Consider the following 115,343-nt stretch of genomic DNA (forward strand, 5'->3'; position numbering starts at 1 on the left):
GTGTCTGCAAATGTTTGGCAGAAGTGTTTGGGGCTGTTAAAAGAGGAATACCCCGTTCAGCAATTCAATACCTGGTTACGCCCCTTACAAGCGGAAATACAGGATAATGGTCTTGTGTTGCTGGCTCCCAATCGTTTTGTAGTCGATTGGGTAAAGAAAAATTTTTATTCAAGAATCAAAGAGCTGGTTAGCCAATTTGGTGGTGATACTGTTTCGATGGTTAGTATAGAGATTGGTACTAAAGTAGCCCAGCCTGTTGATACGGATGTTCAACCTTTAAAAACACAGACAAATACTGCCAAGGTAATACCAAAGAAAGCGGCTGATTATAAGAACAGCTACCTTAATAAGAAGTTCCTTTTCGATAGTTTTGTTGAAGGTAACTCAAACCAATTAGCCCGTGCTGCTTCCCTGCAAGTAGCTGAGCGTCCTGGTGATGCCTATAATCCTTTATTTATCTATGGTGGAGTGGGCTTAGGTAAAACTCACTTAATGCATGCCATTGGTAATACTATCTTAAAAAATAATCCTGAAGCCAAGGTTCTTTACCTCCATTCCGAGCGCTTTGTGGCTGATATGGTCAAGGCATTACAAACGAATTCAATTAATGAATTTAAGCGTTTTTATCGTTCTCTCAATGCACTATTAATCGATGATATCCAATTTTTTGCTGGCAAAGATCGATCTCAGGAAGAGTTTTTTCATACTTTCAATGCCTTATTGGAGGGACAGCAGCAAATTATTCTTACCTCTGATCGTTATCCAAAAGAGATTGAAGGGGTTGAAGAGCGTCTTAAATCCCGTTTTGGCTGGGGATTAACTGTTGCTGTGGAGCCTCCAGAACTTGAAACGCGAGTCGCTATTTTAATTAGCAAGGCAGAGCAATCTAATATTGAACTTCCCTATGAAGTTGCTTTTTTTATTGCGAAGCGTATTCGTTCCAATGTACGTGAGTTGGAAGGTGCGTTGCGTCGTGTTATTGCAAATGCTCATTTTACTGGCAAACCGATTACTATTGATTTTGTACACGAAGCTTTACGTGATCTGCTTGCGCTGCAAGATAAATTAGTTACCATTGAGAATATTCAAAAAACAGTTGCAGAGTACTATAAGGTCAAAGTTGCTGATTTATTATCCAAAAGACGGAGTCGTTCGATCGCTCGTCCGCGGCAAATGGCCATGGCTTTGGCAAAAGAGTTGACTAATCACAGTTTACCTGAAATTGGCGATCATTTTGGTGGGCGCGATCACACCACTGTTATTCATGCATGCCGTAAAGTCAAAGAATTAATTCAGGATGAAACTGATTTTGCCGAAGACTACAAGAATTTAATGCGTACTTTGTCATCTTGAGGGATTAACCATGTTCGATCTGACTCTTACTAAAGAACAACTACTTACTCCTTTGTTGACAGTTGCCGGTGCGGTTGATAAGAAACAATCTTTGGCTATTTTGTCTAATTTTTTGCTTTCCTTGAATGATAATCGTTTGTTTATAACAGCGACTGATCTAGAGATGGAAATTACAGCGCTTATTAACTGCAATATGAGTCACTCCACAGGAAAGATAACGGTTCCTGCGAAAAAATTTATTGATATTATTCGTTCGCTTGATGATGATGCCTGCCCAACGATTACGATGAAGGAGAGCACCGTCGTTATTAGTGCTGCGCGCAGTAAATTTAAACTTGCCACGTTGCCTGCGGATGATTTTCCCTCGAGCGAGAATGAAGTTAGCGAGGTTGAATTCTCCTTATCGCGTACTGATCTCATTCATTTGCTGCAATCTACCCATTTTGCTATGTCGCAACAGGATGTACGAGTTTTTTTAAATGGATTGCTTCTTGAGTTAGATGCAAATGCAATCACTGCGGTTGCTACTGATGGTCATCGCATGGCAGTATGTCGTTTACCTTGTGATTCCATCGTGTCGCATCATCGCTTTTTACTACCCAAGAAGGGTGTCCAGGAAATGCTTCGATTGCTCAATAATATATCAGATGAGCAAATAGGCATTGCTGCCGGCAAGAATTACTTTAAATTGTCTAGCCAGGAATATACCTTCCAATCCAGACTGATTGAAGCCCGCTTTCCTCCCTATGCCAAGGCTATTCCTAAAGAACAAGATAAATTTGTGCTCTTAGACCGTGATGTGCTTAAAAGGGCACTCGCTCGAATTGCTATTCTGGCTCATGAGAAGTCGCGTGCTGTGTTGCTGCATGTTCAACCGGCTCTCCTTACGTTAGTTGCAAATAATCAGGAACAAGAGGAAGCGATGGAGTCACTGGAAGCTCACACCGATGGTAATGAATTAAAAATTGGAATTAATGCGGGCTACCTGCTTGATGTTTTAAATTTTGTTCCTGAAGGATTGATACGTTTATCAATGTCGACTACTGATAGTAGTATTTTGGTTGAGTCAGTACAGGATGAACATTACCAATATGTTATCATGCCTATGAAATTATGAGTCTTGCCCATTTGCAGATCAACAACCTTCGTAATATTGAATCTGCACGTTTGGATCTTCACCCTCATCTCAATATTATTGTTGGTGCTAATGGTAGTGGAAAGACTTCTTTTTTAGAGGCTATTTACCTTTTGGGCAGTGGCCACTCTTTTCGCACAAGAGAAATTTCACCCCTGGTGAGAGAGTCATCTGACTGTCTGACGGTTTTTGCCAGAGCGGATGATGAACAAACGGTCAGTATACAGAAATCTCTTCTTTCGCCAACACAAGTTCGTATTAATTCATCTCCTTGTCAAAGTAGTAGTGAATTAGCTTATTTTTTGCCTTGTCAGGTTTTTTACCAGGATATTTTTCAGATTATTGATGCCGGTCCATCTATCCGTCGTAGTTTATTGGATTGGGGATTGTTTCACGTGAAACAAGCGTATCATTCGTTATGGAAAGACTTTCGAAGAGTACTAAAACAAAGAAATAGTCTGTTACGGCAAAAAGCATCCCCAAGGCAGCTAGTACCCTGGGATAACCTGCTGGTAACGCTCTCTGAACAGTTAGACAACTTACGCGGGCAATATTTTGTTGAACTCAATAGAGAGTTCCAACTTTTATTAAGCCAGCTCACAGAGCTTAAAGCATCCCTGGCTTACTATAAAGGATGGGATAGACGAGGGAGCGGCAAACACTTATCAGTCGTCCTAACTGATAGCTATGAGAGTGACCTATATCGACAATTTACGCAGTACGGGGCACATCAAGCCGATCTGATTGTGAATTGTGATAATTTGCAAGCGAAGCAGTATCTGTCACGTGGGCAACAAAAAATTATTCTCTTTGCATTAAAACTGGCACAGGCAAAATTAATAACTAAACGTTGTCTTTATCTCTGCGATGATATTTCTTCGGAATTAGATCAATCACATATTAATAATTTATTTAAACTAATTAAAACAATTCCGGGACAATTCTTCATTACCTGTATTAATTTTGACAGCCTTTTTGTTGAGAACAAATGGATTAATTACAACATTTTTTCTATTAAAAATGGCCATTTCACATGCACGGAAATTTGAGGCAAAATAGTGAATTTAGTGCATTAACCACAAGTGATATCATGAGTATTGATTTAGCATCACTAAAGGAATTATTTGACTTCCTTGAAGCACGGCTTATTAAAAATGATACGAAAGCCAGAGAAAAAGTGTATGGATTACACGATTCCCTGACGTTATCCATTTCAAAAAAACTTGCTTCGGAAGTAGCCGAAGCACAACAAGCAGTATTGGAAATGAGTGGAAATTTACCCACAAGATATAAGGGAGTCAATCTGCAAAATGAGAAAGCGGAACTGCTAGAGAATATCAATCTAGCAATCAAAGCGATTTGCACGTATGAAGCTTTAATATTTTGCGTCATGAGTGCATTTCGGCAGGGACTTAATGGCTGTCAGGAACATGCCACCCTGGTCAGTTTGGCGCTATTGAGCCTTTATGGTGTTAATAAGGGGCCTCATGTTGAAAATACAATGCTTGAGATTCACGGTACTCCCTATAATCATGAATTTGTTGTCTTTGAACGAGCAGCAGGGAGCATACTGGATGACGTTTCCAGTTGGGGTAACTGCCTTGTTATAGACTCCTATGGACACTGGTTTGCCGGTATCAATAACTTGCCTGCTGCCACTGCCATAGCCAATTTTTTGCAGGATAAAATTCATAGCAGACTGACTATCTCTGTTTTCCACGATAATAAAATGAAGTTGCATTTACTCCATCGTTATCAGAGTGATCCTGAGCACCCCTTCCATACTATTGAAAAGGTGAGCTTAAAGGTACTGACAGATCATGTTACCAGTTTTGTTGAAAACGCAATGACAAAATTGGGTTTGCCAAGATTAAAGGTACTTTCCTCGCCAACCTCGTGCGTCGATTCACTCTTTGCACCTACTAACTCACTGGCAGGTGGACCTGCTATCGTGCCCAGGGTCGAAGCAGAGCGTAATTTACAATTTAGCTAAATTACTCATTTCTGCAGGAAGGAATAGTAAGCTGTTTCACGTGAAACAGGAAAATGGCTGGGGGGGGGAAACTCAGCATAAGTATGGCAAGATGAATCATACAAAATGGCTTCAACTAGTGGTATAATAGCCAATTTGTTACAGCCATAGGTAAAGAGGATCTTTATGAGCGTTGACGCCAGTTACGATTCGTCGAATATCAAAGTTTTAAAAGGCCTGGATGCAGTTAGAAAACGTCCAGGTATGTACATAGGTGATACCGACGATGGCACTGGTTTGCATCATATGGTTTTTGAGGTTGTAGATAACTCCATCGATGAAGCCTTGGCTGGCCACTGCAAGGAAATCCGCGTCACCATTCATGCCGATGAATCAATCACTGTTAAAGACGACGGTCGCGGAATTCCGGTTGATATTCATAAAGAAGAAGGCCGTTCAGCGGCAGAAGTTATCATGACAATTTTACATGCAGGTGGAAAATTTGATGATAACTCTTACAAGGTTTCTGGCGGACTTCATGGTGTAGGGGTCTCTGTTGTTAATGCCCTTTCAGAAGAATTGCATTTATCGATTCGCCGTAATGGAAAGCTGCACGAACAACACTACCGTAATGGTGTTCCTGACGCACCCCTTGCAGTGACAGGGGATGCAACTGCAACAGGGACACAAGTTTGGTTTAAACCAAGTGCCAACACCTTTAACAATATTGAATTCCATTACGATATACTTGCCAAACGGTTAAGAGAACTCTCTTTCCTTAACTCTGGCGTTTGCATCTATCTTTACGACGAACGGTCTCAAAAGCAAGATACTTTCCGCTATGAAGGAGGAATTCAAGCTTTTGTTGAACACCTGAATCGTAATAAAACACCTATTATGCCGATCGTCTTCTCACTAAGCGGTGTTAAAGACAACATTAGTGTAGACCTTTCGCTACAGTGGAATGATTCGTTTCAGGAAACTATATTTTGCTTTACCAACAATATTCCTCAGCGCGATGGTGGTACTCACTTGGCAGGCTTCCGAGCTGCATTAACACGGACACTGAATACCTATATAGAGAATGAAGGGTTTGCTAAAAAAGCAAAAATTACCACTACTGGTGACGATGCGCGTGAAGGTCTAACTGCCGTATTATCTGTCAAAGTTCCTGATCCAAAGTTTTCATCACAAACCAAAGACAAACTGGTTTCATCGGAGGTGAAAGCAGCGGTAGAATCGCTGGTGGCTGAAAAATTAAATGATTTTCTTTTAGAAAACCCAGCAATTGCCAAATCGATTGTCGGTAAAATTATTGATGCAGCAAGAGCTCGCGAAGCAGCGCGTCGCGCACGTGAAATGACTCGACGCAAGGGTGCGCTCGATATTGCTGGTCTACCAGGGAAATTAGCGGATTGTCAGGAAAAAGATCCTGCCCTTTCTGAATTGTATATCGTTGAGGGAGATTCAGCAGGCGGTTCTGCAAAACAAGGCCGTGATCGGAAGTTCCAGGCAATTCTGCCGCTCAAGGGTAAAATCCTCAACGTGGAGAAAGCGCGTTTTGATAAAATGCTCTCTTCCCAGGAAGTGGCTACACTTATCACAGCATTAGGCTGTGGTATCGGTCCTGATGAATACGATCCGGATAAAATTCGCTATCACCGTATTATTATTATGACTGACGCCGACGTCGATGGTGCACATATTCGCACCCTATTGCTGACCTTTTTCTACCGCCAGACACCGGAGCTGGTTGAACGCGGCTACATTTATATCGCCCAACCCCCTTTATATAAAGTTAAGCGCGGTAAGCAAGAGCAGTATGTTAAAGATGATGATGCCTTATTTGAATACTTAACGCAGTCGGCATTGGATAATGCTGAATTTTTCCCGGGCAAAGGGATTCCTGCAATCTCATCTCAGGCTCTGGAAGAGTTAGTGCGGCAATATAGACGGGTTGAGAAGATTATAAAGCGTCAAGCAAGGCGTTATAGTGCAGAAATTCTCAAAAGAATACTTTATTTACCCGCATTGCAGCATGATAATTTTAACAATCAAGAAATGATTAGTAACTGGGCAAAACAACTCCATACGGGTTTACAGCAGTTAGGGAGCAAAACTCACCAATATGCTGTCGATGTCATTCATAATAACGAAAATGGCTATTACGTCCCTCGCGTGATGGTTACCCAGCATGGCCTCGTCAATCCCATTTTGCTAAATACCGAATTTTTCTTCTCGAAGGACTACAAAGAAATGTCCAGCTTGGGAACAAAACTGGTATCTCTCATTGAAGAAGGTGCTGTGATCAAGCGTGGTGAACGGACACAAGCAATAGAGTCTTTTGAAGAGGTTATCAACTGGTTGATGGATGAAGCAAAACGAGGACAAACCGTACAACGGTATAAAGGTCTTGGGGAAATGAATCCAGAACAACTTTGGGAAACGACGATGGATCCTGAAGTTAGACGTATGCTACAAGTGAGTGTCGAAGATGCTGTCGCTGCTGATGAAATCTTTACGACCTTGATGGGCGATAATGTTGAGCCGCGACGAGAATTTATTGAAAGCAATGCGTTGGATGCCGAAAATATTGATGTGTAAAAGATACCTGTACCAGGCAGAAAGTAGTTTTTATAGCAACCTTCTGCCAATTTCTTCAATGGTATGAATCTATTGGCAATCCAGGTTAAATTGACCTACGTCATGGCTGGTTTTCACAATTGAGATGGCTTAAAACGATAGTATGCGTATTAAGGATAAAAACGACCCACTCTATTGGCCAAATATACCCAAAGAGAAATTAATACTTCTACGCAGTGGTAGCTATACGAATGCCCGTGTATTCAGGTATACCTGGGGAGGGGTAGAGCTAACAATAAAGAGTTTTGAACATTGTCCCTGGTGGATAAAATGCTTAGTGGCGAGAACAGTTGCCAGAATTGAATATCATTGTTTAAATCGGCTTATGGGACTCGCTGGTATTACGAGCAGGGTTTTACTTCTTGATGGATACACAGTCGCTTTTTCTTATATATCCGGTGAGTCTCTTAGAAAGATTCATAGAAATAGGCAACGCCTTCCAAAAAGTTTTTTTATGGAAATGGAAAAGAGAGTGCGGGCTATGCATTGTAGAGGTCAAGTGCATTTAGATTTAAGAAATCTGGGTAATGTTATTCATGGAGAAGATGGAGCACCCTATCTAATTGACTTTCAATCCAGTCTAAGAACGAACTACCTGCCTAAGAAATTACGGACAGTATTGGAAAATTTTGATATTTCAGGTGTTTATAAATGCTGGAAGTTACTTTGTGAAGAACCTTTAGACCCGCAAAGAGAACAGTTATTACATAAATTCACTAAGCTCAGGCGCTTTTGGATCTTTAAAAAAACACAGCGCATAATAAAAAATTTCCTATGAAGATATTGGTCATACAGCACAAAGCAATCGGTGATGTATTAGTTGGCAGTATACTTTGCGATAATTTGCGTAGAGGACTTCCTACAGCAAAAATAGACTATTTAATTCATGAGGCGACGGAATCAGTATTACGTGGTAACAAAAGTATTGATCGCTTAGTCCTATTCAGACGCAAACACAGAAAAAGCAAAATAGAGTTTTTAAAATTAGCATTTGCGATAAGAAAACGAAATTATGATTTAATCATTGATGCTTATTCGAAACTGGAAAGCTGGATTATTGTTCTGCTTAGCGGGGCAAATAGACGCATTTCACACAAAAAAAGGGCAAGAAATTTTTTATATACCGATCCTGTCCCCTTTGCGCGATTTTCTCATCCTCATCTCGGCGTGATCATTCAGAAAAAGCTATCCTTACTCAATCCCTTATCATTGAATATTGATTTGGATCCAGTACCCAAAATTTTTTTGACTCCCAATGAAAGAAAAAAAGCAGAAGAACTGTTTATAAAACATGAAGTAAAAATAACGCGGAAAACAATTATGGTTAGTTTGCTGGGTAGTTCTGCCAGGAAAACGTATCCATTAGATTATATGCTTGTCTTAATTAATGAAATTGCAAAAAACTATGATGTGAATATTTTATTCAACTACCTTCCCCAACAAGCTAGCCAGGCAAGTTACGTTTATAATGGTTGTACAAAGACTACAAAAGCAAAGCTTTCTTTTAATTTAATAGGGCAAGATTTAAGGGAGTTTATTATTATCATGGACCAATGCGATCTGATTGTGGGAAATGAAGGAGGGGCTGTTAATATAGCCAAAGCACTCAATAAACCCTCGTTTTCAATTTTTTCACCCGCAATCTCCAAAAAAGATTGGGCTACCTTTGAAGATGGCATTAGAAATGTATCCATTAGTATGGAAGATTTTAAGCCAGAACTAATTAACAACAAATCCTATCGACGATTAAAACAAGAGAGTCTTCAGCTTTATGAACACTATCTCCCTGAACTAATCATTCCCAAGCTACACACCTTTCTGCAAAGGCATTTAGAAATTTTAACTGACTCTCTAAACCAGTAAGCAATTAATCTGGAATACACGCTTCCACCGGTTGGTTAGCCAGGAAGGAATCCAAAGAGCCGACTCTTTTGTCAAGCCAGGAAAAAAGGGTGTTCTGTGTTAACAAAGGCACGCTATCGAGACTTTGTATACAAACAAAAGCGACATTGTTATCCCTGTCAGCATCGGCAAGTTGCCGTTTTACATGCCGCAAGGATTGTGCGGATAATTTCAACTGCAAACAACGTAATTTATCTTCAAAGACAACATTATTTTTTGCAATTTCAAGATGAGAGGCAAGGGCAGTTGTCAGAAATTGTTCGGCATGGCGGAAACGAAAATTAATATTAAACGCTAATTGTTCGACATGGTTAGAAAAATAATTTGCCAGCGTCGAAAGGCGAAGACTATGCGGGCTGTGATAGAGGTAGAAATAGTTCTCTGTATGGCCGAGCAATTGTGCTGCTTTTATTTGTGCTAATGAGTGTTTAGGAACATGTACTTTCTTAGGACGATATTTTTGTTTAAACGCTTTCAATGCCATTCGTATTCGGTAATACAAGCTATGCGGTTGTTGCTTTTTCCACTCACCGCGCAATACCACCTTGTTATAGTGAAAAAAATTCTCCGGGGAGACCGGTCTGATAAGAAAAAAATCATCGTTGAGGTAGAGAAATTTTTCCGCTAACCCAGGAATACGCCAGAGCAGAGACTCTATTGTCCTGCTATTAAAAGTAGGCAGAGCATCGGAAAATTCAGAAAAAATTACTTTATGATCGATAAGATGAATTCGATGCTCATAGTCAGTCCCGGCAAATTTGCTAAGTAATGCCGGTGTTTGGTTATCAGTAACCAAGTAGATATGCCTTAGCCAGGGTGCAAAACGAAACAGCGAAACAAGACAGAATTCGAGTTCACCGACCTCTCCAAAGCGCGTTGGGCTTATTGCTTCCTCATGAACGAATGTGGTTTGCGTCAAATAATGGAGGAGCTTTTGCTTATAAATAGGTTCATTTCCGTTAACCCAAGTAATCACCGCGTCAATAATTTCTGGTTGCAAATGATTAGAACGCATGAATGTTCCTTTTAAGCTCGACTAAATCGGACAAGTGTATGCAGCCCTTTGAAAGAGCTAGAGCATAGCGCCAAAGTAGTTTTTAACAAAGAAAATTAATCAGCGATTTAATTTTGTCACCCTGCCAATTTTCGCGCTGAAAAAGAGTGTTGGATAGAAAAAATAAAGCTGCTATGATGCCTAAGCCTTTCCGGGATCTAGACTTGTTATTTTGACTGAATTAAAGGAGTAAATCAGATATGTACAGTAAGTTAAGCACTTTTTCTGTGTTGCTTTTAACTGCGCTAAACACCACAAATTTGTACGCTGGGACAGTCGGAAACGTAGAAAAGGAACCAGCACCCCCAGGATATTCTTTGAGCGTGACCCCTTTCTACGGTGCAATTAATGATGAGGGGATTCGCAAATTATATATGGCAAAAACAATTGGTAGCGGAAATAATACCACTTATGTAAAAACCCATTTTCCTGATAACGATTCCAATTGGGGTATTGCTGCTAGTGCAGGTTATCGCTTCAACCCATTTAATGATGTTGTTTTAAGTTATTCTTATTTATCAACGAGAGGGCGAAGGGATGTTTACAACACAACAACGCCCGGAGTACTCGTTAATACTTTATCGCAGATTGCCAATTTTGGTGCTCAGAACTTAAATGGCGCCGCAGTGGCTTCAGTGAAGACAAAATTCTCCTACCAAACAGGTGATTTAATTACTCGTCGGTTTTTTAATGCAGAAAATTACGAAAATATTCAATTTTCCCGATTTTTTGGTATTAAGGCGGCCTATTTTACCAAACGGTTTGATGCTGTTTACGCGGGGACCATAATACCGAATTTTGGCGCTAGCGAGCCTGTTCGAGATGGGATTAATTACGAGGCCAAATATTATGGTATCGGTCCGCGGATTGGTATGGGTGCGCGATGGTTTTTTAACCGTTATATAAGTCTAGGTGGTGATGTTTCAGCCTCTTTGCTGGTTGGTGCTTATGATAATGAGTGGCGCGAAACACTGACAACTAATTTTCCCATAGGGTCCCTGCCTGCGAACGGTATTTATCAATTTAACCAAGCAACAGACTCTAACGTTTGGATCGCACCTGTTTTAGCAGGTAATATCTCTGTCGCAGGTAATTTTGATGTACCCAATAACAGTATCTTCCAAATCGAGGGGGGGATTGGTTCAGAGCAATACTTGCCCCAGTTAAATGCTGATTCCTATTCACACCCCGAAAATGCCAATAAATTACGTATAAATCAGCATTTTATGGTAAGAAATATTTTTATAAAACTTAGCTATTTTTGTTAATCATACTTGAGCATGGCTTGATCAATCGAGCCATGCTCCACTTCTTTCATCAAACAATAGCGATAAAATTTCTGAGTTTACATGAATGATTTTTGCCTTTCTGAGTGAAGTGTAGCGTTGTAAAGGAGGTGACACCGTGCTTATGAGTCCGTTAGATCAGGCACATCATCGTGACAATGTTGTGGTTATGTATCCTAAAATTCACCCAACAGCACTTGTTTCACGTCATGCACAGATTGCGGCAGATGTTGAGATCGGCCCTTACACAATTATCGGTGATCATGTCTGTATCGATGAGGGTACAAGTATTGGTGCCCACGTGGTCATTGAAGGTTGGACTGCCATTGGTAAGCGAAATCAGATTTACCATGGTGCGATAGTCGGTAATGTTCCCCAAGATCTAAAATTTAATGGAGAAAAAAGTAAACTGACTATCGGTGATGACAATATCATTCGTGAATATGCCACGATTAGTCGCGGTACAACAGGTGGTGGCGGCGAAACTCGTATCGGTAACAATAATTTGATTATGTCTTATGTGCATGTGGCTCATGATGTGCACATAGGTGCTCATAATGTTCTAGCCCATGCTGCAGGAATTGGTGGTCACGTTATTATGGAGGACTGGGTGACGATTGGTGCTTTGAGCGGCATTCATCAATTTGTCAAACTTGGACGTTTGGCCATGATCGGCGCCAATAGCATGATAGCGAAAGATGTGCCGCCTTATGCGCTAGTAAAAGGGAATCCAGCAAAATGTTATGGGGTTAATTTTACCCGGTTACGACGAAATGATTTTACGTCAGAAGAGCGTATGCAAATTCAACGGGCTTATAAAATTCTTTATAACTCGGGGTTAACTTTAAACGAAGCCATTGAACTAATGGAGCAGGAATTACCTAACAGTGAACATATCGACTATTTGCTGCAATTCCTGCGTCATGCCAATCGGGGAATTTACCGTTGATAGGTTAAATGACTCCCCTGGAAGAGAACCAGTTTATGAGATGTAAAAAATTGAATGGAGATTGTAAAGCTTTAACTCTTGAGGAGTTAGCAACCATTTCTGGTGCACAACTTTTTAATATTCAAGCTGGGGACTCTTCCTTTGTGGTACAGGGATTGGCCTCATTAAGCGAAGCCAATGAAACGCAACTTTGTGTTTTGCACCATAAAAAATACCTGCATGCTTTGAAAAACTCTGCAGCTGGGGCGTGTATTATTTCGCCGGCCTATGTTGCTTTAGCACCAAAGACTATGCGTTTACTTGTCCATGAGAATCCTTACAAAGCCTATGCTTTGATTGCCCAAGCACTTTATTTGCCTAATGATGAGAAAAAGGGGTTTATCTCAGAGAAGGCTTATATTTCTGCTACTGCCACTATTGGCGAAGAATGTATCGTTGAACCTGGTGCTTATATTGGTGAGCAAGTGGTTATTGGTAAAGGCTCTAAAATAGGGGTCAACACGTATATTGGTGATGGGGTTGTAATCGGTAAAGCGTGTCTTATTGAAAATAATGTCAGTATTGCTAATGCCATCATAGGAAACAAAACGATCATTTATCCTGGGGCAAGGATAGGTCAGGATGGATTCGGTTTTGCCAGTGATAGAGACGGGCATTATAAGATTCCTCATTTAGGCCGGGTCATTATCGGAAATGACGTTGAAATAGGCGCAAATACCTGCATTGATCGTGGCTCTCTCAATGATACAGTCATTGAGGATCTCTGTAGATTCGATAATTTGGTGCAAATTGGGCACAATGCAAAAATTGGTAAAGGCTCCGTTCTGGTTGCTCAGGTAGGTGTCGCTGGCAGTACCGAGTTAGGTCAGTTCGTGACCCTGGCCGGGCAGGTTGCAGTTATTGGCCATTTGAAGATAGGTGATGGTGCAACTATCTTTGCAAAAAGTTTAGTAACCAAAAATGTTGAGCCGGGGGCAAAGATGGCCGGATATCCCGCTGTGCCTTTATGGAGTTGGCACCGGCAGGTTGCTTTTTTAAAAAAGTTAGTAAACTTAAAAAAACCATCCAGGCAAACGGATTACTAGATTTATGGAAGTCAAAATGATTGAAATAAAAAAGGAATTTGATAAGCCGCAAGTCAGTTGGACAGGTCGCTTTCTTTATTATTTTCTCCCCTATAAAAAAAAGGTGGTCGTAAAGAATATTGAGTTGGTTTTCCAACGCACACTAAACCATAAAGAAAAAAAACGTATGGCAATGGCCTACTATTCACACCTTGTGCGTTCTTTTAAGGAAATTATCCTGTTTCCTTTTATGCAGAAGCGTTTGCAAGAGCAGTTTGAAATGCATGGTGTTGAGCATCTTATAACCGCCATTGAAAAGCAAAAGGGGGTACTCCTGCTGTGTACTCATCTTGGCAATTGTGAAATTGGCCCACTAATCTCTTTTCCTAAGCTTAAAATACTTAATAGTCAAATCCACTGTATTCGCAAGGCCTTAAAAATCAAATGGCTCGAAAAAATCTTATTTCAGCGCTATCAAAAGGGGGGAGTAAAAATTATCCCTAATAAAGGTGCGATGCATCAGGTACGTAAGGTTCTTGGGGCGAATGGAATTATTTTTTTTGTCATGGATCAACAAGGGCGTAAAAATGTAAGAACAAAAGTTATGGTCGATTTCTTTGGCCATAAAACGGGTAGCTATCGTAGTCTGGCTACCTTGGTCCGGCGCACGGGTGCTGCGGTGATTCCAGTCGCTTTCTACCGTCTCGGTAAAATCAAGCATATAGCCGAATTTTATCCGGAGGTCGAATGGCAAGAATATTCAGACAAAAATGAGGCTATCAATCATAATACACAGATTTATAATGAGGTTTTAGAAAAAATAATAATGCGTCGCCCGGAGCAATGGATTTGGCCTTATAAGCGTTGGAATTATAAAAACTTAAAAAATAGCCATGGTACTTAAGAATGGTAGAAATAGGAAAAGATCCTGGTCAGTTGCCTGTCAGTTTAGCGGGTTATTTTCTTTATTATTGCCTTCCTATTAGAAGAAAAATTGTAAGACAAAATATTGATTTGGTATTTCAGCAAACCCTTTCAATAAAAGAAAAAAAGCGGTTGGCCTTGGCCTTTTATGCCCATCTCGCAAAGATTATTAAGGAAGTATTCTTTCTATTATCCTTTCAAAGTAGGACTCAATTGGAAGGAAAAATTGAAATTCGTGGTATTAACCATTTGTTAGAGGCAGCCAAGCAACAAAAGGGTATTCTCCTATTGACGGGGCACTTGGGTAGTTGGGAGTTTACCCCCGTTATAGGGCTTCAAACTATTCCCGGCTTTAAAGGGGAATTCTATGTTATTCGCAAAAAGATAAAGAATAAATTTCTAGAAAATCTTTTGTTTCGACGTTGGCATAAAAATGGTCTGAAAGTGATTGACAAAAAAGGGGGGCTTCGCAAAATTTATCGGGCGTTGGCAGCAAACCACGCCGTACTTTTTCCGATGGATCAGCATGGGCCTCTTGAGAGCAAGCAGGGGATTGCCGTGGAATTTTTTACAAAAGAAGCCGGTACATACCGCAGTCTGGCCTCTTTGGCACATCGAAGTGGTGCGCCTGTTGTCCCTTTGGCTTGTTCCCGCCTGAAGAATGGGAAGCATGTCCTGGAATTCTATCCGCAATTGGAATGGTTGCAATATACAGTACCGGAAGAGGCTATCTATTATAATACCCGACTTTATAATCAGATTTTGGAGAAACTCATTTTGATTCATCCTGAACAGTGGTTATGGTCGCATAGACGCTGGAAACTGTAATCCAACTCATGCTAGCTGTTTCTCAATACCAATACTCCTCAATCCAACTAACGGGAAGAACCTTACGATACCATTTACCACTTTTGCCAAGAACTGCTTCATGTGGATTGGGCTTGCCATGAAAAACAATGACTTTGGCTTCTTTTGGCAATTGTGCCTGCCTGTAAAAATTGCTGGGAAATGATGGCAGGCAATGACGTTTAAAGCTTTGACACCATCCAAGAGGCCAATAACTTAATTTACCTTGTTTGGCGATAAACTGAGTACAGTACTCTTGTTCATTACGGACTTTTTTAAGCCCATAAGGAGCCCTTTGCAAGGATTCCAAGAGATCTTGATGTTGGCCTATCGTAAATTTAAAGACAGAGGTATTCCCGGTTCCATCCGATTTATCCCATTCCCTTATGACTAAAAAATCTCCCTCAACTGTAAAAAAATCATCTAAATTGCCTACGATAACAATATCTAAATCAAGAAATAAGGTTTCTCCTTCCAAATCATAGAGAGGGTTGGCAAAACAGGTTAATTTTAACCAGCCATGTTGTAAGGTCCATTTTTTCCGTTGATCAAAATCAGAAAAACCAACCAGGGGAATTGGTTTTATTTCCACTTCCTGGCGAATATCACTGCTATCATCGGTTAGACAAATAAAGCGAAAAGGGCGTCTTAGATTACGCTTAACCATTGAATACAGAACATTTACATAGTTTGCACTGTATTTCTGCCCCCATTTAATACACAAAATATTAACAGGCTTCATTTTTTCAGGCCAACAGGTTATGAAAATAATGCTCTTATCGCTTATTTCCATTGATTAGGCAAGTGCAAACACGTAACACGTATTTAAAATATTTACTTGCCGGAACGAAGGTGCAATTATGATGGCCAAAATCAGTCTGTTTTACTTATAGATGTTTGCCAATGATGAGTGTGCAGTACGCCGATCCGCTAATGATGAAACAATCTAACGCTACAATGCTGGTGTGTGAGGAATTTGTCGATAAAATAAACCCCCTTTGGTTTCAGCCCTCTTTTTGGGGTAAAAATGCCTTGCCGATAATGGCTGGTGGACGGGGTATGGCGTGGTTTATTGCGCGACCAGAAGGTGACTGGGTTTTACGCCTTTATGGTCGTGGCGGATTAGTCGTGCATATTACCAAGAGAGCCCATTTATTTCTTAATCAGTATTTCGTTCGCGCTTTTCGTGAATTGCGTCTTCTGACCAAACTCCATCAGGCAGGTCTGAACGTACCTAGGCCGATTGCAGCGGCCTATCGGAAAGTGGCCTATGGCTGGTATCACGCTGAAATTATTATTGAGCGTGTTCCTCACGCCAAGTCTTTTGCCCAACACTTAGGAAGCCCTAACGGGAAATTATGGTTTGAAGTAGGCCGCCTTATTCGCCAGTTCCATGACTATGGTGTTTATCATGCCGATTTAAATTGCCATAACATTTTGATTTCAGAATCAGGAGTTTATCTAATTGATTTTGATAAGGGGCGATTTAGGAGAGGGCAGTCATGGAAAAAAAGTAATTTGCAAAGACTAAGACACTCGATTGAGAAATTATCAAACACGGATTTAAATCATTCGCCTCGACTAAGAAGTCTCTGGCAAATGTTACTTTCAGGCTATGACGCTGGTGAATCTGGTGTTAGTCAGTAAACCCGTTAGCCGCGATCCCTTTAAGCCATTTCCCTGCAAATTTTGCCCTTATAGAAACCTGCTTATTAGTTTAAAGAAAAGAGGAGATATGAATGGTTGGTCTGTATATGGGGTAGATAAGATAAAAAAAAGCCGCATCCTTGCGGCGAAGCACGTCCAGTGTGCTGGTCCATTTAATCGACATCCTGTCAGACTGTCCATGTCGTTCCTTATGTGATCAAGTATAGGCGCGTCCCGAGAGTATGTCATGGTGGAATTTGCTGGGTGATTTGTAAGAAATATCTTAAAGGAATAACGATATTATCTGGATGTTATCTTTAATTCCGGGTTCTTTATGGGGATGGTCCTTTGCGCTTGGCGCATTCCACATCTGCCGAATCCGCATACCCTCCAAGAGATCGTAAACAGTTCAATAAGGGAGCAAAAAAGCGTAAGCCTTTTGAATAATGAGAAGACGGTTCTTCTTCCTTAGCATGGTCAAGAGGCTTCCTCCCGGATGGTTGGTAAAGAGATTCTTCTATTGGAGCAAGTTGATGGTAGCTATGTTCAACCGGCGCTTCAACAACAGGCTCGGGAGAGATAAGATTCACAATCTGTTCTGCTGTCCAAAAAGCCCCGGATAAAGCCAATATAGGAATTGATAATACCGTGACCAAGGCGCCAACGACCACCCCGAATGCGGCTACCGGTAGCGCTGCTAAGGGAATCAATAGCAGTGTTAAGCCCAGTGAAGTAAACAAGGGAGTATTTCCTCGTTTTCTAAATTCTTCTATAGAGATAGACACTGTCGGGAAAAGCCAGTCAGTAATTTTTTCCGAGAGGTAAGAGCCTGATAAAATAGAGCCACCTAAAACAAGCAATGGCGAAAAGAGAATTACGGCTGCCAGGGTAAGGGCAATCAGTGCAAAGCTCATGAGCGCAGCGACAGGAAGGAATAGAACGGTTAACAATGCAATAAATACATTTTTCATCGTTTCTCTGGCATTCGTTACACTAATTGTTCAATAGGATACCATATTTTTCGTTTAAAAGGGAACTGCTCTACAAGGCAGGGCAGCTCCAGGAACTCTTGTTCGTCACTGAAATGGCGTGGGCGAAGAGAGCTGTGATTCGGTATGAGCGATTTCCATGTCTGTTTCTGATGGAGTTCGATTTCTTCTCCGTGCCTCTTCTGCATACCTATTATTAAAATTGGCTCCAATAGAAACAGGTGCAGTCACTGTCTCTTGGCGACGACTTTCAGCAAATCCACTAAAGGAAGAACTTAGTCCTCTAAATAAACCAGCGGTATCATGACTCATTCTTGTTAATCCTTCTAAATGTCTGCCAATTTGGGAAAGCTCCCCTCGTGGTGCCATGGCTAATTTTTTAGCGATACTTTCTGTTTTTGATGCCAAGTGACGAGTTACCAAGACATGGAATTTATGGAACAAATCAACATTAAACTCCGGGCTTTTTAATAGTTCGGAAGGTGTTTCCCCTTTTAATAAGTCGAGTTGCCGTCTTAATAGTAAAGCCTGCCCCATTGTTTCCAAAAAGGGTGTATTGCAAAATGCTGAACGCAGTTTAGTCATTAATTCATGTTCTTGCTCTTGCGGCAGGTTATCCACTAAAGAACTAGCCAGCAAAGTAGAATGTTGGTTAACCAGCGTATGGCTTAAAAGCTGGAATTGGTTAAATAGGTCGGTGTTAAAACTGTCTAAAAGCAGTGTGTGTGCCTGGGGAGTGGCAGGCTCGCTCAGTGCTTCAATAAGTGTGCGTATTTGCAATGCCTGTGTCGTTAGGGTGTGAATGGCAGTAATTGGTTCTAAACGTTCAAGCTTGGATTTAAACGTATTAAGTTCATCAGCTGGGCATTGCAAAACCATTGTTGTCACTAAATGAAGTTTTTCCTTGCGCGATAATTGCGCTAACCCCTCACTACTTGCCGACATTGAAGCGAAATCAGTAACTAGGCGCTCATAAGGTCGGTCCATTTTTAGCAATTCTTCCCTGGAATAGTTAGGCATTTAAATCTCTCCTTATTAATGGTGCAGCAGATGTTGTATTGGTACTGGGACAACCTTTGTTATAGTAACGAAAACCAGGGTGGATGCAACGCGATCATATCGTTGCTGCAAAACCTTAAAGTTTTATTGTGAAATGACGACTATACTAATGAACGTGGTTGCCTGAAAATAATAATAAGGAGTGGGCAATGTCTAAAAATCATCTTCTACAAGATCCTTTCTTAAATGCATTACGTAAGGAAAAGGTTCCGGTCTCTGTGTTTTTGGTTAATGGTATTAAATTACATGGTATTGTTGATTCTTTCGATCAATATGTTGTGATGCTGAAAAACTCGGTGACGCAAATGGTATACAAACATGCCATTTCAACCGTAGTTCCCTCACGTTTGGTGAATTTTTCTGCTGGTGAGGAAGAGGGAAATATGGCAGACTAAAAGTTCTTCTTTTTACCGGAAAATGCAGTTGTTTGAACGTCCGCAAGGTGGTGAGCGCGCTATTCTCGTGCAATTAGCGCTTCCTGGGGTTGATGCCGGAACGGCATTGGCTGAATTTAAGGAATTGGCGGTTTCGGCGCAAGCTGAAGTGCTGGCTTGCGTGCTTGGCACGCGCGCTACACCTGAGGCCAAATATTATGTGGGTCTTGGTAAGGCAGAGGAAATTCAGCAACTGGTAAAAGAACAGCAAGCAGAGCTCGTTTTGGTCAATCATGAACTTTCACCCTCACAAGAAAGGAATCTGGAGCGCTTGTTTCAGTGCCGTGTAGTGGATAGAAGCGGTTTGATTCTGGATATTTTCGCACAACGGGCACGTACCTTTGAGGGGAAATTACAGGTTGAATTAGCGCAGTTACAGCATTTATCGACCCGTTTAGTGCGCGGTTGGACCCACCTGGAGCGGCAAAAAGGTGGAATTGGTCTGCGCGGGCCTGGAGAAACCCAGTTAGAAACAGATAGACGGTTATTGCGTGAACGCATTCGTTCGATTCATAAACGTTTAGAAAAAGTTAGGCGCAGTCGTGATCAAAATCGCCGTGCCAGACGTAAGCTTGCTATGCCTACTGTCTCACTGGTTGGTTATACTAATGCTGGAAAGTCTACTTTATTCAACGCGCTGACCGGTGAACAGATTTATGTTGCTGATCAGTTGTTCGCGACTCTGGATCCGACGATGCGTAAATTGGAGTTACCTGGCGCTGCGTCTGCTATTTTAACGGATACAGTCGGTTTTATTCGTGATTTGCCTCACCATTTAATAGAAGCTTTTCGTGCCACTCTTGAAGAAACACAAGAGGCTGATTTATTACTGCATGTGATTGATATTTCTGATCCACATTGGCGGGATACGGTATTTGCTGTTCAGCAGGTCCTGGATGAGCTGGAGGTAAAAGATATCCCTATTATTCAGGTTTTTAACAAAATTGATCAACAAGAAGCCTGGCAACCAAAACTGGACAGACAAGAAGAAGGCTGTAAAGTTTGGGTTTCTGCAAAAACAGGCGCGGGCCTTGATTTGCTTCGTGAGGCCATTGCCACCCAATTGCAGGGTGACCTTATTGAAGAAGAAATCCTGCTTGCTGCCAGTGCTGCAAAGTTGCGCGCTCAATTATATCAATTAGGCGCTGTGCTGAGTGAAACAACCTCTGAAGAGGGCGGATGGCAGTTAAAAGTGCGTCTAACAGAGGCACAAAAATCGCGTTTATTCCCTGTAATGGAAGGTACTAAGAATTCTTAATGACCCGATTCAAACTGGCTAGGGTTTGTCCGCCATACAAGGTCTCGCTTAATTCCCCCTGGGGGTTAAACACAAACGTTACTGGTACACCACGAATATTTCCTAAATGAAGCTCTCTTGCGGGATTATGTTGCAGGCTTGGATAGCGAATATTGTATTGCCTGATTAAATCCAGCTGCTTTTCTACAGGCAGCATGTCATAGTTAACTGCGAAGAGGGCTACCTTATCTTTCTTATTACGATAAAAACGATTAAATTCGGCAATTTCATCCAGACAAGGATTACACCAACTGGCCCAGTAATTAATAAATATCCACTTACCTTTCAAACTGGAAAAAGGAATATGCTTGCCGTTGACATCTTTCAAGACGATTTCACCAGCATGCCCCAAGAGGACAATCCCAAAATAAACAACCATAGCGAAGACCAGCTTTAAGCGAAACACGCCTCACTCCATAGAATAAATTTTTGCCATTCTACCACATTCTTTGTAATTCGAGACAAGCTTTCAATCCCTCTACTATTTCTTAAGCGATTATTTTACTTCAGACGGAAGGCTAATTTTTACTATGCTTTGCCATAGAACAAATAATCCATGGGCAAACTCGTTATTTTCAACTATGCTTATTTCTCTATATCTGTGAGTTAACCCAATGAATACCATACAAATTGAGCAGTTACTTACCGGAACCTTAATGAGAGAAGGGGCCGGGGTTAAACTTCAACGCTATATTGGTGCGGATAGACAGAATAATTACGAGCCTATTTTATTGTTTGATTTTTTTGATAGCGACGAGGCAATGGATTATGTTGCTGGTTTTCCAGAGCATCCTCATCGTGGTTTTGAGACAATCACCTATATGTTGCATGGTCAAATGGCACACAAGGATAATCAGGGGCATCAAGGTACGATTGGTCCTGGGGATGTGCAGTGGATGACTGCCGGGCGAGGTATTATTCATTCAGAAATGCCCAGACAGCATAGTGGCCGTCTAACCGGCTTGCAACTATGGCTTAATTTGCCTGCTGAACGGAAATGGTCCGAGCCACATTACCAAGAATATACAGCCATGCAACTTCCCGTAGAAAAACATAGCTCGGGTACCACGATTAAGGTGATTGCAGGAAAGACCAGTATGGGAACGTCCTCTCCCATTAGTGGTATTGCAACCTCGCCGTTGTTTTTTGATATTAGTTTTCCAAATCAGCAAAAACTACAGCAAATCATCCCTGTTACCCATCAATCCATGCTTTATGTTTTATCAGGCGAAGTGATGGTTCAGGGACAAGGGGTTAAGCAGGGCGTATTAGCAATATTAAGTGCCGGGGAGCAGTTGTTGTTACAAGGTGGAGATAAAGAGAGTCGGTGCTTGCTCATTGCAGCAAAAAAACTGAAAGAACCCATTGCCAGGCTTGGTCCCTTTGTGATGAATACACAGGATGAAGTGATGCAGGCTTTGGAGGATTTTCGCAATAATCGTTTTTGACCCAGGAGAGACCAATGACAAAAGTGCTCGTGCTTTATTATTCTAGTTATGGCCATGTCGAAATGATGGCGGAGGAAGTTGCTAGTGGGGCCTTAGAGGTAAAGGAAGTCGATGTTGCAATAAAACGGGTACCAGAAACAATGCCCGAGGAGATTGCTAAAAAAGCGGGTATTAAATTGGATCAAAAAGCGGCGATTGCAACTCCGGCAGAACTTGCCGATTACGATGCTATTATTTTTGGAACACCTACTCGCTTTGGTAATATGGCCGCGCAAATGCGTAATTTCCTTGATCAAACGGGCGGGATGTGGGTAAACGGTTCTTTAATTGGTAAAGTTGGTAGTGTATTTGTATCCACGGGTACTGGCGGTGGCAACGAATCAACGATTTTATCTTTTTGGAATACATTAATGCATCATGGCATGATCCTGGTGGGCACTCCCTACTCTGAAAAAGGATTAACTGATCTAAGTGCTATGCGTGGTGGCTCACCCTATGGGGCTGGTACCATAGCAGGGGCTGATGGCAGTCGTATGCCAAGTGACGTTGAACGACGAATAGCCCGCTTTCAGGGCCGACATGTGGCTGGCATCGCTAAACGATTATTTGGTGCAACGCAGCTTTGAATTTTTAACAAGCCCTATCCTTTTCTCCCATCTTATTGCTTGTATAGAGTAAATGGGAGTTTTTGCGCTAATTTTTCAATTTATTGAATGGGTTAAAAAATTTATGCTCCCTCTTTGCAGACTAATAAAACTTCCGATAGTTTATAATATAAACAAAAAGACTTTTATTTATTCTGTTTTTGCTTGCCCGAAAGAATTAATGATGTATAATCAGTGTTCACCCTTCTGCATTCACCCTAAAAGAGCCATAGACTAGACGTGTCAGGGCACAATGCTTCTGGGGTTCATAAAACGAACAGTATGCTAGGAATCGAATGGCTATCTCTTTGATAATATTGGCAATATTAATTTTAACTTTTGTTTGTATAATAGCCATGTTGTACAAGCTAAGAAAGCAACCTCCCGTGCGCTTATCTATTTTGGATTATATAAAGCTCACTGTGAGCGGGGTTATTGCCTTTATTGCAGATACGCTTGGTGTTGGCAGCTTCGCTGTAAACGTCACCTTGGCTAAAATACTGAGGACTTTTCCCGATGATGAATTACCCGCGGTAAACAATGGAGCTCAGGTTATTCCAGGGACGATAGAGTCTCTCTTTTTCATGCAGTTAATCGATGTGGATCTTACTACACTGGTCACGTTGGTAATGGGGACTTGTTTTGGGGGATTGGTTGGCGGGGTCATTGTGACGCACTTAAGTAAACAAGCTATCCGTCTGGCAATGATGTGTTGTTTTGTGATTATCATCGGCCTGCTAATCTGTCATCAATTACGTTTAATACCTGCCGGTGGTGAGCTGATCGCGTTGCATTCTGGCAAACTTTTTATTGGTTTTTTTGCAATGATTATTTGTGGCGCTTTAACTTCCGTGGGTATTGGCTTATTTGTGATGGTGCAAGCCGTGTTATTTTTACTGAATGTATCGCCTGTCGTTGCTTTCCCTATTATGATGACGGCTGGGGCTATGCAGCAACCCTTAACTACTTTAGTATTTGTTCAGCAAAATAAAATTCCTTTAAAAAAGACCTTAATCCTGAGCCTGGGGGGGTGTATAGGTGTTTTTGTTACAGTTCCCATTTTTATTCATTTAACAGTGACCTGGTTACATTCTCTATTACTAGTCATACTGGTTTATAATCTTTTCGCTATTAGTCGAACTTATTTGCGCTCTCGAATAAAGAGCCACGGCTATCAGCCAACCTCGATTCCTCTTGTTACAGCGGATTAATTTCCAATACTTCGCGGCCTTACTCTCCTGTGAAGAGTGTCGCAATGCCCGCCAATCAACGCTTCTTGGGCAAGGCCATCGAAATGTCAGCAGACCCTGATAGAGACACTGTCGGAGAAAGCAGCAAAGATGCTAAAATAAGAAATACTGTTTTTCTTCTCCTGGGTTCCCTGTAAGTTTCACCTGGATGGAGCAATCACACATTGAGTACGATGAAACGAGAGCATTCAGACCGAGTGTATAGATTAGTTTTTAAAGGGTCGTTTGATGGAAGAACCGAAAAGTAAATCACAAAAAAAGCGTGACGCTGATGCTTTGCAAAAGGTAGGTGTCAAATTAATCGCGTTGAGTTTGACTAAACTTGATACGTTGCCATTACCCCCCAATTTGCGTCAGGCTATTATTGATGCTAAATCCATCAAGAGCCATGGTGCGATAAGACGGCAAGCACAACTGATTGGTAAACTTATGCGAGCTGCTGATAGCGAGGCTATACTGGCTGCCTATGAAACAATTATCGCTGAAGATAGTGCCCAAACGGCTGCTTTTCATGAGTTGGAACAATGGCGAGATCGCCTGATTAATGAGGGGAAAGAAGCCCTCACTGAATTTATAGCTGCTTACCAACCCACGGATGTGCAGCAGTTGCGCCAATTGGTAAAGAAAGCAGCCGACGAACAAATCAGCGGCAAACATACTGGTGCTTCAAAGGCCCTATTTCGTTTTTTAAGAGCTTGTTTATAATGAATTATTCCTTATTTATTAGTTGCCCGAAGGGTTTGGAATACCTGCTGGAAGAAGAGGTTAAGGCGCTGGGTTTACGGATTACTCGTGTGAGCCCGCAGGGTGTTTACGGGGAAGCTGATTTAGCCGTGATTTATCAGTTGTGCTTGTGGTCCCGCCTGGCTAATCGTGTGCAGCTTCTCCTGTTTAGTGGTCAAGCCCATAATGAGCAGACTCTTTATCAGCTTTGTAATCAATTTCCCTGGCAAACGGTATTTTCTGCCGATAAAACGCTGGCTATTGAGTTTCATGGTTCTTCAACACATATAAGAAATTCCATGTTTGGCGCACAAGTAGTCAAGGATGGCATTGTTGATCATTTTCGCCAATTTAAAGGGATGCGCCCTTCGATCGATCGTGAAAAAGCGCAAATTCGCCTGCATGCCCATTTAAAACACGACATCGTCACTGTAAGTTTTGATTTGACCGGTTATAGTTTGCACCAGCGTGGTTATCGAACCCAGGCCGGCGAAGCTCCCCTAAAAGAAAATATCGCCGCAGCGATGTTAATACGGGCAAAATGGCCACAATTAGCTGCTAATGGTTACGCCTTGCATGATCCTTTCTGTGGTGCCGGCACCCTGGTTATTGAAGCCGCAATGATGGCTGGTCATATTGCACCTGGTTTATTACGCCATGATCAATCGTTGATATACTGGGCACAGCATCAACCCTCTTTATGGGAAAAGATGAGAGCGCAGGCCTTACAACAGGTAAAACCCATCAAAGTAAAATTGAAGGGAACGGATAATAATCAACGGTTAATTACAGCTGCCAAAGCCAATGCTGAACGGGCTGGCGTGCTGCCTTTAGTCGAGTTTGCTGTGCAGGCTGTCAAAGATTGCCAGCCCTCTGATGCCCAGGGCTTGTTGATTTGCAACCCGCCTTATGGGGAGCGTTTGGGTGAAGCGACACACCTGGTTCCACTCTACCAACAACTAGGCGCTACTATCCATACTCATTATCAGGGATGGCAAGCGGCTGTTTTAACGTCTAACCCAATGCTTGCCAAGGCCTTGGGTTTACGTGCCGGTAAACAATATACCTTGTTTAATGGGGCTTTGGAGTGCAAATTATACTGTTTTGTCCTTGATGCCAAGAACCAGTTAAAAAGCAGTGAGGATGGTTCTTTGTCATCAGGAGCCCAGATGCTCGCCAACCGTCTAGCGAAGAATTTCCAGCATTTGCAAAAATGGGTAAAGCGTAATCAGATAAGTTGCTATCGTATTTATGATGCCGACTTACCAGAATATGCTTATGCTATTGATATTTATAATGATCATGCCGTCCTGCAGGAATATGCCGCGCCAGCATCCATTGCTGCGCATAAAATTGAAAAGCGTAGTCTGGAAGTTATTCAGGTCGTTCCGCGCGCGTTGGGTATTGCGACCGATAAATTGGTAGTTAAACAGCGTAAACAACAAAAAGGCTCTAACCAATACCAAAAAATGAATCAGACTCAACGAACGATGACGGTACAGGAGGGCTGTGCCAAGTTGAAAGTGAATTTGTATGACTATCTGGATACAGGGCTATTTCTTGATCACAGACTCTTGCGTATGCGCTTTGCCCAATTAGCGCCCGGGACCCGTTTTCTTAATTGCTTCTGCTACACAGCCAGTGCCAGTGTACAGGCTGCCTTGGCCGGCGCCTTGACGACAAATGTTGATTTATCAAGAACCTACTTAAGCTGGGCTGAAGATAATTTCAAGCTTAACCACCTTGATTTGTCCAAGCACCAATTTATTCATTTCGATTGCATGGAGTGGCTTAAACTCACACGAGATCGGTTTGATGTGATTTTTCTGGATCCGCCCAGTTTTTCCAATTCAAAACGGATGACTGCTACCTTAGATATACAACGTGATCATCAAGATTTAATTGATGCGGCCATGTCCTTACTCAATCCTCGTGGCAGTTTGTATTTTTCCACCAATTTAAGACAGTTCAAGCTAGCGCCTCAGGTTAACGAAAAATATAAGGTAGTGGATATTAGCGCTGAAACCATTGATTTGGATTTCAAGCGTAATAAACGCATCCACCAGTGTTTCCTCATTACCAAGGCTGATAATTAGGGGTTAATCGGATTTTTTTACTGGCTCCTGAGGCTGTGGCTCTTCAGGGCTGCCATAAATTTGTTCCTTTAATTCCTGCATGTGGCCGGCCATAAAAAATACCTCGGCGGTTAGAAATAATGGAGCAATCAGTGCCTGCCAGAAATTATCCATAAACGCAGGTCTTTTTCCTTCTAGAAAATGGCCAAGGAATTGTAACCCCCAACCAAGAACAAAAGTAATGATAAAAGTCCATAAGGCCCCACTTGTTGGACCTGCATAGCTAATAACATCAGCTATCCATAATAAACAGAAGAGAATGGGGGTAAGGGCTAATGCCAGGCGCCAATTAAGACGGAAATAATAAACAAGTAAGACAATAGTCGCTATTCCGGCAAGGTTGGTGTCGAGTATTCCTGGAATAACCAGATGAAAAAAACCGAGAAAAATCATTAAGGAAAAAATGATCAAGGGAATACCGGCAAAATGCGTATAGCGAGTGATAGGTTTTTGATGGTATCCAGCATAAAATTGAGCTTGCTCAATAAATGGTTTCATCGTAATCATCCTGAAATGGCTTAAAGTAAAAAGTAGCATAGTCTGAATTAAACTACCAATCCATGTTATCGGCATTGGTAATTTTGAGTCAAAAAAATCAATATTGATTCTTTTTGGATAAATTGTTATCATTCTCGCTTTCAATTAGCAGGCTAATCTATGAAATGCTTTAGGATTTTAGCAGTCATTTGTGCTCTCTTTATTACTCATTCGGCCATTGCTGAGGAAGTTAGCTTACGCGATAAGATTGGCCAAATGCTAATCATAGGATTTGATGGCAAGACCGTAGACAGAGATTCGCCGGTCATCAAAGCGATTAATGAGGATAACATTGGTGGTGTTATTTTATTTGATTATAATCAGCGCACACAAATTTTTGATAAAAATATAGCCAGTCCAACTCAGGTAAAAGAATTAAACCATTATTTGCAATTGAGTAATTGGCGTGCCAATGAAAGGCATCATCGTCCGCAATTGCCTCTACTAATTTCAGTTGATTATGAAGGAGGCGAAGTCGATAGATTAAGTAAAGATTACGGTTTTCCCGGAACGGTTGCAGCGGAGCTTGTTGGTAAAATGGGTCTGGAGAAAGCGGGGCAGATAGCTGACACGATGGGGGCAACACTAGAACTTGCCGGATTCAATTTAAATTTTGCGCCGGATCTTGATGTTAATACTAATCCAGACAATCCCATTATCGCCAAATTAAAACGTAGTTTTTCTGCTAATCCAGCTGAAGTCACACGTTATGGCAGGATTTTTTCCCATTATTTTTTACAACACGGTGTTCAGTGTGCCTATAAACATTTTCCTGGGCATGGTAGTGCCAATGCCGACTCTCACTTAGGCTTTGTAGATGTTACTGATACTTGGCAAGCGTCCGAATTGGAGCCTTTTAAATTACTCTCCAAAAGTAATGGGACTTGTGGCATGATTATGACAGCCCATATTGTCAATCGGAACCTTGATAAATCAGGGTTACCTGCTACTTTGTCTCATCAGGTGTTAACGGATCTGCTACGGGAGCAGTTACATTTCGATGGCGTCATTATTACTGATGACATGGAAATGAAAGCGATTAGTGCTAATTTTGCCTTGGAAGATGCGTTAACCCTGGCCATCAATGCTGGCGCAGACATGTTCATCTTTGGCAATCAGCTCTCTGAGTCCCCTCAGGATCCCAAGGTAGTGATTGATATTATTGAAGCCAGGGTAAAAACCGGTAAGATTAAAGCAAGCAGAATTGATGACGCTTATCGTCATATCACGGCTTTCAAGCGCTCTATCATGCATAAGACGGATGTAAGCCAATAGCTGCTGCAAGCGACAATTGGTAATCTTGCTAGAAGCCTTTCCTCAATAATCTACTTCAAAAAATTGCGGATTAAAGGCATAACAATTCCAGGGTAAGGTTTGTTCTTTAATTTCAAGAAGGATGCGCACTCTATCGAGGGCAGCAAACTCTCTCTTGATAGACAAATAACAAACGCGCTTTACCCCGTTTAAAATCACAAAGTGATAGTTACTCTCGGGATGGTCATAGAAATAGTAATCCGGGAAATCGTAGTAATTACCATTGGCATGAAGTTGGACAGGAAAACCATGAATAATAACCTTCTTGGCAAAGCTTAATGGACTGAAGACAATCAGTGCCACTAATACATAAAGTAGTTTGATTTTCATCGCAGCGGCTCCCATCCTTTGACCAGCTACATAGAGCCTGTTTACCTATCAATGCAAACAGACCCTAACTCTTTATATAATCAATTCATTTAATTGAAATGTTTTTCAAATTATAGTCACAAATTGAATACTTAACGGCGCGAATAACGAAGATTGAGCGGGTTTGTCTAAAAGAAATCAGCTCCCATTGCTATATCCAATGAGGAGTTATTGATACGGTTATTCCCTCTTAAAAACCAATTCATCACCAGGGTCAACCCAATGGTTATTGGCCGCCGCAGATTGCAGATCTGCCAATTCAACCGTTTCACTCAGTGGAATAAAGTATGGAGAATAAGAAGCCAATATCCCTGGCTTCCAATTTAGGATTGCAGTTGCTGCCAACGGAAGCAGGATTTAACATGATCATTTACCATGCCTACAGATTGCATGAACGCATAGCAGGTCGTTGGCCCCATAAAAGCAAAACCATCTTTTTTTAATTGTTTGGCCATTGCAATCGAAGCCGGAGTAATTGCTGGAACATCAGTGAGACTTTGCCGGCTGTTTTGAATAGTTTGTCCATCGGTAAATTGCCAGAAATAATCAACAATATTTTCTCGCGCCTCTACGTGTAAAAAACTGATGGCATTAGTACGAACCGCCTTAATTTTTAATTTATTACGGATAATACCTTCGCTATGGAGTAACAACTCCAGCTCTTTGTCGGTCAGGATAGCCAGTTTTTCTGGTGAAAAATCCAAGAACGCTTTGCGCATGGCTTCCCTTTTTTTGAGAATAGTAAACCAGCTTAGGCCTGCCTGCATGCCCTCCAAAAGAACCATTTCAAAGAGCTTTTCCCGTTTTCTAATAGGAACGCCCCACTCCTCATCATGGTAGGCGATATAGAGGGGATCTTTAGTGCACCAGGCGCATCGAGGCATAGTCATTACCGTTAATAGACGGAAGCAACGCTTCCGTGTTCATTAATGTCTAGTATTGAGGAGCTGTTTTACTTTGAGTGGAGACAGCATGGAATCAGACTGGAAAGCCACCGCAAGCGTGTGATCATCTCTCATGTTATAAACACAAACCCAGATCTCCTCTTCATCCTGTTGGGGTACAGGATTTCCAGAGAGATTGACCAATCGCTTATTCCCTTCAGCGACAGCCTTTTCTGCGGATTCAGCAGGAATAGGCCCCATTGTAAAAAGCCAGGAATTTTGAGTGCCGTATTTGCTAAGGTTATAAGTTAAGTACATATCGCGTAATAATGTTTGAGCCAGCGCCATCTTGGTGCTTTTTATTAAATTGGCATCCGGGCAACTGGAAGGACTGTTGAACGCGAACGAAGAGCCAGAAATTACCAATGCACTAACGAAAGCGATAGAAAGGGATTTTAACGTCATGTAATAATCTCCTTGGCATATGTGGATTAGAATCGCCAGACTAGCAAGCGCGATTCTTTCTGGCAAGAATAATTTGTAAGATCAGTAGACGTCTCGAAATTACATCAAATCAAAGGTCCATTTCCCTAATAAAAACAGGACATTTCCATTACGTTTTGACATGCCAGGAATGTAGGTAGCGGAGAGGGTCGCTTGACGGTAATTAAATGATAGCCAGGGGAGAACTCCTGGAAAGGGGATACCCTTATTAAGATCCGGACGTGCCGTAACCAGGGCGGCAACCCCTGCGCCAACTCGCATGTTGTCACTTAAATGCGCAACTTTAAGGAAGGCATAGCCAGCCACTGGCTCGACATTTTTATGTGAATCAAGAAAAGCGAAGGCATAGAGTCCATGCCAATCACCGTTTTCATCATACAGGCCCTTACCTAAACCACCGCCCCAGGCAAGCTCATTATAAGTTTTAATCTTTTCAGGTGGATAGGTATAACGGTTATGCCAGGCATAGCCAGTAAGGTATAGTTCATTATTGCCTTCTGTCCATATTTGCTTTAAGCGATGGCTGATACAGACAGGCTTAAACCACGCATGCCAGGTAGAACACGTTGCGTCATTTTCTGCCCTGACAATATTCGTCATCATTAAGAGTAACAGGCCAATAAAAATTTTTTTCATCTGGGTTCAATATGTCCGGGGTTTCTACACCACTTGGTTTAATGCTAAAGTGATTCAGACATCATTGATGACGGGCTATAGCCTAATACGATTTATAACGTCACCTAGTCGAGAGCATACTAACATGGACTTGTTTCGCAAAAAAGCTATTCATGATTCGGTCGATACTGATTCGCATTTGGCTAAGTGCTTGTCAGCTTTTGATTTGGTTTTTCTGGGTGTTGGTGCCATCATAGGCGCGGGAATTTTTGTGTTAACCGGTATTGTTGCCGCAACGCAAGCGGGTCCGGCAATCATTTTATCCTATGTTGTAGCAGGCTTTGCCTGTGCTTTTGCCGCCCTTTCTTATGCCGAATTAGCCGCTGCCATTGGAGGTTGCGGCAGTGCTTATGGCTATGCTTATGCTGGTTTTGGTGAATGTATTGCCTGGATTGTTGGTTGGGATCTATTGCTCGAATATGCTATCTCTGTTTCTGCAGTTTCAGTTGGCTGGAGCGGCTATTTCAATGATTTTTTACGAGCATTAAAAATTAATTTACCTCCCTATTTCCTGCATGGTCCTTCCGATGGTGGAATATTTAACTTGTCGGCTTTTACTATTATTTTGATTTTGTCTGCCTTATTAGTTTATGGAGTAAAAACAAGTTCTCGGTTTAATAATTTAATGGTGCTGGTGAAACTACTGGTTATTTTCCTTTTTATTGGGATAGCACTGATTGATATTAATCCACATAATTGGAAGCCTTTTATGCCTTTCGGCTGGCGTGGCGTGATTGAGGGGGCATCCCTAATTTTCTTTGCCTACATTGGTTTTGATGCTGTATCCACTGCGGCAGAAGAGGCTATAAACCCGCAAAGGGATCTGCCTATAGGTATTATAGGTTCTCTGTCTATTTGCACCGTTTTATATATTATTGTTTCCGGGTTGTTAACAGGGATGGCTCATTACAGCACACTCAATGTTTCTTCTCCCATCAGTTATGTTTTATTGATGCTGGGGCATAAAATAGCTGCTGCATTAGTTGGCGTTGGCGCTATAGCCGGTTTGACCACCGTCATGCTGGTGTTATTTTATGGTCTTAGCCGCGTGTTCCTGGCGATGGCTCGCGATGGGCTTTTGCCAAAATTTTTTGCTTCGATTAATTCACATACTAAGACACCAATACGTATTATTGCCTCCTGTGGAACTTTGATGGCCATTCTGGCGGCCTTTATACCTATTGCTGATTTGGCCGAGTTAGTCAATATAGGGACTCTTTTTGCCTTTATCACAGTTTGTATCGGAGTAATTATTTTACGTTATACGCATCCCGATTTACCTCGACCATTTAAAACACCTTTCATGCCTTTAATCCCTGTTCTAGGTGTGATCAGTTGTGCTTACCTAATGATTAATTTGCCATGGTTTACCATGCTCCGTTTTATTGTCTGGATGGTGATTGGCATAGGCCTTTATTGGTTCTACGGCCGTTTTAACAGTGTACTCAATCACAAGGAAAGTACGTAGGTTATTGTGAGAAAACAGAAACGTACCAGTATTTCTTATTTGTTACAGCGTCTTGTAAAGACACACAAGGAAGGGCTACTGACTTATAAGACTCTCGTTAAAGCCATGGGTGAGCAGGCCTACGGCTTAATTATTATTCTTTTTGCGCTACCCAGTGCTTTACCGATTTCAGCACTTCCTGGCGTCTCTTTTATTTTTAGCGTGCCCATTATTTTTATTGCGGTGCATATTATTATGGCAAGGCCTTCTTTATGGTTACCCGTGGTGCTGGCAAGACAACGCATTGAGGCTGAGAAATTGGCCAATGTTGTTCATAGAACTACCCCTTATTTAAAACGCATAGAGATTTTGTTAAAACCCCGTTGGCAGTTTCTTTCTTCGCCCGTGATGGAGCGAGTACACGGTATTATTTTACTGGGATTAGGTTTGCTATTAATGTTACCAATTCCTTTCAGTAATTTTGTACTTGCGCTCTTAATTATTTTATTTGGATTAGGATTATCGGAAAAGGATGGGTTGTTATTATTTATCGCCTATTGTGCTACTTCTTTGTATTTGTTCTTACTTGCCAATGTAATAGAAGAAATTTTTGTTATTTTTTTCACCTAGCGAAGGGTTAGCATAAGACCAGCTGCTACTATTCCGGCGGCTGGAACAGTCAATAACCAGGAGAGAAAAATTCGCTTTAAAACAGGCCAGTAGGTGCCATTAACACCATTGATTAGTCCGACACCCGCTATTGAACCAGTGACGGTATGTGTTGTGGAAACAGGAATACCGTACTCGGTGGCTGCAAAAATCATGATGGCTGCCCCTGTTTCTGCTGCACAGCCGCGCATGGTGTTAAGTTCAGTGATCTTTGTGCCCATGGTGTGCACAATGCGCCAGCCTCCTGCTAAAGTCCCCAAGCTGATAACCAAATGACAAGAAATAACAACCCAAAAGGGCACATAAAAAGTATCGCCGAGCCAGGAGGTAGAAAATAATAAAACGGCGATGATCCCCATCGTTTTTTGCGCGTCATTTCCACCATGAGTCAGACTTAACAAGGCTGAGGAAGCCAGTTGGAAGCCTTTGAACATTCTATTAAGGGCGGCCTCAGCTTGATACTTTGATAAATAGGCAAAGAGAGAGATAAGGAAAAAACCAATCAATAGTCCAACCGCTGGGGAAACAAAAATACCAATGCCAACTTTAACAAAGCCAGAAAGCTTGAGGGCACCGATCCCGGCTTTTGCAAGTGCTGCGCCAGCAAGGCCACCGATTAGGGCATGCGAAGAGCTTGATGGTAGACCATAGTACCAGGTTACTAAATTCCAGAAAATCGCACCTACCAACGCGGCTAAAATAAGAGGCGCATCTACGATATGGGTGTCAATCAATCCGCTGCCGATGGTTTTTGCAACCATTAAGTTAAAAATTAAGAAGGCAATAAAATTAAAAAAGGCAGCCCATAGAACAGCTTGGCGCGGCGTCAAAACGCCGGTAGTCACTATAGTAGCGATTGAATTTGCTGCATCGTGAAAGCCATTAATAAAATCAAAGACAAAGGCAATCACAATAACAAACAAGATAAATGAAGTACCAGACGCCATGATTTGTCCTTACACTTAATTGGCATGCTCTCTGTGTTTAGGGATAATTCTTACCTGTTTAATACGGGCTCCCTGTATGCGCTCAATGATGGCAAGAAAGTCAGGGAATGAAACCCTGTCTCCTTCTTTCGGGACCGAACCTACCTGGTGTAATATCAGACCCGCTACGGTAGCAACTTCCTCTTCTTCCTCTTCGATACTTAATGTTAATTCATGATTTAAGGCGCGCTCAAGGGCATGGAGGGTGCAGTCTCCTCGCACGATGATGCTGCCATCGCGCTGTTTTACCCAGGCATCATGAGTTTTGTGGAATTCATCTTGGATAACACCTATAACCAGATGCAATAAATTGTCCAGGGTTAAAAAACCCACGATAGCCCCTTGACGACCATAAACCAAAGCAAAATGCGGCATTCCCTCTTGAAACTGGCGTAATAAGGCCAAGGCGGGTTGTCGGTAGGAAATTTTGGGCACGGGTCTTATTAATTCCTCTAAAGACAACTCCCTATTGGCTTGTGTTTCGTGTAATAGTGGTTGTAAGTCTTTCACATGAAGGATGCCAATAATTTGTTTCTTTGCTCTATCATAGACTGGATAGCGACTGTAGCGATAGCGATTTAAGACTTCAATTAATTGGTCACTGGCAATGTGGCTATCAAGCATAATCATGTCATCATAGGGACGCATAACATCCATAGCACGCAGATCACCCAATTCTAGCGTATGGGCCAGAATACTGCTTTCTTGCAGGGTCAACTCACCATGGATCTGACTGGAACGTAAGATTAGTTTGATTTCCTCACTGGAATGGAATTGCTCACCTGGATGGATAATGTCCAATCCCAAACGTTTCAGAAGATAATTGGAGCAAGAATTAAGTAACCAAATGACGGGATACATTAACCAATAGAAAAAATACAAGGGCACAGCTGTCCACAATGAAATTTGCTCACTTTGGCGGATAGCCAGTGATTTTGGCATTAATTCACCAACAACAATATGAAGAAAAGATAAGAGCGAAAAGGCGATAACAAAACTAATAAATTCAACCAAAGCAGGTTGGACAAGGCCTAATTTAAATAATAGTGGCGAGAGTAGACGAGTAAAGGCGGGCTCTCCGATCCAGCCTAAACCTAGAGAAGCCAGGGTAATACCCAGCTGACAAGCCGACAAATAAGCGTCGAGCTGTTGATGCACCGTTGCTAAAATATTGCCGCGCCAGGGATATTGCGTTTTGATTGCCTCAACTCGTGTGTGGCGCAGTTTTACCATGCCAAATTCAGCGGCAACAAAAAAAGCGTTCAATAGAACGAGAGCAAAGCCACCAAGAATGAGAAGAAAATTACTCATCATTAAATATGGTAACTGGAGTGAGTCATTAGTTTAGATACTCCCTGCATTAGTTTTTTAATAACAAAAGGTAATTCTGCTGCACCGGCTTCTTTGGCAACATCGGCATGGTGCATTTCATCCTCATACATTTGTGTCAGGATGGCTTTGCTTTTTGTGTCCTGAATGGGCAATTTCTGCCAATGCTTTTGCAAATGGGCAGAGACTTGTAATTCGGTTTCAGCCACAAAACCAAGGCTCCAGCGATCGCCAGCCAAGCCGGCCAACGCACCAATCATAAAGGAACCAAAATACCACAAAGGATTCAACAGACTTGGTTGACTGTTTAATTCATGCAGGCGCTCTTCACACCAGGCCAGGTGGTCAATTTCTTCTGCAGCTGCTTGCTCCATCTGGGTTTTGATATTTCCTAGTTGCGCTGTCAACGCTTGGCCTTGATACAAGGCCTGAGCGCATACTTCGCCTGCATGGTTAACCCGCATTAAGCCTGCAACATGGCGCTGTTCTTTTACTGCCAATGCTGGTATGGCAAGTTCTGCACCGGGTGTATTCCGTTTGCTGATCCTCTGTGCAGGGGGGACCAGGGTGCGCAACGCTGCATCGATCCCGCATAGCAAATTTTCAAACACGCTTAAATGGCGCATAGGAGTCTCAATTAATATTTCGTTAGCTAATGGTAGCCTGAATATGGTCTAGATTGAAGCAGTGGAGTGGTTTTTAAAGGGTAAGGAAAGGACAGGGAGAAGTTTTGATTAAAAATTACGCAACTAATTGTTGGGTGAACTATAGTAAAAAAATAAACGGTTCTTTATTGACGATAGATTATGCCTTTTTCAGCAAGAAAACTGGCCAAACAAGCTGTTCAAGCCTTGATACAACCTACCATTAAAAATCTTAAGGATGTCAAAGAAGTTAATGATCAGATCATTAACGATACCCTTTTCACCATGGAAGAGGGACTCGATGATTTATTGCAGAGAGGAGCGATACCTAAAACGGAATATAAACTGCAAATGGCACAGAGCCAGGTAGAATTAAATAACAGGCTTAGAGCTAAAGAGCAACTTAATGGAACCTTGGATCGATTCAATCAATTTGCAGATGAAAAAAATGAAATTTCCTCGTTTGTGATTGCAGCAAATACAACTCGAGAGGAATTAAAAGAGCTTATTTCGATTTTAAAAACTAAAGGTGTTACAGCCGAGGATCCCAATGAAAAACGCTTTTTAGAAACTATTTTACAAACAGCAGAATCCTATAAAACCATGATCGATGCAGGAAGACCTATCTCTGAAAAAGAGATACCTATCCTGGAAAGTGAACAACGGTATGCCAACCAGATATTCGCCTCATTACAAACGAATAAAGTAAAACCGGATGTTCTTAATAAATATTTAGATCAGCTCGAGGAAATTAAATCTTATAAAGAAAAAACCAACAACGATCCAAAACTTTCGACGGCAGAGAAACAAGTTGTAAATAGTCTGTGTGATTCGTTGAGTAGGGAAATTAAAACGACTCTGGCCGCTTTAACTGCACCTTCCGCAACCGGGCCAGGAGTGGCGGTAATTACACCCGAAGAGATTATAAAAAATCATAAAGCTAAGATAGCAGGGCATTTAACATCCGCGAGAGAGCTGGAAACAAAAGTACCCGTTACCTCAGGCTTTAAAGGGTTAATTAATGATATTTGCAGGGCTCTTGATTGTAAACCAGTCTTCACCGCAGCTGGAACAGTCCAAAACATGAAAAGCCAATTGAACGCGATAAAAGGTCACGAAGAAGTGGAGCCGCAAAGAGGTTTAAAAATGGAGTAAAGAGAGAACATTCTGCTTTAGCATTAAAACGGGGCCTTGGCTTTTATACGGGCGGAATAATCTTCAATTGAACAAGTTGATTTGAATTTTATTTGTATTTAGAATTGTTCTTCATTTAACCTTGTGAGGGCGTTCTAAATGAAAAAAATGAGCTCTATTATTGCGGTTTCTGTACTGATGAGTGCTTGTGCATCTATAAAACTGGAACCACAAGCGGCACGTGTCATTGCATCACCCAATGCAGCGCCTAAAGGGTGTAAATACGTAGGGCAGGTGGTTGGAAATCAAGGTAATTTCTTCACCGGGGATTGGACGTCCAATAAAAATCTCGAAGAAGGTGCAATGAATGATTTGAAAAATAAGGCAAGCCGTTTGGGAGCCAACTATATTCAAATCATTACCAATCGTGCCGGAAATACCGGTTCAATGAGTGGTTTTGACGGTAACATGAGTGGCCATATGTCCCAAACCAATGTTACCAATATGGGTAATGCCTATATCTGTCCACCAAAGAGCATTGGCCTATAAGAGAGGCATAAAAACTAGCGTTTTATCTTAGAAACCCTCATTGTGAGGGTTTTTATTTTCTATTCACGAGGATGATGGAGAAAACGGTTTAGTCGGTATTTTGCCTGTTTGTGTGTCCTTTAACGTTTAATCTCTCTCAATGAACGATTAACCTTCAAATCCTAAGTTTTTGCTTTATCTATATTTCTAACTGCTATTATTACAATAAGATCTTAACCGCGGGTGTAAGCGTTCACAGGGTATGTAACTGTTTCCTTGTGAGCCTTGGCGAAGCAACCCAAAGCGATATTTGTTAGAAACAGGTACTGGTTTGCTTCACTTTGTTTGCAATGGCAACAGATTTTTGTTGTAACCCGCTAGCTTATAGGTGAGTTGGAGTAAGCAGCAATGCCAATAGATAGAATAACGGTATTTATTCTGCTTTTTGTTTTATTACTCTTATCTGCTGCCAATGCGGCCGAATCGCAATTTCAGTCTAACATCGGTTTTAATGCCCCCCAGGCCCTGAGCCAGCTTGAAGAGATAAATCGTGAATTGGCAACGAAGGTGAATTATAGTGAGTTATACGAGGCGGTCAAAACGATCAATGTACTCAAAGAGCACGCCAATCAGTGCATATCAAAAGGAAAATCAGAATTACAAAAAATTGATGGGATGCTGAAAAATAACTCCGTATTGACGGTTTTAAAGGAAGAAAAAGATACGCGCTATCAATATTTAATTAACCAGAGAAGTCTCAATGAAAAACTAACTGCAGAATGTATTTTTTTTGATTATAGGGCTCAGGAGGTAATTAATGAAATTAATACCAGAATGTCTAAAACCCGCTTATCCAACCTTCTAACCAGAACATCGCCGATTTGGGAGAAAATTGATAGCCAATTTTTCACACTCCCGCTCAATGAGCAAACGTTCTATCAGTATAGTGGCATTCAACAGTTGAATAGTACCCATCTTGTCGTATTGGTTAGTATCTTGCTGGGCGGCATTGTTTTTGTTTTAGTTGGCATTAATTTTATCAGTAATAATATTAAAAAAACATTTTTTTTCAAAGAGGTAATTCCTATCCTTCAATGGCCGTTATCGTTCCTTTTTCCTGTTTTGCTAGCTAATTTATATCTTCATTGGGTTTTGGCGGGAGTGGTACCTTATCCAGGCGTTATTTTATTATTCAATGCATTATTCTACTATCTGCTTGCTATTGGCCTGTTAAGATTCGTTCTACTTATAGGCGCAAATTATATAAGCTATATGACGGACAGTCTAAGAGCGGTTTTACTAAAACGCTATACTGTTCTGATGACTTTACTGCTTTGCGGGGCTATAGGCGCCATTTTAATACGGGGGCAATGGGTTCCCCCTCAACTTTTAGAGCTACGCATTACTCTTTTCATTACCTTGCTTAGCCTGGCTGCCTGTTGGTTAGGATGGCTTATTTTGCGGCCTCCTTTTTTTAAAACAATCTCTTCTCTTAAAGCTAAATTGGCTAAAATTTTATTAGCCGGTATGAGCTTATTTACTATTGTTATGGCTTGGCTAGGCTATATTAATTTTGCCATTCATTTTTTCCCCAACGTCTTTGCCAGCATCTTGTTGATATGGGTCACCTGGAAGGTAACGCAATTATTTGGAAAGGTCTATTTTTTATTAAGTGCTCCTGAACAACCTCTTTCGCAAAAAATTCATGCCTGGATGGGGTTAAAGCCCCACAAAAAACTCATTGAACTATTCACTATAAGAATGATTCTGAATGCGGGCTTCATTTTATTTATGCTCTTCATTTTTATGAAGATATGGGGCGTTTCACAATATTACATTGATACGGGTAAAGCACTTTATTTTAATGGCTTCACTATTGCTGATATTTCCATCTGGCCAAAACGAATAGTAAGAGGCGCCATTCTATTCTGTATACTTATTATGTTGGGTAGGGCCTTGTCCACTTATGTGGCACGCCGTAGCGCATTTAAAGGTGAATTATATCGCCAGGATACTATTGCAACGCTTATTACTTATATTGTTTTTGTCATTGCTGTTATATCGGGCCTGCTAATGGCTGGTGTTAATTTCATGAGCCTTGCCGTCATTGCGGGTGCCTTATCTATTGGAATGGGTTTTGGTTTACAATATCTTGTCAGTGATTTTGTCAGCGGCATCATTTTGCTAATGCGTAAACCAGTTACACCGGGTGATCTGGTCATCATTGATGATACGGAAGGTTACATAAAAAAAATACGTTTATTATCCACACAAATAACGACTTTAACCCATGCTGATGTCATTATTCCCAATTCGAGTCTGATTAATAAATCCTTTACCAATTATACCTACCATAACAATAAAATGTGTCGCATGAATAGCCAGATTATTCTTGATAGTAACAGTGATTTTGAGCTAGCCAAGCAACTTTTACTTGAGGTAGTCAAGAACAATCCCAATGTTATCCAGGAGCCTCCCCATCAGCCTGTGGTGCTCTTTGAATTAACGCCGTCGCCTAGTATTTTATATGTTGTTATTGATTTGTGGTATTTCATTAAAAATGTCGACTTAAAACAGGTCGTTTCAAGCGAAATTAATTATGCGATTGTCAAAGCACTCAAAGACCATAATCTTTGCCCGGGACAAAAAGAGGATTCATCGAACGCTTAGCTTGCCTAAGAGGTTAAAAATTTAATTAGAATCCTGTTCATTTCCGGGACTTGCTCTACCGGGCTGGAATGGCCGCCAGGTATCAGGCTAAATTGTGCCTTCGCTATCCCCTTTGCAAGGGACTCACCCTCCGCCGGCAGCGTGATGATATCGTCCTTTGCGGCAATAACCAGAGTGGGGGAGGTTATTTCGTGTAGCCATTTACTGGAATCAAATGATAATAAAACTTCAAATTGACGTTTCTGATCTGCAAGAGATTGAGGATAGGGATTATTTTTCAACAGTTCTTTAAACGCGGCAATATTTTCTGGTTGACTCAGATAGGTACTCGAAAAAAACCAGGTCATACAGCTTTCTGCAAAGGAATCCAAAGATAGATTTTCTTGCTGAAAATGTAAGAAGGTTTCGACTGCCATCATTGAACGGCGAGTAAATTGGGATGTTGAATTAAGAATGACTAACTTGTTGATCTTGTCGGCATGTCTTCTGGCAATGCCCTGGGCAATCGCTCCACCCATTGATTGTCCTACAACATGCGGTCGTACAAGGCCTAATTGTTGTATTAGGGCGATGGTATCTTCTACCATCGTATCCAGGGTAAAGGATACACCCCTATCTTTTGTTTGGCCTATGCCGCGGTTATCAAAGATAATAACCTGGAACTGCTCTGCCAATTCATCCACTATCAAGCGCCAAAACGTATGATCGCCGGTATAACCGGCAATCAAGACCAATGGTTCGCCTTTACCATGTGACTCATAATAAATATCGATACCATTGGCTTTAATAGTTGGCATCTTTATTCCCTCAGTCAATTCCCTAACATTTATATTATCCTGCTGTGGAGGAATGGCAAGTTTCTTTCAGAAATCCGTTAGTAAGAAGAGAGGGGGGCTAGGGAATTAGCAAGGCTGGGGCGCGAATTTTCTTATAGATCCGTTGATATTGCTTTCGCAACTCAATAGTAATCTCGCTAAACAGCCTAATTTAAGCGAGAATTGTTGCTGGCATGGGCGGAGTCATGGAGGTTATGCCAAAAGAGGCCTAAAAATTTTTAGGCCACCCTGGCAGCAATCCATTTATTCGCCAGCACTGGGTCCCATCTGACGCTTAGCTTGAGCAAGTCATGTCTTGGCCACAGCAGACAGGTGATTTAATCATGCCACAGCCTTTCGGGCATTTTGCCACCTGTATTTTATGGTTATCTTTGTTAATTGTATCCTTAACCAAGGACGTATTGCATTTACTGCAGGTTAAGCCTTTTACACCCATTCCGCATTTGTTGCAGGTGCATTCCATTACAGTTCCTCCAATGGGGTTAGTTATTGGAGTATAGGTAATCTTTTTAAAAAATTAAAATCAGGTAAGGCATGAGCCGGATAACCTTGTTTATTGGCTCACTACGGAGTTTTTAATGAATAGCAACAGGGTTAATCTGGATTTGGCAGCAAGTGGGGCGCTAATTGTTGGCAGGATGAGAGCATCAAGCCTTTGTATTCTCCATGTTTTAAGCTATTTTGTTTATCAGATTAAGCGTTTAGGCGAACGGACAACGTTGACCCGGAATTTTATAAAAAACGGAAGGAGAAGAAACATGACCCAGGCAGTTCCAGAGGGATTTCATACTGTTACACCAACCCTCACTTTTAAAGACAGTCAACAAGCCATTGAATTCTACAAAAAAGCATTTAATGCCCAAATTGTTGATCTTTTTCCTAATCCTGACGGAAAAGGAATTATGCATGCCACCATTAAAATCGGTAATTCGATTATTATGATGGGTGATGAGATGAATGGTGGGGAAAATTGTGCAAAAAGTGCCGAAACACTGGGTAACTCACCCGTAGGACTCTTTCTTTACGTCGCTAATGTGGATGAATTCTTCAAGCAGGCTGTTACTGCCGGGGGCAAGGAGACCATGCCAGTAACCGATATGTTTTGGGGGGATCGTGCCGGGCATCTTAAAGATCCTTTTGGTTATTCCTGGATGATCGCGACACATAAAGAAGATTTGACCCAGCATGAAATTGGGAAGCGGGCCGAGGCCTTCTTCGCATCCATGGCAAAAAAATAGAGGCTGTTAATCCTAGGCATCAAGGTGTTGGGCGTAGCGCCCAACTTACCTACTGGCCATATTGCGCAGGAAGACAACGTTTATCCTTTGCCGCAGACGGGAATCTGGTGGTTCTCGCCTTGGATTAAATCGGCAAATTAAAAGCCTATAGCCCTATAACTCGTTTGTGCAAAATAGGTCGGGATTTCCCTGCCTAACAAAGGATTCATTGGATGACATAATTTTCTTTTTCCTGAATAAAGAATAAATCGCGAGCTATTTTTCTTAAAAAAATGACGATAAATAAGGGTGGAAAGCCGGCGGTTAAAATTCGGGGTGCAGACCCCAAGAAAGGATTTCTCTGATGCAGTTGTGAATACCAAGAGTTTATTTGCAAATTTAGTGACTATTAAATATAGTACTCGCCAGTTATATTGGTGTAAAAAAATGCAGTCAACAATGCAAGTTCTTCAAATAGCGGATGAGTATATAAAAAAGCATCCTTCAGAATTCTTAAGTCGTATCGATGTGGAAGGTCAAACCATCTGGATAAAACGCCGTCCACCCTCTAAAAAAACGAAGTGGCATCGCTTGGCCTCGCTGTTAACATATCTAATTCCCATCGCTACTTTTTATCCTACAGTGGTGACAGATAAATCGGATAGTCTGGTCCAGGAAGCAGAGCGCCTGCGTTTATTTGCTACAAAAGGCTTGCCAGTACCGGAGGTTTTAGCATCAACGTCCGGTTACATTATTACCAGTGATGTTGGTTTAAATTTACAGCAGTTGGCAGAGCAAATCATCGATCGCGAAGAACGAGTTGCTTTGTTTGAAAAAGCAATGTCTTCCCTTGCCAATTTACACCAGGCTAATTTATGTCATGGCCGGCCTTCTTTGCGCGATATGACTTTGCAAAACGACACGGTCTTCTTGATTGATTTGGAAGAAAATCCTGTGGCAGTAATGAGTCTCGCGCAAGCACAGGCAAGAGATATCTGGCTGTTCTTTTGTAGTGTAGCGCGCTATTGCAAGCAAGATTATTCGGTATTGGATCACCTGTTTCAAATCTATGCGAAGAATGCCTCGCCGGCTACGATGGCAGCCTTGAAGCAGATGGTAGGGGTCGTTAAGCCTGCCCGTATTATATCGGAATATCTCCTGGCAGCAGTTAAATCAAGAGATCTTCGTAATGCGGTAAAAGCCAATAAAGCGCTTGAAAAGTGCCTTAAGAAATAAGGTATTAAAGATTATCTTATTGTATCGGAGTCGAAGGATACTGGATAAATGGGCAAGGGGGGATTTCCCGGATGCAGTGAATCGCATCCGGGAAATAGCTACTAAGTACGCGAATAGGAAGAATAAGTAGGAGTATCATCAATAACTTCTTGAATAATAGAAGCTATTGGGCGTGTAAAGAGGCTAATATAGCTGAATATGACGTTTAAAGTTTGAGCTACCACCATTGAAGCTGCATGGCACACGCTAGACCAAGCTTCACCAAATTCTTGTGCAGACTCTTTATCGACGAGCGTTTTTGTCTTTTGCTGATTAAGAGACCAGGTATAAAGCGCTTTCGCTAAAGAGGCAGTAGCATTCAAAAGATGAATTGCAGCATCAAGTGCAAAGGCTGGTTCTAAATAAGTATCAATAAATGGATTTGCCACGCAGGCAAGGAGATCAGATTCTTTTACTTGTTTACCTCTTTGATCTTTATATCCTTGGATAGGAGTAAACATAGTAAAAAAACGATGTTTTGTAGATTGAAGTAACTCCCGGTTTGTGTTTTCAAAAATAGGTTGAACAATTCTTGTCATTATGAACTCCAATATTAGGTTAACTACTTTGCAATGGCGTGCCAACGTCCTGTAGGAACAGTAAGCGTTCCACTAAATCCAATGGCGAAGAATTTTACGGGAAAATGATGAAAAATACTACCTCTTGGACATAAGATAGAAAGCTAGTACAGTGTACAATCTCAAGAGATCTCTCACCGCGTTCGAGATCTGAGAGAGCCCCACAAAAATCTAGACAGGAAAAAGAGATTTTTTCAGGCATCAGCTGACCCGTTCGGGCTGGGGAAGCGCGCAGTGCTGTTTCGAAGCGTTGATGCTTAGCTTCCGAGACGTGGCTTGCTACCACTCCTCAGGAGAGCGCTCAGTGAGTAAAGAAGTATTGGTGGAATAGCCATCATTAAAGGGATAAACTCATTGAACAATTTTAATGTTTTGTATCAGGGAAAGTTATGAAAACTTCAAAATTGCTCTTAATTTTTTTCTCCACAGTTATTTTATCTTCTTTTTTGCCAGTTAATGCTACCGAGGCTGTCCCGCAGTCGGAATCCGATGCCGCTCGCATTGCAATGCTGGAAAAAGCCTTAGCACCTGATAGTCCAGATAAAGTCGCTGCCTTATTTGCTCAGGCCAATAAAGATCGTAATGGTGCAGTGCAGTTTATGCTGTTTTCCCAGTCTTTAAAAAATAAATATAAAGACAACTGGCCTTATTGGGTGTCTGGAACGTCCAGTCCCTGGATTACTTCTTATAAAATCAAAAAGACACCAAAAGATAAGAAGTGCTGGCAATTTCAAATTACTTATCAATGGGCCACTTCGAGCGGTCCCTTTAACCCGCCGTTAGTCCAAACGATTGTTGTAGAACCTGTGCCTAAGGATAGTGATTCCTCTCAAAAATGGTTGATAACCAGGTTTCAGGAAAATTAATCTCATTTTCCTGGTACTCCCACAATAGTCTTGTGCAAACAGACGTATTGCGAGGATCGCGCCAAATTTTTATCCACATGCAGTCCTTTTAAGTGGCAAACTGGTCTTTTCTTAACATTGTCTTAATATTCACTTGCTATGCTTATTTTTAAATAAATTAATAGCTGTAAATTATGTCTAAAGAATTGACCCAACAGTTTAGAGCATCGCTGATAAAGTATTTGAAGAATCCTGATAATGCAGTGAATCAAAAAGAGTTAACTGCGATATCGGTTGCAATACTTAGAGAGTCCCTCGAGAAATCTACTTATGAGCCTGATAAATATTTGGCGCATATGGATAGCATTATTAAGCCGGCAGTTAGTGGAATTAAAATACATCCGGAGCTTGGAAAGATTCTAGACTCATTTAAACGTGAAATAAGCTTCGCGGATGAACCAGAAGAATACCAGGCCTTTCATGCTTTAAATATGGCTCTAGAGATGTACTTGCGAAATAACTTAATTAATCCTGAGCAAGTTGCGCGAGATAAATTACATTTAATCGATGCAAGCATCCAACAATTAAAAGCTGGGGCAAATCCATATCTGCAAGAATTAGAGAGTGCTTTTGTTAAATTAACAGCAATTGTTAACCAGCATTTTGCATTGTCTCCTGATGCGCAAATCAAAGAGTTTGCGAATTTTGAGCGAAAAATAAATCTTGTATGTTCAATGCATAAAGACGCTATCGAAAGCGATGCGCAAATTAAATCTGCTTTTTATAGTTTTCTTGCTACGATTTCGAGCGTTTTAGTTGTTATTGGAATTTCTCTTTCTGATACTTTTCAAAGAAAAAGTAATTTCTTCCAAGATGTTTCTAGCGCGCCAACAAAAGCATTGAACCAGTCAGGTTTTATTGCACCGTTTGTTGAAGTTCAAGACCCTGATGAAGATGAACGACAGCAGAACATTAGTAGCGGTCTTGGCGGCCCTACCAATTCATAATTTTTGTCCAAAAACTCCCCTCGTCGAGGGGGGCTCTGGCGTTATTGGTGATTACTCTACCGGTTCTTCTGGCAAAAACCCCCCGGCCTGCATTTGCCACATTTTGGCATAATGTCCTTTTAGCCCGATTAACTCTTGATGAGTTCCATCTTCAATAATCTGGCCATTATCAAAGACCAGGATTCTATCCATTGCAGAGAGAGTGGATAAGCGATGAGCAATAACAAGGGTCGTTTTTCCTTGCATCAAACGGTGTAAGGCATCCTGAATGTATTTTTCGGTTACCGAATCAAGTGCTGAAGTGGCCTCATCTAAAATGAGAATGGGTGCATTTTTTAATATTGCTCTTGCAATCGCAATGCGCTGGCGTTGCCCGCCGGATAATTTGATGCCCCGCTCTCCCACCATCGATTGATACCCTTCATAAAGCTGGCTAATAAATTCATGGCAATGGGCTTTTTCAGAGGCGCTAATGACCTCGTCATCACTGGCATCCGAACGTCCGTAGCGAATATTTTCCATTAAGCTACGGTGAAATAAAGAAATATCCTGAGGTATTAACGCAATGTTTTCTCGTAATGACTCTTGCGTGACCTCACTAATATTTTGCTGATCAATGGTTATCCGGCCGGATTCAACCGCAAATAGTCTTAAAATGAGGTTTACAAAAGTACTTTTGCCGCTTCCTGAAAAACCAACAAGGCCTACCTTTTCACCAGGATGAAGCACAATCGTCTTATTTTTAAAAAGACGCGATCCTTTATCATAATGAAAGCTGACATTTTCAAATTGGATTTCACCCTGATGAACAACCAGGGGTTTTGCATCCTTAACGTCTACAATGTCATGAACGGCATTAATGATAGAAAGGGCTTGCTTGCATTTACCGATTTGCTCGGAAAAGGCAACGAATTGACCGGCAATAAACCAGAGATTCCATAATATACTGATGGATAAGCTAATAATAAAACTAAAATCGCCTACCGTTACCAGATTTTGGCTGTACATCCGCCCTAATAACCAAAGATTGAAGCCTAATAAGGCAACGATACTGATATCCCAATAAATTCTCATGTGGATGATCTTCGCCTGCATCTTCCTGTCTTTTTGTACCGTGTCAACAATGGCTCTGCTGATATAAGAGTTTTCATAAGCATGTTTGGCGAACAACCGAATATTCACAATATTACTGATGCTATCTACCATTTTACCGACTACAGAACTACGTGCTTCGGCAAAGACATGGGAAAGATTTTCAATCGGTTTTAAAAATAAAAAAGTGATGAGTAGAAAACTGATAACCCAGGCAATCAAAATGAAGGCAAAGACAGGATGAATTAACAGTAAGGTAGTGATAGCGATGATAAGGCCTAATAATTGGGCATACATATCATCGAGAGTAGTAAGAATTTCAATAATTCCACCTTGCATATCGGAAATTTTATTAATTAAACTACCAGCAAAATTGTTTTGGAAATATTGGTGAGAATGCTGGTTTAAGTAGGCAAACATCTTTTCCATGGTGTCCTGGCGAAGATTGGGGAACAACTTCATTTTGACCCAGTCCAAAAGGCGCATATCAAGGCATAGGCCTATCCATACCGCGATATATAAAAAAATGTAAGGTTGAATTAGAGTAAAGGATGAGCGATCGCCAGCCGTTGCCACTGCCTTATCAATAATGATTTTGAGAATATAAGGCAGCAGGGTATTTGTTATTGCCCAAACGAGGGCGACAAAGGCAAAAATGGCCAGATAACTTTTATAGGGCTTTAAAAGACTAAGGATAAATTGAGGGAGTGATTGCTGTGTATTATTTTTCATAATGACCTGAGGGCAAGGGCAGTTTAAATGGTATAAATTACTAACCCATAGCGTTCGGGCTTGGGATGCGCTATGCGCCGTCTCTGCCCGAACGCTAGGGTTAACAGTAACAAAAACTTAAGTCTAATTGGAAGTATAAGCAAAAAACCAGGGTTTATTTACCTGACATCCTTTAGGCAGGTTATTCTGCTGAGCCCCACGCTTTAGGGTTTGATAAAATTGCTGAATGGAATTCCTTTTTGATTTTTACATTGCGAGCTATCTATTTTGTTGTTTTTTAAAAACGCGTTTAACTCGCCAGTTTTATAAAAATAAGAGACAGCTGATCCTTTACCATCGGGGGTTCCCGTAAAAAAACAGGTGTGTTCAGGTTGTAAGGGATCAAAACGGATAAATTTCCCCGGAGCGCAAACGAAATCGTTAGGTTGGGCGCGATAGTAAGCTTCTCTCTGCTGCTTCTCTTGAGCCTCTATCTGATTGGTTTTATACATCACGACAATAAAAGGAAGCAGGCAAAGTAAAGGAAGCCATAAGATAGCTGTAGAACGATAAGCATTTTCAGCCAATTTGCGAGAGTGATAGAGCGCATAAAGAGCGATCAGTGGGTAGAGCCAGATCGAATAGCCGATGATTGAAATATAGTGCGGATGCTCGTTTCTAAGTGCTGTTGCTGCGGAGCCACCGCATAGGCCCGCATAACAGGCATAAGCAACAACCATATAAGGTACGGTCAATAGGGAAAGCCAAATGACTGTGATTAAAAAGGTGCGATAAAAATGGTACATAGACTTGTAACTCACTCCGGCGTTATCTCAAACGCAGTGGGAGCTCTCCTAATTCCGGGGAGATTCTTCACTGATTCGGTGAAAAAAGGATATCAACACTTTATCTATAAATGCTGTTCGAGGAAAGTGCGTGTGAAAGCGGCTTGAAAAAAGTTCTTCTCTGCGATTTTCCACGGTTGTTTCTGGCGTAAAATTGATAGCTGAGGCGAGGAGGTAACTGACTAAAAAATAAAAGGAACAATGGATTATGGTGTGAGATACAAGGGTTCTGGAATGCCACCCTGACAAAATTTTCCAAAAACTCGAGTGTAAGAACATGGCCGAAGCGATTGCCTAGGGATTGCGTTATGGTGATATCAGACCCCCTGCTCATCACAGGTCGGGCCCTTGCCCGATCTGTGATGAGCAGGCGCTGTTGGGCGAGGCGCCCAACCTGCAAAAACCAAAAAAAGGAATAAATCATGACACAAGGATTTCGTTGAAGACAACTTCATCGGCCAACTAATCTATCTTTCATTAGCCGGTGACTATAAATAAACCGGGACTAGGGAATTCTTCCCATGTAATCCATTTTTCCTATCTCAACACCCTGATTTCTCAAGATGCCATAGGCGGTGGTTACGTGAAAGAAAAATTGCGGCAGGCCGTAGTGTAAGAGATAGGTTTGGCCGTTAAAGGTTCTTTCTTTAGGGGTGCCAGGACGAATGGTGATTTCTTTTTCTTCACTACCATTAAGCTGTTCAGGTTTAATAGCAGCGATAAATTTCAGGGTTTTTTCAATGCGTGCCTGTAAGGCTTCAAAGCTATCTTCATTATCGTCATAAACAGGCACTTCCACACCTGCTAAGCGGGCAACAACTCCCTTGGCAAAATCAGTTGCGATTTGGATTTGGCGGGTAAAATTGAACATATCCGGAAACAGGTTTGCCTGCAGCAGGGAATCAGCTGCTATTTCACCACTGACCAGATGGGTTTGGGCCTTATCTAAAATGGTATTTAATGAATTCAGTAATTGTTTAAAAACGGGGACTGAAGCATTGTACATGGAAATAGCCGGTTTCATTTTTTTCCCTTAATAAAATTGGAAACAACATTAATCGACAAACTTTTTATCACAGATGACTTCAAGTGCCAACTGCTTGCCTTTATTCTATATTTAGTTTGTAGCTCTAATTCAAGGAAAAGATAATGACTGAGCATGAAAACTTTAAAAGGTGGCTAAAACATAAATGTTCTCCACAAGCCGATACTACCATAAACACCTTTGAGTATGGCGTAATACATGCCCTCTATAATCCTCGACGCGAGGTTTTCATCATGCTGCCAAGCCAAAAAGAGTACTCGCGAGAAATGGTAGAAAATGCTTTTCACAACGAAGTGGAAGTGAATCATTTAATGATCGAAATGCTGGAGCAATAAGACCAGGCTTGATATGAAAACGATATCGATTTTGGCTACAACAAATCAATGAACCCCAGGGGCTTTAAACGATGCGGGATTTATTAAAAGGGAATAGTCGGCTGGTTATTACCTATTGGGTTTTTGGAGTAATCCCCGCGATTATTTATAATGGCATAGGGAAGGTAATCGAAAAATACTACTTTCAATTGGCAACAACCTCTTCTATGGAATGGTTTTTTTACCTCTATCTTATTTTCCCTTTTATTTATTTCCCTTTAATTTATGTTGCAATTTGGCGAAGTAGTAATACATACAAGGGGCGTAGACTCTGGCGATGGCTTGCCAAACTGGCAGTAATTCTGGGTGCTGTCCTACTTGTTGTGAAAGCGGTTTTATTAGCCAATTTATTCTTTAGGGCTAGCTTGTCCGATAAAATAAAAATGGAAGTCACTCAGTTAAAGAAAGCCTTACCGAGTAAAATTGACTCCGACACCGAAATTTACGCGATTTCATTTGATAACAAAACAATTACCTACCGCTATCGGTTACTGAAGGCCGATAAAGCAGAGATTGATCTGAATTACTTTAACGACAATATCAAACCCCAATTAATAAAAGAAATTTGCAGCGACAAGGATTTAAGTCGTTATGTTAAGCAAGGCATAATTTTTTCTGCTATTTATGATGATAAAAAGGGCGCTGAATTAGGCCGAGCCTCCGTGAGGCCCGGTGATTGCAAATAATGATCTATCCGATTTATTGATGCGTATTCCATGTCATCCTGGGTTTCCCTCCACAGCATCCTCTTGAACGTAGCGGGAGAATCTCCTGAAGACCCAGGAGATTTTCTCTTTGTTCGGAGTGACGATTGAAGAGGGATTTTTAGTGATAGGCTTAAATGGACGCACTCACCAACGGCGTTTCCTCTTCTATCTGTAACACAGTAAAAGTACTGGCGATTTTATCGATTTGCTTATGGCGTTCGGTTTGCATAAAAAAAGCGCTTCCAGTTAAACATACTTTCCCTGCAATCACCAACAAGCCTAGGCCTGTAGCAGCAAGGACGATATTAGCGAGAATAGGTTTCCAAAGTGCCCGGTGTTGCATATCGAGTATGCCTTTTCGCAGTTCTTTTTCAAACGCCATTTTGGCGATTTGTCGTTCCTCATTATTTTGTGCATCAACAAATTTGTTGGCAAAATGATTGAGATTGAGTGCTAAAAAAATGGCTTTTTTACCCTCTGTCTCAGCCTCTTTGTCATTCAATTGATCATATAATTTTCGGCCGTAGCTTCTTAATTGATTAATATTGCTATACAGCAGTGAAATTTGTGCATTCTTTTTAGCAGAATAAGTTGAGCTGGTTAACGGTACTGCTTCAGGTAATAAATCCAACAGGGTGATAAATTCTTCTCTTGTCGTTATCCGCTTGAGGATATTTTGATAGTCGCCTCCCTTTGCAGTCACGAATTCAAGGAGATCACTATTCGGCAATAACGGTAAAATATCTTTCAAATTAAAGAGGTATCGTGCGTATAAATCAGGCAGGATGATATTGCCTCTATCGTCTTTAAGTGCTGCTAAGCGCTCGGTTTCGGGTATTAAGGCCAATAGGGTGGTTAAGGTTTCGGAAGAATAGATAGTCCCGATCAGGAGGTTATTGACTTTATTCGCCAGCGAGCGATGTGATTCGTGCAAAAGGCCAAAAACCATCGCTAAGGTGTCTGTCTTGTTAGCAATTTGACGCAACAAATTGATGTGCTTGCCATTTTCTTCGTTGACTGCATCCCAGCGTTGAATGGCAGGTAAGGCGGTTAGAATAGTCTCTAAGGATTTTTGGTTATAGGCGGCAAGATGGAGTGTTGAATCGCCATTACCATTCTTTTCATTAACAGCAGCGAGGCGGTCCGACTCAGGAAGCGACATTAAAATAGCTTTTAATGCCTGGGGGTTTTTGGCAGCAAGCTGTAAAACACTCTTGCCTTTACTGCCTTTGCCATTGATTATAGCCAAGCGCTCTGATTCGGGTAACAAGGTTAAAGCAATCGTTAAGATTTCGGGTAGTTTGGCTATCGCGTGCAGAAGTGTGTTTTCGACCTCATCTTTTTCTGTGAGTCGCGCTACACGCTGTTCTGGGGGCAATGAGGTTAGAACCCATTTCGCTAACTCATAATTGTTGTAATTTAGGGCGAATTGCATGCATTCGAAAAAGCCGCCCAATCGCTCCCTATTGTCAACAATGGCTTGATTAAGGGCGGTTAGTTGCTCGTTATTAAAGAGGCCATTTTCTATCATGTCACCGAGCTCTACTGGTAAAGCTGGTTCGCATGAAATTTGCGCATGCTTGAATAGTAGCGTGTAGTAGCTTGGAGGAAAGGCAAGAAGAAGACTTAAATAAGCCTGTTCGTCATTAATCACTAATTGTTTTAAATTGTCTTCAAGGTAGTAGGTGGGTAGCGTCGTGGTTGTATTCGTACCGGTGGCAGGTAAAGGGCGTGTTCTTCCATAAAGCCGTTGAGTCGCTTGCAGTTGTTCTGGCGAAAAGTGAGGCCTGCTATCCAGGGTAGCTGCATTGGCTTCATTCCTTAGAATATCTTTTAAATAGGATGCAGCGAGCTCGACACAGTTTTCTCTTCTTAAATGTTCACAAACATTATGTAACGAAAAAAGAGCAACTTCCTTGGTTTGCAACGTTAATAATGCTTCCTTCAGCGTGTTTGGAAGCGATTCCAGATAGCCAAAAAAATCAGTCACTGCTTTTTGTGTATCGATACTGGCAAAGGGTTCTCCTGTTAGGGTTTCACCTCCCAAAAGAAGCTGCTGAATGAACTCATTAATGACTTCTCGAGGTGTCTGGCCCTTGCTAACTAGCACTAAGTTTTTTTGCAGTGTTTTGAAGGCATCATTATGTTGATAAAGCGCGTCGGCTAAGTTTGGGTATTGCTTTTGGAAGGCATTAAAGAATTTTTCATGGGTGGAAAAATCAAATTGGATGAGATTGGCCACCTCAAAGAGTTGACTGCCGCTAACAGCCAATTCGCGCAAGGCAGCACGGGAGGGAGTCTGCTCTAAACAGGCCAGACTTTTTTCTTGGAAACGAAAGAGAGGATTTCTCGTGCGTTCACGCAATGAATCCTGACTTGCATCGGAATTAACCTCATAGTTGACCAGCGTGGTAACGTGAGGGGCTAATAGGCCTAACATGTCTCCCATGGTCTTGGGCTTAAATAAAAGTTCGGCAATTTGCCAATAGAGTTGATTACACTCTCCATCTGGCATTGCAAACAAGCTTAGACAAGTCCCTGCATTTTCTTCAGCACGGGATTTACACCAAACTAAAAATACCTGGCCAAAGGCTTCTAAATCCTTGCAATGAGGTAGAATTTGTAGCAATGATTCAATTTGGATGTGAAGTTCCTGCTCGATCACTTCCGCCCTGAGGCTTGGGTAATCATGGGCTATCCCCAAATCCTTTAATAACGCTCGTTTTTCCTGGAGGAGATTAACTAAGGTCATCCGTTTATAATCTTCTTCTTCCTTGACGGCAGCTTGCTCTTTTGGGGAAAGTAAATCCAAAATAGTTTGCAATGCCCGGGGACTATTAATAGCGATATGGAGCACCGAGTTGCCTGCGCTGTTTTTCTTGTCGATGGCCTTCAGGCGAGCAGATGCGGGCAGTGAGGTTAAAATAGCTTTTAACGCGTCTGGGTTATTTACAGCAAGGTGTAACACACTGTTACCTTCGCTGTCTTCCTCATGGATTGCAGCCAAGCGCTCTGACTCCGGGAGCAACGTTAAAGCAGTCGCTAATGCTTCCGGTTTGCCCGACATCATATGCAGGAGAGTGTATCTGTACCCGTCGTCGCCATCATAGTTTACTTTGAATTGTGCCAGGCGTTCATCAGGGGACAATGACGTTAGAACAAGTCCCAATAACTCATAATTGCTGTAGTTTAAGGCGAATCGCAGGGTTTCGGTAAAGCCGCCAAATCGCTCCCTATTGGCAACAATGGCGTGGTTAAGCGCTGTGAACTGTTCTCTATTAAAGAGTCCGCTCCTCATCATTTCGCCCAACTCCCCCGGTAAGTCAGGATCGCAGGAAGTTTGCACATGTTTGAGTAATAGCGTGTAGTAGCTTGGAGGAACCGCCAGTAAAAGATTTAAATAAGCCTGTTCATCCTCAATAACTAATTGCTTTAAACCTTCTCCAAGGTACTGTATGGGTAGCGTTGTGGTGGTATTCGTACTGGCGGCGGGTAAAGGACGAGTTCTTCCATAAAGCCGTTGAATTGCCTGCAATTGTTCTGGCGACCCATGAGGTCGGGTATCCAGTGTAACTGCATTGGCTTCATTCCTTAGAATATCTTTTAAATAGGATGCAGCCAGCTCGACACAGGTTTCATTTCTTAAGTGTTCACAAACACCGGTTAATGAGGTGCCTGACTGAGTTTCTAATCGTAATAATGCTTCTTTCATGGCGTCAGGAAGCGATTCCAAATAGCCAAAGAAATCGGTTACGGCTTTTTGAGCCTCGAGGCTGGCTTCGATTTCCCCGGTTAAGGTTTCCCCGCCTAAAAGAAACTGTTGAATGAGCTCTTGAATGACTTCTCGTGGTGATAGCCCTTTACTGACTACCATTAAGTTCTTTTGAAGCGTTTTGAAGGCTTCATTATGCTGATAAAGTGCGGCGGCTAATTCTGGGTATTGCTTTTGAAAGGCATCAAAGAATTTTTCATGGGTGACGAAATCGAATTGTACGAGGTTAGTCACATCAAAAAGTTGATTGCCGCTAACAGCGAGTTCGCTTAAAGCAGCACGGGAGGGTTCCTGGTTTAAACTGCTAAGGTCTCTTTCTTCAAAATGGAAGGCAGGATTTTTGGCGCGTTCGCGTAATGAATCTTGGCTCACATCAGAGGCAACTTCATAGCTAACCAGGGAGGTGATATTGGGAGCCAGGATGCCTAACAGGTCTCCCATGGTTTTAGGCTCAAATAAACGTTCGGCAATTTGCCAATACAATTGATTACATTCCCCCTCGGGCATGGCAAAGAGGCTTAAACAAGTACCGGCATTTTGCTCGGCTCGCTGTTTGCAGCGCTCTAAAAATCCCAGGCGAAAAGTCTCTAAGCCCTCGCCAAGAAGTTTTATCAAGGCTTCAATTTCGTCGTGAAGTTCTTGCTGAATCGTTTCTGCCTTAAGGCTTGGGTAATCATGGGCTACCCCAACATCCTTTAGTAGCCGTCGCTTTTCCTGCAGGAAATTAAATAAGGTCGCCTGCTTATAATAGTCTATTTCCTTGATAGCAATGTCATAATCGGCTGGTGATAATAAAGCTAAAATAGCCTGCAAGGTTTCTGAACTATCAGCGAATTGATATAAAATTTTATTGTCTTCACCGTCTTCTTCAATGAGTGCGGTGAGGCGATCGGTCTGAGGTAATAACGTTAAGATCGCTTGTAATATTTTCGGCTCATCGGCAATTCGCAGCAGTAGGCTCTGCTCGCCTTCATAGTCTCTATCTCTCAGTACAGCCAGGCGCTTCTCTTCTGGCACAGCGGTGAGAACAGCTGTCATTGCTGGCGAATTATCAATCGACATCGTATGCAGAACACTTTTACCGCGTTTATTTTGTATGGTCAGTGCTGCAAGACGCTCAGTTTCTGGTAACAACTCCAAAATAGTTGCTAAGGCTTGCATCTCTACCCTGTACAAGAGAGTATTACCCCTATCGTCTTTCTCTGTAATTGCTGCAAAGCGGTCAGTTTTAGGTAGTAGAGTCAACAGCATGATAATTGTTTCTGGTTGAGAAAAAAGCCTTTGCAGGAGGCTGTTGCCTGCGCGATTTTTTTCTTGAATTGCCGCTAAGCGATGCGACTCGTGTAATAAGCCAAAAACCATGCTTAAGGCATTTTTTTTATGATAGACAAGTCGATGCAAAAGACTGGCATTATTGCTATTTCTTTGTTGGACAGCTTCCCAGCGCTGATCTTCAGGCAGTAAAGTCAAAATAGTTTCCAATGCTTCGCGCTTATCGATAACGTAATGGAGGCTAGAGTTACCTTCACTGTTTTTCTTTTTAACGGCAGTTAAACGGGCGGATTCGGGCAATGAAGTTAAAATGACTTTCAACGCCTCTGGATTATCGGCAGCAACATGGAGTATACGGTCTCCGTCGCTGTTCTTTATGTTGATTGCAGCCAGGCGATCGGATTCGGGTAGTGACTCTAAAATAGCTTTTAAAGCCTCTGGGTTATTGGCCGCAAGATGGAGCGTGGAGCTGTGTTTACTGTTTTTTGTACTGACTGCAACAAGGCGGTCGGTTTCAGGTAATGACGTTAAGATAGCTTTTAACGCGTCTGGATTATTGGCTGAAAGGTGTAAAGCACTGTTGCCTGTTATCTCTTTTTCATTGACTAAAGCCAAGCGTTCTGACTCAGGTAACAAAGGCAAAACGATCCTTAATGCTTCTGGGGCTTCTATCATGAAATGCAAAAACGTTTTATCTTTGCGATATTTTATTTTGAATGGCGCCAGGCGTTCATCAGAAGGCAATGGCGTTAAAATAAGTTCTAGTAGTTCATAATTGTTATAGAGGGCGAAGTGCAGGCATTCGGACAAACCACCCAAGCGCTCCATATTGCCAACAATGGCCTGGTTAAGAGCAGCCAGTTGTTCTCTATTAAAGAATCCATTCTCTATCATTTCACCCAGTTCGTCCGGTAAAGCTGGCTCACAGGTAATTTGTGCATGTCTGAAGAGTAGAGAGTAGTATCCTGGAGGAAAGGCAAGTAAAAGATTTAAATACGCTTGCTCATCATCGATAACTAATTGGTTTAAATTCTCCTCCAGGTAGTGTATGGGTAGCGTTGTGGTGGCATTCGTACTGGCGGCGGGTAAAGGGCGTGCTCTCCTATAAAGCCGTTGAATCGCCTGCAACTGTTCTGGCGACAAATGAGGTTTGATATCCAGTGTTACTGCATTGGTCTCATTAGTTAGAATATCTTTTAAATGCGAAGCAGCCTGCTCGACACAGTTTTCATTTCTTAGGTGTTCACAAACATCGTTTAATGAGAGTCCTGCCTTCGTTTTTAACAGTAGTAACGCTTGTTTCAGTGGGGGAGGAAGTGATTCCAAATAGCCAAAGAAATCGGTTACGGCTTTTTGAGCCTCGAGGCTGGCTTCGATTTCCCCGGTTAAGGTTTCCCCGCCTAAAAGAAACTGTTGAATGAGCTCTTGAATGACTTCTCGTGGTGATAGCCCTTTACTGACTACCATTAAGTTCTTTTGAAGCGTTTTGAAGGCTTCATTATGCTGATAAAGTGCGGCGGCTAATTCTGGGTATTGCTTTTGAAAGGCATCAAAGAATTTTTCATGGGTGACGAAATCGAATTGTACGAGGTTAGTCACATCAAAAAGTTGATTGCCGCTAACAGCAAGTTCACTTAAAGCAGCACGCGATGGTTCCTGGTTTAAACTGCTAAGGTCTCTTTCTTTAAAATGGAAGACAGGGTTTTTGGCGCGTTCGCGTAATGAATCCTGGCTTGCATTAGAGCCAACTTCATAGCTAACCAGGGAGGAGAGATTGGGGGTCAGGATGCCTAACAGGTCTCCCATGATTTTAGGCTCAAATAAACGTTCGGCAAGTTGCCAGTACAATTGATTGCATTCCCCCTCGGGCATGGCAAAGAGGCTTAAACAAGTGCCGGCATTTTGTTCAGCACGTTGTTTACAACGCTCTAAAAAACCTTGCCGAAATACATCGATGCCTTGTTTAAGAAGCGTTAGTAAAGCGTCAATTTCATCACGAAGCTCTTGCTGAATCGTTTGTGCCTTAAGGCTTGGGTAACCATGGGGGACAATTATAGGGTCTTGAATTAGAGCCTGTTTTTCGACGAGTAAATGATATAATTCTTCAGTGAGTAAATTAGCCACAAAAACCTCAAGGTATTGATTAATTAAGTGTCCCGGCAGTTCTCTACCGCGAGTGTCAATAAAAAAATAACCTCTTAAGTGGAGGGGCCACTCAAACTGGTTTTTAAGAGACTGGCGATTTCATCGGCGCTGGAATTGGCCGAAGAACGCGGTTCCTCTGCGAGCAAAGCAGTAAAGTCCGTAGCGATTTTAGCCATTTGTTTATGCCGTTCGGTTTGCATAAAAAAGGTGGTTCCGGTCATATATAGTTTCCAACCAATGGCCAGCAGACCAAGACCTGTAGCCGCAATGACGATATTAGCGAGAATAGGTTTCCACAATGCGCGGTGTTGCATATCAAACATACTCTGCTGTAATCCTCGCTGAAACTTTCTTTGTGCGGCCTCTTGCTCTGCTTCATTTTGGGCATGAATGAATTGGTTGGCGAAGTGACTGAGACTGATTGCCAAGCAAAGGGCTTTTTTACCCTCCGTTTCGGCTTTCTTGTCATTGGGTTGATTATATAATTTCAGCCCGTAGCTTTTTAACTGATTAATTTTGTTAGAAAGCGCTTGAATTTGTTCGTTCTTTTTAACTGAGTAGGCTGGATTCGTTGGCGTTACTACCACAGGCAATAAATTCAAGGCTGCTTCAAAATCTTCTCTAACAATGATTCGCCGGAGGAGGATTTGCCCATTAACAAGATCCGCAGTGACGGCATCAAGACGATCGGCCGGCGGTAATAGCTCTAAAATCAGGCTAAAACCTTCTGGTATCTGTCTACTGGCAAAGTGCAAAATGCCCTCGTTATTAGCAGTCCTTGCTTCGAGGAGAGTAGCTAGCCGCTCCTCTGTGGATAACGAAGAAATAATAAGCTTCACTAACCCATAATTTTTATAGGTTATGGCAAATTCCAGGTTTGCAGAAAAACCAGCGAGTTGCGCAGTATTTTCAATAAGAAGCTGGTTAAGATCATTTAACTGTCCGCTATTAAAGAGTCCGCTTGTTATCATCGTACCCAGCTCTTCTGACGGGGTCGGAGCATAAGCCATAGCAGCAAGGACAATATCGCTTATGGTAGCTTTCCATTCCGGATATCGCAGATCGGGAAGAGCTTGTTGTAGTACTTCAAGAAAATGCTTTTGTGCCACTTGTTGCTCGGCATCGGTTTGCGCACTAATAACACGATTGGCAAAATGGCTAAGACTTATTGCCAGGGAAATGACTTTTTTGCCTGTCGCTTCAGCGTTTCTATCATCAATCTGGTTATATAATTCCAGGCCATGATTCTTTAACTGCTGGATATGATTATAAAGCGTTGCAATTTGTTCGTTCTGCTTTGCTGAGTGAGCAGCGTTTGGGGGAGGAGGGACGATCTCAGGCAACAAATTCAATATTTCTTTAAATACATCCCTGCTCAACGTTACTTCAAGGGCATTTAGGTCGGAGAATATTCTTTCAGTAACGGCATTCAAGCGATCAGTCGGCGGTAAGAGCGCCAACATCACTTTGAATACTTCAATATGAAGAGCTCCTCGGAATAAACCACTTTTTCCCCTTCTCTCTGTTCTAAGTGCAGTGAGGCGATCTTTCTCAGGTAATAAGCTTAATGTAGTACCTATGACCTCAGGATCCGCTGTTAAGTATAAAACCGTAGGGTGACCTTCTGTGGCTGTAATTGCAGTTAGACGATGCTCTTCGGGCAACAATTCCAAAATCCAATGGAATTGTGATGGCATTCTAACTGTGGCGAAAGCCAACATAGGGGTGCCATCAGAGAGTTTAGCTTCAACGAGTGCAGCCAGTCGTTCCTCAAGGGGTAACGACGTGAGAATGAGTTTGAGTAATTCATAATTTTTGTGAGCTATGGCTATTCGTAGACTTTCAGAAAACCCACCCAATTGCTCAATCAGAAAAGCGGCAGGTTGTTCCTCTTGCGCCAATAAAGAGAAAATGAGTTTTACTAACTCATCATTGTGATGATCGAGGGCAAACTGTAAACAGGCAGAAAACCCACCCAATGTTTCCCTATTATCAAGAATGGCTTGATTAATGGCGGTTAGTTGTTCCCCTAAAAAAATTCCACTTGCCATCATTTCTCCCAGTGACGTGGCATCGTAGGAAATTTGTGCATATTTGAACAATAAGGGGTAATAACCTGGAGGAAAGGCAAGGAGCAGATCTAAAAGGACATGCATATCCTTAATAACCAGTTCTTCCAGGTTTTTCTTAAGATAGTGCAGGGGGAGTGCCGTTGGGCTATCACTTACTGAAGACAAAGCATGAGACTTGCCATAGGACTTGTGAATACGCTGTAATTGTTCTGGCGATAAATCCGGTCTGGTATCCAGAATAGCTGCATTCTCCTTGTTATTTAGAATTTCCTGTAAATAGCCAGCAGCCTGCTCCACACAATTTTCAGCTCTTAAATGCTCACAAACGTAGTCCAATGAAATGCCAGATGACAGTGTTTCTAACTCGAATAGCGCTTCCTTTAGGGTGTCGGGAAGCGATTCCAAATAAACAAAAAAATCGGTTGCCGCCCTTTGTGCCTCAAGACTGGCATAGGTTTCCCCGGTTAAGGTTTCCCCGCCTAAAAGGAACTGTTGGATGAACTCTTTAATCACTTCTCGGGGTGATTGGCCTTTGCTGACTGCCAATAAATGTTGGCGTAGTTTTTTAAATGTTTCATTATGCTGATAAAGGGCTTCAGCTAACTCTGGATATTGTTGGGAGAGGCTGTTAAAGAATTTTGTATGGGTAGTAAACTCCCATTGTACGAGGTCAGTCACATCAAAAAGCTGCCTGCCACTGACGGCAAATTGGCTTAAGGCAGCAGGGGAAGGTTCTTGGGTTAAACAGGCAAGATTTTTTGCCTCAAAATGAAAAACTGGATTTTTTACGCGTTCGCGCAGAGACTGTTGGCGAGTTTCCTCAGTCACTTCATAGCTAATCAACAGGGTGTTATCAGGAAGCAACAGCGCCAACATGTCTCCCATGGTCTGGGGCTCAAAGAGACGTTCGGCAATTTGCCAATACAATTGATTGCATTCCCCCTCGGGCATGGCAAAGAGGCTTAAACAAGTACCGGCATTTTGTTCAGCACGTTGTTTACAACGCGCTAAAAAACCTTGCCGAAATACATCGATACCTTGTTTAAGAAGCGTTAATAAAGCGTCAATTTCATCACCAAGCTCTTGCTGAATCGTTTGTGCCTTAAGGCTTGGGTAACCATGGGGGACAATTATAGGGTCTTGAATTAGAGCCTGTTTTTCGACGAGTAAATGATATAATTCTTCAGTGAGTAAATTAGCCACAAAAACCTCAAATTATCGATTAATTTAGCGCACCCACACTATTTCTTTATGCGGGTTCTTTAAATGTAAAAAATAAAAGGTTAGGCAGCGGGACTACCCAGTTCAGTTTTCAACTGGCTGGCGATTTCATCGGAGGTGGAATTGGCCGAACGCGCTTCTTCTACCTGCAAGGTAGCGAAGTTAGCAGCAATTTTAGCTATTTGTTCATGTCGTTCGGTTTGCATAAAAAAGGTACTTTTTGATTAAGTAGACTTTCAGAGTATTTATTATAACAAAATAATACAGATTAGGGAATTATTAGTCATCAAGGTAAGTAATTATTCGTAACATTCTACCTAACCCTAAGATATTTTTGACTCTTTTATTGTCTCAAAGGCGTGCTAATCGCGTTTTCAAAACAATCCCTAACGCCAATCGTAATGTGGAAAAAAATTTCCTGGCCCTTAAATATGGGCTTTTCTGCCAGATGATGGTTTTGGCGAAAAGTGGTTAGGGAAGGCGAACTCACTGCAAGGGCAAAATATTCTCTTGAGCCATACTGAGCTTTCAGTAATCCGCAAATTGAAAAAGAATGTAGTTGTCCGACTACTCTTTGCGGCACGTTAGCTTCTTCCGGATAAATAACGGAAATATGAGCGCCGACATCGTCAGGTGGGATAAAATAGGCCGGTTTTTCAATGACGCCATATTCATTCAGGTAAGGATGAGTATGGTGAATATAGTCATCATTAATTTTTAAATAACAGAAGTTATCACGCTGTTGAATAACACCTTCCGCAGCTAATTGGTTGGTAACCTGCAATACACGCTCACCAGCTAACTCGGTCACAATTATTTTCTCAAATTTGTCCATTTGACATCATAAAAAAGGGTGTCGCGGAAGTATAACTAATTTTCTCGAGCCATTCTCACCTTTATTTTTTTGTTAAAACGCCATAGCAACAAAGACATACTGAACCCAGCCCCTATTGCCATTCCAGACCATAGGCCAACCCCACCGAAATTGAATCGAGTTGCCAGTAAGTACCCAACCGGTAAGGCGATACCCCAGAAGCTAATGATCGAAGTGATTAAGGTAAAATGGGTATCTTTTAAAGCACGTAAAGCACCAAATAAGGTGATTCGTGTCGCTTCTAATAATTGAAATACGGCACTGACGACAAATAATTGTTTGGTGTAATTGATTATGAGGGCGTTTTGCGGGTTTTTGACATCCAAATCAATGGCGATTAATAGGTTTGGCCATCGCCAATAAATGATAGCAAACAAACTCATAAAGCTGATTGAAAGGCAAAGACCTGCGTAATTGGCATGCTTTGCGGCAACAATTTCATTGGCTCCAATTAAATGTCCCATACGAACGGTTACCGCCTGCGCAACAGAAAAAATAACACTCATGAGTGTCCCCATGTATTGCAAGGCAATTTGGTTGGCAGCAAGTAATTGCGGGCTTAGGGAGCCCATGATCAACGTTAAGGCAAAGAAAAAGCCGACTTCAAAGCAGTACATCACGCCCATAGGTAATCCAATTTTCAATAATTCCCAAATAAATGCAGGCTTTTCGCGGGTAAAAACAGCGCTAAAATAAACTTGGTAATGTTTATTGACCAAGACGTAGGCCGATAAAATAAAAGCCATGATCCAATAGCTGATAGTGGTCCCCCAACCAGCACCCGCAATGCCTAAAGCGGGCATGCCGAATTGTCCAAAAATGAGAGAAAAACTAAAAAACAAGGCCAGCAAAACAGACAAGGTGGTAAATAACATCACCACACGGCCATGCCCCAGGCCGATTATAAATTCAAAGAGCGCGACAACGATGAAAGTAGGTAATAGGCCCCAGGTCAATGCGTGTAAATAAGGTTCTGCCAGCAAAGCCAATGAGGGCTTTTGTCCAAAGAATAGAAAGAGAGGTGCCATGTTCCAAAATAAGAAGATGGCGGGAATAGAAAGCAACACGGCCAATAAAAGCCCATCGCGAACAACGCTGGCCACTCCATGTCGATCTTGTGCCCCATGCTTGTGTGCTATCAAAACATTAATAGAACCCAGGGTTCCGTAGATAATGACAACAAAAACACCAAATAACCAACTGACGAGAGCGCCAGCAGCCATTGCCTCGTGACTTAAATGAGCGAGGAATACGGTTTCAAAAAATCCTATGGAGGCACTCACCAGACCCGATATGACAAGTGGGGATGCTAACTTAAGCAAAGGATAGAAATCATTTTTAAGGATCTTCAACCACATACTTTGCCTCCTGAATAGTTGGATGCTAACGGTTCGGTACCCGTGCAGCAAAGCGCTGGAGCGACGGTTATAAGGATTGCTTAAATCCAATTTTCATTGGTAGTAAAGGCAATTGTTATCCAACGTTGTGGGCTGTCTCCACCCATCGCATCTGCTATTTCGCGCCGAATTCCATCTAGCTCTTCTACACTTGAGATAGGGTAATTAGCAGGCACAACAAGGTGTATTTCAATAAATTGTGCACGGCCTATTTTGGCTACATAACTGGCGTAAGTTTTAAAGCCATAGCGTACAACCAGTTGATCCAAAAAAAGCCTTACCTTTTCATCAAGCCCAAAGGGGGCAATCAGAAATATATCGCGCATGGCGTTAGCGACTGTGGACATGGGCACAAAAATTAAAAAGAGAGAAAGGACAGCTAATACAAGTGGATCAACATAAGGAGTGAGATACTGGTATCGCCCTCCATCCATGAAGGTAGCAATACCAAATGCAACTAAAAGGGATAATGAAATGGTGCCGGACATTAACCAGCTATGGGCGTCAAGTCTTAAAAATTCAGAATTAACAAGTTGGTTCTTTTTGCGCACATAAAAATACATATACATGGATAAAGTTGCCATTAATAAGGCGATAAAAAAAGCCAGATCAAAATTTAATTCGCGCCCCCCCGATAAAAAGCTACCAATGGCGTTGATTAGTGCATAAGCCGAAAGCAGGATAAGAACACTACCATTAAAAACCAGAACCATCGGCTCAACATGCCAATAACCATATTGAAAGCGGCGATTGCCTTCACTCGTCAGGAGGCGGGTAACCAGTAAAGCAAGGATGGACATGAAGGCATCAATCATGTCAAACATGCCGTCAAACACAATCGCCAATGAGCCAGATAGAAGGCCGAATACGATCCCTGTGATTGATAAAAAAAAGGTCATCCCTATCGAGATTTTCAGAATTTGCTGTTCAGCAAACCCCTCAGGGGTCTTCGTCACCGTCTTCTCCTACAGCTAATAGTTAGTGGTTATTGTAACCATAATTAGTCATTCCTGATCTAGTTTTTTTGCGCTCAGAATGGACATCTTTCGATACTCCACTGTATTGGAGCATGGGCAGTGAGTGTCGAAAGATCTCTAATAAATTGGCAGTCTGGCTCGGAGGGCCGACCTGGTCATTGACGATTGCCATGAGCTAAATGCTTTCCTTAATAACCGACCAGTACGATATTGGTTATAGGCGACTGAAAGTCCAATAACCGGGTGGAAATTTTTTGAGAAACGGTTTTTGGTTGATAATGGCAGAGATAAATATGGATAGGTGCCGAGTCAATTTTCGATAAAATCGCTTTCTTTTCTTCGGTATTCAGGGGGGCCAATGAAAAAAGGTCCTCGTAGATTGCTATTCTTCTCTCGTTTTCAGTGTCTGTGGCATAAAATTCATTGAACAAACTCACCAGCATTTCCAAAGTATAAACGCGTTCGCTTTTATCATTTTCAACCCATTGCTTGCCGTTATAGGCATTATGTCTTTGTAATTCATGGGCAGTGTTTGATTGCAGTATACAATACTCGGACGTGCCGATGTCATCATTAATGGGCAGGATAGTAAAGACATGGCCGGCAAAGCCATCCACACTGAAGAATGGTATTCCTTCCTGGTCTGTGGTATCCATCATTTTATGCAAATGGTGCAAATCAAGATAATTCCCTTCTGTGTTAAGCTCGGTCTTCGAATCCGCTAACAGATTATAAAGATTTGTGGCTAGAGTACCGCAATCAATATGTTTCACTAAATTAGTAATTTGGTCTCGGGTTATCACGGCTTCGACAACCCGCTCTCGCTCAATCAGGGAAAAATTGAGGATGATATCGGCCGGATCCAGAGAAAAAGCAAATTCATCAACAAAGTCCTGATGTAGGGCATGATCAAACGAGGAAAGTATTATTTGGCCGTCCAAGGAGAGTTTAGCCTGGTAATGGGACCCTTCTTCTAAATAAAGATAAATAACGTTTTTTGGTAGTTGCTCTAGCTCTGCATAGTCTCTTTCACTAACCATTCTGACTTCATAACTGTGAAAAGGATTATGAAAACCGGTGGCTTGAAATTGTTGCAATGCAAGAAGATCTTGTGCAAATTTAGCGCTCATTGGCTTATAGGGTACTAAATGCACAGTTGTTCCAAAAATTTCTCTTAATTGCCTATCTAAAAGATGGGACAAATAATTATTAAAATCAGCAACATCAAACTTTTTCCGTTTGGCAAGAAAGGCACCTATTTTGTCAGAAAAATGAAAAGAAAAGTCATTGGAATTATAAATGGCAACCGATGGGTTCACTAACTCCGGCTTTTCACCGGTTGCCAAATGATGCATGGCATTAATATTGTCGCCGTATAAAGCCAAAACATCCTTAATAAGGATTAGTGTTCTTATCGTTTCAAACGATTTAAAAAACAAAAAATTTTTTCTTAATAGCAATTCGCTTTTCATGCGGCTATTGTCTTGCATAATTATTCGTTAAATAGTGTAATATGCGAGCAATGGTACAGCAGGAATATTAAGACAATATTAGGGTGTGTTGACAATTGAGCCCTGCTGCGTATGCGGTAAGGATCAATTGTCGAGATGCTTTTATAGAATGTTAGTAGTGATTGGCAATGCTATCTGACCTGTCGCTTCGGTTAGCCCATAACACTCGGCTTGCTGACAAAATGAATTTAATTCATCAATCAAAGCCTTGGTTTCACTTTTTCCAATACTTGCAAAAACATCCGATGTGCAATAACTGTCTAAAGCTGCTTTAAATCCCCTAACATTAAAATGCTTTGCATTTTCATCGAAATGGTTAAGGATAAGATTTAGTACTCTAATTTTTTCATGCCGTTGATGATAACGATAAAACCCAAGGTAGCCTGCTAAATCTGCTTCAATTTTTCTTATATGGGTTTCAATTTTTTCTCGCATATCTTTAAAGTTGCGTGGTAAATTTGACTCAGATCTAGCTTTGCTTCCACGGAAAAATCGCTGAAACGTTGTAGCTGCATTATCCATTTCCTTCTCGCGCGCTACAGTTGCGTTTTGTCCTTCTTTTAGCCATGATAAATCGTTTCTTTTTCCAATTTCTGTTTCCCCCAGAATTGTCGCAGCAGCTTTGGCTGTTGCATGGAAAGCGCTAAGGCCATTTTTGGAAACAAAAACTTTTTCTAATCCATAGTGAGCAAATGACGATAAAGCGATGCTATTAATAGTGTCACGTTTAAAAAGAAATCTATTAAACCAAGCCAGTATTAACGCGCCAGGGCCGGAAGTATAGACAACAGACGTTTTCAATAGTGCCATGCGGGTTTGCTCGCGCGATTTTGTTAAAAGCTCTTCATCTGAGGCAGCGACAAGGGTCTCCATTGTTTTATATCGTTGAGTGGGTAAAAGGAACCAATTTAACCAGCCCAGTTGCTGTTGTAGTGCATTTCTTTCTATCGTCGCGGCTTGACGCATTATTTCTTCACTCGATAAATAGGTGTGCAATATGCCTCTAGCAGTAAGAAGACTTCGACTGTATACACTATTATCCGCGGTTTCTTTTATAATTTGGTGGCGCATTTGGCGTGCTGTTTGGTGTTGACCTATTTCTTTCAATGTATTGGCTGCTTGACAATTTGGATCTGACATGACAAGAACAGGGACTAGAAAATCTGGGAATACCTCTTTTAAATTGCTGATATAGGTAGAAATAAAACCTTCAAATGTGGGGGACGCGTTCCTGCAATGCGCCTTATAGAGATATTGTTGTATTTTTTTGATGTCATCCTTGGCGGCAAAACTATCAACGACGGCTATCGTGTCATTATTGAGAAAGAGTGATTCTACATCACTGCTAAAAGTAATACTTCCCAGATTCATTAACAGCGGTTTCTCAACGCTCAAAGTCGGAGGTATCTCACTAGTATCAACGTAGACATCGAAATCAGTGTAAGTACCAAGTTCGTAAACAGGTTTTAACCAGCGCAAGATATCGCTGCCTACGGCCACATTTCCGCCCTCACTTAAGTGGCTAATTTCGTCTTGATAGATTGCGATTAAATCTTTTTCTTCTTGATTTTCGGAATTAGGAATTATATCTCGCTGCACGTCCTTGGCTGTAATATTGTATTTATTACAAAATACTCGAAGCTGCTCTGAGGCTTGCTGAGACAAGAGACTGCTGTCATAAATCAAATTGATTTCGTCATTGGGATTAACAGCCCTCATCCTAATAAGGCGCAATTGATTTTCGGGGTTTAAAAAAGAATTGCGATTGTTGCTAAGCCAAATTTTGACATGATGATGTGGATTGAAAGAATAAGACATCTAATTTCCTCATAACACTTTGATTGATTTGCACGTAATTTTGAGGAAGGGTGGTTAAGATAAAATTAAAGCTTGTACGCAAAACGCGCAAAAGTAAAAAGAGGTACAAAAGTGATTTTCTTAGCGGGGTCTGAGGACATGGTTAGGAAGCTAGGCCTGATTTTTTTCATTCTTGGCAATTGTAGCCAGTGCTTTATTCCATATTTGCTCGTTCATATAAAGAAAGTACATTTGCATTTTGTCCTGCGGGGCTTCAATGAAAATAATGGTATTGTGATCTTTAAGTTTTGCTTCTTTGTTACCCACAGAGGGAACGTCTTTTGTTACCAAAACATATTTGTTATCAAGAGTAGTCAACATCCTGTCGAAATTTGTTTTTTCCATGGTTCCATGGACAGCCACCAGGATCTCTTTTTCATTGAAAGTTGCCTGAAGAGAGAGCAATCCTTTGAAATTAATTTTTCGGGTATCAATTTGGTAAGTTTTTGTTTTGCTCCCTTTATCTTTAGAGGCGAGCGCTAATGAATAGAGCTTGCGGGCTTCTGGCAGCGTGGTCTTATTGATTTCTAAACCGAAGGGGGTGGGATCAGCAAAGGATAAAAAGGGAATGGTTAAAAGAAACAAAATCCTATAGAACATGATTCCTCCCTGATTTAAACTAAAAATACGGTTCGATTTGGACTAAATAGTTATAACCTGATGTGATGTACAATATTGTTAGACCATGTTTTATGGTCTCCATTAACAGGTATCAAGTATATTACGAACTCAGAGAAGAGAGGAAGTGGTTGGCTTTGGTCAATGCTTTTCTTCATTTCAATTGGTATGAAGAGATAGTATCACCACCTTTCAAACCAAAGGGATGCGCCATTATAGTTAATTTATTGTTCTTTTTTACTCATCAAATCGATAATTTAATCCAATTTTAACTATACTTGCGTGAAAGGTTGCAATCGAGAAAAGAGGGCTAACCATGGATTGTTCGGGTATACCAAAACCGCCTTGTGTATTATAAATAGAGCTCAGCGTTTTTATTGATGGCAGGTCAATGTATAAATATTCAATATTCACCGATACAGGCTTAAATGCTGCAACTTCAATACCTGCGCCTGCTGTCCAGCCGATTTGGTTCTGACGCGACTCATTGCCGCCTATTCCCAGTAAAAACGAATTATCATTAAAATTATTGCTCACCTTAAGTTGTGCCACGGCCATTCCACCGGTAAGGTAAAGAAGGCTGGGAAAATTCAGCATCCGATACCCCAATCGACCACGAAGCGTGAATAACCAATTGGTACGCACAGATGTATAAACAGTATATTGATCGGAGTTACCGGGATAGGGGTTATTCACATTATTTGATGAGCTTAATGAAAACGAGCCATAATCCAAAGCAGCACCATAGATCATTTGTTTCCAAACCCAATCATGACCTGCCTGGAGACCGACAATCATCCTGTTAGGTTCTTTCCTCCATGTGCCTGCATTATTGACTGCATCAATATCAGCTGACGTTGCAAAATAAGAGGTGTTTGTGACACTACCAGCATGGGTGGAAATATGATTATTTCCAAAACCACCACCCAAATAAAAGCCTGCATAAGGACCTTGCCAGGGAAGGTTGTTTGCTAAGCAAGAAGTTGATATTGCAAACAGAGAAACGAATGCATAACATAAAGTTCGCTGATTAATAGCCGGCATCTTGGATGAGTCCTTTCATTTTATTCGCAGTAGTGTATCCTGCTAAACGATGCAATAAAAGGGATGTTATCATGCGGATATTAAGGTTTTTTTTGTTAATCCCATTTTTTACTTATTCTTTTACGTCGGCATTTGCTCAAACAAATTTTTCTGGGTTTATGACCTCGCGTGATCTGTTAAATAGTAATGAATCAGTCTCCAATATAAGTTTGCAAAATAATCGGAATTCAGCCGTAACGGTTTATGGTTTGTATGTGCTTCAATATGCTTATGTAACACCAGGGCAGAGTTGCAATGATGCAACAATCATTTATTCAGCTACAAACAATACAACAGCTGGCGCATTTGTCGCACCCATCGTGATTAATCCAGGGAGAAGAGCCCCGGTTGGCAGCAATTATTTGTATAATATGCTTTATCAGGCCATTTATTATGAAAATATTATCATTCCTTCATCTCCTCCGGGATGCGCACTCCCTGGTTGTACATGGGGGAGTGATACAACCCAATATAATTGGTGTATTTATTTAGGTGCCTTGGCACCCGTTTTCACCACGTCAGGCTATACAGCCAATGTACCGCCTTCAACGGAGTTTGCATCAAGTCCAGGGGTTTATAATTATAACTTGATAAGCAATTATATTTATCTTGGTCCTCTTTCTTGTGATGATAAAACACTCAGGTGTACTGCGGTAAATCAACAAACACAAGTATTTTCTTAATACAAGGATCTTGGCATGATGAAGATAAAAAATTATTTGCTATGCATGTTGGGTGGAGTTTCGTTGGTGATGAGCGCCTATGCGGAGAATCAAGATCCAGGTAATTATGCATTAATGACGGCGCATGATATGCAACGTATTGATTTATCAAACATTACTATTACGAATCTTTCAGGTGCACCAATTACAGTATCAGGGTTATTTATTGCAAGTTTTGATATCAATGACTGTTCTGCTTGTTTTGGAAGTGTTGTTTCTGGCGATAATCTTGGCGGAGCAGTGGTTTCACCAGTGACTTTTAAAAAGAATCAAACAATTCCGATTGGACAAAATTATCTCTATAATATGCTTTATAGTGGCATTTACTACATTAAAAATACGGTAGGTTCTTCACCATGCTCTTTACCAGGTTGTTCTTGGCCTGGTGATGACCCAAACGTTAAAGGATGGTGCATCAGCATTAATGTTATTTCACCCAATTCGAGTTACACCTATTCGAATTACACAAATGGCTCGAGGCCCCCTGCAAATACACCAGCATATTCTAATGCAGGAAACTCGGTCCCGTTTAATTATAAGTACGATCTAATAGATCCTGGCACCTTAGGAACTGGAAACCGTTGTCTGGGACCCATTGCTTGTAATGACAAAACGTTAACCTGCCGGGTGGCTACTGCTCAAAATGAGTCATTTCAGCCCTACAATTGATGATCGATTGGTGTTCCTGTTGGAGGCACTGAAGAATTAAAGCAAAGTGCCCCTCTAGTCCCTTTATCAAGGCTTTGGTTATTTATGGCAACTCGCTTGGAATTCGGCGAATCAGTCTTTGGTGGGAGTAGTTTTGGCACTAAGCCTGAGTGGTTTATTATTATTCTGACGCTTTCAATCTAAAATTAAGTATTACTAAGTTTACGGAATGTCTCGGTATGTTTGTATTTGATCTTAAATTTTATGCTGGCAAAAAATTCACAAATATTACCTTGGAAACGACTCAACTTGAACAGATTGAGTTTCAAAATTGCCAATTCAAACAATGTAAATTTTCCGGTATTGTTTTCAGCAAAGTCAAGTTTACTGACTGTGATTTTGAATCCTGTGATTTGTCCCTCTCAAAGTTTCCAGCTTGCCAATTTTCAGAGGTCTCTTTTAAGGATTGTAAACTTGTGGCAATCAATTGGACGGAATTAAATTGGCCGTTGGTAAAGCTTACCAGCCCTCTGTATTTTTATACAAGTAATCTTAGCCACTCAAGTTTTTATGGTTTAACGCTCACTGATTTAATGATAGAAAATTGTAAGGCTCATGATGTTGATTTTAGGGAGGCCAATTTAAATCATGCTTGTTTTATGGGTTCTGATTTGCAAAATAGTTTGTTTATGCATACGAGCTTAAAGCAAGCGGATTTTACGGAGGCAGTAAATTACAATATTGATATTCAGCATAATACGTTAAGCGATGCCCGCTTTTCATTTCCAGAGGTTATCGCATTGTTAAATCATCTAAATATTAAAATTAACGGATGGCCAAATGATTTTGAATCTTAATTTTAGAAATATACCCAGATAAACGATGAATAAATTTTGACTCGCCAAAATCCAGAACTGGATTTGGCTCCCCGGGACGGGCTCGAACCGCCGACCTAATGATTAACAGTTATAAGATTACGACTTTTATCTATTTTTATCATCTTTTAATTTTCCCTAATAGCCCTTTACACAAAAGGGATGTGAGCGTTTTTCATGGCATAATAACTTTTATTGTGTTTTAATTATTTCTTCGACACATATTCGACACGTTTGAATAAGACACAAAATGAAAATCACAAAATCAGCCGTGGACAAATTAGCAACCCCTGTTTCAAACACTCCGGGAAGAACTGCACAAAAGCGGTATTACGATGATGCTATGAAAGGGTTTGGTGTTAGAGTTACTTCCGGTGGAACAAAAGCCTTTTTTGTTGAGAAACTGATAAAAAATAAACTGTCTCGTATTACCTTAGGTCGCTACCCTGAACTCACCGTTGAGATGGCGAGGAAAGAAGCCCAAAAGTTGCTAGGGCAAATTGCGACCGGAATAGATCCTGTTGCTGAAAAGCAAGCTGAAAAAATGCGTCAAATCACATTAAACGAGGTTTTTAATGATTACATTCAAGTTCGTAAATCACTAAAACACAATACCCTTTATAATTATCAAAAAATTTTAGCCACTGGTTTCGCTGGCTGGGTTGATAAACCGTTTCTAGCTATCACAAAAGATAAAGTAGCAAAGTATCATGAAAAATTAGGGAAAGAGCGTGGTGAGGCTTATGCCAATTTAGCCATGCGTTTATTGCGCGCGCTTTTTAATTTTGCTGCAGGTCAATATGAAGATATCCAAGGTAAATCATTGATTACCGAAAATCCTGTTAAACGCTTATCACAAACTCGTGCTTGGTATCGGGTCGAGCGTCGCCAAACCTTTATTAAAGCCCATGAATTAGCTCCCTGGTATGCCGGAGTACAGCAATTACAAAATGAAATCTTTCGGGATTATCTCTTGTTGATACTACTTACGGGGTTGCGTCGTCAGGAAGCAGCAACTTTACGTTGGGATCAAGTCGATTTAAATGCAAAAACATTAACCGTACTTGATACAAAGAACCATGAATCTCATACTCTCCCTCTTTCAAGCTATCTCTATGAATTGCTATTATCACGCAGTCCAAAAAGGATTAATGAGTATGTTTTTCCCGGTACGGGAGCCGCAGGTCATATTATTGAGCCGCGTAAGCAAATGGCTAATGTAACCAAGCTCTCAGGCATTCATTTTACGGTTCATGATTTAAGACGAACGTTCATTACCATTGCTGAGGGGCTGGATATCTCAGCTTATGCTTTAAAGCGTTTGATGAACCATAAAATGAACGGCGATATTACTGCCGGATATATCGTGACCGATGTTGAGCGGCTGAGAAAGCCGATGCAGCAGATTACCGATTATTTTTTGAAGTGTATGGGTGTCCAACCATCCGCAACACTGATAGCAATCCAATCACAAGGAGCAGTTCATGAGTAAAGAGATTAAAGTTCAAGATGACTCATTACGTTTAAACCAAGATTACAGGCATTTCCTAACCGATATCAAAGCAAGGTTACAGAAAGCACAGATTCGTGCGGCACTGGCTGCGAATAGTGAATTAATTCAATTCTATTGGGAGCTTGGCACAGAGCTTAATGAGAAGCAAAAAAGCCATCGGTGGGGTACTGGATTTTTAGAGCAGTTTTCGCATCACATGCGCGAGGCATTTCCTGAAATGCAGGGATTTTCCATTAGTAATCTTCAAAGGATGAAGAAATTTGCAGCATTATATCCTAGCTTTTCAATTACGGCACAAGCTGTGCCAAATTACCATGGGGACATATTGTACGGTTGATACAGATGGTTAAAGATGAGGGCGCGCGCGAATGGTATGCAGTTCAAACCATTAAGAATGGCTGGTCGCGAACTGTTTTAGAGATGCAAGTTGAGAGCAAGTTGTATGAACGTCAAGCTGTAGAGTCGGTAAACGAAGATTGATGAATTTTTAAAATAAAAACGCGCGGGATATACAAAATTCAAGCCCTGACCCTATAGACTTTAGACAGCCTTGATCAATGATATTGATAATTCCATTTACTTAGAAGACAAACCACACTTACATTTCTAAAATTTGTTTTAACTTATTAAGCTGTTCTTTCTTTTTATCATCAGTGATTTTATTAATATTCCTTAGCTTCCACTGAATTCCCGGAAGCGTCTCAATCCCTTCAATAGGTAGTAACGACCAATCTGGGGTTCCAGATTTTAATGTTAATAAAAAATTCCTTTCATTATCTGTAAAAGAAGCCAGCAGTAAACTTGGTAAATCCGCTCTGATATTGCTCAATTCTTCATGAGAAATGAGAGTATCGGTCATCCCTAAGAATTCATTTTTAAATGTTTTTTCAAATTCCTGTTTTGACACTTCACTGATTTTAGGATCAAGAAGCTCATGCATGGGTCGGGAACCGCTAGCAAGATATACAATAAATGCTTGTCTTATTTGTTCAGTTAAGCCTTGGTTGTCCAATAAAAGCTTTAAATCAAACAAATCACGAGGATGATATCTATCTAATGCAGCACAGATTTTGCCACCATATAAATCAGCAATAGATAATGTATTGATACGCATGAATTTTAAAAATTGATCCTGCGCTTTTTCGCATAACTCCTGTTCTTCACAAGCAAACACAGAACCTCTAAGCACAAAATTGGGCTCAATTTTAATCGTGGCATTTTTGGCAAAAACCTGCAGTTTTGCTAAGGTCCTATTTTTTGTGAACACATCCTTGACTACTAAGCCTAGTTTTTCTATGAGTCGTTTCATTTTTATCAGTTCGGCTTCAATATTTACAAGAAAAATATCTCTACTTTCAATCGGTAAATAAGTTAGATCTATATCAACGCTTAAACGCGGCATATCTCGAATGAATAAATTGATCGCAGTGCCACCTTTTAAGGCAAAACATTTAAAGTTACTAACTACTGGTAATACCTCAAGCAATAGCGCTACCTGATTTTTATAAACTTCTTCAAAACTCAATTTATGACTCCTTTATTTCAGGTAGAGACAGCTTATATTTAGAATAGTACTTGCCTCCATCGCCTAGCTCACGTTTGCCTTTTCCTAAATCAATTTTTGTTGTGTCGAGGCTAGAAAACCATGAATGATTAAATTGGTCACTTAAGTGTAAAAAAAGTCTTTTTACTTTGATTGAATTACAATTTTCCAATAATGTTTGAACAAGCTTTGGTCTTAATTGGCCTAAGTTTTCTATTAGATAAGCTATCTCATCGAATGATTGATGTTTAGGATATAGGTGAAGTAATTCCATTGCTGCTCTTTCAGGGCTTGATAACTTTAAATTTATTTCATTGATTGAGCGATCTACTAACCCCATTTCATTATTAGCATCATTAAATAGCGATGATTTATATAATTCAAATTTTGCATCCCATTGCGTTGTTAACAGCCATTTAGGTATTTTAGTGTTTGGAGGAGCGAATAACATCACTTCTTGTATTCCTTGCATGGGTATAAAATGTCCTAGTCCTAATAAATGTAACGCAGTTTTACCTCCTACATGAGCAGGGATATTTAGCTGGCTTTGTAATGCATTTATAGCGCCCGCCCAAGTGATGCGAGTCCCAGCTTTTTTATATGCATTAGTACCTAGCTTTTCCAGTAATCCAGAGTGGACATACCACCATGCCAGTTTTGATGATACTCCATGATTCTTAAGCCAAGCAGAAGTTAATACCACACCTGAAGGTGCAGTAACCATAAAATGGTTTATTTTTGTTTCATTATTTCTAGCCATACTAGAAATAATAGCAAAAATGTAAACCAAAGTTTAGTTTTAATGAAAATTTTCGAGGATTGCTAGAATTTTTAGATTAAATATAAACCTTTAAGAGAAAATGGAGCCTAGAGCAGTTCTCATGAGATGTAGAGTTTCCTTGAAAAGTTAAAGGTCATCCAAGACAAAGTACAAACTTAAAGAATTTATCATATCATTTTTGACAGGCAGCGAGATTTTTATCAGCCAGTCTATTCTTCTGTTAATACATCACTAGCTTTAATTTCTCCATAGCGAATACCAATAATAATTGCACTGGTAATATTTTTGCAGCCTAGCTTTTGAATAATGGATTGCCGATATTGGGTAATTCGTTTGATAGATACATTCAAAAAAGCAGCGATTTCTTTGAGTCTTTTCCCCTGCGCAGATAAATATAGGCATCGTCTCTCTTTTTCCGTTAGGCGCAAATCAAAACAAACGGGTTGTCTTATCCAGATATGTGAAAGTAAATCCTGGAATTCGACAAGCTGTTTACGAGAGGGTTTACTATTCCCTAAATGATTTAGATAGTCCTTAGCAAACGTTTTAAAAAAAGGGCTATCAATTAAATTATGTTTCTTACACTGAGCTTCATGTTTTATTTTTTCCATCATAGTCCTTTATTTTTAAAGACGAGCGATAGCACAGGAATTATTGAAAAATAATCCCTGTGTCTCGAGTTTTTGAATTAACTAAGATTTTTAGGCAAAAAAACGCCTAAGGCCCATGAAAATAGGCTCTTAATTTTTCAGTGTGTTTAAATAATGGAAAATTTCGGCGGCTTCTTACAGACTAACCATTGAAATACAAAACTGAAATAGACTAAGATTCGTTTAGCCATAATTTATCCTTCGGTGATAATTGTGGTTAGCTGATGGGGAGGAGTTAGAGCCCTCTCTGTCAGCGCTTGTTGCATTTAGTACTTCAAACGCGCTTTTTATACTATTTGATTCTTTAGTGTCTTGCAATGAATTTTTAGAATTCAGCAGACACTAAAGGAGCAAATTATATCTTCTCCAAAGGGTTTCAATTTACAACTGCGCTTCTATTCCTATTATTCCTCTGAATGACATTCTCTTAATTTTCCTAGCATGCATAGAATATAATAAGTTTTGTGAGCTTTCCTCCTAATCCAGGGGACAAAAGGGACACGTGGGAATCCCACACTCGTATTGAATTATAAACGTCCCTCTTCCCAAAGTTAGTTTGGGACAGGAGGGACAATTGATACTCTTATCAGTTGAAGTCGATAAATTTTGCTTGTTGTTTGCAACCGCCATGGAATTCCACAATGAATGAGTCCATCGGTTGCTTTGATAGAAAAATCCTTATCCGTAAAAGATTTTAAGTGTGTTATTAGCAAACAAACGAAAGTTTGTATATTGCGCCCTTGGATACTTCTACATGATGGTCGAACGCTGACTGCACTAACTATTGAAGGCATATTTATTGATTTCAGATACTGAGCGCTACGCGTTTATAGGCTTTTGGAGTCAGGGCTTGAATTTTGAATTAGTATTAAAATTAGAAATTCAAAATTCAAGCCCTGACCCCATTTGCCCTATAAAATAATTATATATCCTTAAAAACAGCTATTTTTAAGATCTGACAAAAAACTCAGGAATAAAATCCGTTTAGAATGATGATATGTATTATATTTTGCCATTTCAGCTTCCTTTCCAATACTCTCTGCCACTTTATTTAATAATAAGAGGAGCTGGTTTTGGTAATAAAGTTTTTTAAATTCTCCATTAGTTTCCCAGGAAATAGCATGTTTTTTAGCCAGAACAAGTGCTTTATTAGCCAAATAAGAAGTCTCTCGATCAAGGATTGTAGTTAACTTCAAATAATTTTGTCGAAATTTTTGAATATTATCTTCTACTGTAATATTGCTACCGCCGGAAATTGGTACCTCATCCTTATTTCTCCAAGAGCTTATGCTGGCCTGAATGAATGGATAAATAGTTTCTTCCTTAAACTTAAAAGAGTTCTCTTTACTCATTTTTCTATATATTGCATCACCTCGCAATGCTATATATAGGGCAGTTATACACACCCCAATATTAGTTATAGCATTAATCCATTCAGCGGCTCCTTGGCACATCATCTTACTCCTTGATAGATTTTGAGTAGGTTATGCATAAATATCATCTTTAAAATCGATGTTTCCAAGCCAATAGCAAAATAATTCATTATCAGTTTCCCTCCTTAGCTTATTTCAATTAACTAAGTTGCAGTAGCTTGGAATTTAATTAAAAGTGAATTATCTTTGTTTCATAAGTAAAAATATTAACAAATTTACACTCCAGGAAGTGAAACAATTTTGAAATGGAAATTAGATATCACAAAAGCGAAATAGCCACTACACAGCTAAAAACCGCTCTAACGCTATTCCTGCATGACAAAGACTTATCCTCTGTTATAACTCTTGCCGGTGCCTCCGCTAATATACTTTATCAACTAGTAAAAAACTCGGGGAAAGAACCTTTTTTTGATTACGCATGCAGAGTCCATAATTTTCTTAAAGGAAGCACTCCGGCTCGGGAAAAATACAACCACCATATTGAGAAAACTTTAGGGATTATAGTTCACAAACATATGAATGCTTCCTGCCCAGTTACAGCCACTCTTGATTTAGAACAATGCGCAATTGATGCGCTCACGAGAGCTGTAGCCGACTACATTACACTTTATGGCAAGGAGGAATCTATCGTTAAATTATTTTTACAATGGTTATGGCAACATAAAAATGGCTCTAAGCTTATGGAAATATATAAAGAAAATCCCGAGAATTTTCCAAAGAGAAAAAAATGAGCAAAAAAACATACAAGCGTTTCCATTTGGCAGCTAACCAACTTGAGACTGCAATCATGTTATTTATAACTGGAGGAGATAAATTTTCTGTTATCACCTTAGCCGGAGCTGCGGATGTTATTTTTTGTGAGTTAGTTATTCGTAAAGGTGAAAAAACTTTCACGGATTCTTTGAGAGAAAAAAACAACAAAGAAAAAACTAGACAGCAGATAGGTAGGGAGATTAATGATACTCTTGGAATCAATGCCTGCAAACATTTAGATCCTGGCGAAGAAGAGTATGTACTTTTAGATATAGAAGAGAGCGCCTTGGGAGCTATTTTAAAAGCGATAGTGAATTATGATCAATTAAAGAGAAAAAATCAAAATTTAACTAACCCATTTTTCTATTGGTTACATATGAATGTAGACCCCAAAAAATACAAAGTTGATTGTTGGTTAAACGGTATAAAAAAATAATAGTAGATTTTTTAATAGCTTTTTTCTATATAAATTATTTGTCTACTATAATGACAATATGGACTAAATCCTTTGCAGGAATTAGACAATGAATGCGCAATCGCCCGCTAATACCCTTGAGTCTTATTGCCACCTTAAAAATGATTGGGATGGTGATGGTGCTACAGCCCCTCAAGAAATTGATATAAAGAATGCATTTCAGTTTTTAAAAATAATCCTAAGCTTAGATATTCAGGAACCTATTGTTGGAATCTCTAGCGATGGGGAAATTAATTTTGTGTGGAATAAAAAAGAATTCGGGATTTATATCGATGTGGGTTTTATAAATGGCGGTTTTTCATATTACGCTATAGATTCTGATAAAAAAGAAAAACTTAAAAATGCAGATGCGTATAATCAGGAAGATTTATTATGCCTTATGGAAATTCTTCGACCAAGATTGGAAGCTCATGTATAGATTCCAATGATGAAATTATTAGACATATAATGTGTAAAGATTTCAATAATCAAACGAATACAGTAAAAACTTCCGCCTTTGATACCGCCAAATTATCAACTGAAGGAATCTCCGTTTCGATAGAAAGACTTTTAAGTCCAACTATTCGCCATCATATAATTCGCGCATTGGAAAAAGGAAATAAATTTACCTACATTTGCGACTATATAAGTGCGGCTGATGAAATAGTAGGCATTCAGGATGACAACTCTAACCCCGCATTTAATTTAAATTATTCTCCACTTGCTCTTAATGTAGCTCATGCAGATATTAAATTTTCTTCATTTATAGCATCCTTAACTAGAGCTGAGCACAAAAAATATCGAAAATTATTAATGGACGTATTCATAATTAAGTAATTACAAGATTTATACTCTAGAAAGAGTGAATTTCCATCTCTCGATAGAGCCTCTTTTTCTTAAACGACTACTAAAAATCACTGTGGGGAATTTGCGTATTTCGGTACGACACTGTTATACATCGTAGGACATTTGTAGTGGTTTCCTGCGATAATAATTATAATAAAATCAATCAGTTATTTTTCAATTGACGGGCTCATAATCCGCTGCTCACATTTCCTCCCCTGTAAATGATTTCCTGGGACAATTAGAATAAAGGGGACATTTAAGACCATCATGTGTTTTAGCAATACCAACTGAAAGCTGAACCAGTGGGACAAAATACCCAGTTCTACGCTGTTATATGATTTTCTTATGAATTGTTTGACTTCCTCTTTTAATCGGATATATGATTTTCTCGAGTTTTAATTTGCTTTTAATTTATAAAAGCAATAATGGATAAACTTGAAATGTTACCAGTTTCACAACTGGATCTTTCGAATTAGGAATGGATCTCCGCCTAGGCCGGCATTATGCCGATTTGAAATATCTATTTGCGAGGTAACACTATGTCTTATAAAACTTCCCGTATTGATCTCATCAATGAATTTGAAATCGCACCAGAATCAACACTTTTTGATCAAAAAACTTTAGCAGCCATCCTAGGCTGCTCAACCCAATTGCTTGAGCGAAATCGCTGGGCCGGACAAGGTGTTCCTTACATCAAAATCGGCCGGACAGTACGCTATCGCAAACAGGACATTCTTAATTTTCTCCAACAACAAAAGGTATACCACTCTACGAGTGAGCATAACTCTTTGATTGCCGTATGAATTTGGCTTGATACAGAAAGCTGGAAGGTTTGAGGCCGCATACCTAAACCTTCCTCATCTACTTTGGAGAACTTTATGAATTCAACACAAATATACCATGTCGATTTTTCGAAACAAAAGAAGTCATTTCAATATTCCAATGGTTGCTTTCAGCTTACGAGCGATGGCGTCGTTTTTCTTGGTAAAGATAAGGATGGTAATGAATTACCACCCTGCTGGATTTGTTCAGCATTAGATGTCGTAGCAAAAACAAGGGATGCTCATAGTGGTGAATGGGGCAGACTTCTATCATGGATTGATGATGATGGCGTTAAACATCAATGGGCAATGCCGTTAGCCCTTTTGCAGGGTGATTCGAGTGATGTGAGACGTGAACTTGCAAGATTAGGCTTAACTATTTCTCCCAATAAATACGCACGAGATTTGTTATCTTCCTATATTCAAGTTTTCCCTGTAGAAGAGCGTGCCCGTTGTGTTGACAAACTGGGTTGGCATGATGAGCTGTACATTGCAGCAAATGAGGTAATTGGACAATCAACTGAACAAATTGTTTTTCAGAATTCGCAGAGTATAAATCCCACTTGGTCTAAGTGTGGCAGTGTAGAAGACTGGCGAAATTCCGTTGGACGCTTGGCGGCAGGAAATTCTCGTTTAATTTTTGCCATATCTGCTGCTTTTGCACCTTGCCTTGCAAATATCGTCGGAGAAGATTCAGGTGGTTTTCATTTAAAAGGCGCGTCATCTTCTGGTAAAAGCACTGCTTTAAAAATGGCTGCCTCTGTTTGGGGTAAACCTGATCACTACATTCGCTTATGGCGGAGCACCGCGAACGGTTTAGAGGGGTTGGCAGCACTTCATAATGATGGGTTGCTTATTCTTGATGAACTAAGTCAAATGGATCCCAAAGAGGCAGGTGAATGCGCTTATCTTCTGGCAAATGGACAAGGAAAAACTAGAGCCTCTAAATGTGGTTCCGCTAAACCATCTGCGCGCTGGTCATTATTATTTCTTTCAGCGGGCGAAGAAACACTTTCTTCATTAATGGCTAGAGCGGGTCAAAAAACGAACGCCGGCCAGGAAATCCGTTTGGCTGACATTGAAGCCGATGCAGGATCAAACATGGGAATCTTTGAAACTCTGCATGAATTTTCCACCCCTGCTACCTTGGCGCTAAAACTTAAAGAAGCGGCTAATCAAAGCTACGGTACAGTGGGTGTAGAATGGCTTAGAAATATTGTGCAACAGCGCCAACAATTAGCCTCTATACTGTTGATCCAGATCCAACAGTTTATCGGGAAGGTTACACAACCAAGTTATTCAGGACAAATTCAAAGAGTAGCCAGACGTTTCGCGCTTGTTGCCGTTGCAGGAGAACTGGCTAGCCATTACGGATTAACAGGTTGGGAAAAAGGTGCTTCTTATAAAGCAGCAAAAAAATGCTTCTATGATTGGCTCAATGAGTTTGGCAGCAATGGTAATCGTGAAGATCGGGCAATATTTTCGCACGTCAGAGCTTTCTTCGAATCTTACGGAGCTAGCCGTTTTGATAGTGCTCGTGAACCTAACAATGAACGGATTCAACATCGAGCGGGATTTTATAAAACCGATGAGCAAGGTTTCCGAGTCTATATGGTGTTATCGGAAGTGTATCGAAAAGAAATTTGTCAAGGATTTGATCCCAAGTTAGTTACTAAAGTATTACTCGATGCAGGATGGATAATACCCGGAAATGATGGGAAATCATCCCAAAAGCCAAGAATTAAAGGGGTTGGTATTCCGCGATGTTATGTATTCACTGAACGTTTATGGTCGGATGAATATTAAATTTTTATCTTTGTCCCGTTAGTCCCATAATAGCTATTTAGTTATGGGACTCTAATTTCCAATAATTACCAGGTTGTCCCAGCTATCCCCTTTGACCCACCGAATTCTATGATTAATCAGCGTACCGAAAGAAACTCATTCAATAGCATGCTTATGGATTTAAAAATTTCGAAAATTATAGGGCGGGGTTAAAGTTCTATGTTCTTAATTTAGTGTCCCTGGATTTAGAGAAGACCCAATTTTATTGGTATACATTCGACACATATTCGACACGTTAGATTTGAGATTTTGATGATTTTGCTTAGAAGCCTTGTGGGATTTGGCTCCCCGGGACGGGCTCGAACCGCCGACCTAATGATTAACAGTCATCCGCTCTACCGACTGAGCTACCGGGGAATGAGGCGGAATCTTAAATCGATTCCGCTGGTGGGTCAAGGGGGTTTGCGACAATTTTTTACTTTTTGCCTTTTAAGCTAATCCCCTGGGAGTTACATTTGTTTTAACGACAGAAACGCTGTAGGCGATCCATTGCGTCACGCAGGATATCCATGCTGGTAGCAAAGGAAAGACGGATGCAACCTTCATTACCAAAGGCGGAGCCTGGAACCAGGGCTACACCAACTTCCTGTAATAATTTTTCAGCAAATTCAACATCATTTTGATAACCACGTTTTTCGATAATTGCCTGGACGTTGGGGAAACTGTAAAAGGTTCCATCAGCGGGAATCACTTCTATCCCAGGAATATCAGATAAACGGCTGACGATGTAATCGTGGCGTTGACGGAACGCTTCAACCATTTTTTTCACTTCTTCATCGCCGCCGTTTAACGCCGCTACTGACGCTTTCTGGGCAATAGAGCAGGGATTAGATGTTGATTGGGATTGTACCGTAGCCATGGCCCCTATTAAGGGTGCTGGGCCGCCAGCATAACCAATTCGCCAACCGGTCATCGCATAGGCCTTAGAAACACCATTTAAGACAATAGTCCGCTCATATAATTCCGGGCAGGCATTTAAAATATTGGCAAAAGGTTGAGTCCAAATGATGTGTTCATACATGTCGTCAGTGGCAATGAACACGTTCGGATGTTTTTTTAATACGTCACCCAAAGCCTTCAATTCAGCGAGGCTATAAGCTACACCGGAGGGATTCGAGGGGCTGTTTAAGAAAACTAATTTGGTTTTTGGTGTAATCGCTGCTTCGAGCTGCGCTGCAGTAATTTTAAAGCGAGCAGCGGGCGTTGAAGGAATAAACACGGGCACACCGCCAGCTAATAGCGCGATATCAGGATAAGACACCCAGTAAGGTGCTGGAATGATGACTTCATCACCTTCGTTAATCAGGGCCTGGCATAAATTGTAAACACTTTGTTTGCCCCCGACAGAAACGAGAATCTGATTTAACTCATAATCTAAATTATTATCGCGTTTGAATTTGTCTTTAATCGCTTGCTTTAGTTCAGCAATACCCTCAACCGCCGTGTATTTGGTAAAACCGGCCTTAATTGCAGCGATCGCCGCATCTTTAATATGTTGTGGAGTGTCAAAGTCGGGCTCACCCGTACCCAACCCAATAATATCCAAACCTGCTGCTCGCATCTTAGCGGCTTTTGCTGCTACCGCCAGGGTAGGAGACGGTTTTACCTGTTGTATGCGATCTGACAGTACAATATTCACGTTTAAACTCCTGTGCTTTGTTGCTGATCAACTGGTTTTGTTTTAAAAACTGTCACAACACCTTATTGATCGGTTATAGTTACACTATGAAAAATACATTCAAAGTTTACTCAAATTATCAGCCTGCCGGTGATCAACCTGCTGCCATAGCATCCCTGATTGACGGCCTGGAATCTGGTTTAGCCCGCCAAATTCTACTAGGCGTCACCGGATCAGGTAAAACCTACACCATTGCACATGTTATCCAGGCGATGAAAAGGCCAACTCTTATTATGGCGCCGAATAAAACCTTGGCAGCCCAGCTTTATGGCGAATTCAAAACCTTTTTCCCTGATAATGCAGTGGAATACTTTGTGTCTTACTATGATTATTATCAGCCAGAGGCTTATGTCCCAGCTTCTGACACGTTCATAGAAAAAGACGCATCCATTAATGAACATATCGAACAGATGCGCTTGTCAGCCACCAAAGCGCTAATCGAACGCAAAGATGCCATTATTGTCGCGACGGTTTCTGCCATTTACGGTTTAGGTGATCCCGATTCTTACCTGCGTATGTTATTACATCTCTCTAGAGGAGAACAATGCGAACAACGCAAGATTTTAAAACGATTGGCTGAAATGCAATATGTTCGCAGTCAGGTTTCGCTGGAACGAGGGCAATTTCGGGTTCATGGGGATGTCATTGATATCTTTCCTGCCGATTCTGAAAAAGAGGCTATTCGTATCGAGCTCTTTGATGAAGAGGTGGAAAACATTTCCCGCTTTGATCCACTGACTGGTGAAGTGTTGCAGCGTTTACCACGAGTCAGTATTTTCCCTAAAACCCATTATGTCACGCCGCGTGAGCGAATTTTGGAAACGATTGATTTGGTCAAAGAAGAGTTACAGGAACGTCTTGCCGAATTCACAAGCCAAGATAAATTACTGGAAGCACAACGTTTGCAACAGCGCACTGCATTTGATATTGAGATGATGTTGGAATTAGGTTATTGCTCGGGGATTGAAAATTATTCCCGCTATTTATCAGGTCGTAAGACTGGCGAACCACCACCCACCTTGTTTGATTATTTGCCACCGGAAGCGTTACTTGTCATTGACGAATCGCATGTGACAGTCCCTCAGATTGGCGGCATGTATCGAGGAGACAGGGCGCGTAAGGAAACCCTGGTTGCCTATGGTTTTCGCTTGCCTTCCGCCCTGGACAATCGTCCCCTGCGTTTTGAGGAATTCGAGCAGCGCTCGCCGCAAACGATCTATGTCTCGGCGACACCCGGGCCTTTCGAGCGTGATCATTCTGACAACATTGCTGAACAAGTCGTACGCCCTACCGGCTTGGTGGATCCGGAGGTTATTATCCGGCCAGTTAAAAATCAGGTTGATGATTTACTTTCTGAAATTCGCCAGGTTGTCGCCCAAGGGGAGCGTATTTTAGTAACGACACTAACCAAACGTATGGCAGAAGATTTAACCGATTATTTGCGTGAACATGGGGTAAAGGTCCGTTATTTACATGCCGATATTGATACCGTGGAGCGAATGGAGATTATTCGTGATCTCCGTTTGGGAGAGTTTGATGTGCTGGTGGGGATCAACCTTTTACGCGAAGGCCTGGATATGCCAGAAGTTGCTTTGGTTGCCATTCTTGATGCGGATAAAGAGGGTTTTTTGCGCTCTGATCGCTCCTTGATTCAAACCATCGGTCGAGCTGCCCGAAATATCAATGGCCGCGCTATTTTATATGCTGAGCAGATAACAGGTTCCATGCAACGTGCTATTGATGAAACGGAGCGGCGGCGTAGTAAACAGGAAGAATTTAACCTGAAACATGGTATTACTCCCAAAACAATCCGCAAATCTATCACGGATATCATGGAAGGAGCCTATAGCAGTCGACGTAAAATGGAGGTCGCTGAGCGGCAGGCGCCTTATTTGTTAATGACGCCAGAACAATTAGCAAAACAAATAAAAATTCTGGAAAAACAAATGCATAATCACGCCAAAAATATGGAGTTTGAACAGGCTGCGAAAGTGCGTGATGAGTTGTTACTCCTCAAGGAACAGCTGAAGGCCGGGTAAATAGTAACTCCCAAGGGCAAAATTTGAACTTAAGCACGTGGCGTGCTAAGGTAATAGGCCTTGCTTTATCTTTACGACGTTCTGCAGTAGCTAAGAAGTTCATTATTCAGGGAGTGAAAAAATGAATATTGGTGAATTTAAACAGGCGGTGCGTGAATTAAGACAAGCATTAAAACAAGAGGGAGTAGCATCCGTTACTCAGCTTGACGCACCGTCAGAGGCCTTTAAAGAGGAAAACGCATTAGGCGCGTTTTTCGAGGGAAATGGTGAGGGTGAGGAAGTCTTTTCTTTAGTGCTCCAACTGGGTGCTCTGTTACAGGATTTAAGTGATGAAAGCCCGGTTTACCCTGAACTCGTGGTCGAGGTTCGTCTGATTTTGGACCAGTATTGGGCCTGGGTAGCAAAAAATATCCCACGTGAGAACTGGCAAAAAGGGAAGGAGGTCAGTCCCTGGCTGTACTTGCAAAAACAGTTAAGCCGTGCAGGGCTATTAGAAAGTGATTGTCATCACCCTATTCTTTTCCGTGTATTAGCTAGACAATACCTTTCTTTAGGTCAGAGCCAGTTAGAATTAGATAAACTGCTGTTTATGCTTACCCGTTCTGGCCGACTGATCAGTTATGTAGAAAAAGGGGAGATCCCCGGTTATCCGATGGTTCAATTAAACGCATCTATTGCCAAAATAGAACGTCACCAGCTTGGGCATGAAATAGGGAAGCTCAAAGCAAAAACAACAATACTGGTCACTCTTTTTTATTTGCTTCACCGTTGTTGTACTGTTGAGCAATTAGCCCTCATACCCCAGTTAATTTATTACCGCTTGCATACTACTGACGAAGAAAGAAACTCCGAGCTGGCGATCTTTACCAGCTTATGCAGTGATATTCCGGTTTGGCAGGCTTTTTTTGCGCGGAACCATTACTATGTGGATGCCAAGGTATTTAAGGAAGAAGCGTGTTTAAAAGAGATTGCTTCGTTAATACCCACGGCACGCATGGCGCTCCTTCACGCAGTTGATAATACACGTTGGATATACTCGTTTATTTATCAATCCAGGCAATTACAACTTCTTGATGAGAATCAGTTGCTTGCACATACTATCGAGTTGTTCCGCAAAGAGTTTGCCACCTTGCAAGATCGCTCTTACTCGGCTGCACTTGATTTTGCGGCAGAAACGAGACGGCAAATAAACTGCCTAACGGAAAGAGAAGCGAATCTGGTGCATGATGCTTTATATACTTTTTGTCTGTACGTGTATGAAGAGGAGAGGCCCAAGGATAAATTTGCCAATCCATTTGCCCCTTCCGGGAAGACTAAATGTAATGCTGCTGAGAAAAAACGTAAAGATTTAGCCGGGTTTCCGATTAAATATGGTTTTTTTGAGGTTATTGCCTTAAAGCAGGGGCGTTTAGGTGCATTGGTTAATATGTTCGAGGGCGACGGCTCAGGCCATAAACTGGTATAAGATACCCGACAGCTATGATTTTGAACCCTGGGGTTCAAGTGGGGGGCAGATGAGTCAGTTCAGGCTTCCCACTTATAATGGGCTTGCACAACGCCGGCTACAGAACGCTCCCCTAATTGTGAGTATTGGTTCACAAATCAGTCGCTGTCGGGTTAGTTGCAGTATAGCATTATTGCTTTTCAGATAAACTGGTCTACCCTGAATTTACGCATTCTTTTCGTTGTATTCGATGAAGAAAATCTTGTCGACGGGTTTTGATTGCTCTTTAGTCCAATTCAATGCGGCAGGATCCTGCGTGCTGGATGTTGGTTTAAACAGCTGAATTGTGGAGCCTAACCGGATTAAATGAATAGCGATAATCGACAGGCATCATCGCTATCAACAGGCACCAACACGCTTAACAAGGCTAATCAGTTTGCGGATCCTGGCTAATATTGCCATGAACCACCTGGTGAATTTTATTTTCCAGGGAATTGATAAATTGAGTCACTTGTAAACGTTGCTGTTCTTGCTGTCTCTGGCAGCTGATCAATTCATGACTGACATGAAGTGCGGCCAGGAGCAGTGTTTGAAAATCGTCCAGTTGTTTAAATTTTTTCTTGTTATGAATGATTCTTTCATTCAGCTTATCTGCTGCCTGTTGTAGATTCTCCACCTCATTATCAGGGCATTTAATCTCATAGGATTTATTCATTAACTTGATGGAACATGATTTAGAAGTTGTCATTTTATCGCAACCTGTAGTGACCCGTACTATTAAATGGTAACAATTTTGGTTTGCCCGAGCAAATCAGTTATTATTAGTTATTTTATGCTAATGAGCTTATTATGTCTGCTGAAAATAATCCCATACACCTTCCTACCTATCAATCATTCGTGGATACTATTTCTGTTTTAGGGCTACCGATTTCCAGCAGTGAATTGCATGGTGTGATGTGCGGTTATCTTTGTGCGGGTGCCATCGCTGAGGGCGAAGCTTATTTGCGTGCGTTAATGGTTAATTATAAGCGCAATGAATCGACCCGGGCTGCAGCGCTTGCCATGTTTGATGTTTATTCAGTCAGCCAGCAACAACTTGCCAATTTTGATTTTGAATTTCAATTAATGCTGCCTGATGAACATGAGGCCCTTGTTGATCGTGCCCAGGCTTTTAGTGAGTGGTGCGAAGGGTTTACGCAAGGAATGACGATGGCTGGTATTAGCTATGAACAATTGCAAGAAGATGAATCGCAGGAGGCGTTACAGCATTTACTGGAATTTGCCCAATTGGATTACGAGTCGTTACAGATTGATGAAGAGGATGAAAAGGCATTGATGGAGGTCAGTGAATACGCACGTATGGCCGTTTTGCGCTTGTACGGTGATTTACTCGCTAATCATGAAGGCCGTGATTCTTCCAGTACCACCCATTAACGGTAGAATTCTTGAAAGGATAGTTAGATGATTAGTCAGCGAGAATATCAGGAAAGACGTCGAAAATTAGCGCAAAAATTACCCCAGGGCGCTATTGCAATTATCCCTGCCGCTGATGAGGTCGTAAGGAATGGTGATGCGCATTACCGCTTTCGCCAGGATAGTGATTTTTACTATTTAACAGGGTTTAATGAGCCGGAAGCGTTGTTATTGATCGTGGCCGGTGAAAACAATGAAGATTATTTATTTAACCGTCCCCGTAACCCTGCTCAAGAGCAATGGACTGGCAAGCGCCTGGGTCAAGAAGGAGCCTGTCAAGAACTCAATATGACTGCCGCTTATGCCATAGAGACGCTCACTGAGCATTTACCAGCGTTTCTGACAGGCAAGACTGCTGTTTATTACGCGATCGGTCGTTATCCAGCGTATGAAAAACATGTTTTACAAGCCTTACAGACCTTAAAAGGACAAATAAGACGAGGTGTTAAAGCACCGGAAGCCTTGTGTGATTTGGAGCCTGTACTAAGCGAAATGCGTTTAATCAAAACAACAGCAGAAATCGCATTGATGCGTCGGGCTGCTGATATCTCGGTTGCCGCTCACAAACGTGCAATGCAGGTTTGTAGCCAGATTGCTTATGAATATCAATTGGAAGCAGAACTGCTTTATGAATTTAGTCGTCAAGGTTGCCGGGCTGTTGCTTATGATCCAATCGTTGGTAGTGGTGCAAATACTTGTATTCTTCATTACACAGAGAATAATCAGCCATTACGTGATGGTAATTTGGTGTTGATTGATGCTGGCGGTGAATTCGGTAATTATGCGTCTGATGTCACCCGAACTTTCCCTATTAATGGCCGCTTTAACCCAGAGCAACGGGCTATTTATGAGTTAGTCCTTAAGGCCCAGAAAGCCGGAATCGCTTGCATTAAACCAGGGATAGCCTGGAATGAAATTCAGCAAAGGATAGTTCGTATTTTGACCAGTGGCTTATGTGAATTAGGCTTATTAAAAGGCCAGGTGGATGAGCTAATCCATCAAGACGCTTATAAACCTTTCTATATGCATAATTCCGGGCATTGGCTAGGGTTGGATGTACATGATTGCGGTCACTATAAAATCGAGGGTCAATGGCGTCCCTTGCAGGCAGGGATGGTGCTTACCGTAGAGCCAGGCTTGTATATCAGTGCTGGAATGGATGGGGTTGAGCAACGCTGGTGGAATATTGGTGTGCGAATAGAGGATGATATTCTTGTAACCGAGGATGGTTATGAGAATTTGACGGCTGCTTTGCCGACAGAAATAACAGAGATTGAGGCGTTAATGCGTGGCTGATAAACAGGTTGATATTCTAATTGTTGGTGGCGGATTGACTGGCGCCACATTAATGCTTGCTTTGGCCAACAAAGGGTATAGCACCTTATTGGTTGATGCGAACTCTTTTAGTAACAAAGTCAACAGTGATTTTGATGCGCGCACTTTGGCGCTTTCTCCAGCCAGCGTACGGATTTTACAACTGTTAGCGATTTGGCCGCTTTTGCTAAAAGACGCAACCCCTATCACGACAATTCATGTGTCCGATCAATATCGTTTTGGTGCCGCGCGTTTGCAAGGCGAGGTAACCCATCCTTTAGGCTATGTCGTGGAAATGCAGTCTATTAACCGCGCCTTGCATGAATTATTAAAAGGGGCCGAGATTTTAGCGCCTGCCAAGCTGACCGCATTGGATAAGCAAGAAGGGTTAGCAACTATTAGCAGTGCTGCTGGTGAGTGTACTGTTCAGGCCAAGCTAATTGTCGCTGCCGATGGTGCTGAATCTGCAGTGCGCCGTTTTAGTGGTTTGAGAGTGAAGCTAAAAGAGTATGGCCAGCAGGCGATTGTCGCCAATATCGGTTTGGCCAGAGCCCATCGAGAACAGGCTTATGAGCGTTTTACTTCCTCTGGGCCTTTAGCCCTATTACCAATGACTGATAATCGTGCTGCCTTGGTTTGGGCTTTGCCCCCCGACGAAGCTAAACGCCTGATGGCGCTTAATGAAAGTGCTTTTTTAACGGCGTTGCAACAGGCTTTTGGTTACCGCTTGGGACGTTTTTTAAAAGTGGGCAAGCGAGTTATTTATCCTTTACGCCAGGTATTTATGCCAGAGCAAATTGCCTGGCCTTTAGTCTTTGTCGGCAATGCTGCCCACACCTTGCATCCAGTAGCAGGACAAGGGTTTAATCTGGGTTTACGCGATGTGGCGACTTTAGCCCAATGCATTATTGAGGATGGCCTGAATGACAAGATGCTACAGCGTTATCAGGCGATGAGACGCCATGATCAAACAGCGATAATCCGCTTAACGGATGGTTTGATTAGTCTTTTCACTAGCCGTTTGCCAGGGGTCGCTTTGGCTCGCAATCTAGGCCTCATTGCGATGGATAACAGCGCGCTATTAAAAAAAATCTTAACTCGCTACACACGCGGTTTTGCAGGAATAACGCCGGATTTGGTTTGTGGGATCGCTCTGGAAACCAAGGAGTCTTGATGAACCAGCAATTTGATGTGGTTGTTATTGGTGGGGGAGTCGTTGGTTTAACGGCTGCTTTGGCAATGGCTCAGCAAGGATTTTCTACTGCTGTGGTGGATGCCGGTACTTTAGCAGTTAACGCAGCAAAACCCGATAGTCGTGTTTATGCGATTAACCAGGCCTCTCAGGATTTATTGCAGCAGCTTGGGGTTTGGCCGCAATTAGATCAAACGCGCGTATCGCCTTACCAACGGATGTATGTCTGGGATGCTGCAAACGGAGTCCATATTGAATTTGATGCACGTATGATTGCGGCACAACAATTAGGGACGATTCTGGAAGAATCCATCCTTAAGCAGGCCTTATTGCAAGAAATAGCCAAACAGAGCAACGTTATCCTATTTCCAGAGAATGCAGTCACGGCAGTGAAACAAGAGGCGGATTCAATTACTGTTAGCAGTGCTGGTAAATCCTGGCAAGCGCAATTGTTGATGGTTGCTGATGGTGGTAATTCCCCTTGCCGTCAATTACTGAAAGTCCCTTTGACGAGTTGGTCTTACCATCATCAGGCTATTGTTGCTTCGGTAAGTACAGAGAAAAAACATCAAAAAACGGCTTATCAAGTCTTTAATGCTGATGGCCCTCTGGCATTTCTGCCCCTGATAGATGAGCAGCAATGCTCTATTGTCTGGTCAACGACGCCCAATGAAGCAAAGCGGTTAATGGCTCTTACCGATGAGCAATTCAGTCAGGAATTAACCAGGGCTTTTGCCAAGAAGTTAGGGCAAGTGAACGTGCAGGGAAAGCGGCATCAATTCCCTTTAATCATGCGCCATGCTAAACAATACACGGATAAGCACTGGCTTTTATTAGGGGATGCTGCGCATACAATTCACCCGCTTGCAGGCCTTGGTCTTAATGTCGGTTTGGCGGATGTCTCTGCCTGGTTGGCCTGCCTGACTGATAAAGGAAAAGGAACGTTAACTTCATCAAGGGCACTGGGGGCTTACCAACGTCAACGCAAGCATGCTGTTTGGCAGGTGATTGCCATGATGGATGGTTTGAAAACACTGTTTACCAGCCCTTTTACTCCCATGATTGCCCTTCGCGGTTTGGGTTTGCGTATTTCCAATCATTGCCCGCCGCTAAAGCGCCTGTTTATTGCGCAGGCTGTGGGAAAACCGTTGGACTATTAGGGGGGCTGGCCCGTCGACTGTCATGGCGCTTAGGGCCGGATTTTTTGTGCTTCGCGGTTCACCTACTTGCGTGTAGGCTCCGTTGCGGTGCTCGAAAATCTAGTCCTAAGTACGCATAAGAGCGTGGAAAAGTTGTTTTAAATGCGGTAAGTTAGCTAATCAGGTGGAAATGTCATCAACAGTTCCTATGACGACATTAAAAAAAATAATAAATACCGGGATGTGTAATGACTTTAAAGAAATTGCAAGCTGTTGGATTGGGTTGTCTCGTATCAGCCAGTGCTACCGCGGGAATCATGGGTGATGAGTACTGGGATGGCGATTCGGCCTGGGTTATCACTGCAAGTGCCGGGCCTGCATGGATGAAAGCCGGTGAAACGCAAACCATCTATTTGCAATCGGATGTATTTAAAACCTATACGGCTGACCGCGACAAGGAGACAATTGCTGCGGCTGAATTATTTTTTGGCATGCAAAGAGTGCTTAATTCCAAATTGCAAGGCCAATTGGGATTGGCTTTCGCCGGAACGACCTCCTCATCACTGGATGGCGATGTTTATGAAGATGGGAACTCCTTCTACAATGACTTTGCCTATAGCTACAAAGTGCAGCATATGCATGTTGCTTTGAAAGGTAAATTGTTGCTTAACCTCGACTTTGATTACGAGATCGTCCCTTACATAAGCGGCAGTCTAGGTTATGGTCGAAACAAGGCCTCTTCCTTCTCTATAACACCACGAATTCAACAAGCGGTACCTGCGCCATCGTTCCAGACAACAAGCACCAATAGTTTCAGTTATACCTTGGGTGCGGGGATACAAATGCCCTTCGCAGCTAATTGGTGGGCTGGCATTGGCTACGAATGGATGGGTTGGGGTAAGAGTGAATTAGGACGTGCGCCCGGGCAAACGATGGGAACTGGACCCAGTATTAATAATATCACCAGCTCCCAATTTCAATTAAGTTTGACCTATTTGTGTTAAGGATTGTTTTTCAAGGATTGGGTTTGATGATGAAAATAGTAAGTTTATTCAAACGATTGACCATCGCTTTGGCGTTGGGATTTTCCATCACGGCCCAGGCGAATGATTCGCGGCCTGTATTTAACATTGAACCTGTTGTCAAGGCACCTACGGAAATCACTGCCAATGGGACTGGTTTTGCAACCTACCGCGTTACCAATACCTCCATTTTTAACCGTACGCTGGTCATGCAACCCATTTCTGGAATCATTCAGATCACCAGTGGGGCAGGTAGTTGCCCCTATCCCTTTCCTTTGGCTGTGGGACAATCTTGTTTGCTTCGGTTGCAGCTTTTCGGCAGTGAGATACCCCGCCCGCTGTTTTATGGGCCGGTAGTCTGTAAGACCAGAAGCGCGACCGATCTGCGCCCCGATCCTTTCTTATGTTCAAAACCCAAAGATAGCGATGTCTTGCGCGTCAGGGTAACGCCGTCGGTTCCAGCGACGATTGATGCCTCCCCCAATGTAAGAACTTTTTCCGTGGGGGGTACGGCTACAATCACGGTGACCAATACGTCAACAAGCGCTTTTGCACAAAATATTGCGGCTCAAATTCCACTTGGAAGCCCACTTACTGTAAGTAGCAACAGTTGCGGGGTGCAGTTAGCGCCTGGAAGCAGTTGTACGATCATTTTTACCTCGGCTGTTGCGGTTGCACCCACCGGGGTCATCATTAGTGGTACGAATACCAACCAGGAGACGATAACGCTGCAGGCCGTTTTCGCCACGTTGACTGCTACGCCGACCAACCTGCAATTTACGGTGGGAGCGAATGGCGTAATTACCGTACAGAATGTTTCACCCATAACGGCAAATAATGTGGTGCCCAATTTGGTTGCTCCGATTACCCTGGTTAATAACACTTGTACGCCCACGCTTGCCCCGAATGCGACTTGCACGATTACCGTCACTTCAGCGGTTTCGGTAGCCAGTACTCCCATCACTATTACCGGGACGAATACGTCAAATCCTCCCGCGACGGTTAATGTGACTGTGGCGCCGGTCATTATTACGACCTCCCCGCCAGCCCAGACACCTCCCACGCCGACGCTGCAGTATGAGGCCAATCAAACCCAGGTGTTGCTGATAACCAATACCCAACCGCCAGGTGGACTCAATGCAAACGGTTTGAACGTGGCTCCAGTTGTCCCGGCTGGCATGACCGCTGTCTCTTTTTGCCCTGCCGCTTTGCCGCCACAGAATAACTGCAATATAACCTTTGGTGGGAACACTCCACAAACTGCAACAGTCAATATCGCAGGGACCAATACCAATACTATCCCCATTGTTGTCCAGATTGTAGCTGATCCCATTGTTACAGTAAGTCCACTAGGAGCGCTTGTTTCTATCGATAACAATGGTGCGGTACAGACAGCAGTGACTGTTACGAATACCTCTCCGACGGGCGCGGTTACTGGTATCTCAGCTACCCTTCCTGTCAGCTGGGTTGGAACAGTGAACCTGGACGATAGCCAATGCGCTAATCTCCCGGCTAATACTAGTTGTCAGCTTCTTTTCTCATCCAACACGCCTTTTATACCCGCAGTACTCCCAATCACCACGACCTCACCGATTGCCAATCCACTTGAATTCGCCATCGGTTTTACAAGTGGCAGTTCGAATGACATTGTATTTATGGTTGATACAGGTACTCAGACAATGACTCTGGTCACACCCGCTGACAATTCCCCTAATATTTGGGGCTCTGTTTTGGATTTAAATACCGGCGCAACGGATCCAAATAATGGTGCCCAAAATACTCAGGACATTATCGATACCTATGGCAATGATGATTATGCCGCGAATAATTGCACGGAGTTCTTTGGATCGGGAGTGACCACTTGGTATTTGCCAGCAATTAATCAGGTGAATGCTATCTACACTAACTTACTTAATGTGGGTGGTTCAGGTATAAATTTTGGTAATTTTCAAACGACCAACCCCTACTGGACCTCAAATCAGGCCGACTTGAATTTGGCTATGGCCCAGCAATTCAGTACAGGGCTTCAAGCGGAGTATTATATATTTAATTTCCCCTTCCTGGCTGTGCGTTGTACCCGTACGGCGACTTATCCTGTTCCCTAAGGATTATAAGAGGAAATGTTATCAAACAGAGGATTTTGCAGTGATTAATCCGCGGGCCTCTTCTGTATTCAGTGAATATATGGTTTAATTTTAGCCATGAATCTTTGTAAGGTTGGGACTCGGTGTTGTTTTCACTAAATTGCAGGAGGTTGCTAACCTGGGGTTGTCTGATAGGCAGCTTCTGGGTTGGTGAGCTCTCGGCTGCCTCAGTCCCTAAAGCAAGTGAGGCTCCCTCGCTTTATCGTTGGGTAGATAAGCCCCGGGATGAAGCCTTGCGGGTGGAGCAGGCTGGTGAGCGCTTGCGGCAAGCTATTAAAAATCCTGAATACATGCTGGATAATTGGGTGGATTTACCGGCGTCACCCGAATCACGGCATAAAAAACCACAGCGCCTGAGTTTGCGCGAAGCGATTTTGCTTGCCTTGCGCTATAACCCGAATATCCAAAACGCGGAATTGGATCGTATTATTCAGCGCTATCAATTACGCCTGGCTCATAATGAATTCGAATTGCAATATGCCCTGGCCGGCTCTGCGGTAGTGGAACGAAGCCGCTATAGTGGGGTGGGTAGTAAAACAAACAACAGTTCTTTGGCCACCCCGGAAGTCAATTTGAAAACCAAACTGGGTTCACAGTTGTCCTTGAATATGGACAACAACGTTTCCAATTACAACAGTTTTACACCAGTCCTCAATTTTTCCTTTACGCAACCTTTATTACGCGGTTTTGGCAAGGCGGCCAATGAGGCCAATTTGCTGGATGCCATCGATAATGAATGGCTTAATAAATTGAATTTGCAACAAGCGGTTATCGATCAGATCACCCAGGTTATTATCGCGTATCGAGCATTAATCTTAAGCGGCAATACCTTACAAACCCAACGACTACAATTGAAAGAAGCCCGTAAGTCCTATGAGTTTAATGAGAAAAAAATAGAGGCTGGGCAACTGGAGCCCACCGGTAATATTCAGCAGGCCTACCAAATTGAATCGTTGAGTTTGATGGTCGAGCAGGCAGAGAATGATTTTAAAACAGCAGCCCAAGATTTGCTGCAAACCATAGGTCTTGATCCACAGATGCGGTTATCGGTCCCAAGCGACGTGACCGTGGATCGAATCGTTGTGCCTGATCTGAAGGAATCTATTGACTTGGCACTCAATCATAATACGCAATATTTAGCCCAGAAAATGGTCCTTCGTGCCGATGAGAGAGCTTATGAGGTGGCGAAAAACCAACAGCTTTGGCAGCTTGATGTGGGTGCTAATGTACAAAGTGGTGCGGTCACTGAGGTTGATGCGAATAATAGCGGCTTCCGCGGTATTTACAGCGGCCGCAACCTAACCGAGTCAGCACGGGTTACGCTGACGGTCCCTCTTAATGATGTTAGTCGTCGCAGCCAACTCATTACGGCCAAAGTCAAATTGGAAAAAGATCGTCTTGCCCTTATCGCAACGAAGCGAGGGCTGGAAACAACGATTACGAACACGATTAATGCGATCCAAAGTCTGGCGAAACGATACCAATTGGCTGAAAAGCAGGTTAAATTGGCAGCCCAATCGTATGCGTTAGAAAAGAAAAAGCAGCAAGCGGGTATTGCCAGTGCGCTTGATGTTAATAATACTCAAAATCAACTTATTCAGGCACAAATTGGCTTAATCGTTGCCAAAGTTGCGTATCTTAACCAGTTGTCAGCCTTACAGCGTATACTGGGAACGACGCTTGATCATTGGCAAATTAAACTTAGGTATGGCGAATGAAAAACAGGTTCTATTTATTCATTTTGGTTATGATGGCCAGCTTATTGATGGCGTGCAGCAATCCTAAAGAACAGAAAAAAAGTACTTTGCAGACCTATGTGGTCAAAACAGAGCCGGTGCAAAAGACTTTGTATTTTAACGGGACTATCCAGCCTATCCAGGAAAGTACCTTGACTAGTCCGATGGATGCGATTGTAGAAACCATGCACTTTCACTATGGCCAATTAGTAAAAAAAGGGGCCGTCGTTGTGACCTTGAATTCCACTGATCTACAAAGACAATACAATGACACGCTTACCGAGTATTTAAAGGCTAAGGATAATTTCACCGTTGCCAAGGCAAAATTCATTGGCACCGAAGAGCTTTGGGATGCGGGGTTGCTATCCAAAAACAACTATTTAAGTGAAAAATCCAGTTTGGATACGGCACGGGTAAGTCTGATGCAGTCCACGCGTAAGCTAAGTGAAATGTTAGAGAAAATGGATAACGGTGAAGCGGTAGCCAAAAATCTATCAGCGCTTAATATTGCTGATTTTGCTAAAGTAAAACAAGCCTTGGGTTCAAAACATAATTTGATTCATTTAAAGGCGCCAACGGATGGCGTCTTGCTTTACCCGCCCAAGGCCAGTGAAGATAAGTCAGCCCGATTAATGGTCGGTGCAGCCGTTAAATCCGGCCAGGTGTTAGCCTTGGTTGGCGATTTAACCGGGGTAAGTATTGAAATTGATGTGCCTGAAATTGATATTGATAAAATTCATACCGGTATGGCAGCGAACATCACCGGGGTTGCTCTGGGGAAACAGGTTTTAAAGGGAGAGTTAGTCGCGGTCAATGTACAAGCGTCAAATAATGGCGGCGCTTTACCCTCTTTCAGTGCCGTAGTGGAGGTTAAAAACCTGACCGAAGAACAGCGCCGTTGGGTCAAAGTGGGCATGAGTGCTTCTGTTGAATTACCTATTACAGGGAATGAGCAATTATTAGTACCTATTGTTGCGGTGAAACAAGAAAAAGGTAATTCAGTCGTTAACGTACTTGCCAGTAATGGCTCTTTATCCAGCCGTATTGTATCAACTGGCTCGGCTCAGGCGGATAAAGTCGTGATTGCTTCTGGTTTAAAAGCAGGGGATGTGGTGGCCTATGACTGAAAAGTCATTAATCACCTTGCGTGATATAACAAAGACCTATCAAATTGGCGACGCCTGCTCCCAGGTATTAAAAGATATTTCCCTGACGGTACAAGAGGGGGAGTTAGTCGCCATTGTTGGTGCCTCGGGTTCTGGAAAATCCACACTCATGAATATTATTGGTTTGTTGGATAAAGCGGACAGTGGTCATTACTTACTTCATGAACGAGACGTGGCTGGTTTAACAGCAAATGACTTAGCTGTTTTGCGTAATCAGAGTATTGGTTTTGTATTCCAGCAATTTAATTTGTTACCTCGTTTTAATGCAAGACAAAATGTCGCTTTGCCCTTAATTTATCGTCAGATGGCGACTGGCGAATTGAACGAACGCGTTATGAATGCCTTGACTCGTGTGGGCATGGGCAGTTTTGCTGAACATCGGCCGACCCAGTTATCGGGTGGGCAACAGCAGCGTGTTGCGATTGCACGTGCGCTAGTTGGGGAGCCTCGAGTCATTTTAGCCGATGAACCTACGGGGGCGCTTGATTCACGTACCGGCTCCGAGGTCATGAGTTTGTTTTTAGCGCTGCACCGTGAAGGACGGACTATTATCATGGTAACGCATGATGAACAAATAGCAGCCCAGTGTGCGAGACGGATCACCCTCGCTGATGGGAAAATTATTGCGGAATCCAGGCAATGACTTTATTCAGCCATTTTCAACAAGCGTTGGTTAATTTATCGTCATCAAAATTAAGATCGTTCCTTGCGGTCTTGGGTATCCTGGTTGGTACTGCGGCAGTCGTAGCCTTGATAAGTTGCGGCCAATTGGCAACAGAAAAAGCCCTGGAGCAATTTAAAGCACTGGGCACCGATTTATTGGCAATCTCTGTCTATCAGAAAACGCCTGACAAAACACATAGTAATGAGAGCCAGATACCGATAGCGCTTTGGCGGCAATTACCGGAGCGGATTCCTGCAATCTTGCAAATTGCGCCTTACAGTACGGCTTACCAGCCCTTAAGTTTCCAGGGGAAAATGCTGCAGGGAGCCGTGATTGGGGCGGATGAATCATTAGCTGCTATTATTCATATCAAACTGGCTCACGGCCATTTTGTCTCTTTTGTCGAATCGTTCGAGCATTTTTGTGTGATAGGTGATGGCTTGGCCCGTCAATTACAAGAGGTTAGCCTCGATAATCCGATTGGTAAACAATTACGCATAGGGCAAACACTGTATACCATCATCGGGGTGGCGAAACCCTGGAAAGAGAATGGTTTTTTTAACGAAGATATTAATCAGTCAGCGATTATCCCGATTGCGGGGATGCCCTTAGTGTCTAAAGACAGTAAAATAAATAATGCGGTTGTACTGTTGCAACCAGATAGCCCTATTGATGATGTAATCGCACAAATTAAGCAAATTCTTACTGCCCAGGCACCCAAATTAAATATCTTCCCTCGCAGCGCCAAGCAAATTATTGCGAGTATGGAAAATCAAGGCCGGATTTTTACCTTATTATTAGCCGTCATTGGTGGTATTTCGTTACTAGTCGGTGGAATTGGGGTTATGAACGTAATGTTAGTGTCTGTGAGTGAGCGCAAAAAAGAAATTGGTATCCGCAAAGCGGTAGGCGCAAAGAACAGTGAAATTCAAGCCCTTTTTTTAATTGAGTCCGTCATGTTGTCTTTCCTGGGTGGTGTTCTGGGTGTTATCTTGGGATTAATTTTTACACGGGGGGTTGCCTATTTCAGTCAATGGCATTTTACGTTTTTCTTAATGCCACCACTGGCAGGTTTTGCCGTGTCAGTCGCCACCGGTATCTTTTTTGGTTTTTACCCGGCAAGGCGTGCAGCAAAACTTGAACCCATGGTTTCTTTGCGCAGCGAATAGGGTCTTTGGCATTTCTACTATCTTGGCCGAAAACCGTTAATTTCCTGCGCTTCGCTACGCGTAAATAACGTTTTCGGCTCAAGCTGGCGAAATGGTCAGCAGAACCGAAGAAAAATCAGTGAAAGCCCTTAGTTCTTAAACCCAGGTACAGTTTCATAATGGTCATCATCAGAAAGGTAGTCATCTACTGCGACTTCGGCTCGTTGCTTCACCAGATTATTAATAAAATCCATCAGCGAGTGTTCGCTGTCACGTTCCCAATCACTCAGGATAAGGGCAAGCATTCCTTCTTGTAGTTGCTCCAATTCGGTGTTACCAAGAGCCGGTCCGAAATCTAAAAATTTCAATAAGGCTGTTGCCGCACGGATTTGTAGATGCTCCGTTAAGCTCGAAGTTGCAACGCTAACGTTCTCCTCTTTTTGCTGATTATGATTGTTTTTATTGTCAGATGAGGAAGCAAATAAAGACAGAGCCTGCAAGGATTGTGATAGCCTCTCTTCTTCTGCTTCTTTTACCCGATGTTGTTCGAGGTAAACTTGAAGCCTGTTTTTCAACGCTCCCATAGCAGTTGGCTTGCTCGTTTTAGAGATTTTAAATTCAACATTATCTTCCTCTACCCAATAGCAGTGTAGAGTGTCCATCAGGGTTGCGGTGGAGTAGTTTTTTTCAGTGTCATCATAAAAATGATACTCATCACAGGGAGGAAGCTGACTGATAATGTCTCTAATCTGTGTATTCTTGCCACTCCATGCAAGCCCAAGAAGGTGCGCTTTATAGTCATCGGTTAGGGGGGTGGAAATGATTAGAGGGTATTTGCAGTTTTTTAAGTACACGTTCGTCAGTTGATGGTCTGTAAAGGATTCGAGTTCGCAACGTGTGATATCGTTTTCTGTTAAACCAAGCACGGGCAGCAGATAAGAGAGAACATACTCGGGATCTCTATGAAAGGTAGCAATGGCACAGATTTCCTGATCATTATGGACAACGGTTTTTTGCAAACCACTTTTGGTATTGGATTCCGGATGATAGAGAGCAGGGTTATGCATGGTATGTTCAATACTAATTGTTTTATCAAAATCAAAAATGCGCAGGATAATGGACATAAAAGGAAATCCCCTAAATGGTTCGATTTAAAGATTAGCAGACAAAATGGTAATTTCTTAGCCTGCCTTAATGGAATAGCATTCATTTAGCGATTAAAATAACCGCAGTGACTATTTTATCAGCAAAAACCGCATTGAATAGCATAAAAAATAGCAAATAGAGTGAAGACGGTCTTGAGTATGGGTGTTCCTTAGCAATAAATAAGTTTAGCTATCCGGTTTGCCCTATGCCGATTGTGTGATGTTATCTTTGCTCATCCAATTTGGGTCGAAGAAATTAATCGTTGATTTTGAGCCTGTTGGCAAGCTATTAGGGGCGTGTTGGCATTCGTCAACACGCCTTGGCAAAACGGTAGGGATCCTCGTCTAGACCGTTGGAGCAGGGGGCGGATCTTTGGATAACTCACTGGGGACCCAGCCTACGATTAAGGTGCCTTGATATAAAAATTCGCAGAGAGTAACTGCTTTACAAACGTTAGAGGTCAATTCGTCGCAATCACCTTCTTGAAAGAGTAGAGCAATAGCTAAGCCAGTGTGCGCACCAGCTAGCAGAAGTTGAATAGTGTGGATTAGTTTTTCACTGACATGCGTATCATGGCGAAACAAGGCATAACCAGAGGTTAAAAATTGAGCAAATTTGGTGGGAATGACCGCTGTACTATTGATGGACTCCAATCCTTGGCCAGCGATTTGAGTCACTGCATTCGTACGTTGTGCATTGCGGTGTCCCGCGGTGGAGGTATAGGGAGCTCGCATAGCCACCCAATTTCGGAGGTTGTCGAAAAAACCTGGCATATATTTTCCTTAATCTAATCAAAAGTTGGTCCATTTTTTATCAGCATAAGTCGTATTAGCTGATGGATAAAACTGTAACAAAATTGTTAAGTATTGTAAAAATCATTAGACAGGAGAAGACGGATTGAAATGGTTCGCTTAACGATGCATAATGGCCTATTTTTAAACAGACTATTATGGCTTCTAATCCTGGCAAAATTAATTGGTTGGTATTAGCTCACGTTGTTATTATTTGTTTAAGTAATACCTTGGTTCAGTATCCTTTTGTACTCTGGGGATTCCGGACGACCTGGGGGGCATTTAGTTACCCTCTGATTTTTATTCTTACTGATTTAACAACACGGTTATTAGGGCCAGAGAGTGCGAGAAAGACAATTTTTGCGGCCATGATACCAGGCCTTCTATGTTCCTATTTGATTTCCAATTGGTATGCTCATGGTGTTTTGTTAGCCTACAATAATTTGGTTTTGCGTATCGCGTTCGCGAGTTTTTGCGCCTATGTGGCAGGGCAGCTCCTGGACATCACGATTTTTCAGCGCTTGCGCCAGCAGGCAAAATGGTGGGTGGCACCTGCCGTATCGACTATTTTCGGTAATCTGTTTGATACCTATTGTTTCTTCTTTATTGCTTTTTATCAGAGTGGCAATGCCTTTTTAAGTACCCATTGGCTTGAAATTGCTACGGTTGATTTGATTTTTAAATTGCTAATCAGTCTCATTTCGTTTGTGCCGCTGTATGGTTTGATTCTGACATTAATTTTACGTAACAAGCCGATGGCCAGGGTTAACGCGCCTGGTTAGTAAAGCGACATGCACATTCGGATTTGGTTTATTTTGTATCCAATGCCAACTATGATGAAAAACAGGAATAATTATTACTTGCCGCGTATTTTGGTGAGCTGAATGATGCAATCTTGGCTTAGTGCGCAATGTATAAGCCGGTGGTAGAGTGGTAGATTACGCTTTGGTCATGGACCCAAATAGCGAATAAGACGGATGTCTGTGAGCTCAAAGCTTATCAGGATTTGGCTCAATCCTGTTGTGAGAAGACTAACGCTTTTTTAGTTTCCGAGGAGTTTGCATGGGCTATAAAGGTTATCGAAGAAGAGACTTTAGATTCATCGTTTAATAGCAATCGCCCTTTTTAGAAGGATATCATGACAAGGAAGGACAATTATTTTGAGCATGACGCCGATGTAGGCATTATAGGCTATGGGACTTCAATGGAGGCTTGTTTTACTGATGCTGCAAGAGCCATGTTCGCTTTAATGGCTGATTTATCCGCTGTTCATCCAAGCCATAAAATCAATGTTGAATTTGCAGAAGAGGACATTGAATTGGCTTTTGTGACCTGGCTCAATTTGCTCATCGCCCAGGCACAGGCTAATAATTTAATATTGGTAGAATTTGAACTCAAGAGAACCGGCTTTTTGTGGCAAGGTAAAGCGCGAGGGGAAATTTGGCATGCAGGGATTGAGCGCGGCATTGAAGTGAAGGGCGCCACCTTGACCCTATTATCAGTAAAACAAAAAGGCGATTTGTGGCAGGCTCAATGTGTTGTTGATGTTTAAGTCTGGCCCGGTGAAGGACAGCTGGCGATGGATATAAAGGGATTAAAACAAATCGATGAGTACCGCTGGGTACCCCTGGAAAAGCCCAATTCAGTAATGATGTTTGGTTCCAGGGAGCTTATTGCCGCAATGGATGAAAAAGTCCGGCAACAAATCATGAATGTGGCGAGTCTGCCTGGTTTGGTAGGGGCCGCCATGACCATGCCTGATGCGCATTGGGGTTATGGCTTTCCGATCGGTGGCGTCGCTGCTTTTGATGCAGAGGAGGGCGGCATTGTCTCTGCAGGTGGTGTTGGTTTCGATATTTCTTGTGGCATACGCTGTTTACGTAGCAATCTTTTTCTCAATGATATCCTTCCTTATATAGAGGATTTGGCTGAGCAGTTATTTGTTTCTGTTCCTTCTGGGGTGGGTGCTCAGGGAACGATTTCTTTGTCTATTTTAGAGCTCCATGACGTGATGCGTGGAGGGGCAACGTGGGCAGTCGATCAGGGTTATGGTTTTCACGACGATTTGGACTACATTGAAGAAAAAGGAATAATGGCAGGCGCTCATCCTGAGAATGTTTCTGAATTCGCCAAAAAACGCCAATTAAAGGAAATGGGGACTCTGGGCTCTGGTAATCATTATCTGGAAATTCAGGTGGTTAAAAAAATTTATGATGAACTTGCAGCCAAAGCCTTTGGTCTTGCTGAGGATCAAATTATTGTTGCCATCCATTGTGGTTCACGAGGTTTGGGACATCAAATTGGCTCGGATTATCTGATTTCTCTTGCTAAAGCAGCTAAAGGATTGGGAATTAAGTTACCCGATCGAGAACTGGCTTGTGCCCCTATTTTATCGGCGGCAGGTCAAGGATATCTTGGTGCTATGGCTTGTGGTGTGAATTGTGCGCTTGCTAACCGTCAAATCATTACCCATTTAACGCGCGATGCTTTTACCCGTATTTTGGCCGATGCCCGACTTGAAACCTTGTTTGATGTGTCCCATAACACCTGTAAAGGGGAGGCCCATTTGGTTAAAGGGAGAAGAAAAGAAATTTACATCCACCGTAAAGGAGCAACCAGGGCATTTGGACCTAAACACCCCTCTTTACCCAAACGTTATAATGAGGTAGGGCAGCCGGTTTGTATCGGCGGCAGTATGGGAACCGGTTCTTACATCTTGGCTGGTAATGCCGAGGATTTAAATCATGCTTTTGCTTCCGCCTGCCACGGTGCCGGGCGGCAGATGAGCCGCAGGCAAGCACTAAAACAATGGCAGGGAAAAGCGCTAATTCATGAATTGGCACGGCAAGGTATATATATCCGTAGTCATTCGATGCGTGGGGTTGCTGAAGAAGCACCGGGTGCTTATAAGGATGTTGATAAAGTCGTTGAAGCAACAGAATTTGCCGGTTTGGCGAGGCGAGTCGCTTTTTTAAAGCCATTGGCCTGCGTAAAAGGGTAAAAAATTAATGAAATCACGCTTGATTGGGGAGTTGGGACTTCTTTCGACGAAACTCGCCGTTTGTACGTCAGCCAGGAGGATTCGCGCACCGCACAGTCACGAAACAATCTCCAGCAGCAGCGATTTGGAAAGAAATCTATTGATTAGTGGTGGGAATAGACGAGGGTGGAATCTCTCCATCCTCTTTTGGTTTTACAACAGAGGCCGGTGTGGTGGTTTCATGATGCCCGTGTTCATGGTTGAAAAATGAGGCTCCTCCACTAACGTGTAATTTGGATGGCTCATCATGGTTATCACTTCTAGAGACAGTAACAGTCGTTAGTGTTGAATCGACAGTGTGAGTTAAAACCTGAGTTAAGCCAGTACTGATTTCATGGTGAGGGTTCATGTCAAGATCGTTACCAGCCTCAACTTGTACTTTTTTCTCATGGGTTTCTTCTAAGGTTTTTAAACCTGTTTGCAAGCGGTCACGCATAGTCGATTCATTGTATTTAAGAATAGCCGTTTTAACGGCATAGACAGTCACTATGGCGGCCACTGCGGCGAGGGTTACAAAAATCCCACCCGGAACAAAACACCAGGCAGCCATAATACCGACTAAGACAACAGCGGCTACTAGATTAACGATTGCTGCGTTTCGGTGTTTTATATAATTCGATTCACGGCGCAAAAGTTCTTGTTCAGCTTGTAAATCATTTCCGACAATAGGAGGGCTGTTTTTGTATTCAAGATAATTTTGTGCCGCAGCGAACATTTCTTTAAACACATCTACAGCAGAAGCAGCGACGAATAAACTGGCTACAATCGGTGACATAACCGTTGCAGACGCTATCCAAATCGCGTAGGCCGCGATGTTGATTGCTGTATTAGTGAATAGGAACGCATTATCACGGATGCGGTTAAAGAGGGAGCGTTTCTTATCAAAATGATTTTGATACATTGCGTAAAGGGCGGCAAAACCAGTATAAACTGCACCAAGAATGGGTATCCCGGTTGCTGACGCCAGGAATCCTTTTATGATGTCTATGGTGCCGGCCATCACGGGGCTCATATATAAATTGGCTACTATTGAAAATATCAAGGCCCCGGCTACAGCAAGCTCCATTTTCCCATAGGCAGTTTTTTCATCAATTAAATCGAGAATATCTCCAGCCTGGAGACTATTTTTTTCTTTTTTTAATTCAGCGAAGAAATCATAAACGGTCAAACTTGATTTTAAATACCTGTCCCAGTGACTTTGCGGTATATTCAGGTTTGTTAGCAGTGCCTTTAGCTTTTTGATGATTTCCTTATATTCAGGGGAACTATCCTCTTCTGAGTCTGAAATGGTTATGGTATGAAAATCGGTATTTAATTTGATAAGCTTGGTATCGTAAAACGTCATACGTGCTTTTAAGTCTTTAAAAGTTGATCCACCCCTAATATAAGCATTAAATTCATCCAGTGTTTTGCTTAATGTTGCTAGGGTCACTTTTCAATAACTCAAAAATCATAGATAGTTTTATTGTAGATTAATAAACTTAAAAAAATATTAATTGCCAGAGGGACTGGAACTTTGCTTAAAGTCTTAAGAAGGGAAAAGCAGAAGAGGGGGACTATTTTTTAATCGGTGAGATAGCTATTGTAAAGTTTAATATAATTACCATCTTTTTCTATTTTTAATAATTGTTGATTGATTGATTCAATTAAATCAGCCTTTTGTGGCAAAGCCATGATGGCAAAACCACCCCCTACAGTCATAGGGTCGCCCACATTGACCAGGACTCCATCACTGGTTTGTCGCCAATATTTCATTGAGATACTATCTGAAAATATGGCATCAGTATCCCCTTGATTTAGGCTGGCAATTAAAGCAACAGGTCCCTCATACAAAGCGATTTCGAATTCTAAACCATAATGATTGACTAGGAAATCCTCATAATCAGAGCCTCTTACTGCTCCTATTTTTTTCCCTTTTAAATCACTAATCGATTTCAAGCCGCTGTTCTTTAAAGCGATAAATTGCCCATGGCTTTCCATGTAAGGTAGGCTGAAAATATAAGTGGCTTTCCTGGCTTGGGAAATGGTGATTCCACCGATAGCCAGATCAAGTTTTCCTTCATTCAACGCGATATATAAATTATTGAATTCCATGGAATGAAATTCGCAATCTTCATTTATTTTCTGGCAGAGAAGTTTCATCAAATCAATATCGAATCCTTCTTCCTGATTGAACACAAAAGGGGGTCTATAAACGGGATTCCCGACTTTAATGGTTGCGTAAACAACAGCAATTTGCATTAAATAGCTCAACGCAATAATTGATAGCATTTTCTTTATTTTCTTCATTTCCCTCTAGAACCTATCAATTTAGTCCGAATAGCTGTTTATCCTGTAAGCGATTGCTTCTTTTGCAGGATCTCACCTGCTAAGTTTAGTACAATTTTGTATAAAGGAGGCTACACTAAAATTATCGAATTATTTTGCTTTAGGGATTATCGATAATTCATGTTTTCAATAAAACAATATAATGATCCACAGCAAGCAATAGAGCGCGTGGGCGAAATTTATGAAAACCAGACCGCCGGACTCCGCGAAGCATTCAAGCGTTTTGTTAACGGCGAAGACCTCACTAAACGAGTAAGGGCTTATTACCCTTTTGTGCGTATTAAAACAACAGTACGTACGAATGTCGATGCGCGTCATTCCTTTGGTTTTGTCACAGGACCAGGTTGCTATCAAACTACCTTAACGCGGCCTTTGTTATATAAAGAATATTTACTTAACCAATTTAGAGCATTAGTTGCTCATCATGATGTGCCTTTGTCTGTTGGACTCAGTGAGGTAGCAATTCCAGTACATTTTGCATTCCCTGAGGGATTGGATGTTGGGCGGGATTTAATCGAACCCGATCGGATAGGCCAGTTACCCGATATATTTGACGTACCTGATCTGACCACAATTGATGATCGTATCGTTAACGGAACTTACGAAAAAGTTGATGGTATGGATCCTCTCGCCCTTTTTTCCGCCCTTCGCATTGATTATTCCCTCCATCGCTTGAAGCATTATACGGCGACTTCACCGGAATTTTTTCAGTCTTATATCTTGTTCACCAATTATGCGTTTTATGTTGATGAATTTATCCGGATTGGGCGAGAGTTAATGCAGGCAACACCTGATCCCGATCTGCGTGCCTATCGACAACAATACACGGCTTTTGTTGAGCCTGGTAATGTGATGACCTGGAATACTAATTTGCCTGACTCACTGATTGATCGTGTGCAAAATGGCATTGCACCACTACGCCAGCCACAAATGCCTGCCTATCATTTATTGCGAGCAGATGGATCTGGTATTACCTTGATTAATATTGGTGTGGGTCCTTCCAATGCAAAAACAATTACTGATCATGTCGCTGTTCTGCGTCCGCATGTCTGGCTGATGCTAGGTCACTGTGCTGGTTTGTCGGCTGTACAACGAATAGGTGATTATGTTTTGGCGCATGCCTATGTTCGTGATGATCATGTTTTGGATGAGGAACTGCCTTTGTGGGTGCCGATTCCTTCTTTGGCTGAGGTACAACTGGCATTGCAGGATGCCGTTACCGATTGTACACAACTTAATGGTTATGAATTGAAGCGTATCATGCGTACTGGCACAGTTGCCTCAGTCAATGACCGTAATTGGGAGTTGCGCAATCATCGTATTCCTTTGTTGCATTTGAATCAGAGTCGGGCAATTGCCCTGGATATGGAAAGTGCGACAGTAGCAACCAATGGTTTTCGTTATCGCGTTCCCTATGGGACTTTGTTGTGTGTATCTGATAAGCCGTTGCATGGGGAAATCAAATTAATTGGTATAACCCGCCATTTTTACGAAAAAAGTGTCAATCAACATTTAAAAATCGGTATTAGAGCATTGGAGTTAATGCGTGAACGAGGTGGAGAGCAATTGCATAGTCGTAAGTTACGCAGTTTTTGGGACCCGGCCTTTCGCTAAATCCCAGAAAAATTGGATTCATTACTTTGCTTGAATCGTTGCACTATTTTTGCAATGATGGTAAGAAGTTACAGCGGGACTGTAATGAAATTGCACCAAGGTCTCATAATAGGGAGATTGTTATGACTAACTGCAGGTTAAGCCCGATGGCTTTAGGATTGGCTTTAGGGATTTTGTGGGGCATATCTATTTTTCTGATGGGCATCATCGCCTATTATTCTAGTTATGGACAGCCCTTTGTTGCTGCAATGGGTTCTTTGTATGTCGGTTATCAACCCTCGATTTTAGGCAGTGTGATTGGCGGCATTATCGGTTTTATCGATGCTTTCATTGGTGGGGTTATTCTAGCCTGGCTCTACAATTTATTTGCTCATTGCTGCTGTAAAAAAAGTGAAGTATGCGCTGTAGAAGAAACAACCATAGTTAAGGCTGCACCTAAGCCAAGGGCTAAGAAAACTACACCCTAATCTTTATTTGTTTTTTTACGTTTTAACAATCATAAGCCAGCTAAGCACTTTTAAATTAGCAAAGCTGGTTTTTCTTCATTTATTTCCAGGGTTCTCAGCGTTGGCACGGGGAAATAGTTGCTATCTTGGTGAGTATTGGCAGGAGCAATGCCTAATTTTATCGCTTCTTCCAAATCAGCTGGATATTGACTGATAACGTGAATACTTTCTCTATCGCTTGCGGGTAATTGTTCTTCAACCAGATACCGCAGTAAAGACATGGTGGAATGAGAATTCGTTGCCACGCGGGTTTGAGAGTCCGTTTTAAAAAGTTGATAGCGGTAGGATAAACAAAGAAAGATGTTGGGTGCTATTTCAATGGGCTGTTTATCATCTACTACACCGCAGTCAATTTGATTAAAATGAATTCCAGGATTCTTGTTTTGTAAGAGTTGAATTATTTTGTTTACATTTAATTCATTGGTATTGGATATTAAATAGACTGGTTCTTCTGCAGCTCGTTCGGCGAGTGTGGCAAAACGGGCTACTCTATCATCCTCCAGGCCAATGATTGCATTCCAAGCGTTTTCTAGCAGGGCCAAATTGGCTTCTTCTCTATAGGAGCAGCCAGCAATTTTTACTGAATCACTCACGCTACAGACAAAATCATCATCATCAAGAAAATCAAAAATAGTCAATAAATTAGCTAAGAATTGCCTGCTTGTAATTTTGCCAAGTTTATAAGGTTCGATGAGTGCTTTGTACTTAGTCTGATATTGGTACATGACCCACGCAAAATTGGTTCCCGACTGAAAAAAGCTTGGGCAACAGGTTAGACAGCCTGTAGAGTAATTATTGCAAAGCTGAGCAAAAGCTCGCACGCTTGTGGATATGGGATACAAAGAATGAACAGTAGATAAATTTACAATAAGAGTCATTGGCAGGTAAATAAATGGGTTAAAGCAGCAAATTATAAATTAATAAAGCTCATTAGAATAGCTATCAATGAGCTTGTAACTGTGGAGCAAGCTCGCTTAACAAGGATTGCTGCTATATGTTTGGCTTTGCTTTTCTGCTGCTGCCGTTGTTTCTATAATCTTATGCCTGGCACGCCTGGCGATCTCACGTTGTAATTCAGTGAAAAAAGCGGATTGATAAGGTTGAACAGGTGATTCTGGCTGTGAGACTTCTTTGACTGCTGGCCATGAATCCAATTCTGTTTTTATCTGAAACTGACTATTAACCAAAGAATCTAATGGTTTCACTTGTTGATAAGCAAGAAAAAAAGCCTCGCAGCGAGCAGCGAATCCTGGATTAGTCCTGATTAAAAACACAAATGAAGTTGATAAATAAGAAATCACTTTTGTATCAGAAAGCGTTGCTTGATTGCTAGTGACCCTTTCAAGCAATTCAGCTAAGGTTGAGTAAATTTCCGTATGATTTTTGTCGCTGGTTTCTTGTTGATAGCCGCTGACTAATTTATTGAGTAAACTGAGGCATTCATTACTTACAGACATTCCTTTCTCCGTCGATAATGATCATTTTATTAGATAGCATTCAAGATAGAAATGCAAGGGCGCTTTTGTGTAGTCTATTGGACCAATAAGGAAGAAAATTTATGTCAGGTAAGAAGGGCGAAAACCAGCAGGATAATCAGATTGTTCCAGCGTTTTTATATGGTACTGCGTGGAAGGAAGAGGCAACCGAAAATTTGGTTATTACCGCTCTTAAGACAGGATTTACTGGTATTGATACGGCAAATCAGCGCAAACATTATTATGAAGAAGGCGTTGGCCGGGGGATTCAAGTATTTTTAGCGGGCAGTGAAAAAACGCGTCAGGATTTATTTCTGCAAACAAAATTTACATTTGCCGCTGGCCAGGATCACCGCAAACCCTATCACGAAAGGGACTCTTATGAGTTACAGGTACAGCAATCTTTTCGCAGTTCGCTGGAGCATTTACAAACCGATTATATCGATTCTTATATTCTTCATGGGCCTTTATTTTCCGATGGACTAAGCACTGGGGATTGGGAAGTTTGGCATGCGATGGAAGCATTGTGGCGAGCCCAAAAAATCAAATTCCTGGGAATTTCAAATGTGACTCTTAAGCAGTTAGAAGAATTTTATACTTACTCGACAGTAAAGCCCACTTTTGTCCAGAACCGGTGTTTTGCGGTAAAACAATGGGATAAGGAAATCAGGGCTTTTTGTAGAGAGCAGGGACTTATTTATCAGGGGTTTTCTTTACTGACTGCCAATTATCAGTATTTTTCTCAGCCTTGGTTGCACTCCCTAGCCCAGAAATATCAAAAAAATAGGGCTCAGCTCATTTTTCGCTTCGCACTCCAAATGGAAATGTTGCCTTTGACAGGAACAACCGATCAGCAACATATGCGTGAGGATTTAGCGATTGGTGATTTCGTCTTGAGTGTTGATGAATTGGAGCAAATTGAGAATATAGCCTTGCGTTGAGTAAGACAACAGGGGTCGCTTAACGCATTAGGATTCTTTATTGTCAATAAGATCTAAATTTGCTCGAAAAGCTGTTTAATTCTGGACAACAGCGCTCTTTTTGTAACACTATTGCGCTGCATAAAATTACAGCAGAATCTAAACTGTATTAGCAGAGTAAGAGTGAGATTATGAAAAAGATAAAAAAACTAGTGAGTAGCTTTCTTATTGTTGCCCTGACAATAAGTATTTTGCCTCAGGCTTATGCGGCAGCAAAGACGAATTATGCTGCTATCGATGCAGAGAACCAGAAAAAAATTCTGGTTTATGTGAATCAATACCGTCAAAAACGTGGTTTGCCCCCTCTTAAAATGAATAAGCTTATTTCGCAAGAAGCAGAGCGTCATAGCCGTGATATGGCAACTCACCGTGTCCCCTTTGGTCATCAGTATTTCAGTAAGCGCATTAAGCGCATTTTTGATGACATTCAACAATGTCATGGTGGTGCAGAAAACGTTGCTTATAATTACAGAGATGCAAAAATAGTTGTTGAGCAATGGTTAACCAGCCCCGGGCATCGTCGCAACATTGAAGGACGTTATAATTTGACAGGTATAGGCCTGGCCCGCGACAGTAGGGGGAAACTCTATTTTACTCAAATTTTTGTACGGACCGATAATGCAGCCTATTTAGGTTAGTTAGAAAAAATCATGATTTTAGCAGATGTGGTAACCACATCTGCTGTTGTTTATCTATGGATTAAATCGGTATTCTAAGATGAAGTGGTTCGGCCTTAATCTTTTCTCTGACAAGTTCATAGCCGGTTCTGCCATTAGCAATATAAATTAAGGACCAGGCGCTAACCATCGACGCATCACCAAATACACAAATATCACTTTGCCCTAATTCATTAGCAAAGCCGCCAGAGATAACTGTAAAGGGAATACTTGAGCCGCCTATGTTCTTACAAAAATTTAAAGAAGGATTATTATAGTTACCTTTAAACAAAGGTGAATCAAAAGGAATAGCAGGCAGTTTTTTTATTAAGGTAGCAGCGATATTGGGTTTGGTCGAGGCAAATGATTCTAAACCAACCACAACAAAGCCCTTATCTATGCTAAAGGTACAGAACTGTTTGCTGCCGCCGTTGACCTGCCCAAAAGGCCCATCAAATTGGGCAGGCATCTCTTCTACTTGTCCCCCTGATTCAAGACAATACTCTGCATAAGCGTGAAGGTCGTTTTCGCTTGCAAAACAAGAGGTAGCAACAAGAAATAGAGCTAAGGTGGGCAATCGTTTCATAAAAGACTCCTAAAAGCTGAAATGTATGCCATGCATTCAGTTTGAACCTAACTCTTTTCGAGACAAATAAACGAGGAAGCGATCAAGCATTTTGACACTGAGTAGCCGTTTGAGCCATACAAAAAGATGGGCAGGAAACGTGACACGATACTTGGCGCGCGGATTTTTTGCTTCAATGGCATGAATCAGTTTCTTAATGACTGCATCAGTACCTTGTGTGAAGGGAGAGTCGGTTTTTTGCTGGCGGTAATTACCAAGCATCTGCTGATATTGAGCTCGAAAGTAACTATGTTCTTTATCAATGTTTTGCAGAGAATTATCAATGCAGTTATCCCTGAATCGACTTTCGATTGGGCCAGGCTCTACAGTGATTACCCGAATACCGGACGATTGAAGTTCAAGGCGCAGCGTATCACTCAAACCTTCTACGGCATATTTCGATGCATTATAAGCACCCCGAAAAGGCAAACTGATAACCCCCAGAATGGAACTCATATTGATAATGCGTCCCTGGCCTTGCCTGCGCATGAGGGGGATAGCCAGGCGGGTAAGATCTAACAGGCCAAAAACGTTGGTCTCAAATTGACTGCGCAAGGCTCCTCGGGAGATATCTTCCAAAGCCCCTACTTGGCCATAACCTGCATTATTGATAAGCACATCCAGGCGCCCGCCAGTTTTTGCCAGGACTTCTGTGAATGCCGCTTCAATGGATGTCGTGTCATCCATATCCATACGAACGGTTTCAAGTCCAAGCGCTGTCAGTTTTTGGACATCGTCGTCTTTACGGCAGGAGGCAATAACACGGTGCCCTCGTTTGGCTAAGGCAAGTGCAGCATCATGGCCAATGCCAGTGGAACAACCAGTTAGCAGGATAGTTTTTTGGTGCATGAGATTTGAGATTCACTATTCAGGTCAGATTGAGATTTTCATCTTATAAAAAACTGGCTTTCATGACAAACAGAATGGCGTATTCCGACCCAGGGAGTTATTGCAGTTTGGTACGAGACATGTTTTGATTTGGGGCAACATTTTTTCTCTCGATCTGGGTATTTAATAGGATGAAAAATATATTGATTACTGGTGCTAACCGGGGCCTTGGATTGGAATTTGTCAGGCAATTGAGTGAGTTAGACAGCCATATTTTTGCCGCTTGCCGCTTGCCCGAACAAGCCGATGAATTACAGAAATTGGCAGTACAAAGAAAAAATATCGTTCTTTGCCAATTAGATCTTGCCAAGGACGAAACTATTTTGGCCTTGGCTAAAAAATTAAGTAAGCAACCTCTCGATTGGCTTGTTAATAATGCTGGTATTAGTGGTGCTCAAGGAGTGACGGTTGGCAATATAGAACGTGATAATTTTTTAGAGGTACTGGCGATCAATTGTTTTGGTGCATTGAAAGTG

At 41.8% G+C, this 115,343-nt stretch carries 105 protein-coding genes, 1 tRNA gene, 1 other RNA gene and 1 pseudogene (1 of these 108 running past the window's edge); 64 read left to right on the forward strand and 44 right to left on the reverse strand.

Annotated elements, in window-relative coordinates; translation table 11 throughout:
• The 7 genes from dnaA (at position 1) to DYC89_RS00035 (ending at position 8,966) form a co-directional block, all read left to right on the forward strand.
• On the forward strand, positions 1 to 1,353 hold the full coding sequence (gene dnaA, locus DYC89_RS00005) for a chromosomal replication initiator protein DnaA (protein ID WP_115219935.1): 1,353 nt from the start codon (positions 1 to 3) through the stop codon (positions 1,351 to 1,353).
• Between the two features lie 10 nt (positions 1,354 to 1,363).
• Complete coding sequence (gene dnaN, locus DYC89_RS00010; RefSeq protein WP_115219936.1) at positions 1,364 to 2,470, forward strand: DNA polymerase III subunit beta; 1,107 nt, start codon at positions 1,364 to 1,366, stop codon at positions 2,468 to 2,470.
• Positions 2,467 to 3,537, forward strand: coding sequence for a DNA replication/repair protein RecF (gene recF, locus DYC89_RS00015; protein ID WP_115219937.1), 1,071 nt, complete (start codon positions 2,467 to 2,469; stop codon positions 3,535 to 3,537). Before dnaN ends, recF begins: the two co-directional genes overlap by 4 nt.
• 41 nt (positions 3,538 to 3,578) lie before the next feature.
• Positions 3,579 to 4,481, forward strand: a complete 903-nt coding sequence (locus tag DYC89_RS00020) for a hypothetical protein (protein WP_181879281.1) — start codon at positions 3,579 to 3,581, stop codon at positions 4,479 to 4,481.
• Positions 4,482 to 4,646: 165 nt separating this feature from the next.
• Positions 4,647 to 7,064, forward strand: coding sequence for a DNA topoisomerase (ATP-hydrolyzing) subunit B (gene gyrB / locus DYC89_RS00025; protein WP_115219939.1), 2,418 nt, complete (start codon positions 4,647 to 4,649; stop codon positions 7,062 to 7,064).
• A 142-nt stretch (positions 7,065 to 7,206) separates the two neighbouring features.
• A complete protein-coding gene (locus tag DYC89_RS00030) occupies positions 7,207 to 7,881 on the forward strand; it encodes a hypothetical protein (RefSeq protein WP_115219940.1) in 675 nt (224 codons plus the stop codon).
• Positions 7,878 to 8,966, forward strand: a complete 1,089-nt coding sequence (locus tag DYC89_RS00035) for a glycosyltransferase family 9 protein (RefSeq protein ID WP_115219941.1) — start codon at positions 7,878 to 7,880, stop codon at positions 8,964 to 8,966. Before DYC89_RS00030 ends, DYC89_RS00035 begins: the two co-directional genes overlap by 4 nt.
• A 4-nt stretch (positions 8,967 to 8,970) precedes the next feature.
• Here the strand turns inward: DYC89_RS00035 and DYC89_RS00040 are convergent, their stop codons facing one another.
• Positions 8,971 to 10,020: a Stealth CR1 domain-containing protein gene (locus DYC89_RS00040; protein WP_115219942.1), complete on the reverse strand. Its 1,050-nt coding sequence runs from the start codon at positions 10,018 to 10,020 to the stop codon at positions 8,971 to 8,973.
• Positions 10,021 to 10,259: 239 nt separating this feature from the next.
• Between DYC89_RS00040 and DYC89_RS00045 the strand changes: the two genes are divergently transcribed.
• From DYC89_RS00045 to DYC89_RS00065, 5 genes are all read left to right on the forward strand, one after another.
• Positions 10,260 to 11,327 carry an Lpg1974 family pore-forming outer membrane protein gene (locus DYC89_RS00045; protein WP_115219943.1) on the forward strand — a complete coding sequence of 356 codons (1,068 nt, stop codon included), beginning with the start codon at positions 10,260 to 10,262 and terminating at the stop codon, positions 11,325 to 11,327.
• Between the two features lie 136 nt (positions 11,328 to 11,463).
• On the forward strand, positions 11,464 to 12,294 hold the full coding sequence (gene lpxA / locus DYC89_RS00050; RefSeq protein ID WP_220271763.1) for an acyl-ACP--UDP-N-acetylglucosamine O-acyltransferase: 831 nt from the start codon (positions 11,464 to 11,466) through the stop codon (positions 12,292 to 12,294).
• Positions 12,295 to 12,329: 35 nt separating this feature from the next.
• Positions 12,330 to 13,379 (forward strand): UDP-3-O-(3-hydroxymyristoyl)glucosamine N-acyltransferase, encoded by a 1,050-nt coding sequence (gene lpxD / locus DYC89_RS00055; RefSeq protein ID WP_115222597.1) that lies wholly within the window; start codon positions 12,330 to 12,332, stop codon positions 13,377 to 13,379.
• 16 nt (positions 13,380 to 13,395) lie between these two features.
• Positions 13,396 to 14,262, forward strand: coding sequence for a lysophospholipid acyltransferase family protein (locus DYC89_RS00060; protein ID WP_181879282.1), 867 nt, complete (start codon positions 13,396 to 13,398; stop codon positions 14,260 to 14,262).
• Positions 14,263 to 14,264: 2 nt separating this feature from the next.
• On the forward strand, positions 14,265 to 15,110 hold the full coding sequence (locus tag DYC89_RS00065; protein ID WP_115219946.1) for a lysophospholipid acyltransferase family protein: 846 nt from the start codon (positions 14,265 to 14,267) through the stop codon (positions 15,108 to 15,110).
• 22 nt (positions 15,111 to 15,132) lie between these two features.
• Here the strand turns inward: DYC89_RS00065 and DYC89_RS00070 are convergent, their stop codons facing one another.
• Positions 15,133 to 15,870, reverse strand: a complete 738-nt coding sequence (locus DYC89_RS00070; protein WP_181879283.1) for a glycosyltransferase — start codon at positions 15,868 to 15,870, stop codon at positions 15,133 to 15,135.
• A 161-nt stretch (positions 15,871 to 16,031) separates the two neighbouring features.
• Here DYC89_RS00070 and DYC89_RS00075 point away from each other — a divergent pair, with 161 nt between their 5' ends.
• Positions 16,032 to 16,775, forward strand: coding sequence for a 3-deoxy-D-manno-octulosonic acid kinase (locus DYC89_RS00075; RefSeq protein WP_115219948.1), 744 nt, complete (start codon positions 16,032 to 16,034; stop codon positions 16,773 to 16,775).
• Positions 16,776 to 17,107: 332 nt separating this feature from the next.
• Here DYC89_RS00075 and DYC89_RS00080 read toward each other — a convergent pair whose 3' ends face one another.
• Together DYC89_RS00080 and DYC89_RS00085 are read right to left on the reverse strand one after the other, a co-directional pair.
• The gene (locus DYC89_RS00080; protein WP_115219949.1) at positions 17,108 to 17,746 is read right to left on the reverse strand and encodes a hypothetical protein; all 639 of its coding nucleotides are present in this window, start codon (positions 17,744 to 17,746) and stop codon (positions 17,108 to 17,110) included.
• A 105-nt stretch (positions 17,747 to 17,851) separates the two neighbouring features.
• Positions 17,852 to 18,784 carry a hypothetical protein gene (locus DYC89_RS00085; protein ID WP_115219950.1) on the reverse strand — a complete coding sequence of 311 codons (933 nt, stop codon included), beginning with the start codon at positions 18,782 to 18,784 and terminating at the stop codon, positions 17,852 to 17,854.
• Between the two features lie 188 nt (positions 18,785 to 18,972).
• Here DYC89_RS00085 and hfq point away from each other — a divergent pair, with 188 nt between their 5' ends.
• Both hfq and hflX read left to right on the forward strand, forming a co-directional pair.
• A complete protein-coding gene (hfq, locus tag DYC89_RS00090; RefSeq protein WP_115219951.1) occupies positions 18,973 to 19,218 on the forward strand; it encodes an RNA chaperone Hfq in 246 nt (81 codons plus the stop codon).
• A gap of 28 nt (positions 19,219 to 19,246) precedes the next feature.
• Positions 19,247 to 20,515, forward strand: coding sequence for a ribosome rescue GTPase HflX (gene hflX, locus DYC89_RS00095; RefSeq protein WP_181879284.1), 1,269 nt, complete (start codon positions 19,247 to 19,249; stop codon positions 20,513 to 20,515).
• Here hflX and DYC89_RS00100 read toward each other — a convergent pair.
• Positions 20,502 to 20,960, reverse strand: a complete 459-nt coding sequence (locus tag DYC89_RS00100; protein ID WP_115219953.1) for a TlpA family protein disulfide reductase — start codon at positions 20,958 to 20,960, stop codon at positions 20,502 to 20,504. The two genes, hflX and DYC89_RS00100, sit on opposite strands and share 14 nt — an antisense overlap.
• A 208-nt stretch (positions 20,961 to 21,168) precedes the next feature.
• Here DYC89_RS00100 and DYC89_RS00105 point away from each other — a divergent pair, with 208 nt between their 5' ends.
• From DYC89_RS00105 to rlmKL, 5 genes are all read left to right on the forward strand, one after another.
• On the forward strand, positions 21,169 to 22,002 hold the full coding sequence (locus DYC89_RS00105) for a pirin family protein (RefSeq protein WP_115219954.1): 834 nt from the start codon (positions 21,169 to 21,171) through the stop codon (positions 22,000 to 22,002).
• Positions 22,003 to 22,016: 14 nt separating this feature from the next.
• Positions 22,017 to 22,628: an NAD(P)H:quinone oxidoreductase gene (gene wrbA, locus DYC89_RS00110; RefSeq protein WP_115219955.1), complete on the forward strand. Its 612-nt coding sequence runs from the start codon at positions 22,017 to 22,019 to the stop codon at positions 22,626 to 22,628.
• A 314-nt stretch (positions 22,629 to 22,942) separates the two neighbouring features.
• Complete coding sequence (locus tag DYC89_RS00120; RefSeq protein ID WP_115219957.1) at positions 22,943 to 23,857, forward strand: sulfite exporter TauE/SafE family protein; 915 nt, start codon at positions 22,943 to 22,945, stop codon at positions 23,855 to 23,857.
• 267 nt (positions 23,858 to 24,124) lie between these two features.
• The gene (gene yjgA / locus DYC89_RS00125) at positions 24,125 to 24,601 is read left to right on the forward strand and encodes a ribosome biogenesis factor YjgA (RefSeq protein WP_115219958.1); all 477 of its coding nucleotides are present in this window, start codon (positions 24,125 to 24,127) and stop codon (positions 24,599 to 24,601) included.
• On the forward strand, positions 24,601 to 26,715 hold the full coding sequence (gene rlmKL, locus DYC89_RS00130) for a bifunctional 23S rRNA (guanine(2069)-N(7))-methyltransferase RlmK/23S rRNA (guanine(2445)-N(2))-methyltransferase RlmL (protein ID WP_115219959.1): 2,115 nt from the start codon (positions 24,601 to 24,603) through the stop codon (positions 26,713 to 26,715). Before yjgA ends, rlmKL begins: the two co-directional genes overlap by 1 nt.
• Positions 26,716 to 26,718: 3 nt before the next feature.
• Here the strand turns inward: rlmKL and DYC89_RS00135 are convergent, their stop codons facing one another.
• The gene (locus DYC89_RS00135; RefSeq protein ID WP_115222598.1) at positions 26,719 to 27,252 is read right to left on the reverse strand and encodes a DUF962 domain-containing protein; all 534 of its coding nucleotides are present in this window, start codon (positions 27,250 to 27,252) and stop codon (positions 26,719 to 26,721) included.
• A gap of 159 nt (positions 27,253 to 27,411) precedes the next feature.
• Here DYC89_RS00135 and DYC89_RS00140 point away from each other — a divergent pair, with 159 nt between their 5' ends.
• Complete coding sequence (locus tag DYC89_RS00140) at positions 27,412 to 28,566, forward strand: glycoside hydrolase family 3 protein (RefSeq protein WP_115219960.1); 1,155 nt, start codon at positions 27,412 to 27,414, stop codon at positions 28,564 to 28,566.
• 42 nt (positions 28,567 to 28,608) lie between these two features.
• On the opposite strand, the gene DYC89_RS00145 is transcribed toward DYC89_RS00140, so the two are convergent.
• The 4 genes from DYC89_RS00145 to pagP all read right to left on the reverse strand — a co-directional run bounded on the left by DYC89_RS00145 (position 28,609) and on the right by pagP (position 30,998).
• Positions 28,609 to 28,935: a hypothetical protein gene (locus DYC89_RS00145; protein ID WP_115219961.1), complete on the reverse strand. Its 327-nt coding sequence runs from the start codon at positions 28,933 to 28,935 to the stop codon at positions 28,609 to 28,611.
• A 362-nt stretch (positions 28,936 to 29,297) separates the two neighbouring features.
• A complete protein-coding gene (locus tag DYC89_RS00150) occupies positions 29,298 to 29,858 on the reverse strand; it encodes a DNA-3-methyladenine glycosylase I (RefSeq protein ID WP_342767862.1) in 561 nt (186 codons plus the stop codon).
• A gap of 42 nt (positions 29,859 to 29,900) precedes the next feature.
• A complete protein-coding gene (locus DYC89_RS00155; protein WP_115219963.1) occupies positions 29,901 to 30,323 on the reverse strand; it encodes a DUF4949 domain-containing protein in 423 nt (140 codons plus the stop codon).
• Positions 30,324 to 30,422: 99 nt separating this feature from the next.
• Positions 30,423 to 30,998, reverse strand: coding sequence for a lipid IV(A) palmitoyltransferase PagP (gene pagP, locus DYC89_RS00160; RefSeq protein WP_115219964.1), 576 nt, complete (start codon positions 30,996 to 30,998; stop codon positions 30,423 to 30,425).
• Between the two features lie 124 nt (positions 30,999 to 31,122).
• Here pagP and DYC89_RS00165 point away from each other — a divergent pair, with 124 nt between their 5' ends.
• Positions 31,123 to 32,505: an amino acid permease gene (locus DYC89_RS00165; protein ID WP_115219965.1), complete on the forward strand. Its 1,383-nt coding sequence runs from the start codon at positions 31,123 to 31,125 to the stop codon at positions 32,503 to 32,505.
• Between the two features lie 6 nt (positions 32,506 to 32,511).
• A complete protein-coding gene (locus DYC89_RS00170; protein WP_115219966.1) occupies positions 32,512 to 33,114 on the forward strand; it encodes an exopolysaccharide biosynthesis protein in 603 nt (200 codons plus the stop codon).
• Here DYC89_RS00170 and DYC89_RS00175 read toward each other — a convergent pair.
• From DYC89_RS00175 to coq7, 3 genes are read right to left on the reverse strand one after another with little or no spacing between them, the layout of a single operon-like run.
• Complete coding sequence (locus DYC89_RS00175; RefSeq protein WP_115219967.1) at positions 33,111 to 34,100, reverse strand: inorganic phosphate transporter; 990 nt, start codon at positions 34,098 to 34,100, stop codon at positions 33,111 to 33,113. The two genes, DYC89_RS00170 and DYC89_RS00175, sit on opposite strands and share 4 nt — an antisense overlap.
• A gap of 15 nt (positions 34,101 to 34,115) precedes the next feature.
• Positions 34,116 to 35,450, reverse strand: a complete 1,335-nt coding sequence (locus tag DYC89_RS00180) for a hemolysin family protein (RefSeq protein ID WP_115222599.1) — start codon at positions 35,448 to 35,450, stop codon at positions 34,116 to 34,118.
• A gap of 2 nt (positions 35,451 to 35,452) precedes the next feature.
• Positions 35,453 to 36,094: a 2-polyprenyl-3-methyl-6-methoxy-1,4-benzoquinone monooxygenase gene (gene coq7 / locus DYC89_RS00185; RefSeq protein WP_115219968.1), complete on the reverse strand. Its 642-nt coding sequence runs from the start codon at positions 36,092 to 36,094 to the stop codon at positions 35,453 to 35,455.
• A gap of 180 nt (positions 36,095 to 36,274) precedes the next feature.
• Between coq7 and DYC89_RS00190 the strand changes: the two genes are divergently transcribed.
• From DYC89_RS00190 to DYC89_RS00200, 3 genes are all read left to right on the forward strand, one after another.
• Positions 36,275 to 37,267, forward strand: a complete 993-nt coding sequence (locus DYC89_RS00190) for a hypothetical protein (protein WP_115219969.1) — start codon at positions 36,275 to 36,277, stop codon at positions 37,265 to 37,267.
• Positions 37,268 to 37,405: 138 nt separating this feature from the next.
• Positions 37,406 to 37,795, forward strand: a complete 390-nt coding sequence (locus DYC89_RS00195; protein WP_115219970.1) for a DUF4156 domain-containing protein — start codon at positions 37,406 to 37,408, stop codon at positions 37,793 to 37,795.
• Between the two features lie 387 nt (positions 37,796 to 38,182).
• A complete protein-coding gene (locus DYC89_RS00200) occupies positions 38,183 to 40,444 on the forward strand; it encodes a mechanosensitive ion channel family protein (RefSeq protein WP_115219971.1) in 2,262 nt (753 codons plus the stop codon).
• Positions 40,445 to 40,449: 5 nt separating this feature from the next.
• Here DYC89_RS00200 and DYC89_RS00205 read toward each other — a convergent pair whose 3' ends face one another.
• Entirely contained in the window at positions 40,450 to 41,241 is a 792-nt protein-coding gene (locus tag DYC89_RS00205) for an alpha/beta fold hydrolase (protein ID WP_115219972.1), read from the reverse strand.
• A 329-nt stretch (positions 41,242 to 41,570) separates the two neighbouring features.
• On the opposite strand from DYC89_RS00205, the gene DYC89_RS16410 reads away from it, so the two are divergent.
• From DYC89_RS16410 to DYC89_RS00220, 3 genes are all read left to right on the forward strand, one after another.
• Positions 41,571 to 41,780: a hypothetical protein gene (locus DYC89_RS16410; RefSeq protein WP_181879285.1), complete on the forward strand. Its 210-nt coding sequence runs from the start codon at positions 41,571 to 41,573 to the stop codon at positions 41,778 to 41,780.
• A gap of 78 nt (positions 41,781 to 41,858) precedes the next feature.
• The gene (locus DYC89_RS00215; RefSeq protein ID WP_245953915.1) at positions 41,859 to 42,518 is read left to right on the forward strand and encodes a VOC family protein; all 660 of its coding nucleotides are present in this window, start codon (positions 41,859 to 41,861) and stop codon (positions 42,516 to 42,518) included.
• Between the two features lie 438 nt (positions 42,519 to 42,956).
• Positions 42,957 to 43,733, forward strand: a complete 777-nt coding sequence (locus DYC89_RS00220; RefSeq protein WP_147285457.1) for a hypothetical protein — start codon at positions 42,957 to 42,959, stop codon at positions 43,731 to 43,733.
• Positions 43,734 to 43,834: 101 nt separating this feature from the next.
• Here DYC89_RS00220 and DYC89_RS00225 read toward each other — a convergent pair whose 3' ends face one another.
• On the reverse strand, positions 43,835 to 44,311 hold the full coding sequence (locus DYC89_RS00225) for a hypothetical protein (protein ID WP_115219975.1): 477 nt from the start codon (positions 44,309 to 44,311) through the stop codon (positions 43,835 to 43,837).
• Positions 44,312 to 44,739: 428 nt separating this feature from the next.
• On the opposite strand from DYC89_RS00225, the gene DYC89_RS00230 reads away from it, so the two are divergent.
• Both DYC89_RS00230 and DYC89_RS00235 read left to right on the forward strand, forming a co-directional pair.
• On the forward strand, positions 44,740 to 45,216 hold the full coding sequence (locus DYC89_RS00230; RefSeq protein ID WP_181879286.1) for a hypothetical protein: 477 nt from the start codon (positions 44,740 to 44,742) through the stop codon (positions 45,214 to 45,216).
• 173 nt (positions 45,217 to 45,389) lie between these two features.
• On the forward strand, positions 45,390 to 46,202 hold the full coding sequence (locus DYC89_RS00235) for a hypothetical protein (protein WP_115219976.1): 813 nt from the start codon (positions 45,390 to 45,392) through the stop codon (positions 46,200 to 46,202).
• A 51-nt stretch (positions 46,203 to 46,253) separates the two neighbouring features.
• On the opposite strand, the gene DYC89_RS00240 is transcribed toward DYC89_RS00235, so the two are convergent.
• From DYC89_RS00240 to DYC89_RS00250, 3 genes are all read right to left on the reverse strand, one after another.
• Entirely contained in the window at positions 46,254 to 48,026 is a 1,773-nt protein-coding gene (locus tag DYC89_RS00240; RefSeq protein WP_115219977.1) for an ABC transporter ATP-binding protein, read from the reverse strand.
• A 203-nt stretch (positions 48,027 to 48,229) separates the two neighbouring features.
• Positions 48,230 to 48,811, reverse strand: a complete 582-nt coding sequence (locus DYC89_RS00245; RefSeq protein ID WP_115219978.1) for a hypothetical protein — start codon at positions 48,809 to 48,811, stop codon at positions 48,230 to 48,232.
• Positions 48,812 to 49,355: 544 nt separating this feature from the next.
• Entirely contained in the window at positions 49,356 to 49,874 is a 519-nt protein-coding gene (locus tag DYC89_RS00250; protein ID WP_058446439.1) for a DUF1993 domain-containing protein, read from the reverse strand.
• A gap of 125 nt (positions 49,875 to 49,999) precedes the next feature.
• Here DYC89_RS00250 and DYC89_RS00255 point away from each other — a divergent pair, with 125 nt between their 5' ends.
• Both DYC89_RS00255 and DYC89_RS00260 read left to right on the forward strand, forming a co-directional pair.
• Positions 50,000 to 50,230: a hypothetical protein gene (locus DYC89_RS00255; RefSeq protein WP_115219979.1), complete on the forward strand. Its 231-nt coding sequence runs from the start codon at positions 50,000 to 50,002 to the stop codon at positions 50,228 to 50,230.
• A 71-nt stretch (positions 50,231 to 50,301) separates the two neighbouring features.
• The gene (locus DYC89_RS00260; RefSeq protein WP_115219980.1) at positions 50,302 to 50,955 is read left to right on the forward strand and encodes a hypothetical protein; all 654 of its coding nucleotides are present in this window, start codon (positions 50,302 to 50,304) and stop codon (positions 50,953 to 50,955) included.
• A 151-nt stretch (positions 50,956 to 51,106) separates the two neighbouring features.
• Here the strand turns inward: DYC89_RS00260 and DYC89_RS00265 are convergent, their stop codons facing one another.
• From DYC89_RS00265 to DYC89_RS00305, 10 genes are all read right to left on the reverse strand, one after another.
• A complete protein-coding gene (locus DYC89_RS00265) occupies positions 51,107 to 58,144 on the reverse strand; it encodes an ankyrin repeat domain-containing protein (RefSeq protein ID WP_115219981.1) in 7,038 nt (2,345 codons plus the stop codon).
• A 74-nt stretch (positions 58,145 to 58,218) separates the two neighbouring features.
• Complete coding sequence (locus DYC89_RS00270; protein ID WP_115219982.1) at positions 58,219 to 61,440, reverse strand: hypothetical protein; 3,222 nt, start codon at positions 61,438 to 61,440, stop codon at positions 58,219 to 58,221.
• 80 nt (positions 61,441 to 61,520) lie between these two features.
• A complete protein-coding gene (locus DYC89_RS16415) occupies positions 61,521 to 61,664 on the reverse strand; it encodes a hypothetical protein (protein WP_181879287.1) in 144 nt (47 codons plus the stop codon).
• A gap of 137 nt (positions 61,665 to 61,801) precedes the next feature.
• On the reverse strand, positions 61,802 to 62,293 hold the full coding sequence (locus DYC89_RS00275) for a hypothetical protein (RefSeq protein ID WP_115219983.1): 492 nt from the start codon (positions 62,291 to 62,293) through the stop codon (positions 61,802 to 61,804).
• Between the two features lie 35 nt (positions 62,294 to 62,328).
• On the reverse strand, positions 62,329 to 63,690 hold the full coding sequence (locus tag DYC89_RS00280; protein ID WP_245953916.1) for an MATE family efflux transporter: 1,362 nt from the start codon (positions 63,688 to 63,690) through the stop codon (positions 62,329 to 62,331).
• An 80-nt stretch (positions 63,691 to 63,770) separates the two neighbouring features.
• A complete protein-coding gene (locus DYC89_RS00285) occupies positions 63,771 to 64,685 on the reverse strand; it encodes a cation diffusion facilitator family transporter (protein ID WP_245953917.1) in 915 nt (304 codons plus the stop codon).
• A gap of 209 nt (positions 64,686 to 64,894) precedes the next feature.
• Positions 64,895 to 66,196 carry a hypothetical protein gene (locus tag DYC89_RS00290; protein ID WP_115219984.1) on the reverse strand — a complete coding sequence of 434 codons (1,302 nt, stop codon included), beginning with the start codon at positions 66,194 to 66,196 and terminating at the stop codon, positions 64,895 to 64,897.
• 123 nt (positions 66,197 to 66,319) lie between these two features.
• Positions 66,320 to 68,035, reverse strand: a complete 1,716-nt coding sequence (locus DYC89_RS00295; RefSeq protein WP_115219985.1) for a glycosyltransferase family 88 protein — start codon at positions 68,033 to 68,035, stop codon at positions 66,320 to 66,322.
• 150 nt (positions 68,036 to 68,185) lie between these two features.
• Entirely contained in the window at positions 68,186 to 68,674 is a 489-nt protein-coding gene (locus DYC89_RS00300; protein ID WP_115219986.1) for a hypothetical protein, read from the reverse strand.
• Positions 68,675 to 68,929: 255 nt separating this feature from the next.
• Complete coding sequence (locus tag DYC89_RS00305) at positions 68,930 to 69,736, reverse strand: outer membrane protein (RefSeq protein WP_115219987.1); 807 nt, start codon at positions 69,734 to 69,736, stop codon at positions 68,930 to 68,932.
• Positions 69,737 to 69,807: 71 nt separating this feature from the next.
• On the opposite strand from DYC89_RS00305, the gene DYC89_RS00310 reads away from it, so the two are divergent.
• From DYC89_RS00310 to DYC89_RS00330, 5 genes and pseudogenes are all read left to right on the forward strand, one after another.
• On the forward strand, positions 69,808 to 70,458 hold the full coding sequence (locus DYC89_RS00310) for a hypothetical protein (protein ID WP_115219988.1): 651 nt from the start codon (positions 69,808 to 69,810) through the stop codon (positions 70,456 to 70,458).
• Positions 70,459 to 70,473: 15 nt separating this feature from the next.
• Positions 70,474 to 71,166 (forward strand): hypothetical protein, encoded by a 693-nt coding sequence (locus DYC89_RS00315; RefSeq protein WP_115219989.1) that lies wholly within the window; start codon positions 70,474 to 70,476, stop codon positions 71,164 to 71,166.
• A 218-nt stretch (positions 71,167 to 71,384) separates the two neighbouring features.
• Positions 71,385 to 72,002, forward strand: a complete 618-nt coding sequence (locus DYC89_RS00320) for a pentapeptide repeat-containing protein (protein ID WP_115219990.1) — start codon at positions 71,385 to 71,387, stop codon at positions 72,000 to 72,002.
• A gap of 268 nt (positions 72,003 to 72,270) precedes the next feature.
• Positions 72,271 to 73,512 carry a tyrosine-type recombinase/integrase gene (locus DYC89_RS00325; RefSeq protein WP_115219991.1) on the forward strand — a complete coding sequence of 414 codons (1,242 nt, stop codon included), beginning with the start codon at positions 72,271 to 72,273 and terminating at the stop codon, positions 73,510 to 73,512.
• A pseudogene (locus tag DYC89_RS00330) lies at positions 73,505 to 74,013 on the forward strand (DUF1016 N-terminal domain-containing protein). Before DYC89_RS00325 ends, DYC89_RS00330 begins: the two are co-directional and overlap by 8 nt.
• Before the next feature lie 118 nt (positions 74,014 to 74,131).
• Here the strand turns inward: DYC89_RS00330 and DYC89_RS00340 are convergent.
• From DYC89_RS00340 to DYC89_RS00355, 4 genes are all read right to left on the reverse strand, one after another.
• Complete coding sequence (locus tag DYC89_RS00340) at positions 74,132 to 75,058, reverse strand: nucleotidyl transferase AbiEii/AbiGii toxin family protein (protein ID WP_115219994.1); 927 nt, start codon at positions 75,056 to 75,058, stop codon at positions 74,132 to 74,134.
• 1 nt (position 75,059) lies between these two features.
• Positions 75,060 to 75,836, reverse strand: coding sequence for a type IV toxin-antitoxin system AbiEi family antitoxin (locus DYC89_RS00345; protein WP_115219995.1), 777 nt, complete (start codon positions 75,834 to 75,836; stop codon positions 75,060 to 75,062).
• 230 nt (positions 75,837 to 76,066) lie between these two features.
• Positions 76,067 to 76,468, reverse strand: a complete 402-nt coding sequence (locus tag DYC89_RS00350; RefSeq protein ID WP_115219996.1) for a response regulator transcription factor — start codon at positions 76,466 to 76,468, stop codon at positions 76,067 to 76,069.
• Between the two features lie 971 nt (positions 76,469 to 77,439).
• The gene (locus DYC89_RS00355; RefSeq protein ID WP_147285458.1) at positions 77,440 to 77,964 is read right to left on the reverse strand and encodes a hypothetical protein; all 525 of its coding nucleotides are present in this window, start codon (positions 77,962 to 77,964) and stop codon (positions 77,440 to 77,442) included.
• Between the two features lie 221 nt (positions 77,965 to 78,185).
• Here DYC89_RS00355 and DYC89_RS00360 point away from each other — a divergent pair, with 221 nt between their 5' ends.
• From DYC89_RS00360 to DYC89_RS00385, 6 genes are all read left to right on the forward strand, one after another.
• Entirely contained in the window at positions 78,186 to 78,671 is a 486-nt protein-coding gene (locus tag DYC89_RS00360; RefSeq protein WP_115219998.1) for a hypothetical protein, read from the forward strand.
• A complete protein-coding gene (locus DYC89_RS00365) occupies positions 78,668 to 79,129 on the forward strand; it encodes a hypothetical protein (RefSeq protein WP_115219999.1) in 462 nt (153 codons plus the stop codon). Before DYC89_RS00360 ends, DYC89_RS00365 begins: the two co-directional genes overlap by 4 nt.
• An 88-nt stretch (positions 79,130 to 79,217) precedes the next feature.
• Positions 79,218 to 79,586 (forward strand): hypothetical protein, encoded by a 369-nt coding sequence (locus tag DYC89_RS00370; RefSeq protein ID WP_115220000.1) that lies wholly within the window; start codon positions 79,218 to 79,220, stop codon positions 79,584 to 79,586.
• Positions 79,541 to 79,984, forward strand: coding sequence for a hypothetical protein (locus DYC89_RS00375; protein ID WP_147285459.1), 444 nt, complete (start codon positions 79,541 to 79,543; stop codon positions 79,982 to 79,984). Before DYC89_RS00370 ends, DYC89_RS00375 begins: the two co-directional genes overlap by 46 nt.
• 548 nt (positions 79,985 to 80,532) lie before the next feature.
• On the forward strand, positions 80,533 to 80,796 hold the full coding sequence (locus DYC89_RS00380; protein ID WP_115220002.1) for a helix-turn-helix transcriptional regulator: 264 nt from the start codon (positions 80,533 to 80,535) through the stop codon (positions 80,794 to 80,796).
• 75 nt (positions 80,797 to 80,871) lie between these two features.
• Positions 80,872 to 82,620, forward strand: coding sequence for a DUF927 domain-containing protein (locus DYC89_RS00385; RefSeq protein WP_115220003.1), 1,749 nt, complete (start codon positions 80,872 to 80,874; stop codon positions 82,618 to 82,620).
• A gap of 320 nt (positions 82,621 to 82,940) precedes the next feature.
• Here DYC89_RS00385 and DYC89_RS00390 read toward each other — a convergent pair.
• Positions 82,941 to 83,016: transfer RNA gene (locus DYC89_RS00390), tRNA-Asn, on the reverse strand.
• A gap of 103 nt (positions 83,017 to 83,119) precedes the next feature.
• Positions 83,120 to 84,298, reverse strand: a complete 1,179-nt coding sequence (locus DYC89_RS00395; RefSeq protein ID WP_115220004.1) for a pyridoxal phosphate-dependent aminotransferase — start codon at positions 84,296 to 84,298, stop codon at positions 83,120 to 83,122.
• 86 nt (positions 84,299 to 84,384) lie between these two features.
• Between DYC89_RS00395 and uvrB the strand changes: the two genes are divergently transcribed.
• Together uvrB and DYC89_RS00405 are read left to right on the forward strand one after the other, a co-directional pair.
• The gene (gene uvrB, locus DYC89_RS00400) at positions 84,385 to 86,376 is read left to right on the forward strand and encodes an excinuclease ABC subunit UvrB (protein WP_115220005.1); all 1,992 of its coding nucleotides are present in this window, start codon (positions 84,385 to 84,387) and stop codon (positions 86,374 to 86,376) included.
• Positions 86,377 to 86,497: 121 nt separating this feature from the next.
• Positions 86,498 to 87,841, forward strand: a complete 1,344-nt coding sequence (locus DYC89_RS00405) for a hypothetical protein (RefSeq protein WP_115220006.1) — start codon at positions 86,498 to 86,500, stop codon at positions 87,839 to 87,841.
• Here DYC89_RS00405 and ssrS read toward each other — a convergent pair.
• Both ssrS and DYC89_RS00410 read right to left on the reverse strand, forming a co-directional pair.
• A non-coding RNA gene (gene ssrS / locus DYC89_RS16900) (6S RNA) lies at positions 87,841 to 87,997 on the reverse strand. The two genes, DYC89_RS00405 and ssrS, sit on opposite strands and share 1 nt — an antisense overlap.
• 250 nt (positions 87,998 to 88,247) lie before the next feature.
• A complete protein-coding gene (locus DYC89_RS00410; RefSeq protein ID WP_115220007.1) occupies positions 88,248 to 88,568 on the reverse strand; it encodes a cell division protein ZapA in 321 nt (106 codons plus the stop codon).
• A gap of 101 nt (positions 88,569 to 88,669) precedes the next feature.
• On the opposite strand from DYC89_RS00410, the gene DYC89_RS00415 reads away from it, so the two are divergent.
• The 10 genes from DYC89_RS00415 (at position 88,670) to DYC89_RS00460 (ending at position 100,839) form a co-directional block, all read left to right on the forward strand.
• Complete coding sequence (locus tag DYC89_RS00415; protein ID WP_115220008.1) at positions 88,670 to 89,254, forward strand: UPF0149 family protein; 585 nt, start codon at positions 88,670 to 88,672, stop codon at positions 89,252 to 89,254.
• Between the two features lie 27 nt (positions 89,255 to 89,281).
• Complete coding sequence (gene pepP, locus DYC89_RS00420; RefSeq protein ID WP_115220009.1) at positions 89,282 to 90,589, forward strand: Xaa-Pro aminopeptidase; 1,308 nt, start codon at positions 89,282 to 89,284, stop codon at positions 90,587 to 90,589.
• Entirely contained in the window at positions 90,582 to 91,781 is a 1,200-nt protein-coding gene (gene ubiH, locus DYC89_RS00425; RefSeq protein ID WP_115220010.1) for a 2-octaprenyl-6-methoxyphenyl hydroxylase, read from the forward strand. The genes pepP and ubiH overlap by 8 nt, the downstream gene beginning before the upstream one ends.
• The gene (locus DYC89_RS00430; RefSeq protein WP_115220011.1) at positions 91,781 to 92,959 is read left to right on the forward strand and encodes an FAD-dependent oxidoreductase; all 1,179 of its coding nucleotides are present in this window, start codon (positions 91,781 to 91,783) and stop codon (positions 92,957 to 92,959) included. Before ubiH ends, DYC89_RS00430 begins: the two co-directional genes overlap by 1 nt.
• Positions 92,960 to 93,186: 227 nt before the next feature.
• Complete coding sequence (locus tag DYC89_RS00435) at positions 93,187 to 93,942, forward strand: outer membrane protein (RefSeq protein WP_115220012.1); 756 nt, start codon at positions 93,187 to 93,189, stop codon at positions 93,940 to 93,942.
• Between the two features lie 26 nt (positions 93,943 to 93,968).
• Complete coding sequence (locus DYC89_RS00440) at positions 93,969 to 96,065, forward strand: hypothetical protein (protein ID WP_115220013.1); 2,097 nt, start codon at positions 93,969 to 93,971, stop codon at positions 96,063 to 96,065.
• Positions 96,066 to 96,232: 167 nt separating this feature from the next.
• Entirely contained in the window at positions 96,233 to 97,822 is a 1,590-nt protein-coding gene (locus DYC89_RS00445) for a TolC family protein (protein ID WP_425451560.1), read from the forward strand.
• A 29-nt stretch (positions 97,823 to 97,851) separates the two neighbouring features.
• The gene (locus tag DYC89_RS00450; RefSeq protein WP_425451561.1) at positions 97,852 to 98,967 is read left to right on the forward strand and encodes an efflux RND transporter periplasmic adaptor subunit; all 1,116 of its coding nucleotides are present in this window, start codon (positions 97,852 to 97,854) and stop codon (positions 98,965 to 98,967) included.
• Positions 98,960 to 99,649: an ABC transporter ATP-binding protein gene (locus tag DYC89_RS00455; RefSeq protein WP_115220016.1), complete on the forward strand. Its 690-nt coding sequence runs from the start codon at positions 98,960 to 98,962 to the stop codon at positions 99,647 to 99,649. Before DYC89_RS00450 ends, DYC89_RS00455 begins: the two co-directional genes overlap by 8 nt.
• The gene (locus DYC89_RS00460; RefSeq protein WP_115220017.1) at positions 99,646 to 100,839 is read left to right on the forward strand and encodes an ABC transporter permease; all 1,194 of its coding nucleotides are present in this window, start codon (positions 99,646 to 99,648) and stop codon (positions 100,837 to 100,839) included. Before DYC89_RS00455 ends, DYC89_RS00460 begins: the two co-directional genes overlap by 4 nt.
• A gap of 128 nt (positions 100,840 to 100,967) precedes the next feature.
• Here DYC89_RS00460 and DYC89_RS00465 read toward each other — a convergent pair whose 3' ends face one another.
• Positions 100,968 to 101,942, reverse strand: a complete 975-nt coding sequence (locus tag DYC89_RS00465) for a hypothetical protein (protein ID WP_115220018.1) — start codon at positions 101,940 to 101,942, stop codon at positions 100,968 to 100,970.
• Between the two features lie 366 nt (positions 101,943 to 102,308).
• Positions 102,309 to 102,737, reverse strand: a complete 429-nt coding sequence (locus tag DYC89_RS00470; RefSeq protein WP_115220019.1) for a hypothetical protein — start codon at positions 102,735 to 102,737, stop codon at positions 102,309 to 102,311.
• Positions 102,738 to 102,913: 176 nt separating this feature from the next.
• Between DYC89_RS00470 and DYC89_RS00475 the strand changes: the two genes are divergently transcribed.
• From DYC89_RS00475 to DYC89_RS00485, 3 genes are all read left to right on the forward strand, one after another.
• The gene (locus tag DYC89_RS00475) at positions 102,914 to 103,537 is read left to right on the forward strand and encodes a 7-cyano-7-deazaguanine/7-aminomethyl-7-deazaguanine transporter (protein ID WP_115220020.1); all 624 of its coding nucleotides are present in this window, start codon (positions 102,914 to 102,916) and stop codon (positions 103,535 to 103,537) included.
• Between the two features lie 356 nt (positions 103,538 to 103,893).
• On the forward strand, positions 103,894 to 104,307 hold the full coding sequence (locus DYC89_RS00480; protein WP_115220021.1) for an archease: 414 nt from the start codon (positions 103,894 to 103,896) through the stop codon (positions 104,305 to 104,307).
• 27 nt (positions 104,308 to 104,334) lie between these two features.
• Positions 104,335 to 105,756 (forward strand): RtcB family protein, encoded by a 1,422-nt coding sequence (locus DYC89_RS00485; protein ID WP_115220022.1) that lies wholly within the window; start codon positions 104,335 to 104,337, stop codon positions 105,754 to 105,756.
• Between the two features lie 136 nt (positions 105,757 to 105,892).
• On the opposite strand, the gene DYC89_RS00490 is transcribed toward DYC89_RS00485, so the two are convergent.
• Both DYC89_RS00490 and DYC89_RS00495 read right to left on the reverse strand, forming a co-directional pair.
• Positions 105,893 to 107,227 (reverse strand): hypothetical protein, encoded by a 1,335-nt coding sequence (locus DYC89_RS00490; protein ID WP_115220023.1) that lies wholly within the window; start codon positions 107,225 to 107,227, stop codon positions 105,893 to 105,895.
• Positions 107,228 to 107,358: 131 nt separating this feature from the next.
• The gene (locus tag DYC89_RS00495; RefSeq protein WP_115220024.1) at positions 107,359 to 108,084 is read right to left on the reverse strand and encodes a transporter substrate-binding domain-containing protein; all 726 of its coding nucleotides are present in this window, start codon (positions 108,082 to 108,084) and stop codon (positions 107,359 to 107,361) included.
• Positions 108,085 to 108,243: 159 nt separating this feature from the next.
• Between DYC89_RS00495 and DYC89_RS00500 the strand changes: the two genes are divergently transcribed.
• Together DYC89_RS00500 and DYC89_RS00505 are read left to right on the forward strand one after the other, a co-directional pair.
• A complete protein-coding gene (locus tag DYC89_RS00500; protein WP_115220025.1) occupies positions 108,244 to 109,737 on the forward strand; it encodes an AMP nucleosidase in 1,494 nt (497 codons plus the stop codon).
• 122 nt (positions 109,738 to 109,859) lie between these two features.
• Positions 109,860 to 110,204 carry a bacteriophage holin gene (locus DYC89_RS00505; RefSeq protein ID WP_181879288.1) on the forward strand — a complete coding sequence of 115 codons (345 nt, stop codon included), beginning with the start codon at positions 109,860 to 109,862 and terminating at the stop codon, positions 110,202 to 110,204.
• A 50-nt stretch (positions 110,205 to 110,254) separates the two neighbouring features.
• On the opposite strand, the gene DYC89_RS00510 is transcribed toward DYC89_RS00505, so the two are convergent.
• The gene (locus tag DYC89_RS00510; protein ID WP_115220026.1) at positions 110,255 to 110,968 is read right to left on the reverse strand and encodes a hypothetical protein; all 714 of its coding nucleotides are present in this window, start codon (positions 110,966 to 110,968) and stop codon (positions 110,255 to 110,257) included.
• Between the two features lie 249 nt (positions 110,969 to 111,217).
• Complete coding sequence (locus DYC89_RS00515) at positions 111,218 to 111,700, reverse strand: hypothetical protein (protein ID WP_115220027.1); 483 nt, start codon at positions 111,698 to 111,700, stop codon at positions 111,218 to 111,220.
• A 101-nt stretch (positions 111,701 to 111,801) separates the two neighbouring features.
• On the opposite strand from DYC89_RS00515, the gene DYC89_RS00520 reads away from it, so the two are divergent.
• Together DYC89_RS00520 and DYC89_RS00525 are read left to right on the forward strand one after the other, a co-directional pair.
• On the forward strand, positions 111,802 to 112,659 hold the full coding sequence (locus DYC89_RS00520) for an aldo/keto reductase family protein (protein ID WP_115220028.1): 858 nt from the start codon (positions 111,802 to 111,804) through the stop codon (positions 112,657 to 112,659).
• 170 nt (positions 112,660 to 112,829) lie between these two features.
• A complete protein-coding gene (locus DYC89_RS00525) occupies positions 112,830 to 113,336 on the forward strand; it encodes a CAP domain-containing protein (protein ID WP_228363592.1) in 507 nt (168 codons plus the stop codon).
• Positions 113,337 to 113,397: 61 nt separating this feature from the next.
• Here the strand turns inward: DYC89_RS00525 and DYC89_RS00530 are convergent, their stop codons facing one another.
• Both DYC89_RS00530 and DYC89_RS00535 read right to left on the reverse strand, forming a co-directional pair.
• Positions 113,398 to 113,940 carry a hypothetical protein gene (locus tag DYC89_RS00530; RefSeq protein WP_115220029.1) on the reverse strand — a complete coding sequence of 181 codons (543 nt, stop codon included), beginning with the start codon at positions 113,938 to 113,940 and terminating at the stop codon, positions 113,398 to 113,400.
• Between the two features lie 36 nt (positions 113,941 to 113,976).
• Positions 113,977 to 114,828, reverse strand: a complete 852-nt coding sequence (locus DYC89_RS00535; protein WP_115220030.1) for an SDR family NAD(P)-dependent oxidoreductase — start codon at positions 114,826 to 114,828, stop codon at positions 113,977 to 113,979.
• Between the two features lie 170 nt (positions 114,829 to 114,998).
• On the opposite strand from DYC89_RS00535, the gene DYC89_RS00540 reads away from it, so the two are divergent.
• Positions 114,999 to 115,343, forward strand: the 5' portion of a protein-coding gene (locus DYC89_RS00540; RefSeq protein WP_115220031.1) for an SDR family oxidoreductase. Its footprint extends 351 nt past the window's final position; the window shows 345 of its 696 coding nt (coding positions 1-345); the start codon lies at positions 114,999 to 115,001; the stop codon falls past the right edge of the window.

The organism is Legionella donaldsonii, from assembly GCF_900452385.1.
In the GTDB taxonomy this organism is placed as follows: domain Bacteria; phylum Pseudomonadota; class Gammaproteobacteria; order Legionellales; family Legionellaceae; genus Tatlockia; species Tatlockia donaldsonii.

Bases quoted from the DNA above. Each gene is read 5' to 3' on its own strand.
- dnaN (WP_115219936.1), top strand. From the start codon at position 1,364: ATGTTCGATCTGACTCTTACTAAAGAACAACTACTTACTCCTTTGTTG.
- recF (WP_115219937.1), top strand. From the start codon at position 2,467: ATGAGTCTTGCCCATTTGCAGATCAACAACCTTCGTAATATTGAATCT.
- DYC89_RS00020 (WP_181879281.1), top strand. From the start codon at position 3,579: ATGAGTATTGATTTAGCATCACTAAAGGAATTATTTGACTTCCTTGAA.
- gyrB (WP_115219939.1), top strand. From the start codon at position 4,647: ATGAGCGTTGACGCCAGTTACGATTCGTCGAATATCAAAGTTTTAAAA.
- DYC89_RS00030 (WP_115219940.1), top strand. From the start codon at position 7,207: ATGCGTATTAAGGATAAAAACGACCCACTCTATTGGCCAAATATACCC.
- DYC89_RS00035 (WP_115219941.1), top strand. From the start codon at position 7,878: ATGAAGATATTGGTCATACAGCACAAAGCAATCGGTGATGTATTAGTT.
- DYC89_RS00040 (WP_115219942.1), bottom strand. From the start codon at position 10,020: ATGCGTTCTAATCATTTGCAACCAGAAATTATTGACGCGGTGATTACT.
- DYC89_RS00045 (WP_115219943.1), top strand. From the start codon at position 10,260: ATGTACAGTAAGTTAAGCACTTTTTCTGTGTTGCTTTTAACTGCGCTA.
- lpxD (WP_115222597.1), top strand. From the start codon at position 12,330: ATGAGATGTAAAAAATTGAATGGAGATTGTAAAGCTTTAACTCTTGAG.
- DYC89_RS00060 (WP_181879282.1), top strand. From the start codon at position 13,396: ATGATTGAAATAAAAAAGGAATTTGATAAGCCGCAAGTCAGTTGGACA.
- DYC89_RS00065 (WP_115219946.1), top strand. From the start codon at position 14,265: ATGGTAGAAATAGGAAAAGATCCTGGTCAGTTGCCTGTCAGTTTAGCG.
- DYC89_RS00070 (WP_181879283.1), bottom strand. From the start codon at position 15,870: ATGAAGCCTGTTAATATTTTGTGTATTAAATGGGGGCAGAAATACAGT.
- DYC89_RS00075 (WP_115219948.1), top strand. From the start codon at position 16,032: ATGATGAGTGTGCAGTACGCCGATCCGCTAATGATGAAACAATCTAAC.
- DYC89_RS00080 (WP_115219949.1), bottom strand. From the start codon at position 17,746: ATGAAAAATGTATTTATTGCATTGTTAACCGTTCTATTCCTTCCTGTC.
- DYC89_RS00085 (WP_115219950.1), bottom strand. From the start codon at position 18,784: ATGCCTAACTATTCCAGGGAAGAATTGCTAAAAATGGACCGACCTTAT.
- hfq (WP_115219951.1), top strand. From the start codon at position 18,973: ATGTCTAAAAATCATCTTCTACAAGATCCTTTCTTAAATGCATTACGT.
- DYC89_RS00105 (WP_115219954.1), top strand. From the start codon at position 21,169: ATGAATACCATACAAATTGAGCAGTTACTTACCGGAACCTTAATGAGA.
- wrbA (WP_115219955.1), top strand. From the start codon at position 22,017: ATGACAAAAGTGCTCGTGCTTTATTATTCTAGTTATGGCCATGTCGAA.
- DYC89_RS00120 (WP_115219957.1), top strand. From the start codon at position 22,943: ATGGCTATCTCTTTGATAATATTGGCAATATTAATTTTAACTTTTGTT.
- yjgA (WP_115219958.1), top strand. From the start codon at position 24,125: ATGGAAGAACCGAAAAGTAAATCACAAAAAAAGCGTGACGCTGATGCT.
- rlmKL (WP_115219959.1), top strand. From the start codon at position 24,601: ATGAATTATTCCTTATTTATTAGTTGCCCGAAGGGTTTGGAATACCTG.
- DYC89_RS00135 (WP_115222598.1), bottom strand. From the start codon at position 27,252: ATGAAACCATTTATTGAGCAAGCTCAATTTTATGCTGGATACCATCAA.
- DYC89_RS00140 (WP_115219960.1), top strand. From the start codon at position 27,412: ATGAAATGCTTTAGGATTTTAGCAGTCATTTGTGCTCTCTTTATTACT.
- DYC89_RS00145 (WP_115219961.1), bottom strand. From the start codon at position 28,935: ATGAAAATCAAACTACTTTATGTATTAGTGGCACTGATTGTCTTCAGT.
- DYC89_RS00150 (WP_342767862.1), bottom strand. From the start codon at position 29,858: ATGCCTCGATGCGCCTGGTGCACTAAAGATCCCCTCTATATCGCCTAC.
- DYC89_RS00155 (WP_115219963.1), bottom strand. From the start codon at position 30,323: ATGACGTTAAAATCCCTTTCTATCGCTTTCGTTAGTGCATTGGTAATT.
- pagP (WP_115219964.1), bottom strand. From the start codon at position 30,998: ATGAAAAAAATTTTTATTGGCCTGTTACTCTTAATGATGACGAATATT.
- DYC89_RS00165 (WP_115219965.1), top strand. From the start codon at position 31,123: ATGGACTTGTTTCGCAAAAAAGCTATTCATGATTCGGTCGATACTGAT.
- DYC89_RS00175 (WP_115219967.1), bottom strand. From the start codon at position 34,100: ATGGCGTCTGGTACTTCATTTATCTTGTTTGTTATTGTGATTGCCTTT.
- DYC89_RS00180 (WP_115222599.1), bottom strand. From the start codon at position 35,450: ATGAGTAATTTTCTTCTCATTCTTGGTGGCTTTGCTCTCGTTCTATTG.
- coq7 (WP_115219968.1), bottom strand. From the start codon at position 36,094: ATGCGCCATTTAAGCGTGTTTGAAAATTTGCTATGCGGGATCGATGCA.
- DYC89_RS00190 (WP_115219969.1), top strand. From the start codon at position 36,275: ATGCCTTTTTCAGCAAGAAAACTGGCCAAACAAGCTGTTCAAGCCTTG.
- DYC89_RS00195 (WP_115219970.1), top strand. From the start codon at position 37,406: ATGAAAAAAATGAGCTCTATTATTGCGGTTTCTGTACTGATGAGTGCT.
- DYC89_RS00200 (WP_115219971.1), top strand. From the start codon at position 38,183: ATGCCAATAGATAGAATAACGGTATTTATTCTGCTTTTTGTTTTATTA.
- DYC89_RS00205 (WP_115219972.1), bottom strand. From the start codon at position 41,241: ATGCCAACTATTAAAGCCAATGGTATCGATATTTATTATGAGTCACAT.
- DYC89_RS16410 (WP_181879285.1), top strand. From the start codon at position 41,571: ATGTCTTGGCCACAGCAGACAGGTGATTTAATCATGCCACAGCCTTTC.
- DYC89_RS00215 (WP_245953915.1), top strand. From the start codon at position 41,859: ATGAATAGCAACAGGGTTAATCTGGATTTGGCAGCAAGTGGGGCGCTA.
- DYC89_RS00220 (WP_147285457.1), top strand. From the start codon at position 42,957: ATGCAAGTTCTTCAAATAGCGGATGAGTATATAAAAAAGCATCCTTCA.
- DYC89_RS00225 (WP_115219975.1), bottom strand. From the start codon at position 44,311: ATGACAAGAATTGTTCAACCTATTTTTGAAAACACAAACCGGGAGTTA.
- DYC89_RS00230 (WP_181879286.1), top strand. From the start codon at position 44,740: ATGAAAACTTCAAAATTGCTCTTAATTTTTTTCTCCACAGTTATTTTA.
- DYC89_RS00235 (WP_115219976.1), top strand. From the start codon at position 45,390: ATGTCTAAAGAATTGACCCAACAGTTTAGAGCATCGCTGATAAAGTAT.
- DYC89_RS00240 (WP_115219977.1), bottom strand. From the start codon at position 48,026: ATGAAAAATAATACACAGCAATCACTCCCTCAATTTATCCTTAGTCTT.
- DYC89_RS00245 (WP_115219978.1), bottom strand. From the start codon at position 48,811: ATGTACCATTTTTATCGCACCTTTTTAATCACAGTCATTTGGCTTTCC.
- DYC89_RS00250 (WP_058446439.1), bottom strand. From the start codon at position 49,874: ATGAAACCGGCTATTTCCATGTACAATGCTTCAGTCCCCGTTTTTAAA.
- DYC89_RS00255 (WP_115219979.1), top strand. From the start codon at position 50,000: ATGACTGAGCATGAAAACTTTAAAAGGTGGCTAAAACATAAATGTTCT.
- DYC89_RS00260 (WP_115219980.1), top strand. From the start codon at position 50,302: ATGCGGGATTTATTAAAAGGGAATAGTCGGCTGGTTATTACCTATTGG.
- DYC89_RS16415 (WP_181879287.1), bottom strand. From the start codon at position 61,664: ATGCAAACCGAACGACATGAACAAATAGCTAAAATTGCTGCTAACTTC.
- DYC89_RS00275 (WP_115219983.1), bottom strand. From the start codon at position 62,293: ATGGACAAATTTGAGAAAATAATTGTGACCGAGTTAGCTGGTGAGCGT.
- DYC89_RS00280 (WP_245953916.1), bottom strand. From the start codon at position 63,690: ATGTGGTTGAAGATCCTTAAAAATGATTTCTATCCTTTGCTTAAGTTA.
- DYC89_RS00290 (WP_115219984.1), bottom strand. From the start codon at position 66,196: ATGCAAGACAATAGCCGCATGAAAAGCGAATTGCTATTAAGAAAAAAT.
- DYC89_RS00295 (WP_115219985.1), bottom strand. From the start codon at position 68,035: ATGTCTTATTCTTTCAATCCACATCATCATGTCAAAATTTGGCTTAGC.
- DYC89_RS00300 (WP_115219986.1), bottom strand. From the start codon at position 68,674: ATGTTCTATAGGATTTTGTTTCTTTTAACCATTCCCTTTTTATCCTTT.
- DYC89_RS00305 (WP_115219987.1), bottom strand. From the start codon at position 69,736: ATGCCGGCTATTAATCAGCGAACTTTATGTTATGCATTCGTTTCTCTG.
- DYC89_RS00310 (WP_115219988.1), top strand. From the start codon at position 69,808: ATGCGGATATTAAGGTTTTTTTTGTTAATCCCATTTTTTACTTATTCT.
- DYC89_RS00315 (WP_115219989.1), top strand. From the start codon at position 70,474: ATGATGAAGATAAAAAATTATTTGCTATGCATGTTGGGTGGAGTTTCG.
- DYC89_RS00320 (WP_115219990.1), top strand. From the start codon at position 71,385: ATGTTTGTATTTGATCTTAAATTTTATGCTGGCAAAAAATTCACAAAT.
- DYC89_RS00325 (WP_115219991.1), top strand. From the start codon at position 72,271: ATGAAAATCACAAAATCAGCCGTGGACAAATTAGCAACCCCTGTTTCA.
- DYC89_RS00345 (WP_115219995.1), bottom strand. From the start codon at position 75,836: ATGGCTAGAAATAATGAAACAAAAATAAACCATTTTATGGTTACTGCA.
- DYC89_RS00350 (WP_115219996.1), bottom strand. From the start codon at position 76,468: ATGGAAAAAATAAAACATGAAGCTCAGTGTAAGAAACATAATTTAATT.
- DYC89_RS00355 (WP_147285458.1), bottom strand. From the start codon at position 77,964: ATGATGTGCCAAGGAGCCGCTGAATGGATTAATGCTATAACTAATATT.
- DYC89_RS00360 (WP_115219998.1), top strand. From the start codon at position 78,186: ATGGAAATTAGATATCACAAAAGCGAAATAGCCACTACACAGCTAAAA.
- DYC89_RS00365 (WP_115219999.1), top strand. From the start codon at position 78,668: ATGAGCAAAAAAACATACAAGCGTTTCCATTTGGCAGCTAACCAACTT.
- DYC89_RS00370 (WP_115220000.1), top strand. From the start codon at position 79,218: ATGAATGCGCAATCGCCCGCTAATACCCTTGAGTCTTATTGCCACCTT.
- DYC89_RS00375 (WP_147285459.1), top strand. From the start codon at position 79,541: ATGCCTTATGGAAATTCTTCGACCAAGATTGGAAGCTCATGTATAGAT.
- DYC89_RS00380 (WP_115220002.1), top strand. From the start codon at position 80,533: ATGTCTTATAAAACTTCCCGTATTGATCTCATCAATGAATTTGAAATC.
- DYC89_RS00385 (WP_115220003.1), top strand. From the start codon at position 80,872: ATGAATTCAACACAAATATACCATGTCGATTTTTCGAAACAAAAGAAG.
- uvrB (WP_115220005.1), top strand. From the start codon at position 84,385: ATGAAAAATACATTCAAAGTTTACTCAAATTATCAGCCTGCCGGTGAT.
- DYC89_RS00405 (WP_115220006.1), top strand. From the start codon at position 86,498: ATGAATATTGGTGAATTTAAACAGGCGGTGCGTGAATTAAGACAAGCA.
- DYC89_RS00410 (WP_115220007.1), bottom strand. From the start codon at position 88,568: ATGACAACTTCTAAATCATGTTCCATCAAGTTAATGAATAAATCCTAT.
- DYC89_RS00415 (WP_115220008.1), top strand. From the start codon at position 88,670: ATGTCTGCTGAAAATAATCCCATACACCTTCCTACCTATCAATCATTC.
- pepP (WP_115220009.1), top strand. From the start codon at position 89,282: ATGATTAGTCAGCGAGAATATCAGGAAAGACGTCGAAAATTAGCGCAA.
- DYC89_RS00430 (WP_115220011.1), top strand. From the start codon at position 91,781: ATGAACCAGCAATTTGATGTGGTTGTTATTGGTGGGGGAGTCGTTGGT.
- DYC89_RS00435 (WP_115220012.1), top strand. From the start codon at position 93,187: ATGACTTTAAAGAAATTGCAAGCTGTTGGATTGGGTTGTCTCGTATCA.
- DYC89_RS00440 (WP_115220013.1), top strand. From the start codon at position 93,969: ATGATGAAAATAGTAAGTTTATTCAAACGATTGACCATCGCTTTGGCG.
- DYC89_RS00450 (WP_425451561.1), top strand. From the start codon at position 97,852: ATGATGGCCAGCTTATTGATGGCGTGCAGCAATCCTAAAGAACAGAAA.
- DYC89_RS00455 (WP_115220016.1), top strand. From the start codon at position 98,960: ATGACTGAAAAGTCATTAATCACCTTGCGTGATATAACAAAGACCTAT.
- DYC89_RS00460 (WP_115220017.1), top strand. From the start codon at position 99,646: ATGACTTTATTCAGCCATTTTCAACAAGCGTTGGTTAATTTATCGTCA.
- DYC89_RS00465 (WP_115220018.1), bottom strand. From the start codon at position 101,942: ATGTCCATTATCCTGCGCATTTTTGATTTTGATAAAACAATTAGTATT.
- DYC89_RS00470 (WP_115220019.1), bottom strand. From the start codon at position 102,737: ATGCCAGGTTTTTTCGACAACCTCCGAAATTGGGTGGCTATGCGAGCT.
- DYC89_RS00475 (WP_115220020.1), top strand. From the start codon at position 102,914: ATGGCTTCTAATCCTGGCAAAATTAATTGGTTGGTATTAGCTCACGTT.
- DYC89_RS00480 (WP_115220021.1), top strand. From the start codon at position 103,894: ATGACAAGGAAGGACAATTATTTTGAGCATGACGCCGATGTAGGCATT.
- DYC89_RS00485 (WP_115220022.1), top strand. From the start codon at position 104,335: ATGGATATAAAGGGATTAAAACAAATCGATGAGTACCGCTGGGTACCC.
- DYC89_RS00495 (WP_115220024.1), bottom strand. From the start codon at position 108,084: ATGAAGAAAATAAAGAAAATGCTATCAATTATTGCGTTGAGCTATTTA.
- DYC89_RS00500 (WP_115220025.1), top strand. From the start codon at position 108,244: ATGTTTTCAATAAAACAATATAATGATCCACAGCAAGCAATAGAGCGC.
- DYC89_RS00505 (WP_181879288.1), top strand. From the start codon at position 109,860: ATGACTAACTGCAGGTTAAGCCCGATGGCTTTAGGATTGGCTTTAGGG.
- DYC89_RS00510 (WP_115220026.1), bottom strand. From the start codon at position 110,968: ATGTACCAATATCAGACTAAGTACAAAGCACTCATCGAACCTTATAAA.
- DYC89_RS00515 (WP_115220027.1), bottom strand. From the start codon at position 111,700: ATGTCTGTAAGTAATGAATGCCTCAGTTTACTCAATAAATTAGTCAGC.
- DYC89_RS00520 (WP_115220028.1), top strand. From the start codon at position 111,802: ATGTCAGGTAAGAAGGGCGAAAACCAGCAGGATAATCAGATTGTTCCA.
- DYC89_RS00525 (WP_228363592.1), top strand. From the start codon at position 112,830: ATGAAAAAGATAAAAAAACTAGTGAGTAGCTTTCTTATTGTTGCCCTG.
- DYC89_RS00530 (WP_115220029.1), bottom strand. From the start codon at position 113,940: ATGAAACGATTGCCCACCTTAGCTCTATTTCTTGTTGCTACCTCTTGT.
- DYC89_RS00535 (WP_115220030.1), bottom strand. From the start codon at position 114,828: ATGCACCAAAAAACTATCCTGCTAACTGGTTGTTCCACTGGCATTGGC.